The 110,050-nt window shown below is 68.7% G+C and carries 113 protein-coding genes and 3 pseudogenes; 61 read left to right on the forward strand and 55 right to left on the reverse strand.

Annotation, left to right across the window (positions count from 1 at the left end):
- Positions 1-150: 150 nt before the first annotated feature.
- On the reverse strand, positions 151-1,668 hold the full coding sequence (locus tag ACFXIV_RS00625; protein WP_379401589.1) for a methyltransferase: 1,518 nt from the start codon (positions 1,666-1,668) through the stop codon (positions 151-153).
- Positions 1,669-1,881: 213 nt separating this feature from the next.
- Between ACFXIV_RS00625 and ACFXIV_RS00630 the strand changes: the two genes are divergently transcribed.
- The 7 genes from ACFXIV_RS00630 (at position 1,882) to ACFXIV_RS00660 (ending at position 6,559) form a co-directional block, all read left to right on the forward strand.
- On the forward strand, positions 1,882-2,220 hold the full coding sequence (locus ACFXIV_RS00630) for a DUF485 domain-containing protein (RefSeq protein WP_379401590.1): 339 nt from the start codon (positions 1,882-1,884) through the stop codon (positions 2,218-2,220).
- A complete protein-coding gene (locus ACFXIV_RS00635) occupies positions 2,217-3,830 on the forward strand; it encodes a cation acetate symporter (RefSeq protein WP_379401591.1) in 1,614 nt (537 codons plus the stop codon). Before ACFXIV_RS00630 ends, ACFXIV_RS00635 begins: the two co-directional genes overlap by 4 nt.
- 163 nt (positions 3,831-3,993) lie before the next feature.
- The gene (locus tag ACFXIV_RS00640) at positions 3,994-4,374 is read left to right on the forward strand and encodes a hypothetical protein (RefSeq protein WP_379401592.1); all 381 of its coding nucleotides are present in this window, start codon (positions 3,994-3,996) and stop codon (positions 4,372-4,374) included.
- On the forward strand, positions 4,371-5,165 hold the full coding sequence (gene atpB, locus ACFXIV_RS00645) for a F0F1 ATP synthase subunit A (RefSeq protein ID WP_379401593.1): 795 nt from the start codon (positions 4,371-4,373) through the stop codon (positions 5,163-5,165). The genes ACFXIV_RS00640 and atpB overlap by 4 nt, the downstream gene beginning before the upstream one ends.
- A 49-nt stretch (positions 5,166-5,214) precedes the next feature.
- Entirely contained in the window at positions 5,215-5,472 is a 258-nt protein-coding gene (locus ACFXIV_RS00650) for a F0F1 ATP synthase subunit C (RefSeq protein WP_040810042.1), read from the forward strand.
- An 8-nt stretch (positions 5,473-5,480) separates the two neighbouring features.
- The gene (locus ACFXIV_RS00655; protein ID WP_364618757.1) at positions 5,481-5,987 is read left to right on the forward strand and encodes a F0F1 ATP synthase subunit B; all 507 of its coding nucleotides are present in this window, start codon (positions 5,481-5,483) and stop codon (positions 5,985-5,987) included.
- Positions 5,984-6,559: a hypothetical protein gene (locus ACFXIV_RS00660; protein ID WP_379401594.1), complete on the forward strand. Its 576-nt coding sequence runs from the start codon at positions 5,984-5,986 to the stop codon at positions 6,557-6,559. The genes ACFXIV_RS00655 and ACFXIV_RS00660 overlap by 4 nt, the downstream gene beginning before the upstream one ends.
- A gap of 84 nt (positions 6,560-6,643) precedes the next feature.
- On the opposite strand, the gene ACFXIV_RS00665 is transcribed toward ACFXIV_RS00660, so the two are convergent.
- Together ACFXIV_RS00665 and ACFXIV_RS00670 are read right to left on the reverse strand one after the other, a co-directional pair.
- Complete coding sequence (locus ACFXIV_RS00665; protein ID WP_379401595.1) at positions 6,644-7,387, reverse strand: VOC family protein; 744 nt, start codon at positions 7,385-7,387, stop codon at positions 6,644-6,646.
- Positions 7,384-8,358, reverse strand: coding sequence for a GlxA family transcriptional regulator (locus ACFXIV_RS00670; protein ID WP_379401596.1), 975 nt, complete (start codon positions 8,356-8,358; stop codon positions 7,384-7,386). The genes ACFXIV_RS00665 and ACFXIV_RS00670 overlap by 4 nt, the downstream gene beginning before the upstream one ends.
- 172 nt (positions 8,359-8,530) lie before the next feature.
- Here ACFXIV_RS00670 and ACFXIV_RS00675 point away from each other — a divergent pair, with 172 nt between their 5' ends.
- Positions 8,531-9,790, forward strand: a complete 1,260-nt coding sequence (locus tag ACFXIV_RS00675; RefSeq protein ID WP_379401624.1) for an MFS transporter — start codon at positions 8,531-8,533, stop codon at positions 9,788-9,790.
- Here the strand turns inward: ACFXIV_RS00675 and ACFXIV_RS00680 are convergent.
- Positions 9,787-10,227, reverse strand: coding sequence for a DUF3099 domain-containing protein (locus ACFXIV_RS00680; protein WP_379401597.1), 441 nt, complete (start codon positions 10,225-10,227; stop codon positions 9,787-9,789). The two genes, ACFXIV_RS00675 and ACFXIV_RS00680, sit on opposite strands and share 4 nt — an antisense overlap.
- Before the next feature lie 58 nt (positions 10,228-10,285).
- On the opposite strand from ACFXIV_RS00680, the gene ACFXIV_RS00685 reads away from it, so the two are divergent.
- Both ACFXIV_RS00685 and ACFXIV_RS00690 read left to right on the forward strand, forming a co-directional pair.
- Complete coding sequence (locus tag ACFXIV_RS00685) at positions 10,286-10,519, forward strand: DUF3039 domain-containing protein (protein ID WP_354837011.1); 234 nt, start codon at positions 10,286-10,288, stop codon at positions 10,517-10,519.
- A 40-nt stretch (positions 10,520-10,559) separates the two neighbouring features.
- On the forward strand, positions 10,560-10,943 hold the full coding sequence (locus ACFXIV_RS00690) for a hypothetical protein (RefSeq protein ID WP_379401598.1): 384 nt from the start codon (positions 10,560-10,562) through the stop codon (positions 10,941-10,943).
- A gap of 72 nt (positions 10,944-11,015) precedes the next feature.
- Here the strand turns inward: ACFXIV_RS00690 and ACFXIV_RS00695 are convergent, their stop codons facing one another.
- Complete coding sequence (locus ACFXIV_RS00695; protein ID WP_379401599.1) at positions 11,016-11,675, reverse strand: TetR/AcrR family transcriptional regulator; 660 nt, start codon at positions 11,673-11,675, stop codon at positions 11,016-11,018.
- Between the two features lie 137 nt (positions 11,676-11,812).
- Between ACFXIV_RS00695 and ACFXIV_RS00700 the strand changes: the two genes are divergently transcribed.
- The 6 genes from ACFXIV_RS00700 (at position 11,813) to ACFXIV_RS00725 (ending at position 19,996) form a co-directional block, all read left to right on the forward strand.
- Positions 11,813-12,946: a VOC family protein gene (locus ACFXIV_RS00700; protein WP_379401600.1), complete on the forward strand. Its 1,134-nt coding sequence runs from the start codon at positions 11,813-11,815 to the stop codon at positions 12,944-12,946.
- Entirely contained in the window at positions 12,943-13,881 is a 939-nt protein-coding gene (locus tag ACFXIV_RS00705; protein ID WP_379401601.1) for a fumarylacetoacetate hydrolase family protein, read from the forward strand. The genes ACFXIV_RS00700 and ACFXIV_RS00705 overlap by 4 nt, the downstream gene beginning before the upstream one ends.
- Positions 13,878-15,794 carry an acyl-CoA synthetase gene (locus ACFXIV_RS00710; protein ID WP_379401602.1) on the forward strand — a complete coding sequence of 639 codons (1,917 nt, stop codon included), beginning with the start codon at positions 13,878-13,880 and terminating at the stop codon, positions 15,792-15,794. The genes ACFXIV_RS00705 and ACFXIV_RS00710 overlap by 4 nt, the downstream gene beginning before the upstream one ends.
- Positions 15,791-16,147 (forward strand): DoxX family protein, encoded by a 357-nt coding sequence (locus tag ACFXIV_RS00715; protein ID WP_379401604.1) that lies wholly within the window; start codon positions 15,791-15,793, stop codon positions 16,145-16,147. Before ACFXIV_RS00710 ends, ACFXIV_RS00715 begins: the two co-directional genes overlap by 4 nt.
- Positions 16,144-17,670: a bifunctional 3-(3-hydroxy-phenyl)propionate/3-hydroxycinnamic acid hydroxylase gene (locus tag ACFXIV_RS00720; protein ID WP_379401605.1), complete on the forward strand. Its 1,527-nt coding sequence runs from the start codon at positions 16,144-16,146 to the stop codon at positions 17,668-17,670. Before ACFXIV_RS00715 ends, ACFXIV_RS00720 begins: the two co-directional genes overlap by 4 nt.
- 112 nt (positions 17,671-17,782) lie before the next feature.
- Complete coding sequence (locus tag ACFXIV_RS00725; protein ID WP_379401606.1) at positions 17,783-19,996, forward strand: MMPL family transporter; 2,214 nt, start codon at positions 17,783-17,785, stop codon at positions 19,994-19,996.
- A 12-nt stretch (positions 19,997-20,008) separates the two neighbouring features.
- Here ACFXIV_RS00725 and ACFXIV_RS00730 read toward each other — a convergent pair whose 3' ends face one another.
- Together ACFXIV_RS00730 and ACFXIV_RS00735 are read right to left on the reverse strand one after the other, a co-directional pair.
- Entirely contained in the window at positions 20,009-20,497 is a 489-nt protein-coding gene (locus ACFXIV_RS00730; protein WP_379421195.1) for an EthD domain-containing protein, read from the reverse strand.
- Between the two features lie 32 nt (positions 20,498-20,529).
- Complete coding sequence (locus ACFXIV_RS00735; protein WP_379401608.1) at positions 20,530-22,233, reverse strand: FAD-dependent monooxygenase; 1,704 nt, start codon at positions 22,231-22,233, stop codon at positions 20,530-20,532.
- A 109-nt stretch (positions 22,234-22,342) separates the two neighbouring features.
- Here ACFXIV_RS00735 and ACFXIV_RS00740 point away from each other — a divergent pair, with 109 nt between their 5' ends.
- Together ACFXIV_RS00740 and ACFXIV_RS00745 are read left to right on the forward strand one after the other, a co-directional pair.
- The gene (locus ACFXIV_RS00740; RefSeq protein WP_379401609.1) at positions 22,343-22,954 is read left to right on the forward strand and encodes a TetR/AcrR family transcriptional regulator; all 612 of its coding nucleotides are present in this window, start codon (positions 22,343-22,345) and stop codon (positions 22,952-22,954) included.
- 143 nt (positions 22,955-23,097) lie between these two features.
- Positions 23,098-24,492, forward strand: a complete 1,395-nt coding sequence (locus tag ACFXIV_RS00745) for an FAD-dependent oxidoreductase (protein WP_379401610.1) — start codon at positions 23,098-23,100, stop codon at positions 24,490-24,492.
- A gap of 40 nt (positions 24,493-24,532) precedes the next feature.
- Here ACFXIV_RS00745 and ACFXIV_RS00750 read toward each other — a convergent pair whose 3' ends face one another.
- Entirely contained in the window at positions 24,533-24,964 is a 432-nt protein-coding gene (locus ACFXIV_RS00750; protein WP_379401611.1) for an SRPBCC family protein, read from the reverse strand.
- Positions 24,965-25,002: 38 nt separating this feature from the next.
- Here ACFXIV_RS00750 and ACFXIV_RS00755 point away from each other — a divergent pair, with 38 nt between their 5' ends.
- Positions 25,003-25,305, forward strand: a complete 303-nt coding sequence (locus tag ACFXIV_RS00755; RefSeq protein ID WP_379401612.1) for a hypothetical protein — start codon at positions 25,003-25,005, stop codon at positions 25,303-25,305.
- A gap of 19 nt (positions 25,306-25,324) precedes the next feature.
- Here ACFXIV_RS00755 and ACFXIV_RS00760 read toward each other — a convergent pair whose 3' ends face one another.
- Positions 25,325-25,459, reverse strand: coding sequence for a hypothetical protein (locus ACFXIV_RS00760; protein WP_379401613.1), 135 nt, complete (start codon positions 25,457-25,459; stop codon positions 25,325-25,327).
- Positions 25,460-25,615: 156 nt separating this feature from the next.
- On the opposite strand from ACFXIV_RS00760, the gene ACFXIV_RS00765 reads away from it, so the two are divergent.
- Entirely contained in the window at positions 25,616-26,152 is a 537-nt protein-coding gene (locus ACFXIV_RS00765) for a hypothetical protein (protein ID WP_379401614.1), read from the forward strand.
- Here the strand turns inward: ACFXIV_RS00765 and ACFXIV_RS00770 are convergent.
- Positions 26,144-27,193: a YihY/virulence factor BrkB family protein gene (locus ACFXIV_RS00770; protein ID WP_379401615.1), complete on the reverse strand. Its 1,050-nt coding sequence runs from the start codon at positions 27,191-27,193 to the stop codon at positions 26,144-26,146. The two genes, ACFXIV_RS00765 and ACFXIV_RS00770, sit on opposite strands and share 9 nt — an antisense overlap.
- 122 nt (positions 27,194-27,315) lie before the next feature.
- On the opposite strand from ACFXIV_RS00770, the gene ACFXIV_RS00775 reads away from it, so the two are divergent.
- Positions 27,316-29,028: a DEAD/DEAH box helicase gene (locus ACFXIV_RS00775; RefSeq protein WP_379401616.1), complete on the forward strand. Its 1,713-nt coding sequence runs from the start codon at positions 27,316-27,318 to the stop codon at positions 29,026-29,028.
- 10 nt (positions 29,029-29,038) lie between these two features.
- On the opposite strand, the gene ACFXIV_RS00780 is transcribed toward ACFXIV_RS00775, so the two are convergent.
- Positions 29,039-29,338 carry a DUF1905 domain-containing protein gene (locus ACFXIV_RS00780; RefSeq protein ID WP_379401617.1) on the reverse strand — a complete coding sequence of 100 codons (300 nt, stop codon included), beginning with the start codon at positions 29,336-29,338 and terminating at the stop codon, positions 29,039-29,041.
- An 89-nt stretch (positions 29,339-29,427) separates the two neighbouring features.
- Between ACFXIV_RS00780 and ACFXIV_RS00785 the strand changes: the two are divergent.
- A pseudogene (locus ACFXIV_RS00785) lies at positions 29,428-29,508 on the forward strand (SAM-dependent methyltransferase); the annotation flags it as partial.
- A gap of 22 nt (positions 29,509-29,530) precedes the next feature.
- On the opposite strand, the gene ACFXIV_RS00790 reads toward ACFXIV_RS00785, so the two are convergent.
- The 5 genes from ACFXIV_RS00790 to ACFXIV_RS00810 form a co-directional block, all read right to left on the reverse strand.
- Positions 29,531-30,082 carry a hypothetical protein gene (locus tag ACFXIV_RS00790; protein ID WP_379401618.1) on the reverse strand — a complete coding sequence of 184 codons (552 nt, stop codon included), beginning with the start codon at positions 30,080-30,082 and terminating at the stop codon, positions 29,531-29,533.
- A gap of 51 nt (positions 30,083-30,133) precedes the next feature.
- The gene (tnpB, locus tag ACFXIV_RS00795; RefSeq protein ID WP_379401619.1) at positions 30,134-31,525 is read right to left on the reverse strand and encodes an IS607 family element RNA-guided endonuclease TnpB; all 1,392 of its coding nucleotides are present in this window, start codon (positions 31,523-31,525) and stop codon (positions 30,134-30,136) included.
- A gap of 126 nt (positions 31,526-31,651) precedes the next feature.
- Complete coding sequence (locus tag ACFXIV_RS00800) at positions 31,652-33,382, reverse strand: DEAD/DEAH box helicase (RefSeq protein ID WP_379401625.1); 1,731 nt, start codon at positions 33,380-33,382, stop codon at positions 31,652-31,654.
- Between the two features lie 301 nt (positions 33,383-33,683).
- Positions 33,684-33,878, reverse strand: a complete 195-nt coding sequence (locus tag ACFXIV_RS00805) for a hypothetical protein (RefSeq protein WP_033087939.1) — start codon at positions 33,876-33,878, stop codon at positions 33,684-33,686.
- A gap of 475 nt (positions 33,879-34,353) precedes the next feature.
- Entirely contained in the window at positions 34,354-36,180 is a 1,827-nt protein-coding gene (locus tag ACFXIV_RS00810) for an acyl-CoA dehydrogenase (RefSeq protein ID WP_379395688.1), read from the reverse strand.
- Between the two features lie 212 nt (positions 36,181-36,392).
- Here ACFXIV_RS00810 and ACFXIV_RS00815 point away from each other — a divergent pair, with 212 nt between their 5' ends.
- The 3 genes from ACFXIV_RS00815 to ACFXIV_RS00825 all read left to right on the forward strand — a co-directional run bounded on the left by ACFXIV_RS00815 (position 36,393) and on the right by ACFXIV_RS00825 (position 38,534).
- Positions 36,393-36,767 carry a DUF952 domain-containing protein gene (locus ACFXIV_RS00815; protein WP_379395686.1) on the forward strand — a complete coding sequence of 125 codons (375 nt, stop codon included), beginning with the start codon at positions 36,393-36,395 and terminating at the stop codon, positions 36,765-36,767.
- Between the two features lie 92 nt (positions 36,768-36,859).
- Positions 36,860-37,342 carry a cation:proton antiporter regulatory subunit gene (locus ACFXIV_RS00820; RefSeq protein WP_040859034.1) on the forward strand — a complete coding sequence of 161 codons (483 nt, stop codon included), beginning with the start codon at positions 36,860-36,862 and terminating at the stop codon, positions 37,340-37,342.
- 4 nt (positions 37,343-37,346) lie between these two features.
- Complete coding sequence (locus tag ACFXIV_RS00825) at positions 37,347-38,534, forward strand: cation:proton antiporter (protein ID WP_379395684.1); 1,188 nt, start codon at positions 37,347-37,349, stop codon at positions 38,532-38,534.
- Here the strand turns inward: ACFXIV_RS00825 and ACFXIV_RS00830 are convergent.
- Positions 38,433-39,311: a rhomboid-like protein gene (locus ACFXIV_RS00830; protein WP_379395682.1), complete on the reverse strand. Its 879-nt coding sequence runs from the start codon at positions 39,309-39,311 to the stop codon at positions 38,433-38,435. The genes ACFXIV_RS00825 and ACFXIV_RS00830 overlap by 102 nt on opposite strands.
- A gap of 149 nt (positions 39,312-39,460) precedes the next feature.
- On the opposite strand from ACFXIV_RS00830, the gene ACFXIV_RS00835 reads away from it, so the two are divergent.
- From ACFXIV_RS00835 to ACFXIV_RS00850, 4 genes are all read left to right on the forward strand, one after another.
- Complete coding sequence (locus tag ACFXIV_RS00835; protein ID WP_379395680.1) at positions 39,461-40,876, forward strand: ethanolamine ammonia-lyase subunit EutB; 1,416 nt, start codon at positions 39,461-39,463, stop codon at positions 40,874-40,876.
- 5 nt (positions 40,877-40,881) lie between these two features.
- Entirely contained in the window at positions 40,882-41,709 is an 828-nt protein-coding gene (gene eutC, locus ACFXIV_RS00840) for an ethanolamine ammonia-lyase subunit EutC (RefSeq protein WP_379395733.1), read from the forward strand.
- 70 nt (positions 41,710-41,779) lie between these two features.
- Positions 41,780-42,196 carry a subtilase-type protease inhibitor gene (locus ACFXIV_RS00845; RefSeq protein ID WP_379395678.1) on the forward strand — a complete coding sequence of 139 codons (417 nt, stop codon included), beginning with the start codon at positions 41,780-41,782 and terminating at the stop codon, positions 42,194-42,196.
- A 114-nt stretch (positions 42,197-42,310) separates the two neighbouring features.
- Positions 42,311-42,907, forward strand: coding sequence for a YdcF family protein (locus ACFXIV_RS00850; protein WP_379395676.1), 597 nt, complete (start codon positions 42,311-42,313; stop codon positions 42,905-42,907).
- Positions 42,908-42,914: 7 nt separating this feature from the next.
- On the opposite strand, the gene ACFXIV_RS00855 is transcribed toward ACFXIV_RS00850, so the two are convergent.
- The 4 genes from ACFXIV_RS00855 to ACFXIV_RS00870 all read right to left on the reverse strand — a co-directional run bounded on the left by ACFXIV_RS00855 (position 42,915) and on the right by ACFXIV_RS00870 (position 47,691).
- Complete coding sequence (locus tag ACFXIV_RS00855; RefSeq protein WP_379395674.1) at positions 42,915-44,495, reverse strand: Na+/H+ antiporter; 1,581 nt, start codon at positions 44,493-44,495, stop codon at positions 42,915-42,917.
- A gap of 125 nt (positions 44,496-44,620) precedes the next feature.
- On the reverse strand, positions 44,621-45,634 hold the full coding sequence (locus ACFXIV_RS00860; RefSeq protein WP_379395672.1) for an MHYT domain-containing protein: 1,014 nt from the start codon (positions 45,632-45,634) through the stop codon (positions 44,621-44,623).
- A gap of 250 nt (positions 45,635-45,884) precedes the next feature.
- Positions 45,885-47,183, reverse strand: a complete 1,299-nt coding sequence (locus ACFXIV_RS00865; RefSeq protein WP_379395670.1) for an FAD-dependent oxidoreductase — start codon at positions 47,181-47,183, stop codon at positions 45,885-45,887.
- A gap of 22 nt (positions 47,184-47,205) precedes the next feature.
- Entirely contained in the window at positions 47,206-47,691 is a 486-nt protein-coding gene (locus ACFXIV_RS00870; protein ID WP_379395668.1) for a MarR family winged helix-turn-helix transcriptional regulator, read from the reverse strand.
- A gap of 397 nt (positions 47,692-48,088) precedes the next feature.
- Between ACFXIV_RS00870 and ACFXIV_RS00875 the strand changes: the two genes are divergently transcribed.
- The 3 genes from ACFXIV_RS00875 (at position 48,089) to ACFXIV_RS00885 (ending at position 49,447) form a co-directional block, all read left to right on the forward strand.
- Entirely contained in the window at positions 48,089-48,442 is a 354-nt protein-coding gene (locus ACFXIV_RS00875; protein ID WP_379395666.1) for a VOC family protein, read from the forward strand.
- On the forward strand, positions 48,439-48,720 hold the full coding sequence (locus ACFXIV_RS00880; RefSeq protein ID WP_364618850.1) for a hypothetical protein: 282 nt from the start codon (positions 48,439-48,441) through the stop codon (positions 48,718-48,720). Before ACFXIV_RS00875 ends, ACFXIV_RS00880 begins: the two co-directional genes overlap by 4 nt.
- A 292-nt stretch (positions 48,721-49,012) precedes the next feature.
- Positions 49,013-49,447 (forward strand): VOC family protein, encoded by a 435-nt coding sequence (locus ACFXIV_RS00885; RefSeq protein WP_379395731.1) that lies wholly within the window; start codon positions 49,013-49,015, stop codon positions 49,445-49,447.
- Between the two features lie 92 nt (positions 49,448-49,539).
- Here the strand turns inward: ACFXIV_RS00885 and ACFXIV_RS00890 are convergent, their stop codons facing one another.
- Together ACFXIV_RS00890 and ACFXIV_RS00895 are read right to left on the reverse strand one after the other, a co-directional pair.
- A complete protein-coding gene (locus ACFXIV_RS00890; protein ID WP_379395664.1) occupies positions 49,540-50,121 on the reverse strand; it encodes a chorismate mutase in 582 nt (193 codons plus the stop codon).
- A 205-nt stretch (positions 50,122-50,326) separates the two neighbouring features.
- Positions 50,327-51,013: an isochorismatase family protein gene (locus tag ACFXIV_RS00895; RefSeq protein WP_379395662.1), complete on the reverse strand. Its 687-nt coding sequence runs from the start codon at positions 51,011-51,013 to the stop codon at positions 50,327-50,329.
- Positions 51,014-51,130: 117 nt separating this feature from the next.
- On the opposite strand from ACFXIV_RS00895, the gene ACFXIV_RS00900 reads away from it, so the two are divergent.
- The 5 genes from ACFXIV_RS00900 (at position 51,131) to ACFXIV_RS00920 (ending at position 55,459) form a co-directional block, all read left to right on the forward strand.
- Positions 51,131-51,682 (forward strand): dihydrofolate reductase family protein, encoded by a 552-nt coding sequence (locus tag ACFXIV_RS00900; protein WP_379395660.1) that lies wholly within the window; start codon positions 51,131-51,133, stop codon positions 51,680-51,682.
- Positions 51,683-51,803: 121 nt separating this feature from the next.
- Positions 51,804-52,454 carry an ABC transporter permease gene (locus ACFXIV_RS00905; RefSeq protein WP_379395729.1) on the forward strand — a complete coding sequence of 217 codons (651 nt, stop codon included), beginning with the start codon at positions 51,804-51,806 and terminating at the stop codon, positions 52,452-52,454.
- Positions 52,447-53,742, forward strand: coding sequence for an ABC transporter ATP-binding protein (locus tag ACFXIV_RS00910; RefSeq protein ID WP_379395658.1), 1,296 nt, complete (start codon positions 52,447-52,449; stop codon positions 53,740-53,742). Before ACFXIV_RS00905 ends, ACFXIV_RS00910 begins: the two co-directional genes overlap by 8 nt.
- The gene (locus ACFXIV_RS00915) at positions 53,739-54,491 is read left to right on the forward strand and encodes an ABC transporter permease (RefSeq protein WP_379395656.1); all 753 of its coding nucleotides are present in this window, start codon (positions 53,739-53,741) and stop codon (positions 54,489-54,491) included. Before ACFXIV_RS00910 ends, ACFXIV_RS00915 begins: the two co-directional genes overlap by 4 nt.
- Entirely contained in the window at positions 54,488-55,459 is a 972-nt protein-coding gene (locus ACFXIV_RS00920; RefSeq protein ID WP_379395654.1) for a glycine betaine ABC transporter substrate-binding protein, read from the forward strand. The genes ACFXIV_RS00915 and ACFXIV_RS00920 overlap by 4 nt, the downstream gene beginning before the upstream one ends.
- A 94-nt stretch (positions 55,460-55,553) precedes the next feature.
- Here the strand turns inward: ACFXIV_RS00920 and ACFXIV_RS00925 are convergent, their stop codons facing one another.
- Complete coding sequence (locus ACFXIV_RS00925; protein WP_379395652.1) at positions 55,554-56,990, reverse strand: RNA polymerase sigma factor; 1,437 nt, start codon at positions 56,988-56,990, stop codon at positions 55,554-55,556.
- Positions 56,991-57,143: 153 nt separating this feature from the next.
- A complete protein-coding gene (gene ppgK / locus ACFXIV_RS00930) occupies positions 57,144-57,902 on the reverse strand; it encodes a polyphosphate--glucose phosphotransferase (protein ID WP_379395650.1) in 759 nt (252 codons plus the stop codon).
- Positions 57,903-58,027: 125 nt separating this feature from the next.
- Between ppgK and ACFXIV_RS00935 the strand changes: the two genes are divergently transcribed.
- Positions 58,028-58,969, forward strand: a complete 942-nt coding sequence (locus tag ACFXIV_RS00935) for an inositol monophosphatase family protein (protein WP_379395648.1) — start codon at positions 58,028-58,030, stop codon at positions 58,967-58,969.
- Between the two features lie 176 nt (positions 58,970-59,145).
- Here the strand turns inward: ACFXIV_RS00935 and cei are convergent, their stop codons facing one another.
- On the reverse strand, positions 59,146-59,823 hold the full coding sequence (gene cei / locus ACFXIV_RS00940) for an envelope integrity protein Cei (RefSeq protein ID WP_379385870.1): 678 nt from the start codon (positions 59,821-59,823) through the stop codon (positions 59,146-59,148).
- Between the two features lie 435 nt (positions 59,824-60,258).
- Here cei and ACFXIV_RS00945 point away from each other — a divergent pair, with 435 nt between their 5' ends.
- On the forward strand, positions 60,259-60,561 hold the full coding sequence (locus ACFXIV_RS00945; protein WP_379395646.1) for a DUF4193 domain-containing protein: 303 nt from the start codon (positions 60,259-60,261) through the stop codon (positions 60,559-60,561).
- 136 nt (positions 60,562-60,697) lie between these two features.
- Here ACFXIV_RS00945 and ACFXIV_RS00950 read toward each other — a convergent pair whose 3' ends face one another.
- The gene (locus ACFXIV_RS00950) at positions 60,698-61,192 is read right to left on the reverse strand and encodes a DUF3093 domain-containing protein (protein WP_379395727.1); all 495 of its coding nucleotides are present in this window, start codon (positions 61,190-61,192) and stop codon (positions 60,698-60,700) included.
- Positions 61,193-61,271: 79 nt separating this feature from the next.
- On the opposite strand from ACFXIV_RS00950, the gene dut reads away from it, so the two are divergent.
- Positions 61,272-61,772 (forward strand): dUTP diphosphatase, encoded by a 501-nt coding sequence (gene dut / locus ACFXIV_RS00955; RefSeq protein ID WP_379395644.1) that lies wholly within the window; start codon positions 61,272-61,274, stop codon positions 61,770-61,772.
- A gap of 5 nt (positions 61,773-61,777) precedes the next feature.
- Positions 61,778-62,635, forward strand: coding sequence for a DUF3710 domain-containing protein (locus tag ACFXIV_RS00960; RefSeq protein ID WP_379395725.1), 858 nt, complete (start codon positions 61,778-61,780; stop codon positions 62,633-62,635).
- Positions 62,636-62,816: 181 nt separating this feature from the next.
- Here ACFXIV_RS00960 and ACFXIV_RS00965 read toward each other — a convergent pair whose 3' ends face one another.
- A complete protein-coding gene (locus ACFXIV_RS00965; protein WP_379395642.1) occupies positions 62,817-63,533 on the reverse strand; it encodes an alpha/beta fold hydrolase in 717 nt (238 codons plus the stop codon).
- Positions 63,534-63,697: 164 nt separating this feature from the next.
- On the opposite strand from ACFXIV_RS00965, the gene ACFXIV_RS00970 reads away from it, so the two are divergent.
- The 3 genes from ACFXIV_RS00970 to ACFXIV_RS00980 all read left to right on the forward strand — a co-directional run bounded on the left by ACFXIV_RS00970 (position 63,698) and on the right by ACFXIV_RS00980 (position 65,814).
- Entirely contained in the window at positions 63,698-64,090 is a 393-nt protein-coding gene (locus ACFXIV_RS00970) for an OB-fold nucleic acid binding domain-containing protein (protein ID WP_354836890.1), read from the forward strand.
- 158 nt (positions 64,091-64,248) lie between these two features.
- Positions 64,249-64,935, forward strand: a complete 687-nt coding sequence (locus ACFXIV_RS00975) for a DUF3159 domain-containing protein (RefSeq protein ID WP_379395724.1) — start codon at positions 64,249-64,251, stop codon at positions 64,933-64,935.
- A gap of 240 nt (positions 64,936-65,175) precedes the next feature.
- On the forward strand, positions 65,176-65,814 hold the full coding sequence (locus ACFXIV_RS00980) for a sigma-70 family RNA polymerase sigma factor (protein WP_379395640.1): 639 nt from the start codon (positions 65,176-65,178) through the stop codon (positions 65,812-65,814).
- A gap of 87 nt (positions 65,815-65,901) precedes the next feature.
- Here ACFXIV_RS00980 and ACFXIV_RS00985 read toward each other — a convergent pair whose 3' ends face one another.
- Both ACFXIV_RS00985 and ACFXIV_RS00990 read right to left on the reverse strand, forming a co-directional pair.
- Positions 65,902-66,591 carry a potassium channel family protein gene (locus ACFXIV_RS00985; RefSeq protein ID WP_379395638.1) on the reverse strand — a complete coding sequence of 230 codons (690 nt, stop codon included), beginning with the start codon at positions 66,589-66,591 and terminating at the stop codon, positions 65,902-65,904.
- A gap of 19 nt (positions 66,592-66,610) precedes the next feature.
- Positions 66,611-67,276 (reverse strand): potassium channel family protein, encoded by a 666-nt coding sequence (locus tag ACFXIV_RS00990; RefSeq protein ID WP_379395636.1) that lies wholly within the window; start codon positions 67,274-67,276, stop codon positions 66,611-66,613.
- Between the two features lie 213 nt (positions 67,277-67,489).
- Between ACFXIV_RS00990 and ACFXIV_RS00995 the strand changes: the two genes are divergently transcribed.
- The 3 genes from ACFXIV_RS00995 (at position 67,490) to ACFXIV_RS01005 (ending at position 72,033) form a co-directional block, all read left to right on the forward strand.
- Entirely contained in the window at positions 67,490-69,478 is a 1,989-nt protein-coding gene (locus tag ACFXIV_RS00995) for an APC family permease (protein ID WP_379395634.1), read from the forward strand.
- Positions 69,475-71,076: a TRAM domain-containing protein gene (locus ACFXIV_RS01000; protein ID WP_379395632.1), complete on the forward strand. Its 1,602-nt coding sequence runs from the start codon at positions 69,475-69,477 to the stop codon at positions 71,074-71,076. The genes ACFXIV_RS00995 and ACFXIV_RS01000 overlap by 4 nt, the downstream gene beginning before the upstream one ends.
- Before the next feature lie 147 nt (positions 71,077-71,223).
- Positions 71,224-72,033, forward strand: a complete 810-nt coding sequence (locus tag ACFXIV_RS01005) for a hypothetical protein (protein WP_379395630.1) — start codon at positions 71,224-71,226, stop codon at positions 72,031-72,033.
- Between the two features lie 3 nt (positions 72,034-72,036).
- On the opposite strand, the gene ACFXIV_RS01010 is transcribed toward ACFXIV_RS01005, so the two are convergent.
- Positions 72,037-72,723: an SIMPL domain-containing protein gene (locus tag ACFXIV_RS01010; protein ID WP_379395628.1), complete on the reverse strand. Its 687-nt coding sequence runs from the start codon at positions 72,721-72,723 to the stop codon at positions 72,037-72,039.
- A 95-nt stretch (positions 72,724-72,818) separates the two neighbouring features.
- Positions 72,819-73,418: a winged helix-turn-helix transcriptional regulator gene (locus ACFXIV_RS01015; protein ID WP_379395626.1), complete on the reverse strand. Its 600-nt coding sequence runs from the start codon at positions 73,416-73,418 to the stop codon at positions 72,819-72,821.
- Between the two features lie 94 nt (positions 73,419-73,512).
- Here ACFXIV_RS01015 and ACFXIV_RS01020 point away from each other — a divergent pair, with 94 nt between their 5' ends.
- Positions 73,513-74,724, forward strand: a complete 1,212-nt coding sequence (locus tag ACFXIV_RS01020) for a pyridoxal phosphate-dependent aminotransferase (RefSeq protein ID WP_379395624.1) — start codon at positions 73,513-73,515, stop codon at positions 74,722-74,724.
- Between the two features lie 3 nt (positions 74,725-74,727).
- Here ACFXIV_RS01020 and ACFXIV_RS01025 read toward each other — a convergent pair whose 3' ends face one another.
- The 9 genes from ACFXIV_RS01025 to ACFXIV_RS01065 form a co-directional block, all read right to left on the reverse strand.
- Positions 74,728-75,471 carry an SDR family oxidoreductase gene (locus ACFXIV_RS01025; RefSeq protein WP_379395622.1) on the reverse strand — a complete coding sequence of 248 codons (744 nt, stop codon included), beginning with the start codon at positions 75,469-75,471 and terminating at the stop codon, positions 74,728-74,730.
- A 70-nt stretch (positions 75,472-75,541) separates the two neighbouring features.
- Positions 75,542-76,741: an NADH:flavin oxidoreductase gene (locus ACFXIV_RS01030; RefSeq protein ID WP_379395620.1), complete on the reverse strand. Its 1,200-nt coding sequence runs from the start codon at positions 76,739-76,741 to the stop codon at positions 75,542-75,544.
- Positions 76,738-77,313: a TetR family transcriptional regulator gene (locus tag ACFXIV_RS01035; RefSeq protein WP_379395618.1), complete on the reverse strand. Its 576-nt coding sequence runs from the start codon at positions 77,311-77,313 to the stop codon at positions 76,738-76,740. The genes ACFXIV_RS01030 and ACFXIV_RS01035 overlap by 4 nt, the downstream gene beginning before the upstream one ends.
- A 134-nt stretch (positions 77,314-77,447) precedes the next feature.
- Positions 77,448-77,795, reverse strand: a complete 348-nt coding sequence (locus ACFXIV_RS01040; protein ID WP_379395616.1) for a hypothetical protein — start codon at positions 77,793-77,795, stop codon at positions 77,448-77,450.
- Positions 77,796-77,849: 54 nt separating this feature from the next.
- On the reverse strand, positions 77,850-78,425 hold the full coding sequence (locus ACFXIV_RS01045) for a GrpB family protein (RefSeq protein WP_379395722.1): 576 nt from the start codon (positions 78,423-78,425) through the stop codon (positions 77,850-77,852).
- A gap of 32 nt (positions 78,426-78,457) precedes the next feature.
- Positions 78,458-79,474, reverse strand: coding sequence for a hypothetical protein (locus ACFXIV_RS01050; protein WP_379395614.1), 1,017 nt, complete (start codon positions 79,472-79,474; stop codon positions 78,458-78,460).
- Between the two features lie 68 nt (positions 79,475-79,542).
- Positions 79,543-79,716 carry a hypothetical protein gene (locus tag ACFXIV_RS01055; protein WP_364618937.1) on the reverse strand — a complete coding sequence of 58 codons (174 nt, stop codon included), beginning with the start codon at positions 79,714-79,716 and terminating at the stop codon, positions 79,543-79,545.
- A 16-nt stretch (positions 79,717-79,732) separates the two neighbouring features.
- The gene (locus tag ACFXIV_RS01060; protein ID WP_379395612.1) at positions 79,733-80,152 is read right to left on the reverse strand and encodes a DUF1707 domain-containing protein; all 420 of its coding nucleotides are present in this window, start codon (positions 80,150-80,152) and stop codon (positions 79,733-79,735) included.
- Between the two features lie 93 nt (positions 80,153-80,245).
- On the reverse strand, positions 80,246-81,172 hold the full coding sequence (locus tag ACFXIV_RS01065) for a LysR family transcriptional regulator (RefSeq protein ID WP_379395610.1): 927 nt from the start codon (positions 81,170-81,172) through the stop codon (positions 80,246-80,248).
- Positions 81,173-81,333: 161 nt separating this feature from the next.
- On the opposite strand from ACFXIV_RS01065, the gene ACFXIV_RS01070 reads away from it, so the two are divergent.
- Positions 81,334-82,827, forward strand: a complete 1,494-nt coding sequence (locus ACFXIV_RS01070) for a UbiD family decarboxylase (protein ID WP_379395608.1) — start codon at positions 81,334-81,336, stop codon at positions 82,825-82,827.
- Between the two features lie 123 nt (positions 82,828-82,950).
- On the opposite strand, the pseudogene ACFXIV_RS01075 reads toward ACFXIV_RS01070, so the two are convergent.
- Positions 82,951-83,226, reverse strand: a pseudogene (locus ACFXIV_RS01075) (glutaminase); the annotation flags it as partial.
- 106 nt (positions 83,227-83,332) lie between these two features.
- On the opposite strand from ACFXIV_RS01075, the gene dxs reads away from it, so the two are divergent.
- The gene (gene dxs / locus ACFXIV_RS01080) at positions 83,333-85,285 is read left to right on the forward strand and encodes a 1-deoxy-D-xylulose-5-phosphate synthase (RefSeq protein WP_379395606.1); all 1,953 of its coding nucleotides are present in this window, start codon (positions 83,333-83,335) and stop codon (positions 85,283-85,285) included.
- Between the two features lie 127 nt (positions 85,286-85,412).
- Positions 85,413-86,216, forward strand: coding sequence for an enoyl-CoA hydratase (locus ACFXIV_RS01085; RefSeq protein ID WP_379395604.1), 804 nt, complete (start codon positions 85,413-85,415; stop codon positions 86,214-86,216).
- A gap of 29 nt (positions 86,217-86,245) precedes the next feature.
- On the opposite strand, the gene ACFXIV_RS01090 is transcribed toward ACFXIV_RS01085, so the two are convergent.
- The 4 genes from ACFXIV_RS01090 to ACFXIV_RS01105 all read right to left on the reverse strand — a co-directional run bounded on the left by ACFXIV_RS01090 (position 86,246) and on the right by ACFXIV_RS01105 (position 89,484).
- Complete coding sequence (locus tag ACFXIV_RS01090) at positions 86,246-86,758, reverse strand: hypothetical protein (RefSeq protein WP_379395602.1); 513 nt, start codon at positions 86,756-86,758, stop codon at positions 86,246-86,248.
- 28 nt (positions 86,759-86,786) lie between these two features.
- Positions 86,787-87,287 (reverse strand): hypothetical protein, encoded by a 501-nt coding sequence (locus tag ACFXIV_RS01095; protein WP_379395600.1) that lies wholly within the window; start codon positions 87,285-87,287, stop codon positions 86,787-86,789.
- Between the two features lie 123 nt (positions 87,288-87,410).
- Complete coding sequence (locus tag ACFXIV_RS01100) at positions 87,411-88,655, reverse strand: HRDC domain-containing protein (protein ID WP_379395598.1); 1,245 nt, start codon at positions 88,653-88,655, stop codon at positions 87,411-87,413.
- A gap of 202 nt (positions 88,656-88,857) precedes the next feature.
- Entirely contained in the window at positions 88,858-89,484 is a 627-nt protein-coding gene (locus ACFXIV_RS01105) for a DUF3000 domain-containing protein (RefSeq protein WP_379395596.1), read from the reverse strand.
- A 74-nt stretch (positions 89,485-89,558) separates the two neighbouring features.
- Here ACFXIV_RS01105 and hemE point away from each other — a divergent pair, with 74 nt between their 5' ends.
- From hemE to ACFXIV_RS01120, 3 genes are all read left to right on the forward strand, one after another.
- Positions 89,559-90,626: a uroporphyrinogen decarboxylase gene (hemE, locus tag ACFXIV_RS01110; protein ID WP_379395594.1), complete on the forward strand. Its 1,068-nt coding sequence runs from the start codon at positions 89,559-89,561 to the stop codon at positions 90,624-90,626.
- Positions 90,627-91,065: 439 nt separating this feature from the next.
- Positions 91,066-92,412, forward strand: a complete 1,347-nt coding sequence (locus tag ACFXIV_RS01115; RefSeq protein ID WP_379395592.1) for a protoporphyrinogen oxidase — start codon at positions 91,066-91,068, stop codon at positions 92,410-92,412.
- A gap of 161 nt (positions 92,413-92,573) precedes the next feature.
- Positions 92,574-93,830 carry an NADH:flavin oxidoreductase/NADH oxidase family protein gene (locus ACFXIV_RS01120; RefSeq protein WP_379395590.1) on the forward strand — a complete coding sequence of 419 codons (1,257 nt, stop codon included), beginning with the start codon at positions 92,574-92,576 and terminating at the stop codon, positions 93,828-93,830.
- A 17-nt stretch (positions 93,831-93,847) separates the two neighbouring features.
- Here the strand turns inward: ACFXIV_RS01120 and ACFXIV_RS01125 are convergent, their stop codons facing one another.
- Positions 93,848-94,819, reverse strand: coding sequence for a serine/threonine dehydratase (locus tag ACFXIV_RS01125; protein WP_379395588.1), 972 nt, complete (start codon positions 94,817-94,819; stop codon positions 93,848-93,850).
- Positions 94,820-94,889: 70 nt separating this feature from the next.
- Here ACFXIV_RS01125 and ACFXIV_RS01130 point away from each other — a divergent pair, with 70 nt between their 5' ends.
- The gene (locus ACFXIV_RS01130; protein WP_379395586.1) at positions 94,890-95,102 is read left to right on the forward strand and encodes a hypothetical protein; all 213 of its coding nucleotides are present in this window, start codon (positions 94,890-94,892) and stop codon (positions 95,100-95,102) included.
- Positions 95,103-95,182: 80 nt separating this feature from the next.
- Complete coding sequence (gene hemQ / locus ACFXIV_RS01135; protein WP_364618971.1) at positions 95,183-95,878, forward strand: hydrogen peroxide-dependent heme synthase; 696 nt, start codon at positions 95,183-95,185, stop codon at positions 95,876-95,878.
- A gap of 135 nt (positions 95,879-96,013) precedes the next feature.
- Here the strand turns inward: hemQ and msrB are convergent, their stop codons facing one another.
- From msrB to ACFXIV_RS01155, 4 genes are all read right to left on the reverse strand, one after another.
- On the reverse strand, positions 96,014-96,472 hold the full coding sequence (msrB, locus tag ACFXIV_RS01140; protein WP_379395584.1) for a peptide-methionine (R)-S-oxide reductase MsrB: 459 nt from the start codon (positions 96,470-96,472) through the stop codon (positions 96,014-96,016).
- Between the two features lie 9 nt (positions 96,473-96,481).
- Positions 96,482-97,768: a glycosyltransferase family 87 protein gene (locus ACFXIV_RS01145; protein ID WP_379395582.1), complete on the reverse strand. Its 1,287-nt coding sequence runs from the start codon at positions 97,766-97,768 to the stop codon at positions 96,482-96,484.
- Positions 97,769-97,946: 178 nt separating this feature from the next.
- A complete protein-coding gene (locus ACFXIV_RS01150; protein WP_379395580.1) occupies positions 97,947-99,509 on the reverse strand; it encodes an alpha/beta fold hydrolase in 1,563 nt (520 codons plus the stop codon).
- Between the two features lie 32 nt (positions 99,510-99,541).
- Positions 99,542-100,315, reverse strand: a complete 774-nt coding sequence (locus ACFXIV_RS01155; protein WP_379395578.1) for a pyrimidine reductase family protein — start codon at positions 100,313-100,315, stop codon at positions 99,542-99,544.
- A 35-nt stretch (positions 100,316-100,350) separates the two neighbouring features.
- On the opposite strand from ACFXIV_RS01155, the gene zapE reads away from it, so the two are divergent.
- From zapE to ACFXIV_RS01170, 3 genes and pseudogenes are all read left to right on the forward strand, one after another.
- A complete protein-coding gene (zapE, locus tag ACFXIV_RS01160) occupies positions 100,351-101,373 on the forward strand; it encodes a cell division protein ZapE (protein ID WP_379395576.1) in 1,023 nt (340 codons plus the stop codon).
- Positions 101,374-101,526: 153 nt separating this feature from the next.
- Positions 101,527-102,333 carry a tyrosine-protein phosphatase gene (locus tag ACFXIV_RS01165; RefSeq protein ID WP_379395574.1) on the forward strand — a complete coding sequence of 269 codons (807 nt, stop codon included), beginning with the start codon at positions 101,527-101,529 and terminating at the stop codon, positions 102,331-102,333.
- Positions 102,334-102,620: 287 nt separating this feature from the next.
- Positions 102,621-103,492 (forward strand): annotated as a pseudogene (locus ACFXIV_RS01170) (ATP-binding cassette domain-containing protein).
- On the opposite strand, the gene ACFXIV_RS01175 reads toward ACFXIV_RS01170, so the two are convergent.
- The gene (locus tag ACFXIV_RS01175; protein WP_379395572.1) at positions 103,468-104,004 is read right to left on the reverse strand and encodes a GNAT family N-acetyltransferase; all 537 of its coding nucleotides are present in this window, start codon (positions 104,002-104,004) and stop codon (positions 103,468-103,470) included. The pseudogene ACFXIV_RS01170 and the gene ACFXIV_RS01175 sit on opposite strands and share 25 nt — an antisense overlap.
- Before the next feature lie 8 nt (positions 104,005-104,012).
- Complete coding sequence (locus tag ACFXIV_RS01180; RefSeq protein ID WP_379395570.1) at positions 104,013-105,245, reverse strand: MFS transporter; 1,233 nt, start codon at positions 105,243-105,245, stop codon at positions 104,013-104,015.
- Between the two features lie 227 nt (positions 105,246-105,472).
- On the opposite strand from ACFXIV_RS01180, the gene ACFXIV_RS01185 reads away from it, so the two are divergent.
- Together ACFXIV_RS01185 and rox are read left to right on the forward strand one after the other, a co-directional pair.
- On the forward strand, positions 105,473-106,504 hold the full coding sequence (locus ACFXIV_RS01185) for a hypothetical protein (RefSeq protein WP_379395568.1): 1,032 nt from the start codon (positions 105,473-105,475) through the stop codon (positions 106,502-106,504).
- Positions 106,505-106,639: 135 nt separating this feature from the next.
- The gene (gene rox, locus ACFXIV_RS01190; protein WP_379395566.1) at positions 106,640-108,067 is read left to right on the forward strand and encodes a rifampin monooxygenase; all 1,428 of its coding nucleotides are present in this window, start codon (positions 106,640-106,642) and stop codon (positions 108,065-108,067) included.
- Positions 108,068-108,443: 376 nt separating this feature from the next.
- On the opposite strand, the gene ACFXIV_RS01195 is transcribed toward rox, so the two are convergent.
- Together ACFXIV_RS01195 and ACFXIV_RS01200 are read right to left on the reverse strand one after the other, a co-directional pair.
- A complete protein-coding gene (locus tag ACFXIV_RS01195) occupies positions 108,444-109,628 on the reverse strand; it encodes a hypothetical protein (RefSeq protein WP_379395565.1) in 1,185 nt (394 codons plus the stop codon).
- Between the two features lie 99 nt (positions 109,629-109,727).
- Positions 109,728-110,027 (reverse strand): hypothetical protein, encoded by a 300-nt coding sequence (locus ACFXIV_RS01200; protein ID WP_354837076.1) that lies wholly within the window; start codon positions 110,025-110,027, stop codon positions 109,728-109,730.
- Positions 110,028-110,050: the final 23 nt, after the last annotated feature.

A 110,050-nucleotide genomic window follows, 5' to 3' on the forward strand; every position in this document is an offset into this window, starting at 1 on the left:
GCGGGGGGCCCTCGCCCGCCCCTGCTGTTCTCGTTAGCGGGCCCCCCGTAGCGCGGCAGGCACCCCCCCCCCGGCCGGGGGCCGTAGCCCCGTAAAACCCCCCCCGCGGCGGCCCCCCCCCCGGGGGCCGTCGGCGGGGTGAGCCCTCGCTCAGCGCGGGTGAACGAGACCGTGCCGGACCAGTCCGGCCACCACGGTCATCGCCGCGCTCTCGAAGTCGGGGGTCGCGGCGTCGCCGGTTTCGCCGAAGGCCAGCAGTTCGAGGAGTTCGCGCAGGGGGAGGCCGTCAGGGCGCATCCCGGCCAGCAGTGCGGCGGTGGTGTCGTCGACCTCGTGCTGCCAGCGCGGGCCGTCGCCGCGGTGCAGCCGGGCCACCGCCTGCGCCCAGCCCGCGTCGCCGGGGAGATAGACGCGTTCCAGCGCGGTGGCCGGATCGACCTGGTAGCGCGAGTCGAGGAGGAGGTCGGGATCGGCGGCCGCGGCGCGCAGCCAGGCCGAGCGCTCGAAGTAGGCGATGGCCTCGGGGCCGAGCGGGTCGTCGAAGCCGTGGGTGAGGTCCTCGGCGAGCAGTTCGGTCGGGCCGTCGGTGGCGCGCAGGTAGACGAAACCGAAGCCGATGCCCTCGACGTCGGCGTCACGGAAGGCGTCGAGCCAGCGTTCGGCGCGGGCCTGGGCGGCGCCCTCGCGCGGATCCAACCCGGCGTCGCGCAGCCAGGTACCGACGTAGAGGGCCGGATCGGCGATGTCGCGCTGCACGATCCAGGCGTCGATACCGTGGTCGGGCAGCCAGCTCGCGACGCGGCTGCGCCAGTCCTGGCCGTCGAGGTGCACCCAGGAGGCGAGCAGTGCCGCGGTGCCGCCCGGGTTCAGCAGGTCCGGGAGGCCGGAGATGACGAGTTGGCTCGCGCCGTCGAGGGCGAGGCCGGAGTCGCGGTAGGTGTGCTCGACGCGGGCCGGGCCGACCACGAACGGGGGATTGGCCACCACCTGGTCGAAGCGGCGGCCGGCCACCGGTTCGAACCAGGAGCCTTCCAGCAGTTCGATATCGAGGTCGTTGAGCGCGGCGGTGGCCTCGGCCAGCCAGAGGGCGCGCTTGTTCACGTCGGTGCCGGTGACGGTGCGGCCGTAGGCGGCGGCGTGCACGGCCTGCACGCCGCAGCCGGTGCCCAGATCCAGGACGGTGCCGACCGGGCGGGTCGGGGTGGCGCGCAGCAGCGACAGCGAGGCATGGCCGACGCCGAGCACGTGATCGGCGTCGAGGCTGCGGCGGCGCATGGAATCGTCGAGGTCGGACAGCACCCAGCGGGTGCCCTCGCCGAGATCGAGGGGACGCAGATCCAGGGCGGCGCGGACCTCGTCGCCGTCGCGCTCCAGCAGCCCCGCCGCGGTGGCGCGGTCGATGCTCACCGGCGAAAGGGCTACTGCCGCTTCACGTTCGGGGACCGGATCGCCGAGCAGCAGCAGGCGCACCAGGGTGCCGAGCTCGCCGAGATCAGCGGCGGCGCGGCGGACGGGGACCGGTTCACCGCGGCCGAGGGCGGCGTGGGCGGCGTCGCCCAGCGCCTCGAGCAGGGTGTCCGCGTCGTAGCGGACGCGGGTCAGCGCCGCGCGTAGGTCGGGCGCGAGGTCGGCGAGCAGGGACGAGGTGGTCGTCTGATTCGTCGGCATGAGGGGGAACTCTGCCACCGCAACCGATGGGCATCCGGCAGCGGGCCCGGTTCGCCCGACCGGATCGCGGGGGAACCGGTTGGTAGCTGGCCGCCGGACCCCATGAATTTCGGCTCACTTATCGATGAACTTGCGATCTCACCTGCGGTTATTCGACCCGCTCGCGACCACCTTCGTTGCTACTGTGACCGGGATCACCAGGAGGTATCGCAGTTGACAACTGAATCCCAGACCGGCCGTCCGGATCCCGACTTGACCGAGGTCTACGACAGCCCCGAGTTCCAGCGCCTGCGGCATCGCTTCCGGCGCTTCGTCTTCCCCATGACCGCTCTGTTCCTGGCCTGGTACGCGCTGTACGTGCTGCTCGCCGACTACGCGCACGACTTCATGTCGCACAAGGTGGGCGGGAACATCACCGTCGGGCTGATCTTCGGCCTGCTGCAGTTCCTTTCCACGTTCGTCATCACCGGCCTCTACGTGCGCTACGCCGACCGCACCCTCGACCCGATGGCCGAGCAGATCCGTGCCGAACTGGAAGGACCGACCCGATGACCGTGTATCTGGCAGCGGCCGTGGAGGGCAGCCGGCCCGGGCTCAACATCACCATCTTCGCGATCTTCGTGGTCATCACGCTGGGCATCGTGGTGTGGGCCAGCCGCGACAACCGCACGGCCGCAGACTATTACGCCGCCGGGCGCGCCTTCTCCGGGCCACAGAACGGCATCGCCATCTCCGGCGACTATCTGTCGGCCGCCAGCTTCCTGGGCATCGCCGGGGCCATCGCGGTGTACGGCTACGACGGCTTCCTCTATTCCATCGGGTTCCTGGTGGCCTGGCTGCTGGCGCTGCTGCTGGTCGCCGAATTACTCCGCAATACCGGCAAATTCACCCTCGGTGACGTGCTGGCCTTCCGGATGCGGCAGCGGCCGGTGCGGGCGGCGGCGGCCACCTCCACGCTGGCGGTGAGCCTGTTCTATCTGCTCGCGCAGATGGCCGGAGCGGGCGTGCTGATCTCGCTGCTGCTGGGCGTATCCGGTTCGGCGGGACAGAACCTGGTGATCGCCGTCGTCGGTGCGATCATGATCGTCTACGTGCTCGTCGGCGGTATGAAGGGCACCACCTGGGTGCAGATCGTCAAGGCGGTACTGCTGATCGGCGCGGCCGCGGCCATGACCGTGTGGGTGCTGGGGCGCTACGACTTCAATTTCTCGAGCCTGCTGCACGATGCGGTGAACCATGGCGGCAAGACCGGCGCGAAGCTGCTCGAGCCGGGCTTCAAGTACGGCAAGAACGGCACCAGCAAGCTCGACTTTCTTTCACTGGCACTGGCTCTGGTACTGGGGACGGCGGGGTTGCCGCACGTGCTGATGCGGTTCTACACGGTGCCGACGGCCAAGGAGGCGCGCCGGTCGGTGGTGTGGGCGATCGGCCTGATCGGGGTCTTCTATCTGTTCACGCTGGTGCTGGGGTACGGCGCGGGCGCGCTGGTGGGGCCGGAGAAGATCGCCAAGGCGCCGGGCAAGGAGAACGCGGCCGCGCCGCTGCTGGCCCTGGAACTGGGTGGGCCGGTGCTGTTGGGATTCGTTGCGGCCGTGGCGTTCGCGACGATTCTGGCGGTGGTCGCGGGCCTGACCATCACGGCGTCGGCGTCCTTCGCCCATGACGTGTACGCCAATGTCATCAAGCGCGGGAACGGCGACAGCAGGGACGGCGAGGTGCGGGTCGCGCGGATCACCGCGGTGGTGATCGGGGCGCTGGCCATTGTGGGCGGCATTCTGGCAAAGAATCAGAATGTGGCGTTCCTGGTGGCGCTGGCCTTCGCGGTGGCGGCCTCGGCAAACCTACCGACCATTCTGTATTCGTTGTTCTGGCGGCGCTTCAACACCGCCGGCGCACTGTGGAGCATCTATGGCGGACTGGCCGTCACGATCGTGTTGATCGTGTTCTCCCCGGCGGTCTCCGGAGCTCCCACCGCGATGATCAAATCCCATGACTTCCACTGGTTCCCGCTCGCCAACCCGGGGTTGGTGTCCATCCCGGTTTCGTTCGCTCTGGGCTGGCTGGGAACCGTGCTGTCGAGGGAACATGACGATGTCAAGTACGCCGAGATGCAGGTGCGGTCGCTGACCGGCACCGGAGCGGAAAAGGCTGTGCAACACTGACGTCCGAATAAAGTGGCGGAAAGTTCGCTGAAAAGCGTTTCAGAATTTCAAGATCAACAATTTGAAGATCAAAAATACTGCCCCGCAACGAGGTTGGGCTGTGTATGCTATTGATCATGCACGGCCCCACTACGAGGTGGGATGACGGCGAGGCGGTGTCGTATTGGACCTCAACAGGCTACGGATGCGTAGAGCGAGCGCTATTGCAATCGCTGTCGGCATACTGGCATTGATGGTCACAGGGGCGTTCGATCGATTGTTGCTGGGTGTTTTCATGGCCACCGGTCTGACGCTCGGCTGGGTGAACGCCCGGCTTACCTGGATGTCCATCGTGCGCATCACGGATGCGGAAACACCCAGCAAACAGAAATTGGCGCTGTCCTCGGCGTCGCGGTTGCTCATTCTGACCGCGTTGTCGATTGTGGCGGCATTCCTGACCCGGCCCTACGGCGTCGGAATCTTCTTCGGGCTGGCGGCCTTTCAGCTGATTCTGGTACTCCATACCGCTCTGCCCGAGGTGAAAGGGCTTCGACAGCAGTCATGAGCATTCCCGTCGCTTCCCTCGCCCATTCGTCGGCGCCGGCGCTGCTGGCCGCCGAGGATTCCTCGGGGGAGTCCAAGATCCATGTCGGCGACCACGCCCAGGCGCATCTGCTGGGCATGACCTTCAATGTGGATACCATCGTGTCCACGGGGGTGGCCGCGCTGATCGTACTGGGCCTGGCCTTCTACCTGCGTGTGAAGATCACCTCCGGGGTGCCCAACGGGGTGCAGCTGTTCTTCGAGACGATCACGGTCCAGATGCGCAGCCAGGTGGAGACTGCGATCGGTATGAAGGTCGCGCCGTTCGTGCTGCCGCTGGCGGTCACGCTGTTCACCTTCATCCTGCTCTCGAACTGGTTGTCCGTCTTGCCCGTTCAGTACGGTTCGGGGGAATTGATCGCGCCGCCGGCGTCCGATTTCAATTTCACGCTGTCGCTCGCGTTGTTCGTGTTCCTGCTCTATCACGCCGCGGGCGCGTGGCGGCGCGGCCCGGGCGGGCACGTGAAACAGTTGCTGAAGGGCCACACCGGCTGGGGCCCCATGGTTTTCATCAATGTGGTCGAGGAAATCGCCAAACCGCTGTCGCTCTCGTTGCGACTGTTCGGCAACATGTTCGCGGGCGGCGTCATGGTTTCGGTTATCACGTTGTTCCCCTTCTGGATCAGCTGGGGCCCGAATGCGATCTGGAAGCTCTTCGACCTGTTCGTCGGAGCCATTCAGGCATTCATCTTCGCTCTGCTGACCATCCTCTACTTCAGCCAGTCGATGTCGCTGGAGAGTGAAAACCACTGAGCGGCTTCAGCTGTTCAGCGCTATAACCCTTTGTCAAAGGAAGTGAAAAATGGCAGACCCAGCAACCGCGAGTATCGTCCAGGGCGCTCTCATCGGCGGCGGCATCATTCTGGCGGGCGGTGCCATCGGCGCGGGTATCGGTGACGGTCTGGCCGGCGCCGCTCTGATCAACGGTGTCACCCGGCAGCCGGAGGCGGAGGGCCGCCTGCGCGTGAACTTCTTCCTGACCGTGGGTCTGGTCGAAGCGGCATACTTCATCAATCTAGCGTTCATGGCATTGTTCGTATTCGCTACTCCCGGTAAGTAGACGTCATCATGTCTCCCAGAACGGATGTGGAGGCCGCGGGGAACTTCCTCGTTCCCAACGGCACCTTCTTCGCTGAGTTATTGATCTTCCTGGTCGTGCTCGGAGTCATCTGGTTCTTCGTGGTTCCGCCCATACGAAAGGTGCTGGCGGAGCGGGAGGCACGTGTCGAGGTCACGACGGCGACTGCCAAGGAAGCCAGCGAAACCTTCGCCGAGGCCGAGGCGCGCTACGAGTCCGCGCTCGAGAAAGCCCGTACGGAAGCGGCCGACATCCGCAACCAGGCCCGGGCCCAAGGGCGCGCGATCCTCGAGGAAATGCGCGGCGAGGCACAGAAAGAGGCCGACCAGATCGTGGCCGAGTCCACGGCGCACCTCCGCGCCGAGGCCGACCAGGTCGCCGCCGAACTACGCGAAGCCGTCGAACCACTCGCTCAGGACCTGGCCGGCCGGGTCCTGGGTGGGAACGATCGTGCCCGGACCAGCGCGGGCCAGCAGAGAGGACGGGGGTCTGCATGATCCTCACCGATACCCATCTCGCCGAGGGTATTTACAACATCACCTTCGATTGGCCCGTCTTCTTCAGCCAGCTGTTCGGCTTCGCTGTCATCGTGTGGTTCTTCGTGAAATACGTTGTGCCACCCGTGAAGAGGATTATGAACAACGCTCAGGACCAGATCCGGCGGCAACTCGAGGAGAGCGAGGCGGCGGCGCAGCGACTGGCCACCGCCAAGGCTGCCTACGACAATGCCCTCGCCGAGGCGCAGGCCGAACTCGACCGCATGCGCGAAGAGGCCCGGGCCGACGCCGACCGCATCATCGCGCAGATGCGCGAGGCCGCCGCGGCCGAGGTGGAGCGGGTGCGCAAGCAGGGCCGCGATCAGATCCTGCAGTACCGCAGGCAGATGATCCGCGACCTGGAGCAGGATCTGGCCGCCGCCATGCTCGCTCTCACCGAGGAGAAGGTGCGCGAGCAGATCGGTTCGCCGCAGGCGCGGGCCGACAGCATCGAGAAGTTCCTCGAGGATCTCGAGGCGCTGGCCAACTCTGGCGAAGCGGCACGCCGCCAGCCGCAGACCGAGCGCAAGTAGCAGGTTCGGCTACGTCGAAGCCCCTGCGTGCTTCCCGGCTCCGAGGAGCCTCGGAGCATGCGGGGGCTTCGACGATCCCGCGCCTCAGGCCGGCCGGCGGCCGGTCAGGCAGTAGGGCTGGCCGGCGGGGTCCGCCATGACGATCCAGTGCTTGCCGAGTTCGGCGCGGTGTGCGCCCAGCTGCTCGTGCCAGGTCGCCGTGGCCTCGATGTCGGTGCAGGCGATGTCCGGGTGCGCGGACGTGGGGCGGTCGTCGCCGAGGCGTTGCAGCAGCAGGTCGATCGGGAGGCCGGGACGCGCGGAGAGGCGGGCGAATTCCGGCAGGGTGCTGGGGCGCCAGGACCATTCGGTCAGGTCGGTCCAGAAGCGGGCCTCGGTCTCGTAGTCGCTCGCGCCGATGTCGAGGCAGATCTGGTCCAGCCGGCTGCGGTCGCCGGCGGGGCCGGTCACGGTCGGGGTGAGCGGGCCCGCGGAATCGCGGAAAGGCGTGAAGCAGAAGGGCATTCCGGCGGGGGAGTGCACGACGGCGTACCCGATGCGCGAGGTGAGGATGTAGTCCGCGGCGAGGGTGGCGCCCAGCTCCTGGGCACGCTCGGTGGCCGCGCCGACATCGTCGACGTCGAGGTCCAGATGCACGCGCGCGGGGCCGCCGATCGCCTGCATCTTGACCGTCGCGGCCCCGGAATCCGGTAGCAGCGTGACGAATTCGTCGCGTTCGCCCCGCGGCGCCGAGAGCTCGGTGCCGGTGACCGTGGTCCAGAACCGGGCGCTGTCGTCGAATTGTGCGGCGGGACGGTCCAGGAAGGCCCACATCCAGCGAATCGTCATGCTGTCTCCAGGGTTTCGCGCTTACGGAAGGTCTTGCGGTAGGTCAGCGGCGGCACGCCCAGCTCCAGGCGCATATGGTGGCGCAGCGAGGCGGAGGTGCCCATGCCCGCACTGCGTGCCACCTCGTCGACGGTCAGGTCGGTGGTCTCCAGCAGGTGCCGGGCGTGCCGGACCCGCTGCTGCAGGATCCACGCGCCCGGCGCCATGCCGGTCTCGGCCTTGAATCGGCGGGTGAAGGTGCGCACGCTCATATGAGCATGCGCGGCAAGGGAGTTCAGGTCCAGCTCCCGGTCCAGCGCCCAGCGGCGGGTGGGCGCGGTGCCCTCGCTGCCCGACTCCGGGACCTGCCGCTCGATGAACTGCGACTGCCCGCCGTCACGCCAGGGCGGCACCACGCAGTAGCGGGCCGCGCCATTGGCGGCGGCGCTGCCGTGATCGGTGCGAATCAGATCCAGGCACAGATCGATGCCGGCCGCCAATCCGGCTGAGGACCAGACGTTTCCGTCCTGCACGAACAACAGGTTCTCATCGAGCAGAACCTTCGGGTAGAGGGCGCGGAACCGGTCGGCGAACTGCCAGTGGGTGGTGGCGCGGCGGCCGTCCAGCAGGCCCGCCGCGCCGAGCACGAACGCGCCGGTGCAGATGGAGACGACGCGGGCGTCCGGCCGGATGGTGGCCAGCGCCTCGGCCACCCGGGGCGGCAGCGTGCCCTCCTGCCGCGGCTGGGTGATGCGGGTGCCGGGCACGATCACGGTGTCGGCACGGGCCAGCAGCTCGGGGCCGAATTCCGGGATGACGGTGTATCCGCCGGTGGCGACCACACCGCCGGTGTCGACGCCGCAGGTGTGCACCTCGTAGAGCGGGTTGCCGTCCTCGTCGACGGCGGCGCCGAGCACCACCGGCGGGATCGACATGTCGAAGCCGACGGTCGGTTCCAGGACGAGGACGGCGACCAGATGCGGTGTCGGCACGATGCTCCTCTCGTGATGGCTGGATCTTGACGCATTGTGGCATTCTGGCCACTCGTGGCGGAAGGGCTTTTCGGTCACCCTCGATCGGGTGAGCGAACTGAAGGACGATCTCGGCCGGGAATCATCGGGTGGCACAACCCCGTTGGACGCCGGCTCGGCCACGAGCGGCGCACTGCAGCCCGACGCACCCGCGACCGGGCGGCCGGGGCCGCATCCGGCGTGGATCGTGGCGGTGGTGGGTTTCATCGCGCTGCTGGGCGCGGCCGGCTTCCGCTCGGTGCCCGGTGTGCTCATGGACCCGCTGCACGAGGAGTTCGGCTGGTCGCACGGCACCATCGGCGCGGCGGTGTCGGTGAATGTGCTGCTGTACGGCCTGATCTCGCCGTTCGCGGCGGCGCTCATGGATCGCTTCGGTATTCGCCGGGTAGTGGCGTGCGCGCTGGTGCTGATCGCGGCGGGCAGCGGACTGACGGTGTTCATGACCCGGCCGTGGCAGCTCATGGCGACCTGGGGCCTGCTGGTGGGCGTCGGCGTGGGCTCGATGTCCATGCCGTTCGTGGCCACCATCACCGGGCGCTGGTTCGTGAAGCATCGCGGCCTGGTGACCGGCGTGCTCACCGCCGCGGGCGCGACCGGGCAGCTGGTCTTCCTGCCGCTGATCGCGAGCCTGGCCCGCGATCACGGTTGGCGCACACCGTCTCTCGTGGTGTCGGCGACGGCGCTGGCGGTGGTGCCGCTGGTGCTGCTGTTCATCCGCGACTTCCCCAGCGACGCCGGGGTGCGGGCCTACGGCGCCGAACCGGGCAGCGGAGTCGGAGTGCGCACCTCGGCGCCGGGTGGCGCGGCCCGCGCGGTGACGGTGCTGGCGACCATTGTCCGCAAGCCCGTGTTCTGGCTGCTGGCAGGCGGTTTCGCCATCTGCGGTGCATCCACCAACGGTCTGATCGGCACCCACTTCGTGAGTGCCGCCCACGATCACGGCATGCCCGCAACCACCGCGGCCGGATTGCTGGCGACGGTGGGCATCTTCGATGTCGCCGGCACCATCGCCTCGGGCTGGCTCACCGACCGCGTGGACTCCCGCTACCTGCTGGTCGCCTACTACTCGCTGCGCGGCATCTCACTGCTGTTCCTGCCGATCCTCTTCGGACCCGACGTACACCCCAGCATGTGGGCCTTCATCATCTTCTACGGCCTCGACTGGATCGCCACCGTCCCGCCCACGGTCGCCCTGTGCCGCGCCCACTTCGGCGCGGACGGACCCGTCGCCTTCGGCTGGGTCTTCGCCTCCCACCAGATCGGCGCCGCCCTGGCCGCTTTCGGTGCGGGCGTCATCCGCGACGTACAGGGCAGCTACACCTTGGCCTGGTTCATCGCGGGCGGGTTGTGCGGGCTGGCGGCCCTGCTGTCAGCGGGGATTCGTCCGCGCTAACCGTCGATTGCCTTGTGCGGCCGTGATTCCAGTGCCGCCTGATCGCGTCGTCCGTCCCAGCGGCTGGGCTCGTCCTTGGTGCGGGGCGGGCGGTCGTTGGCAATGAGGACCGCGATCCACGGCAGCGGGATGGAGACGCCGATGATCAGGAGCGAGAGCCACCAGCTGTGCCACACGCTGTAGGCGACGGCAGCGCCGATCAGGCATGGAATGCGCAACGACATGATGGTGATGTACCGCCGCACCCGGTCGCGATGCTGTTGCTCGAGCGAGGGCGCGGCCTCGGTGATCAGCGCCGGATGCTGTTTCTCCTCGCCCGGGAAGTAGCCCTGCGACTGGCGCGGTGGTTTCGGGATGGAACCGGCGGGATGGAACTCGACGTCCGGGCGATCCTCACCGCTCATGCCGTCGGCCTGGGATTCGCCGTCACGCTGCATACCCCGAGTCTTCCACTACCGCGCGTCGGATGCACATGCCGCCTGGCATGATTGAACCGTGAGCGCAGACACCCTGGTCCGTCCGGACGAGACCACCGACGAGTCGACCGACAACGACACTCCCAAGGTCTTCCATTACGTCAAGAAGGAAAAGATCGCCGAGTCCGCGGTCATGGGCACCCACGTGGTAGCCCTCTGCGGCGAGGTCTTCCCGGTCACCCGTTCCGCCAAGCCGGGTTCCCCGGTCTGCCCGGACTGCAAGCGAATCTACGAAATGATGAAGCGGGACTGACCGGTCTGGTCGACAGGCATCCCGTGAACGGCTCAGCGCGATGACCACGGCACGTGAGGTTCCCGATCCGTGGTCAGGCTCGCGCAGCACTCCGCACTGGGTTCCCGCCCGCGGATTGGCCAATGGGCTGAATTCACACTCCTGGGCAGTCCTCGCCGACTTGGCCGAGTCGCAGGTCTACCGAGTGCTCTTCGCGCTGATCGACGCGGGAATCGCAGCCTACGTCCTGCCTGTGCGCACGACCGTGCTGGAGCGCGGCGATCCGGAGGTCGTGTGGCGGCTCTGGGTCGACATCCCGCGGTATCGCGCGGCGGAGGATTTGTTGATGGAGTTGCTGCGCTACGGCCGCTCTCGGCGCCGGCCGAAACCGGTGCAGGGCCGTCGTCGGCGTCGGCGAGTGCCCCTGGTTCGCAAGCCGCAGTGAGCCCCCGGGGCGGCACGTAATGCATCCACACCAGACCGTCGCGTGCGCGGCGCGCAATTCCGGCGGACGTGTTCAGGCTGCGGTGTCGGTGTGCGGCAGTGCGTCGAGGGAGGGCAGGGGACGCTCGCAGATCTCGTGCGCGTCGTCCGCGGAGAGTCCGAACATGCGCAGCAGGTCTTCGGTGATCTGATCGGTCGCCTCGGCGTCGTCGCGTGCGGGCTGCTCGTGCAGGAGCTGGCCGAGGCAGATGGCGGCGCCGGTGACGATGGTCATGGCCAGCTCGGTATCGCGGACGTCGAATCGTCCGGCACGGACACCGGCCTCGATATCGCGGCGGGCGCGGGGCGCGAGGCCCTTCTCGGAGCGCGCCAGCTGCAGGCCGTTGTTGATCAGGACCTTGCTGAGCATCGGGTTGCGCCGGTGCAGGCGCCCGGTGAGCCGGAAGCTCTGGGCGAAGACCTGCGCCGGGTCGTCGAGGTTTTCGCAGAGGGTGTCGAGCACGACGCCGTACAGATCGAGTGCTTCCTCGACAGCGGCCTCGAACAGTTCTTCCCGGGTTTGGAAGTGGTTGTAGAACGACCCCATCCCGACGTCGGCGGCCTGGGTGATCTCCAAGATCGGCACGCTGAGCTTGCCCGCCGCGAGGAACGATTGCGCCGCCCTCACGAGCGCCGCGCGGGTACGCGCCTTCCGGCGCTCCAGGCGATTGGGTTGCCCGGATTGCGTGACCATCGCTGTCCACCTCTTCCCTGACACCGTAGGCCGCCCAGCATAGCGCCTCGGGTCAGTTCTGACGAAATGCTCAGAAGGTCTTGACTGACTATCGGTTCGCGAGTGACGATATCGTCAGAACCTGAAGGGAGCGGTCGATGAGCGGACATCACGACGTGCACAGCGGCCTGCACAGTGAGCAGGGCGCAGTGCGGGGTGAGCACCCCGGCCGTGCCCGCAATCCGGTGGTGAAGGTGCTCGATCTGGCCTGGCTGGAATTCGAGAAGCCCGACCTGGAGCGCGCCGAGATCTTTTCTCGCGCTTTCGGTTTCACCACCGCCACGCGGACATCCGAGGAATTGCACCTGCGCGGAACCGACGCCGGGTCGCCCTGTGTGCTGGTGCGGCGCGGTGACCGTTCCCGCTTCGTCGGTCCGGCTTTCCGGGCCGCCGAGACCGGCGATCTGCTGCGCCTGGGCGAGGAAACCGGTCGGCGGCCGCAGCCGCTGCCGGAGTCGCTCGGCGGGCTGGGTCTCGATCTGGTGGATCCGAGCGGGCTGCGGGTCCGAGTCGTCGCCGGAACCCGCGAACTGCCCGGGCTGTCCGCGCAGCAGACGCAGGTGTTCAACAGCGGACACGAGGTGCTGCGTGTCAATGCCACTCAGCGGCCGCCCCGGGTTCCGGCGCAGGTGCAGCGCCTCGGCCATGTCGTCGTGCAGACCACCAGGTACCGGGAGACTCTCGACTGGTACCTGCGCTATCTGGGCCTGATCGTCAGCGATTTCCTCTTCTATCCGGGACAGCGGGAACGCGGACCGGTGATGAGCTTCATTCGCTGCGATCGCGGCGCTACTCCGGCCGACCATCACACGCTGGCGCTCACCCTCGGGCCCTCCAACCGGTATGTGCACTCCGCCTATCAGGTCGCCGATCTGGATGCGCTCGCCGCCGGCGGTGAGTACCTCCTCGACCACGGTTATCAGCGGTCGTGGGGAATCGGACGCCACATTCAGGGCAGCCAGATCTTCGACTACTGGCGGGATCCAGACGGTTTCATGGTCGAGCATTTCAGTGACGGCGACATGTTCGACTGCACCCTCGAACCGGGCTGGGCGCCGATGAGCGCGTCGGGTCTGGCGCAGTGGGGGCCGCCCGCCACCAAGGATTTCCTGGGTCTCTCCCCTGGGCGGGAATCGCTCAGAGAAGTGCGCTCGATCCTCGACGCCCTGCGCGAGGACAACGAATTCGATCTCCGCCGCCTGCGCGGCCTGCTGAAAGTAGCCAACTCATGAGCATTTCCGTTCTCCGTACCGCGGACACCTGGTGGGTCCGGACACCCGCCGGTGCGGCGCGCATCGATACCGTCGCGACCACGACGCGCGAACTGCTGGCGGATCGGGCAGCGATCGCCGCGGCGGCCGCGAGCTCGGATCTTGTTCCGGTCGAAGGTCTTTCGCTGATCTCTCCGGTGACCGCACCGTGTCGAGTCGTCGCGCAGATGACGAACTTCGCATCCCACGTGAAGGACTCGGGGATGAACCCCGAGACCGTGCCGCTGACCTTCTTCCGCAAGAGCTCCGGATCGATCAGCGGCCCCTACGACGACGTGATCCGGCCCGCGCATGTCGAGCTGCTGGACTACGAGGTGGAGATCGGCCTGGTGTTCGGCCGCGAGATGCCGGTCGGCGCCGAGATCGACGACGAGTCCCTCGGCGACTACATCGCGGGTCTGGTCGTGACGAACGACGTGTCGGCCCGGGACGTGCAGCTGCCGAAAACCCAGTTCTACGAGGCGAAGTCGTACCCGACCTTCACGCCCGTCGGCCCCGCGCTGGTGCTGCTGGACGCCGATGAAATCAAGCGATTCACCGATCTGCGCCTGCGGTTGTGGGTGAACGGCCGAGTGCGCCAGGACATGACGGTCGCCGACATGATCTACCGGCCGGTCGAGACGCTGCGGGTCTTGAGCCGGTTCCAGCGCATGGATGCCGGGGACCTGCTGCTGACCGGAACTCCGATCGGCACCGCGCTCAGCGCTCCACCGAAGCCGGTCGAGATCATCGCGTCGCTGCTGCCGCCCAAGGTGAAGTGGAAGCTGTTCTTCGAGGGCCAGGCCAAGAATCCGAAGTACCTCCAGGACGGCGATGTGGTCGAGGCGACCATCGGGACCGACGATGGTGTCCTCGATCTGGGCCGCCAGCGCACGGTCGTGAGGTACGCGCGGTGACCGGGAACCCGACCCTCGAGACCGACGCCGAAGCCCTGCTGTGGCCGCGCTACACCGGTCCGGAGGACCTGAGCGTCATCGAATCGGTGCCCCTGGCCGAGCGTGGCCTGCCCGAGTCGACCTACGCACTGCTGGTGCGCGCCGCGAGCCGGTGGCCGGACCGTACGGCCGTCACCGTGCTGTCCGATGCCTCGAGTTGGCGGGAACCGGTGCGGCGCACCTACTCCCAGTTGCTCGCCGAGGTGCACCGTTATGCCAACCTGCTGCATGCACTCGGGGTGCGCCGCGGCGACGCGGTCGCCCTGATCGCGCCCAACTGCGCGGAGTTGATTCCCGCCACGCTGGCCGCGCAGCTGGCGGGCATCGCGGCACCGATCAATGGCGGCCTGTCGCAGGCGCATATCGCGGAGCTCCTGCACCGCTCCGGCGCTCGGGTGCTGATCGCCGCCGGCCCCGAACTCGCCGCCGACATCTGGGAGTCGGCATACGAACTCGCGTCCCAGCGTCTGCTGGAGGCGGTGCTGGTGCTACGGCCGACCGCTGCCGCAACGGAGACCGTGCCGCTGCCTGTCATCGACGGTGTGCGCATCGGCTGTCTCGATACCCTTGCAGTCGAACAGGACTGGACCGCTTTCGCCGGGGAGCCGCCCGCCGCAACGGATCTGGCGGCCCTGTTCCACACCGGCGGCACCACCGGTGTGCCGAAACTGGCCGCGCACCGGCAGTCCGGTGAGGTTGCCAATGCGTGGATGATCGCGGCCAACTCCCTGCTCGACGAGGATGCGGTGGTCTTCGCCGCGCTGCCGCTGTTCCATGTCAACGCGCTCGTCGTGACACTGCTCGCGCCCTTGTTCCGCGGCCAGTCGGTGGTCTGGGCCGGGCCGCTCGGATACCGGGACTTCGCTCTCTACGGCGAATTCTGGAATATCGTGGCGCACTACCGAATCGCGGCCATGAGCGCGGTGCCGACGGTGTACGCGGTGCTGGCGCAGTGCCCGATCGGCGCGGACATCTCGAGCCTGCGCTACGCGATGGTCGGCGCGTCCCCGCTGCCGGCCGCCGTGCGCGAGAACTTCCAGGCGCACACCGGGGTCACGCTGGTCGAGGGTTATGGCCTCACCGAGGCGACATGCGCGACCGCCCGCAGCTTCCCGGATCTGCCGCGTCCCGGCTCGGTCGGACAGCGCATGCCCTACCAGCAGGTCAAGGTTGTTCGCATGCCCGAGGACGGGGTCTGGACCGAACTCCCCGCCGGAGAGACCGGCATATTGGTGATCGGCGGGCCCACGGTCTTCGCCGGTTACGTGACCGGCCGCAGCGAGCTCGGGCACCTGCTGGACGGGCTCGGCGCCGTGGTCGACGGGTGGCTGAGCACTGGCGATCTCGCGCATGTCGACGCCGACGGATTCATTCATCTGCACGGTCGCGCAAAGGATCTCATCATTCGCGGCGGGCACAATCTCGATCCGGCGGTCATCGAGGACGCGCTCCTGTCCCACCCGCAGGTGACCTCGGCGGGCGCGGTCGGCCGCCCGGACGTGCACGCCGGGGAGGTACCCGTGGCCTATGTGACCCTGGTGCCCGGCGCGGAGGTGAGCGAGGCGGAGCTCGTCGCCTGGGCGGGGGAGCGGGTGCCCGAACGCGCCGCCGCCCCGAAAACCGTGACGGTGCTGGATGTCCTGCCGGTGACCGACGTCGGCAAGCCGTACAAGCTCGGCCTGCGCGCCGACGCCACTCGTCGCGAGGTCCAGGATGCGCTGGCCCGAGTCGAGGCCGTACTCGGCGTCACCGCGCAGGTCGAGGACGGCGCGATCGTGACCGTCGTCGAGCTCGGCCCCGGGGCCGGCGAGGGGGCCGTCGAGGCGATTCTCGGTCGCTACGCGATCACCTGGAAGGTCGAGGTGCACCGATGAAGATCGCGTCGACCGTGCTGGCCGCGATGCTCGCCGTGGAGTTCCTGTCGTTCGGTGCGGCCAAAACGCTCGCCCTCGCGCCGATGCGGGAACGTGCCGCGCGTCTGGGCTACTCCACCGCCGCCTACCGGGGCATCGGAGCGCTCGAAATCGCCGGCGCGAGTGGGCTGCTGATCGGTCTGGCCCGGCCGCCGATCGGGATCGCCGCGGGAATCGGCCTGGCACTGTTGATGATCGGTGCGGTGGGCGCACATGTCCGCAACGGCGACGGCGTGGCGGAGTACGTGCCCGCGGTGGTCACCGGACTGGTCACGCTCGGCTATCTGGCTGCGCTGTCCGGGGTTTCGCCGTGAGCACCGCGATGATCCCGGTGGTGATCGTCGGCGCGGGCCCGGCCGGTATCACCGCGGCCACGTTGCTCGCGCACCACGGGATCGACACTCTCGTGCTGGAGCGGTGGACCGATGTCTATCCGCAACCGCGGGCAGTGCACCTCGACGGCGAGATCCGCCGAATCCTGGAACGTCTGGGAGTCGGCCGGGAATTCGACGGGATCTCCCGGACCGCGCTGGGGTTGCGGCTCATCGACCCGAGCGGGCGGGTGCTGGCCCAGTTCGATCGCGACCCGGCCGGTGGGCGCAGCGGGTATCCGGAGGCGAACCTGTTCGACCAGCCGGAGCTGGAGGCGATCCTGCGGGTCAACCTGAAGCGGTATCCGCGGGTGACCTTGCGTGGTGACGTCGAAGTCACCGCCATCGCCGAGGAATCGGGCTGTGTCCGGGTCGATTTCACCGATCGCGTGACCGGTGATGCCGAATCCGTGTGTACGCGTTACGTATTGGGCTGCGATGGCGCGAACAGCGTTGTCCGCGGCGCGATCGGCGCACGCATGCGGAATCTGCGATTCGAGCAGCGCTGGCTGGTGGTGGACGTCGCCACGCCGCGGGATCTGGGGCAGTGGGAAGGCGTGCACCAGGTGTGCGATCCGGCGCGCGCTGCCACCTTCATGCGCATCGGAAAAACCCGCTACCGCTGGGAATTCCGGATCCGGCCCGGCGAGACCGTCGCCGACTTCGACGACCCGGGTCGGCTGCGCCCATTGCTCGACCCGTGGCTCGGCGGTGTTCCGGCGGCGGATCTCGAACTGATCCGCGTCGCGGAATACACCTTCCGTGCCCAGCTGGCCGACCGCTGGCGCCGGGGCCGGGTGTTCCTGCTCGGCGATGCCGCGCACCTCACCCCGCCGTTCATCGGCCAGGGCATGGGCGCGGGCCTGCGCGACGCGGCCAACCTCGCGTGGAAACTGGCGGGCGTGCTGCGCGGGGAACTCCCGGACGACGTGCTCGATACCTATGAGACGGAGCGGAAACCGCACGCACGGGCCATGATCCGGCTGGCCAAGCTCACCGGCGTCACCATGACCGACGGTGGCGAACTGAGCAACCGGCTGCGGAGTCTGCTGGCACCGCGCCTGCACCGGATCCCCGGCCTCACCCACATGATCACCAGCGGCGAATCCCCGCGCCTGCACCTCTCGGGTCCCGGGCGAGTGCCGCGCCTGCGCCGTCGGTTGACGGGCCGGCTGGTTCCCAACGCCCGGCTCGCCGACGGCCGCCGCCTCGACGAGGCCATGAACGGGCGCTACACCGTCATCACCGTGCGTGAGCCCGCGCCGCAGTGCCGAATCGTCGTCGAGCAGCGCGGCGGGTTCGTCGTCGTCGCGGAGCCGGGCACCGAGCTGCATCGTTGGGTGAGGCAGGGTCGCGCCGTCGCGGCTCTGGTCCGCCCGGACGGCACCGTCCAGTCCTGCGGAGACGTGCAGTCATTGTGCGCGGCATTGCCTTCTTTCCATCCGGGCGCACCGGCGCGAAGGTGACCAGCCGGTTGCTGACCATTGCAACGTTTATGAGGAAATCATCATCTGACGTGTTACCGTACCGATAGGTTTGTGATTGCTGGTCGGATGGTGTCTCCACGAGAGGACCCGCATGTCCCGCTACCTGTACGCACTCGGCCAGGTCGTTGTCCGCCGCCGCTGGTGGGTGCTGGCGATATGGATGATGCTGCTGGCCGCCGCCATCGGATTCGCCGCCGCGACGGGCGGAAAAACCAACGACAATTTCACGGTTCCGGGCACGGAATCGCAGGACGCGGTCTCCCTGCTGCAGCAGCGGATGCCCGCTTTCTCGGGTGCGCAGATGCAGGTCGTGTTCGCGACGTCGAACCTGGCCAAGGTGACCGATCAACCGGTGACCGGCGAGATCGAGCAGATGATGGCCCAGTTGAAGGGGCTGCCGCAGGTCGCCGCGGTGGTCGACCCGTTCCAGGCCAAAGCGGTCTCACCGGATCAACACGTCGCGCTGGGCAGCGTGCAGTTCTCCGTCTCGGCCGGCGAGGTCGAGCAGTCCACCCTCGACCAGGTGACCCGGGTCGCCGACCAGGCGCGTGACACCGGTCTGCAGGTCGAGTTCTCCGGTGCCGTCTATCCGGGCTTCACCGCGGAGATCCCGCACACGCCCGAAATGCTCGGCGTCATCGCGGCCTTCGTCATTCTGCTGATCACCTTCGGCGCGGTGGTGGCGGCGGGACTGCCGATCATCACGGCGGCCGTCGGCGTGGGTATCGGTCTCGCCGGCATCCTGGGCATCGCCGCCTACACCGACGTGCCGTCGGCGGCGACCTCGCTGGCACTCATGCTGGGCCTGTCCTGCGGGATCGACTACGCGCTGTTCGTCCTCTCCCGGCATCGCCACCGGGTGGTGCTGGGAATGGCTGTGGCGGAGTCGATTCCGCTCGCGGTCGGGACCGCGGGCAGTTCGGTGGTGTTCGCGGCGGTGACCGTGATCATCGCGCTGTGCGGGCTGGCGGTCGCGAACATCCCGTTCCTCACCGTCATGGGCCTGACCGCCGCCGGTGCGGTCCTGGTGGCCATGCTCGTCGCGCTGACCCTGCTGCCCGCGCTGCTCAGCCTCGCCGGAGGCACGGTCGCCAAATTCATCTCGCCGCCGCTGCACCCGGGAAAGCCGGAGGAGGTGGCGCGCATCGCCGCCTACGAGCCCGAGCGCACCGCGGGCCACGCCTGGGGACGGTTCGTCACCCGCTTCCGGATTCCATTGCTGGTGCTGGGCATCGCGGTGCTGGTGGTGATCGCGCTTCCCGCCACCCGTATGAATCTCGGATTGCCCAGTGGCGCAACGCAATCGGAGTCCAGCACCGCCCGCAGGGCATATGACCTGGTGAGCCGGTCGTTCGGCCCCGGGTTCAACGGGGCGCTGCTGGTGGTGACCGACCTCTCGCACGCCACCGGCCCGGACGCGGCGCAGACCGTGATGGGCCGGCTGCAGCAGGAACCCGACGTCGCGGTGGTGCAGCCGGCGGGCACGGGCGACAACCTGGTCCTGATCCAGGTCGTGCCCAAGACGGGACCCGACGACAGCGCGACCGCCGATCTGGTCAACCGCCTGCGCGATGACCGTGCGACCATCGAGAGCGGCTCCGGGGCAACGTATCTGGTGGGCGGCACCACCGCGGCGAACATCGATACCTCACGCCGCTTGGGCGAGGCGCTGCCGGTCTTCCTCGTTGTCGTCGTGGGTCTGGCGCTGGTGCTGCTGACCATCGCCTTCCGGACCGTCCTGGTCCCGCTGTCCTCGATCGTCGGGTTCATCCTCTCGGTGTTCGCGGCCCTCGGCGCGCAGGTCGCCGTCTTCCAATGGGGATGGGGCGCAAGCCTTTTGCATGTCACCAAGGCGGAGACGCTGAGCTTCCTGCCGATCATCACCCTGGCCATCATCTTCGGGCTGTCGAGCGATTACCAGATCTTCGTGGTGTCCCGCATCAAGGAGGAGCACACCCGCACCGCGGACGCGACCGCCGCGGTGCGCAATGGGATCGCGCACTCGGCGCGCGTCGTCACGGCTGCGGCGCTGATCATGTTCGGCGTCTTCGTCGCCTTCGCCACCGTCGACAACCCGATCGTCAAACCCTTGGCGTTCACGCTCGCGGTCGGTGTGCTGCTGGACGCCTTCATCGTCCGGCTGACCCTGGTGCCCGCGGTCATGGCCCTGATCGGCGATCGCATGTGGTACCACCCGCGGTGGTTCGCCCGCTATGTGCCCGACTTCGACATCGAAGGCGCCGAACTCGAACGCCGCTTCGCGGATGAGACCGAAACCGAAGCGCCGCGGGTGGTTACCAACTGATCGGAACACCGACTAGCCGAGCATGACGTGCTCCGTGGTCAAGAAGTACGAGGAGCGAGCGAGATCGATGAAGTTCTTCTCGTCATCCGCGAGCCGCTGGTTGGCCTGGATTCCGTCCGGGGTGGCGATGCCCGCGAGCATGGCCTGTTCCGAGGGGAACCACACTTCCACGATGCCGTCGTAGGGCTCGCCGGTACCGCGGGTGGCGGCGAGCAGGGCGTTCTGCGGAGAATCCAGGATGTGGCTCTGAACGTAGCGGTAGCCGCCGAGGATCCTGATCTGCTCTGCGGCGAAGGGGCCGTGGTGATTCAGCCAATAGTCGTGGAACTGTTCGGGCGTCAGGTCGGCCCGGCGGCGGAGGGCGCACGTCATCTTGATCGCATCGGTCGAGGTGTCCGCGGCTGCTGTGGGGGGGCCGGACGCCAGGGCGGCGGCGAGGCCCGCCGCCGTCGCGCCGACCATGAAAGCCCTTCTCGAACCGGCGTTTTCAGGGGAGTTCACTGTCATCTTCTCCGTTGTTGTGCGGGGATCCTTCAAGCGCCGCGTACGCGGTCGATGATTGCCAGTGGCCCGGCGGGTGCGGCGTTGCCGCGCCAGGCCACGTGCTGGTCGGGACGAATCAGAACGAGGTCGCGTTCGTAGAGGGCGCGGGCGTGCGGGTCGCGGACATCGATGATGTCGAGCGGCACCTCTCGTTCAGCGGCCGCGATCCGAAAGCCGTCGACGTCGTGATCCGCAAAGCGCAGCAGGGTGAAGCCCCGGCCGAACAGGTCGAAGATCGCGGTGCCGTCGGCGAGTCGCACGCTGGGCGGCCGCGCTCCGGGCCAGGTGCCGGGCAGGTATTCGTCCATCCGCTGCCGCGGGGCCCGGTCCTCGGTGTCTCGGCACACGATGGGGGAGTGGTCGTAGCGGTAGCCGAGTTCGATTCCCAGCGCTTCGTTTTCGAGATTGCCGAGATCGCTGATCTCGCGGCCGATCCGCCGGCGGGTACGCGCGCCGGACCAGCGTTCGCTGTGCATGGTGGCGCGGGAGGTGGCCATGATGGCGCCGCGGACGACGGTGTGCCGGGCGGAGGCCTCGCGGTTGCGGAGGGCGACGGGGCGGCGTTCCCGCTCGTACGCCGCGAGCAGGCGTGGTCCGCCCCATCCCTGCAACCGGGCCGCGAGCGCCCAGCCCAGCCCGACCGCATCGCCGACGCCGGTGTTCATGCCGTAGCCGCCCGCGGGCGTCACCTGGTGGGCGGCATCACCGGCCAGCCAGACCCGGCCGCGGCCATAGGACTCGGCGACGGTCAGCCGGGGTGTCCAGGCATTGGCGACCAGCACGGTCATCTCGAACCGGTATCCGAGACAGCGGAATACGAATTCACGCGGGTCGATGCTGTCGGCGTCGGCGCCCATGCTCAGGGGAGCGTGCAGGGTCCAGGTGTCGCCGTCGTTCTGGGAGATGACGGTCCAGCCCTCGGGTGACTGCAGATGCCACACGGTGCCGAAGCGGGCGGCGATCTCGCGATCGGGAGTCGTGAAATGCACCAGGTAGAACCGGCCGTCCGGGGGCCGCTGCCCACCGGCCAGGAACGTCCGCGTGAAAGTCCTTGCGAGCCGGGGAATTCCGAGCTCCCGCACCAGCAGCCGGCGCAGGTCGATCTCGTCGAGACCGATCCCGAGGTGCCGCCGGACCCGGCTGCCCGCGCCGTCGCATCCCACCAGGTAGCGGGCGCGCACGGTGCGGCGTTCGCCGGTCCCGGACACCAGCTGGGCCGTGACGCCCTCCGTGTCCTCGGTGAAACTGTCCAGCGCCCAACCGTATTGCACCTCGACGTGCCGGGACCTGGCCTGCAGCTGGTCCCGAAGCGCGGGCTCGAGGATGATCTGGGACACGCGCATGGCCGGCTCCAGTGGGAGGGCGCCGTCGACGCGTCGGCCGATCGCCTCGAAGGACTCCTCGACACTCGGGTACTCGAACTTCGCCAGTTCCCATCCGACCGCATTGCTCGCCCAGACCACGGTGGTCCGATGATCGGGCGGCGTCGCCACCTTGCGCAGGTCGTCGGCAATGCCGAGCCGCCGGTACAACTCCATGCTGCGGCTGTTGGTGATGTCCATCTTCGGATGCCGCGTGGTGGTCGAATTGCGCTCTACCAGAAGGGTTTCCACGCCGTGAAAGTCGAGCTCCAGGGCCAGTGTCAGGCCTACCGGCCCCGCGCCGACCACGAGCACCGATGTGGTTTCGGTCATAGCCGTAGATTGAACAGTAGTGTTCAATTTGAGTCAAGAGCGTCTCGATAGTTTTGGGTTTGGCCCGCCTGGGACGGTTCTGTACTGTCGAGCTGGCGAAGGAGGGGTTATGAGTGCGACTCAGCGGCGGATCAACGCGGCGGCAATGCGGCTGTTCGCCGAGCGCGGCACCGTGGACCTGACCATGAGCGAGCTGGCGACCGAAGCTGGTGTCGCCCGGGGCACGCTCTATCGCAATGTCGAATCCGTCGAGCAGCTCTTCCAGCAGGTCCGCGCCCAGCTCGCCTTCGAACTGCACAGTGCCAACGCGCAGGCGATGGACGCCCATGGTGACCTCGACCCGCCGCTGCGGCTGTCGACCGGTACCCGCATGATCGTGCGGATGGCGCACGAGAACCCTGCGGCGGGCCGCTTCGTCGTGCGGTTCGCGCTGACCGACGAGTCGCTGCGCGAGATGCTGACGGGCCCGCCGATGCGGGACGTGGCCGCCGGAATCGCCTCCGGCCGTTATGTCGTCGCACCCGGAATGGAGCTGAGTATCGCCTCCATGCTGATGGGTACCGTGGTCAGCGCCATGTGGATGGTGCTGGAGGGCCACCAGTCGTGGCGCGACGCGGCGGCGGGGGCCGCTGAACTCATCCTGTGCGCCCTGGGGGTTCCGCACGACGAGGCACGCCGGATCGCCGCAAGTCCGTTGCCGGCCACCGCCTTCGAAGTCTGATCGGGTCCCTCAACGGCTTGTGGCGGCTGGCATGTCACCTCATATCCTGATCTAATCATTCAAATATGATGAGACTATCAGTTGTCCGTACATGATGCCAGGGCACCGGTCGACAGTGCCGTAACGCTCGTAACGTGTGAGGCATGGGCGAATGCGTGGTGATCATCGGCGGGGATGCTGCGGGTATGGCAGCGGCGTCACAGGCGCGCAGATTGAAGGGCGTAGGGGAGCTCGAGATCGTCGTTTTCGAGCGAGGGCACTTCACCTCGTACTCGGCGTGCGGGATCCCGTACTGGGTGGGCGGGGACGTCGGTGGGCCGGACGATCTCATCGCGCGGACGCCCGCCGAGCATCGGGCGCGGGACATCGATCTGCGGCTGGGAACCGAGGTCGTGGAGATCGATGTCGCCGGGCGGAGGGTGAGGTCTCGCGAGCTCGGCACCGGCCGGGAGAGCTGGACCGGCTACGACAAACTCGTGATAGCCACCGGTGCGACGCCGATCCGGCCCGCGCTGCCCGGCATCGACGCGGCCGGGGTGCACGGGGTGCAGACGCTCGACGATGGGGAAGCCCTCATCGCCACCCTCGAGTCGATCGCGGGCCGGCGGGCGGTGGTGGTGGGTGCGGGGTACATCGGTGTGGAGATGGCGGAGGCGCTGCTCCAGCGGGGATTCCAGGTCACCATGCTCAATCGCAGCGCCGAGCCCATGTCCACCCTCGACCCGGATATGGGTGTGCTGATCCGGAAGGCCATGCAGGGCATGGGGATTCAGGTCATCGACAATGCGGAGCTGACGGCTGTCCACACCGATGCGCAGGGCCGGGTCACCGGCGTCGCCACGGCTGATGCCGAATACCCTGCCGATGTGGTGGTTCTCGGTATCGGCGTGCGCCCCGCCACCGACCTCGCCCGTGCGGCCGGTCTCCCGCTGGGGGAGTCCGGTGGTCTGCTGACCGATCTCGCCATGCGGGTGCGTGGCCACGAGAACATCTGGGCCGGCGGCGATTGCGTCGAGGTGCTCGACCTCGTCTCCGGCTCCGAACGCCACATCCCCCTCGGTACACACGCCAACAAGCACGGCCAGGTCATCGGTTCCGGCGTCGGCGGCGACTACGCCATCTTCCCCGGCGTGGTGGGCACCGCCGTCAGCAAGGTGTGCGACCTGGAGGTCGCCCGCACCGGCCTGCGTGAACGCGACGCCCGCGCGGTCGGACTGCAATTCGTCACCGTCACAATCGAATCCACCAGCCGCTCCGGCTATTTCCCCGGCACCGCACCCATGACGGTGAAAATGCTCGCCGAACGCCGCACCGGCCGCCTGCTCGGTGTCCAGATCGTCGGCCGCGAAGGGGCGGGCAAGCGCATCGACATCGCCGCCGTGGCTCTCACCGCCTGCCTCACCGTCGACCAGATCGTCGCGCTCGACCTCGGCTACGCCCCACCCTTCTCCCCGGTCTGGGACCCCATCCAGGTTGCCGCCCGCAAGGCCGTCACGGCGGTCCGCCGCGACGCCGTGGAGAGGAATCGCACGAAGTGAACCGACCTCCCGGATCGAAACAGCGCTATTTTGCGCGGGGTCAGCCGTAGAGCTGGACGAAGCGGTCGAGGGAGCGTTCGACGTCGCCGCGGAGGGCGCGGGCCACGGCCGAGCCGATGGGACCGAAGAGGGGTGCGCCGCCGAGGGTGAAGTCGGCGGTGACCTTGGAGCCGGTGGGACTGGGGGAGACGCGGAGTTCGATGCCGAATTTGGTGCCGCCGATGCCGGAACCGTTGAGGACCAGGCGGTTCGGGGGTTCGGCGGTTTCGACGGTCCAGGTCACGCGATTGCGGAAGCCTTTGACGGTGGCTACGCCGATCAGGCGGGTCCCGGGGGTGAGCGCGTCGGGGACAGTGCCGCGCCAGCCCTCGTGGAGGGTGAGCCACTTGTCGAGTTCGGGCAGGTCGGAGGCGTGCGACCAGGCCTTCTCGGGCGGGATCGGGACGTCTACGGAGACCTTCAGCTTAGCCACGAACCAGATGGTATCTGTTACATGATGTAGCTCTAACGGTGGCGCGGTGGCCGCCGCGACCCATCGACTGGGAGCCGCCCGCCGAGCTGGTGGAGTTCCTCGAGGCCGGACCGCCTCCGGTGTTCGTCGGATTCGGCAGCACCACCGAAGGCATGTCGCGGCGGGCGGAATTCTCGGAGATCGTGAACGAGGCGCTGCGGCGGTACGGCGGGCGGGCAGTGGTGCAGGCGGGCTGGCTGCAATTGGACGTCGGTGGAGACAACCTGGCGGCCTACATCGCGGGAGAAGACGGTGCGGGCGCGGCGGTCAAAGCGATCGAGGCGCATCTCGGCACACGGTGATGTCGCCGATGAAGAAGAACTAGCTCCTGGCCGCCTCGTCCTCGCCGACCCCGCCGGGCTCTTCGCCGCCCAGCAACTCGTCCTGGATCGCCTCGAGCATGCAGGTGTTGTTGTCGAGCAGCCCCAGGATCTCGTCCAACCGGTCGTTCTTCATACAGCGATCGTCACCCGTGCTCGCCCCGGAGGCAACGTCGAGCCGGGACCCTGCTCGTTCGTGCTGTGAAGCCTTGGCTGTCAACGGCATCCGATTTCTTGAGTTGTAACTCAGTAAATGGCTATCCTGAGTCGGAACTCAGGAAAGGTTGGTCCGATGGCGAATCCGCTGTTGCTGGCTACACACATCACCATTGCGCTCGCGCTGACGATCCTCGTCGGGGTGCAGTGCACCGAGTTGGCGCGAATCCGGCTGGAACCCAGCGGGATTCGCGTTGATGGGGCCGTTCGGGCCGTGCGGCTCACACTGTTGTCGGTTCCGGTGTTCACGCTGCTGACTGTGATCACGGGGTTCGCGGTACTGGCGGACGGGGCGAAGGGTGGCCCGTGGATCGGGGCGGGGCTGGTGTCGACCGCTGTTATCGGGGCGAGCTCGGGGTGGACCCGGCGGCGATTGGCCAGGCCGGGGTCGCACCGGGCCGGCCATGGCGCGGGGGTGCTGGCTGCCGTCCAATGGGGCGTTCCCGCACAGACATTGGCCGCGGCCTTCCTGATGGCCGACCGGCCCGACAACCCCGCCATCGCTTTCGCGCCCGTCCTGGTCGCGATCGCGATCACGGCTGCCGCGTACTTCTCGGCGCGGCGCACCGAGGGTGAATCGGCCGAACCGGGCCTACGGGCTGGATCACAGTGACCGCGACTCGGGCGCGGGCGGCGGGTCCTGCGGTTTCGATGCGGTGGGCGCCGGGTCCGCAGGCCGGGACTGTTTGCGGGCGTGCCACCAGTGGCGGAACTGCGCCAGCCGGGTGGCGCGGGCGGGCCAGAATTCCTCGACGCTGGCATTGAATTCGGCGCCGAGGATGATGGCGAAACCCAGGAAGAACGTGAACAGCAGGAAGGCGATGGGGGTCGCCAGCGCGCCGTAGGAGATGCCGGTCCGGGTCACCCACGCCAGGTAGCGGCGCAGGCCCTCGCTGGCAGCCATGAAGAACACACCGGCGACCAGCGCACCGCCGAAGAGCCGATGCCAGGGGAGGGTGCGGTGGAGGGCGGTCTTGTAGAGGAAGGTGAGGCCGATGATCAGCAGCAGGCCGGTGCCGGGGTAGTAGAAGGCGTCGATGAGCCGCAGGCCCGGCTCGCGCCAGCCGTGGGGGAGGGCCCGCCCGATGAGGGTGGGGCCCACGGCGATCAGCGGCAGGATGAGCACCGCGATCACGAGGAAGCCGACGTAGAGCAGCAGCGCGAAGATTCGCTGCCAGACCGGATGGCGGGCGGTGGCCTGGCCGTGCGCGGCGGTGATGGCGTCGACGAAGGTTGCCATGGCCGAGGAGCCGGCCCACAGCGACAGCACGAAGCCGACGGACACCACCCCGCCGTGGCCGCGCTGCAGCACGTCGTTGACGGTCGGCTGGACCAGACTGTCGACCACGTTGGGGCTGAACGCCTTCCGCGCGAAGCTGACGATCTTGGACTGCACGATGTTCACCGTGTTCGGGCCGAACCAGTGCCCGACATAGCCGAGGCTGCCGAGCAGCCCCAGCAGCAGCGGGGCCAGCGAGAGCGTCTGCCAGAAGGCGGCCGCCGCGGACTTGGTGAAGATCGCGTCGTTCCACGCCTTCGTCGCGACGTGGACGACGAGTTGCCGGATGCGGCCCCAGCGGGTGGCGGCGAGCACAACGGACGCCGTCGGCGCCGACGCGTCGGCGTGTTGCGGAGATTCGTCGTGCACGTTCATCGTGGCCTAAGCATCGCCTACCAGCGCTTCGAATGGGACCGGACCCGCGATGTGGTGTGCGGCACTCCGCAGGGCTGTGTCGGATTGGAAAGCTGTCGGGTTCGATCGCTACTCTCTACCGAGTGACTTCGGGTGGTGGCGGTTCCTTACGTGCATGGCAGCGCAGAGCACTGACCAAGTATCTGACCACCAAGCCACGGGACTTTCTGGCCGTCGCGACCCCGGGTGCGGGTAAGACCACCTTCGCGCTGCGGGTAGCCGCCGAGCTGCTCAACGACCGTACGGTCGACCAGGTGACGGTGGTCGCACCCACCGAGCATCTCAAGCACCAGTGGGCTGCGTCGGCCGCGCGCAACGGGATTCAGCTGGATTCGAACTTCTCCAACTCGACCGGTTCCACCTCGTCCGACTACCACGGCGTGGTGGTCACCTACGCGCAGATCGCGTCGCATCCGTTCAAGCACCGGGTGCGCACCGAGAACCGCCGCACGCTGGTGATCATGGACGAGATCCACCACGCCGGTGACGCCAAGAGCTGGGGTGAGGCGGTCGAGGAGGCGTTCGGTGACGCCACCCGCCGGCTGGCGCTGACCGGTACCCCGTTCCGCAGCGACGACTCCAAGATTCCGTTCATCACCTACGAGGCCGACGAGTCCGGTTTCGAGAAGTCGCGCGCCGACCACACCTACGGCTACTCCGAGGCGCTCGCCGACGGCGTGGTCAGGCCCGTGGTCTTCCTCGCCTACTCCGGTGAGGCGCACTGGCGGGACAGCGCGGGCGAGGAGTACTCGGCCCGCCTGGGCGAGCCCCTCAATGCCGAGCAGACCGCCCGCGCCTGGCGCACCGCCCTCGACCCGGCTGGCGACTGGATGTCGAAGGTGCTCACCGCCGCCGACACCCGCCTGCGCCAGCTGCGCGCCACCGGCATGCCCGACGCGGGCGGCCTGGTGATCGCCACCGACCAGGAGAAGGCGCGCGACTACGCCGAACTGCTGGAACACATTTCGGGCACCAAGCCGACCATCGTGCTGTCCGACGATCCGGACTCCTCCGACCGCATCGGCGAGTTCAGCGAGAACACCGACCCGTGGATGGTCGCGGTGCGCATGGTGTCCGAGGGCGTCGACGTGCCGCGCCTCGCGGTCGGCGTGTATGCCACCAGCGCCTCGACCCCGCTGTACTTCGCGCAGGCCATCGGCCGTTTCGTGCGTGCCCGCAAGACCGGTGAGACCGCCAGCGTCTTCCTGCCCTCGGTGCCGGTGCTGCTGGATCTGGCCGCCCAGCTGGAACTGCAGCGCGACCATGTGATCGGCAAGCCGCATCGCGAGGCGAACGCGCTCGAGGACGAACTGCTCATCGACGCCAACCGGCAGAAGGACGAGCCGGGCGAGGAGGAGAAGAAGTTCGTCGCCCTGGCCGCCGACGCCGAGCTCGACCAGGTCATCTACGACGGCGACTCCTTCGGCACCGCCACCTTCTCCGGCAGTGACGAGGAGGCCGACTACCTCGGCATCCCCGGCCTGCTCGACGCCGACCAGATGCGCGCCCTGCTGCGCGAACGCCAGTCCCGTCAGCTCCAGGAACGCAGCGCCGCCGCCGAGGCTCGCCCCTCGGGCGCCGGCGTGGAGGCCGCCGTAGAACGCGCCGCCACCTCGGACCGCCTGTCCGAGCTGCGCCGCGAACTGAACAGCCTGGTCGCCATGCACCACCACCGCACCGGTAAACCGCACGGCGTCATCCACGGCGACCTGCGCCGCGAATGCGGCGGCCCCCCAACCGCTCTCGCCACCGCCGACCAGCTCTCCCAGCGCATCGCGGCGCTGCGTCGGATCTGACCGGCGCGGGCTACACCACCTGCAGCTCGATCTCGACCGGGTCGCCCGCGTTCAACCCCTCGGCGACGCGGACGGCCTTCTTCACCGGCAGCACATAGGTTCCGCGCTTGCCGTCGGGAAAGATCGAGGTCGACCATCGGCTGCCGCCGACCGCGACTTTCACCTTCACCGAGCCGAATCCTGAGGCGGTGTGCCCGAAGCGCTCCTCGATCTCGTCGGCGACCGACTCGGGCAGACTCACGAAATGCCAGGAGGCCTGTGCTTCCCATTCCCAGAGTTCGGCGGTGAACGCGTACGTGGAGATCGCCATGGGCCGACGGTAGCCGCCGGGTCCGACAAGGTAGGCCGGGGTCAGCGGGTGAAGTAGCGGGCAGGGGAGACGCCCACCTCATGCCGTCGCCCGCCCAGCAGGACGACCTGTTCGCCGAGGCCTTCCGCGTCCTGCGCCCGGGCGGCGTCTTCGCCGGCAGCGACGGCCTGGACCGGTCGGTCGCAGCGGCTGTCAGCCGAAGTAGACCGCCGGATCGAGTGCGTCGATAGGCGTCCAGCGGGGGACCGACACCGGGGTGTCGGTGTCCGTGGCGGGCGGAGCGCTCCGATAGCCCTGGAGATCCAAGGCGAGCCAGGGATTTTCGTCGATCAGGCGGACCACCGCGTAGCAGGTGGCGAGCATGTGGAGGCAGCGGGCGTTGCGGGCGCGGCAGGAGCAGTCGGTGCTCGCGAGGATGGGCGTCACCGAGATCCCCGCGGCGATGACCGCGGCGTGCAGATCGTCGCCGAGGGTGAGGGTGTCGGCGGGCACCACGGCGGCGATGGCGTCGATGGTGGCGCGCGGGAGCGATGTCAGCTCCAGGTGCGTCACCGACGCTTCCGACCCGCGATGAATGTGCGCCCGCACCACAGTGCCCTCGATCTCGGTCCGGACGCCGTTGTTGCGGGCGATGCTGCGCGCGCGGGGGAGCAGCGGCTCGGGTTTGGTGAGGCTGAGCGGTTCCGCAAGCCGCACCCAATCCCGTCCCCAGGCCGTGTATCCGAATTCATTGTTGTCCGCCATCTCAGTTTCCGTTCACAGAGTGTTGTGTGTTCTGTGACCTGCCAGATTTCTCTAGCAGGGTTGGCCCGCAACCGTAGTTTCGGGTCTTCCCGTGGCGATACCACTGCCCGGAGAGCCGGGTCTGACACGGTTTCCATCGGGCATGTTTATCGTCCCGCCGCAACTCTGCGTGGACGCCAACGCTGCCAGATTGCGGGCTGCGTTGAGATCGCGGTCCAGCGCGAGACCGCACCGATTACAGACGAACACCCGCTCGGACAGGGCCAGCTTGGCTTTCACCAACCCACACGACGAGCAGGTCTTGGAACTGGGATAGAACCGATCTGCCATCAGAAGCGTGCCGCCGTGACGACGGGTCTTGTACTTGAGCTGTCGGCGCAGCTCGCCGAACCCGGCATCGGCCACATGCTTGGCCAGACGCCGATTCTTCAACATGCCAGCCACATTGAGGCTTTCCACGACAATAGTGCGGCAGCAGGTGGCCAGCGCGGTGGTGAGCTTGTGCAGACCGTCACGGCGCATCGCCGCCACTCGCTGCTCAAGCCGGGAGGCTTTCGCGTTGGCCTTGAGCCATCGCTTCGACGGTGGCACCCCGTGCTTGCGGTCGGGTCCGCGGCGGCGAGCGCAGGCCCGTGCTATACGCCGCCGGTGCCGCTGGACCCGTAGGTAGTGTCGGGAATTTGCCACCCTGCCCTCGGCGTCAGTGAAGCCGGGCACCGAATGCGAAACAACGGCGAGGCTTTTCACTCCCACGTCCACCCCGACCAGGGCATCGGGGTCAGTCCGCCGCCGGTCGTGGCACATGACATGAACGGTGAATGCCACCCACCAGCGCCCACCGGTTTGCGAGATCGTCATCGATCCCAACCGCGCGGTCCCGTTCGCCAAACGCCGCCCCAATTTCCGGGTCGATTCGCAAGTGCGGACGGACCCGACGCGAGGGATCTTTACCCGACGGTCTCCCTCACTGAGTCCGTACGAGCCAGTGGTGACGGTATACGATTGCCGCGCATGCTTTTTCTTCCGGCGTGGGAGACCCATTCGCGGCCCGGACCGGGTCCCGCCCTTGGACTTGGTGTAGTTGGCGAACGCCTCGGCCACTTGTGTCAGCCCGGATGCGTAGGCCTCCTTGCTGTTCTCCTGCCACCACGGTGCGACGCGATCTTTCTCCGCGTTCCATGCCTTGCGCAAACTGTAGGCGGACAGATTGATCCATGGCGTCAACTCGTCGGCGGGAATTCCGTAGGAGACTTCAGCGATGCGCTGGTCCCAGTTGGCGAGCACTTTGCGGAGGGCCCAGTTGTAGGCGAACCGTGCTGCACCGCAATGCGACCGCAACGCGTCCTCTTGGTCGAACGTCGGCTCCAATGCGAACCGATAGGCCTGCACCGTCGCCCTTGGCATCCCACCGGATGACGCTGCTGCAGACTCGGGTTCGCTCATGTGTTCGAGTCTAGGCAACCCGACCGCGACACGGTAGTCCGAATAGTCGACACACCAACAAGATCCGCCAAACCCGTTCGCGGGACGGCACTGAACAGCATGAAACAACACAATCCGGCAGCCTGCTCAAGCGCGCTTCCGGCGCAGCAGCTCCAGCAGTCGTTCGTCGTCCAGTCGCGCCAGCTCCGCGACTCCGGCCGCGTTGCTGAGGTCGGTGAGCGCCGACTTGCGGTCGTGCATGCCCGCGATGTGCTCCTCGATGGTGGTGCCCGAGGTCAGCGTGGTGACGGTGACGGTGCGGGTCTGCCCGATGCGATGCGCGCGATCCGACGCCTGCGCCTCCACCGCCGGATTCCACCAGCGGTCGAAATGGATGACGTCGGCGGCCCGCGTGAGCGTCAGCCCGGTACCCGCTGCCCGCAGGCTGAGCACCAATATGAGTGGGCCGTCCGGTGATTGGAAGTCCGCGACGATCTCCCCGCGCTGCTGCTGGTCGAGCCCGCCGTGGAAGAACGGCACCCGCACCCCGAATTCCTCGGCGCAGTGCCGGACCAGCAGTTCACCGGTCTTGCGGTACTGGGTGAACACCAGGGTGGGCGCGTCCACGTCGAGGTTGTTGGCCAGAATGTCGGAGCAGACGTCGAATTTCCCGGAGCGCCCGGCCAATTCGTCCAGCTCCCCGGTGATCAGCCCCGGGTGGTTGCACACCTGCTTGAGCTCGGTCAGCACCGCCAGCACCCGCGTGTGCCGCTGCGCCCCGGTCCCGAACCCGGCCGCCTCGGCCCGATCGAGCAGCCTGTCGTAGAGCTGCTCCTGCTCCGCGCTCAGATCGCACACCAGATCGCAGTGGATCTTGGCAGGCAGCGCGGCGGCCACCTGGGATTTGCGGCGGCCCAGCACGATCGGCTCGACGGCGTCCCGCAGCCGCAGCACCGCGCTCGCCGATCCCTCGCTGATCGGCCGCACGAACCGCCGCCGGAACTGCGCCCGGTGCGTGAACTCCTGCGGCGCGATCAGATTCAGCAGCGCCCACAGCTCGTCGAGGTGATTCTCCACCGGCGTACCGGTCAGCGTGATCCGCGCCTCGGCCGGAATCGCCCGCGCCGCCTTCGCGACCTGCGTGTGCGGATTCTTCAGCACCTGCGCCTCGTCGAAAATCACGGTGGCCCACCGCTGCCCGGCCAGCGCGGCGCCGTGCCCGCGCAGGGTCGGATACCCGGTCACCACAATCGTTCCCGGCTCGGCCTCCGGCGCCGGCCCGCCCCGCCAGGCCACCGCGCGCAGTCCGGGCGCGAATCGCTCGATCTCGTGCGACCAGTTGCCCACGAGTGATGTTGGACACACCACGAGTTGTGGCCCGTCCCCGGCCTTCCCGAGTAGGTACCCGATGGCCTGCACCGTCTTGCCCAGGCCCATCTCGTCGGCCAGCACCGCGCCGCCGTGCGCGGCGGCGGTCTTGCGCAGCCAGGTGATGCCGCGCGCCTGATAAGGCCGCAGCTCGGCCTTCAATCCGGAGCGCAGTTCGGCGCCGAGCGCCACGGTGTCCCGCAGCGCCCGCAGGGTCCGCCCCGCCGAGACGACGGCAGTCCCGGTGGCATTCGGGACGGCGTGCGCGGCCACGGGCAGCCGCCGCGCCTCGACCTCCGTCTCGAGGGCCTCGCGGAGCAGATGTATCGAATCCCCGGGATTTTCAATAGCAAGTGTGCATAACCGTTCCGGTTCCACCAGAGCGCATTCCACGTCCGTGACGCCGATGCCGTCCCGGCCGGGAACGGCGAGGGCGAGGGTCTCCACCTCGCCCAGGTCTCGCGGCGCGCTTCCGGTGGCGTGGCCGTTCCACGTCCAGAGCGCGACCATATGTCGATCCTGCAGGTAGGTGGCGTGTGAGGTCTGCGGCACCCGTCCGTTGTACCCGCCCGATCTCGCCGTGCGTACATGACGAATCTCGCGTTGCGTGCAACGGAATCCATGTGTCCCCGGCCACAGCTCAATTGGTGTGTCGCTGGTCACATCCCGCGTCGAATGGTTCCGTACACAGCAGCAGCGGGCGACCTGCTGGTCGCCCGCTGCCGGGTTTTCTGTTGGGAAGATTCAATTGTCGAGCGGGCTCTCGGAGAACGGTGACTCCCGATCGAGTCTCTCCGAGGTGGAGGAGCTGTTACAGCGCCGGTGCCGACTCCGTGTCGATCACGGCCTCGAGCTCACGAAGGCGATCCATGTGCTCGTTGGCGTGATGCTGGCAGAAGAGCAACTCTCCACCGGCAGGAAGGGTTGCGCGCACGCGCGCAGCCGCCCCGCAGCGGTCGCAACGATCGACCGCGGTCAGTGGGGTGCTTGTCAGGGTTCCTGGCATGACTCCTCCGTCCTGGCTCTGGGTGCCTCACGCACCGTTCGCCTGGTGTGGGGCCCGCGGTCCAATCCGCGAACCTCGCTACCGCTACTTCCCAGCAGTGGTTGTTGACTACTCTGTCAGACGTTCGGCGCGAGCACTTTGTTCCCGTGCAGTTTCCCGTGTGTTTTCTGTAACACGACCTGCGATTTCGCTGAAAGCGAACAGGTCCTGAGGACTGCCCGTGGGGACTTCGCAACCTCCCGTTCGAACACGCTGATCGAGTTGTCTACCCGGAGACTACCCGGGCACACCGACACTCACACTCCGATTGGTCTCTGTGGCTGGGACGCCAGCAAACCGTAATCAAGGCGGCTGGATTGGAGACCGGTCCGCTACCGGCCTGACCTCGGCCCATGGCTGCGCGCCGACACCGCGGTGGCGCACCGGGTCACGGAGCCGTTCGCGCAGCGCGAACGGCGGATTCGCGCCCCGGGGCTCAGAACCAGGACTCGTCGAGTTCCAGCGTGGTGCGGTCGCCGGAGTCGAGCAGGTCGAATTGCGGTGTGGTGCGCGGAAGTTCCCAGCGGAAGAAGTACCGGGCGGCCAGCCGCTTCCCCTGCCGGAAGGTCGCCCACTCGGCCGCGTGCGGACGGTCCTGGGCGGACAGCGCGGTGGCGGTGACCGCCTGCTCGAGCCAGATCCAGGCCAGCACCACGTGGCCGAACGCCTCCAGGTAGACCGCCGAATTGGCCAGGGCCGCCTCGGGATTGCCCGCGCGCCACAGGCCCGCCGTGGTGGCGGCCAGGCGGCCGGTGGCGGCCTCCAGGGCGGCGGCGTACCCGGCGAGCTCGGCGTCGCCGGTCGCGCGGGCGGCGGCGATGGTGGCGGCCATGGTCTCCAGCAGCGCGGCCAGGGCCGCGCCATTGTCCAGGGTGACCTGGCGGCCGAGCAGGTCCATGCTCTGAATGCCGTGGGTGCCTTCGTGAATCGGGTTGAGGCGGTTGTCGCGGTAGTGCTGTTCGACGTCGTAGTCGCGGGTGTAGCCGGCGCCGCCGTGGATCTGGATGGCCAGATCGTTGGCGGCCAGGCACCACTGGCTGGGCCACGACTTGGCGATGGGGGTGAGGATACGCAGCAGGGTGGCGGCGCGCGCCCGGTCGGATTCGCCTGCCGCGGTGCGGTGTTCGTCGATCAGTTTGCCGCAGTACAGCTGCAGCGCGAGTGCGCCTTCGGCATAGGACTTCTGGGCCAGCAGCATGCGCCGCACGTCCGGGTGCTCGATGATCGGCACCTGCGCGCCGCCGCGGGCGCTGACTGCGCGGCCCTGCGGGCGGGTGCGGGCATAGTCGAGGGACTTGAGGTAGCCGGTGTAGCCCAGCGCGGTGGAGGCCAGGCCGACGCCGATGCGGGCCTCGTTCATCATCGTGAACATCTGGGCCAGACCGTGATTCGGCGCGCCCACCAGATAGCCGATCGCCCCCGGCTCCCCACCGGGGGTGAAGTTGCCGTCGCCGAAGACGGGGGCGGTGTTGACGGTGCCGCGCCAGCCCATCTTGTGGTTGATGCCCGAGAGCACGACATCGTTGTGGACGGTCGGGTTGTCCTCGGCGTCGGGCAGGAACTTGGGGACCACGAACAGCGAGATGCCGCGGGTGCCCTCCGGCGCGCCCGGAATGCGGGCCAGCACCAGGTGCACGATGTTCTCCGAGAGGTCGTGGTCGCCGCCGGAGATCCACATCTTGTGCCCGAACAGACGGTAGGAGCCGGCGGCGGCGGGCACGGCGCGGGTGGTGATGTCGGCCAGGCTGGATCCGGCCTGCGGCTCCGACAGGGCCATGGTGCCGAAGCTGCGACCCTCCAGCATCGGGCGCACGTAGGCGTCGATCTGCTCCGGGCTGCCGTGCGCGGCAAGCAGATTCGCATTGCCGGTGGTGAGCAGCACATAGGCGGCGGTGCCGACATTGGCGGCGTGGAACCACGACATGCACGCGGTGTAGACCGCGTGCGGCAGCTGCATGCCGCCGATCTCGTAATCCATTGCCGCGCCGATCATTCCGGCGTCGGCGAAGGCCTGCAGCGCCTTGCCGACCGCGGGGATGATGTGCACGCGCTCGCCGTCGAAGGTGGGCTCGTGCAGATCGTTCTCGCGATTGTGCGGCGCGAAGTAGGTGGTGGCCAGGTCCTGGCACAGCCGCAGCACCTGGTCGAAGGTGTCGCGGGAGTGGTCGGCGAACCGGTCGCGCGCCGTCAGCGACTCCACCTGCAGCCAGTCGTAGAGCAGGAACTCGAGGTCGCGGGCGGACATGATGCTGGACGGATTCATGGTTCCTCGAGCGGTCGGGTACGGGAGTCGTACCTGCCGGTCTACCAGATGGCGCGGGACCGTCCGAGGGGGCGGGGGAGGATCGCCGGTCCGGGCTCAGGAACGCGCCATCGGCCGCTTCGCCCCCGCCCGGGTGGGCGTCAACGACATCTCCGTCCACGTGGCCCGGCCCGAACCGTTCTGAACCCGCGGCACTCACCTAGATTGGACGGGTGGGAATCGAACAGGACACGACGCCGCCGACCCTGCTGCACATCTGCTCCCGGGCGGAATGGGAAAACGCCGGCGCCGCAGGCGAATACCGCGCCCCCTCGCTGGCCGAGGCCGGATTCATCCACCTCTCCGCGCCCTACCAGGCCCACCTGCCGGCCAATCGACTCTTCGCCGGCCGCACCGATCTCGTGCTGCTGCACCTGGATCCGGCCCGGCTCGGTTCCCCGGTGAAGTGGGAGCCCGGCGTGCCCACCGACCCGGACTCCATGACCTTCCCGCACCTGTACGGCCCGCTGCCGCTGACCGCGGTCGTCGAGGTCACCGATTTCCTGCCCGGCCCCGACGGATCGTTCGCGCCGCTCACCACGGAGTGACCCGGCGCGCCCGCACCGTGCGACTCGTGTGGGCGGGGTGCGCCGCAACGTAGCTCCCCGGGATTCGCACGGGTTGTCCTAATCTGGACTGCGTGAACGTCGATGTGACAGCGCTGCCCGGTATCGGTGTGCGGAAGGATTTCGAGGTCAGATCGGGACGGCGGATCGGGGTGGTGGCGCACCGGGACGGCGGCATCGATCTCATCGTGTCGCAGCGGGACGACCCGGACGCGTGCCAGGCCCAGGTGCCCCTGACGACCGACGAGGCGGCGGTCCTGGCCAATCTGCTGGGCGCGCCCCAGTTGGTGCAGCAGCTCAAGGAAGAACACTCGGACCTACCCGGGATCACCACCAGACAGCTCACCATCGGCGGCAATTCGCCCTACCGGGGACGCATGCTCGGCGAGACCGCCATGCGGACCCGGACCAAGGCCTCCATCGTGGCCATCATGCGGGCGGGGCAACTGCACCCGTCACCGGGACCTGATCAGGTGCTCGACTCCGGGGACGTGCTCGTCGTCGTCGGCACGCCGCACGGGCTGGACGCGGCCGCTCGCATTCTGGCCGACGGCTGACCCTGTGGATTCGACCGGTCTAGCCCTGTTCGAACTCGGCGCGATCTTGTTCGCGCTCGGCATGCTGGGGCGACTGGCCGCCCGCTTCGGCATGTCGCCGATTCCTCTCTACCTGCTCGGCGGCCTGGCCTTCGGCGAGGGCGGCATCGTGAAGATGCGCGCCGCCACCGAATTCGGGCACACGTCCGGCGAGATCGGCGTGGTGCTGCTGCTCCTGCTGCTCGGATTGGAGTACACCGCAGCCGAATTGGTGACCGGACTGCGCCGCTCCTGGCTGGCCGGTCTGGTCGACATCGTCGTCAATGCCACGCCGGGCGTGGTGGTGGCGCTGATCCTGGACTGGGGCGCGGTCGGCGCGGTCACCATGGGCGGCGTCACCTACATCTCGTCCTCCGGCATCGTCGCCAAGGTGCTCAACGACCTGGGCCGCCTCGGTAACCGCGAGACGCCGGTGGTGCTGTCCATCCTGGTGTTCGAGGATCTGGCCATGGCGGTGTACCTGCCGATCCTCACCATGATGCTGGCCGGGCTGAGCTTCGCCAGCGGGCTGCGCTCGCTGGCCATCGCGCTGGTGGCGATCACGGTGGTGCTCATCGTGGCGCTGCGCTACGGCCGCTACGTGTCGGCCATCGTGGACAGCAACGATCGGGAAGTGTTCCTGCTCAAGCTGCTCGGCGCGGCGCTGCTGGTGTCGGGCGCGGCCTCGGCGCTGAACGTGTCGGCGGCGGTGGGCGCGTTCCTGCTCGGCATCGCCATCTCCGGGTCCACCGCGCAGGAGGCGGCGAAGCTCCTCGAACCGCTGCGGGATCTGTTCGCGGCCCTCTTCTTCGTGGCCTTCGGGCTCAGCACCGACCCCCGGGCGATCCCGCCGGTGCTGGGCTGGGCGATCCTGCTGGCCTTCGTGACCACGCTGACCAAGCTCGGCACCGGCTGGTGGGCGGCGTCGCGGCAGGGCATCCGCCGGATGGGCCGGGCGCGCGCGGGCGCGGCGCTGGTGGCGCACGGCGAATTCTCCATCGTCATTGCCGGCCTCGCGGTTTCGCTGGGCGGCGTGAGCGGGCGGCTGGCCGCGCTGGCCTCGGCCTACGTGCTAATGATGGCGGTGCTCGGCCCGATCGCGGCGCGCCTCGTCGAGCCGGTCGTCCGGTTCGCCCAGCGTGGGCGCGGCCGCGTCGACCCCGTCCCCGGCTGAATCCCCGGCCGGGGCCGGATTCGCGGCCGCCCGGGCCGGCTTCGCCGCCGCCCTGCGCGCTTGCACCGCGACCAGGCGGTGGGAGAGCGCCACCGCGATCGCGCCCACCGTGAAACCGATGAGCAGCGCGAAGAAATGGCCGTAGTCGGTGAAGGTGCGGCCGTGCCAGACGCCGTAGGCGTACCAGACCACCATGGCCAGCGCCCACAGCCAGCGGGCCGGGCCGCGCAGCCGGAAGGTCAGCGCGGCCATCATGGCCGAGATGCCGTAGCTGGGGCCGACATCCGAGGCGAACGCCACCCGGGTCGGGATCAGCTGCTTGTCGAGCTTGTGGGCGATGCCGAGCACCGTGATCAGGGTGGCGCCGACATGACCGGTGGCCACCACCAGGATCCAGCGCAGCGACCCCAGCCAGCGCTCGGCCAGCGCCATCAGGGTGATGAGGATGAGAATGTCGCCCCAGGGGAAGCCGCCGTCGGTCCAGAAGGCGGAGGCCACCAGCACCTGGATCGGATCCCTCTGCATATTGCGCAAATTCGTGGAGGCGGAGAAGATCAGCCGCCGGCCCACGATGTCACTGGCCCCGCGCAGCGTCCACCAGGTGATGAACAGGGTGAAGGCGTAGGCGATGCACGCCGGGGTGACCGCCAGCAGATTCCGATAGGCCTGGACCGCGCGCCGCAACCGGTGCGGCTGCCGCCACCAGACACCGAGGGTGCGGAACCGCTCGCCGAGATCGACGGTGCGCAGCCAGGGCGACTGATAGGTGCCTGCCATGGCGCCATGGTATCCCGGGGCCACCGGCCGACCTCCGGGTCGCGGGGGAGGTGGCCGGTCCCGCGGCAGTCCGGCACGCGTAACGCGCAGTAATGCCGGGGGAAAGCGGTGGTTACCGACCGGCAATATGGGCCCGGACCATCGGGAGGGTGATCTTCCATCAGCGCCTGGGCGGCAGCACCTACACCTTCGACGGGCTGGTCGAACTGCTGGCCAAGGCCACACCGCGACGCAGCGGGGACGAACTGGCCGGGTGCGCGGCGCACTCCGACGCCGAGCGGGCGGCGGCGCAGTGGGCGCTGGCCGAGGTGTCGCTGGGCGTCTTCCTGGAGGAACCGGTGGTGCCGTACGAGACCGACGAGGTCACGCGGTTGATCATCGACGGGCACGATCGCGGTGCGTTCCAGGCGATTTCGCATCTGACGGTAGGCGGGCTGCGGGACTGGCTGCTCGCGGTGGCCGCCCGGCCCGATGCCGCGGCCACCCTGCGGGCCGTCGCACCCGGGCTCACGCCCGAGATGGTCGCGGCTGTCAGCAAACTCATGCGCAATCAGGACCTGATCGCGGTCGCGCGGGCGGCCGAGGTGCGCTCCGGGTTCCGGACCAGCATCGGGATGCCGGGCACGCTCGCCACCCGATTGCAGCCCAACCATCCGACCGATGATCCGCGCGGAATCGCCGCGGCGGTGCTGGACGGGCTGCTGCTGGGGTGCGGGGACGCGGTGATCGGCATCAATCCGGCCACCGATTCGCCGCAGGCCACGGCGGATCTGCTGTACCTGCTCGACGAGGTGCGGCAGCGCTTCGAGATTCCGACGCAGTCGTGTGTGCTCTCCCATGTCACCACCACGCTCGGGCTCATCGAGGCGGGGGCGCCGGTGGATCTGGTGTTCCAGTCCATCGCGGGCACCCAGGGCGCGAACTCCGGCTTCGGTGTGACCATCTCGCTGCTGCGCGAGGCCAACGAGGCGGGCCGGTCGCTGCGTCGCGGGACCGTGGGCGACAACGTCATGTACCTGGAAACCGGTCAGGGCTCGGCGCTTTCGGCGGGCGCGCACCTGGGCGCCGGCGGCAAGCCGGTCGACCAGCAGACCCTCGAGGCCCGCGCCTACGCCATCGCCCGCGATCTGGACCCGTTCCTGATCAATACGGTGGTCGGTTTCATCGGCCCCGAATACCTCTACGACGGCAAGCAGATCATCCGCGCCGGTCTCGAGGACCACTTCTGCGGCAAGCTCCTCGGCCTCCCCATGGGCGTCGACGTCTGCTACACCAATCACGCCGAAGCCGACCAGGACGACATGGACACCCTGCTCACCCTGCTGGCCGCCGCGGGCTGCCCCTTCGTCATCGCGGTCCCCGGCGCCGACGACGTCATGCTCGGCTACCAGAGCCTCGCCTACCACGACGCCCTCTATGCTCGCCAGATCCTCGATCTGCGCCCCGCCCCCGAATTCGCCGCCTGGCTCGACGGTCTCGGCATGATGGACTCCACCGGCCGCATTCTCCCCATCGAGCCCCTGTCCTCCCCGCTGCGTGCGCTGGCTGCCAAGGGGGCGGCGTGAGCCCGATCGAACCCGTACGCCCGAACCGCCGCACCGACGATATTGCCGCGCAAGCGTTCTGGGACGGACTGCGGCGCAGTACGCAGGCGCGGATCGGGCTCGGGCGTACCGGGGACGCGCTGTCCACCGCGGAGGTGCTGGAGTTCCGGGCGGCCCATGCCGCGGCCCGGGATGCCGTGCACAGTCCGCTCGATATCGCGGTCCTGGCCGCCGAGGTGACGGGTCTCGGGCTCGGCGAGCCGGTGCACGTGCGCAGCAGGGCGAGCGATCGCTCGGAGTATCTGCGGCGTCCGGATCTCGGGCGGCTGCCCGGGACCGAGGACGTGGCGGTGCCCCACAGCGAGGCGGACGTGGGTTTCGTTCTGGCAGACGGGCTTTCGTCGAAAGCGCTGGCCGATCACGGGGTTCCGATGTTGGCGGCGTTGCTCGAGGCGTTCGAGGGGCGGTACACGCTCGCTGCGCCGGTGATCGCCACGCAGGCCCGGGTGGCGCTGGGGGATCACATCGGTGCGGCGCTCGGTGTGCGGACGGTGCTGGTGTTGATCGGGGAGCGGCCCGGGCTCTCGGTCGCCGACAGTCTCGGGATCTATCTCACCCATTGCCCGCGACCCGGACGATCTGATTCCGAGCGGAACTGCATCTCGAATATCCGTCCGCCCGAAGGGCTCTCGTACGCGCGTGCGGCTCAGGTCGTCACGGGGTTGGTCGATGGTGCTCGTCGGCTCGGTAGGTCGGGGGTCGATCTGAAGGACACGTCGGCCAACCGCACACTCACCGATGCTGGCGCGATCTCGGTGGAGGCGCCACGGCCCGTCGCGGGGGGCGGTGCGTGACCGGGCGAAACACTGAGCGGTGTGCGACCGATCGACGGGTGGAAACCATATTCGAGGAGGCGGGTGACCCATGTCCCTTGGTGTTTGTTTGGTCGGAGCGGGGTTGGGTGTGGCGGCGGCGCTGGTCGCGGTGCCAGTGGCGCAGGCGGACCCGGTCGCGGACGGATCGCCGTCCGTGCTGACCTTGACTCTGGCACAGGGCGATTCGCTGGAGAGCTCGTCGAGTCAGCGGACGGTGCTGCTGGCTTGTTCACCGGTGGTGGCGGGCACCCACCCGGCGGCCGCGCCGGCGTGTGACGAGCTGACCGCGGCCGGAGGCGATTTCGAGAAGCTGTCCGGCCATCCGATGCGGTTCTGCACCATGATCTACGACCCGGTGACCGTGGCGGCGGACGGCGTCTGGCGCGGCAGCCCGGTGAGTTACCGGCACACCTATGCCAACAAGTGCCAGGCCGAGAACCGCAGCACCTACGTCTTCGCGTTCTGACCGAATCCGCTGCCGCCCGGCCTCGCCGCCGGCACGGGAAGTACTGTTCACCCGGGCTTGTGGCAGGCCGCTCGAACAGTGCCGACTCGGCGCGGAGCAGGAGGTACAGGCGGGATGCGACGATGGCGAGTGGTGCTGGCGCTGGCGGGAACCGCGGTGCTGGTGCCGTTCCTCGGGTTCACCGGCTATACGGTCGCTCGTGCGCGGCTTTCCCCGCGGCCTGGCGCGGACGTGGTGGTCGTGCTCGGTTGCCGGCTGCGCCACGATCGGGTTGCGCCGATGCTTGCCAGGCGGCTGAACCGGGCGCTCGAGGTGGTGGGGGAGGAACGCCGCCGGGGGCGTACGCCGCTGCTGGTGGTGTCGGGCGGGCAGAGCGGGCGCGAAACCGTGACCGAAGCCGAGGCGATGGCTGATTATCTTGTTAGGCAGGGTATTTCGGGTGACCTCATCCTGCGCGAGAACCGGTCCCGCAATACCGAGGAGAATCTGCGGTTCACCGTCCGGGAGTTACGTGGGCGCGGCATCGATCCGGAGCAGGTGCGAATAACCGTGGTCACCAGTGACTTTCACGTGTTGCGGACGGCCGGGCTGGTCCGGCGGCTGGGGCTGCGCGCCCAGGTCACCGGCGCACGCACCTCCCGGCTGCTGACCCGAAAATCCTTCCTGAGGGAATTCGTCGCCGTCCTGGTGAAGCTGGGCCGGACCGGGTAGCGGTCGGTCACCGGCGCAGATCCAGCCGGCGCATGACACGGTCCACCACATCGGGCGGCACCCCCGGCTCGCGGCGCGCGGCCAGCGCTTCGGCCCGGCCCGCCTCCAGCACGTCATTGGTGATGGACCGCATCTTGGTGGTGAAGGCCAGTGTGCGATCGGTGTGCGTCCGGGGATTGTCCTCGGCGGCCTCCGGATCCGCCTGGGCCAGACGGCGTTCGAATCCCGTGCGCAGCCGATCGTAGACCTCTTCGGGCAGGTGCTCGGTCTCCGAGATCTCCTTGAGCCGGGCCAGTTCGGCCTCCAGCACCCGGGTCCAGAGCTGGCGTTCGAAGGCGCGCTCGGTACCGGTGTCGGCGTGCACGCCGGTCGCCCGCACCACGGCGGGCAGGGTCGGGCCCTGTAGCAGCAGCGTGAACAGCACCACCGCGATGGCGGTGAACAGTATTTCGGTGCGGCCCGGGAACGGTTTTCCGCTGTCGGTGGTGAACGGCACGGCCAGGGCCAGCGCCACCGTGGCGACCCCGCGCATGCCCGCCCACCAGGTCACCACGGTTTCGCGCCAGGTATGGGGCTCGTCCTTGTCGCGGGTGCGCCACCAGGATCGGAAGATCACGGTCGTGCTCAGCAGCCAGATCAGCCGCAACCCCACCACCACCGCGATGATCACCGCCGCCCCGCCGATGAAGCGCGGCCAGTCGGGTCCGGCGTCGCGCAGCACCGTGCTCAGCTCGAGTCCGATCAGGCCGAAAGCGAAACCGGTGACCAGCATTTCGGTGATCTCCCAGAAGGAGTCGCCGACCAGCCGGTAGTCGCTGTCGCTGAAATCGGTTGCGGCATGGGTGAGATACATCGAGCAGACCAGCACGGCCAGCACCGCCGACCCGCCCCGCGACTCCGAGAGCCCGTAGGCGGCGAACGGCAGCAGCAGGCCCAGCGCCACCCGCCACGGAGCCTCGTCCAGCCGCTGCATGAGTTTGCTTCCGGCCCAGCCGAACAGCAGCCCGACCACCGCCCCGACCAGCGCCGACACCAGGAAATCGCGGAATGCGCCCCAGGCCGAGAAGGAACCGGTCACCACGGCCTGAATCGCCGCCGTGTAGAGGACGATCGCGGTCACGTCGTTGAACAGGCCCTCGCCCTCGAGCACCGCGACCAGACGCCGGGGCAGGCCCAGCTTGCCGGCCAGCGCCGAGACCGCCACCGGATCCGGCGGCGCGACCAGGGCTCCGAGCGCCACCGCGGCACCGATCGGCACGGCCGGATACCAGAGGTGAAAGGCCCAGGCCACGGCCGCCGTGGTCACGATGACCAGTACCACCGCGCGCAGGCTGATGGCCACCCAGTTCTCGGCGAACTGCCGCCAGGAGGTGCGCCGCGCAGCCGCGTACAGCAGGGGCGGCAGCACCAGCGGCAGGATGAGTTCGGGATCGATCTCGATATTCGGCACCTGCGGAATCAGGGCCAGCACCACGCCGAAGGCGGTCATGAGGACCGCCGGGGCCTGGCCCAGCCGCCGTCCGAGCGGCTGGGCCAGGATGGTCGCGAACAGGACCGCGAAGATCAACTCCAGCTGGTGGTGCTCCACGGCAGTCAGTTTGCTGCCGATGTGCCCCAAAGTCGAACACCGGGACCGGATTCTCAGCGAACCGGGTCGGCAATTCTCAGCCTGCCCGGTTGAGAATGGAGATTGCCCACAGTCGGGCGGTTCGGCTATGAGTAGCGGGTACTGCGCTGCGGCGGAACCGGATTCCGGTCGGGGCGCGCCGCCGGGCCGCCGGCCGCCGGGTAGAACTGGTCCGAACGCCAGTCGCCGGGCGAGGACATCTCATGGCGGCCGGGCGCCTGATAGTCGGCGGCCGGTGCGTACAGGCCCGCAGTCCGGTAGTCGCGGGGACCGAGTTCGTCCTGGCCCGAGCCGCGCGCGTCGGCCACCGCCGAGGCCGCCCGCAGCGACCAGCCGGCACGCGCAGCCGCTTCGGGCCGTTCCGGTTCGGGCATCATGGAGCGTTCGTCCACCTCGGTGAGGCCGACGTGAATGAGCAGGACGAGCGTCACCATGCTGACGCTGATCATCAGCGGGGCCAGCAATTCCATCGGGCCCGCGCCCTGCGGGGTGGCCGGATTGTCCATGTGGTGCGCGCTCATCGACGCCATGCCCGTGTAGTGCATGCCGCAGACCGCGACACCCATGATCAGGGCCGCGCCGATGGTGGCCCAGATACCGGTGATGACCAGCGTGAACCACAGCGCCACGGTGGCCGCGACCACCGCGATCACCATGGACAGCGTGACGATGCCGGCGTTGTAGTCGATCATGGCGTCCGACCGCATGGCGTACATGCCCGAGTAGTGCATGGCCCCGACGCCCAGCCCGGTGACCGCGCCGCCCGCGAACAGTGACAAGCGGCCGAATGGCTCGCGGGCCACGATGAACAGGCCCATCCACACCACGGTGACCGAGATGACGGCGCTGAGCAGGGTGAGCGGCACGTTGTACTTGACCACCGCACCGCGGATGGTGAAGCCCAGCATGGCGACGAAGTGCATCACCCAGATGCCGGTGCCGCCGATGGCCACGGCCGCGGAGATGAGCCAGCCGCTGCGTCCGTCCCCGGACCGGGCGCGTGCCGTACACCGCAGACCGAGCAGGGATCCGGTGACGGACATGATGTAGGCCAGTACGGGGGTGATCCAACCGTAGCTGAAGTGGTGAATTTCCAGCACTCGAACTCCATTGCCAGAGCAGGGGTTTCGCAATCGCTGAGGCGACGACGGCACACTACCGGGCAAGGTTCGGATTGGGAAATTGAAAGGGAATGTTTCATTCAAATTACTGCCGGCTGGGACGTCTCCGCTGGATCAGCAATCTGCGAGCCTTCTGAATGTCATGTGCGCGTTGGACTTTGGACATCCGAGGGTGGTGATCCGCATGTGCCACCCGCTCGGCAGGCGGGCGGCACATGTGCGGCAGCTATCACTCGGCACCCAAGTCGGCGAACATCTTTCGCTTCATGGCGGGCACCGCGTTGGCGGTGCGGAAGACGAGTTTGCCGGCGCCACGCGCGAACCGGCTGTCGGACACCGACTGGGTGGCCGCGGTCAGCGAGGTTCGCACCGCCGCGAAGCCGTAGTCGATCATGTCCGTTTCGTATCGGTGGATGCCCTCGAGCAGTCCGAGCTCACGGCGTTCGGCGGCCACCAGTGCGCGGCACAGCCCCCGGGCGTCGCGCAGTGCGGTGTTCGCGCCGATACCGGCGAACGGGGTCATGCTGTGCACCGCATCGCCGAGCAGCGTGACATTCGTGGTCTGCCAGGCCGGGATCGGGACCGAGGTCTTGATCGGCAGCAGGGTGGCGGTCTCCGGATCGGAATCGGCGACCAGCGCCCGCAATTCGGGCGCCCACCCGGTGGTCATGCGCACCGCCAGGTCGTGCAGACCGACGGGTGAGAGCGCCTCCAGATCGGCGCCGTAGCGTTCGCGTTTGGCCGCGAAGGCCCAGAAGACGTACGGCTGGGTGTTGTCGAGGAGTAGCCCGGGCTCGAGACCGGGCTGGTTCCCGGCGATGCGTTCCGCGCCGACGGGAATGTCGAATTCGTGTGGGGCGAGGAACATTCCGCAGCCGCTGGGCGGGATGACGCTGAGCGGATTGCGCAGCAGCCGGGCGTCCAGGCGGGCTCGCGATTCCGGTGTCAGGCCGTATTTGCCTGCGATGGTGACGATTCCGGTGTCCACGAGCTCGGCGTGCGGGAGGTATTGCGCCCGTACCCGGGAGGTGCCGCCGTCCGCGCCGACCAGCACATCACCGATCTCGGAGTCGCCGTTGCCGAAATGGGCCCGGATCCGGCCGTCGGGCAGGCGCTCATAGCGGTCGAACATGCTGCCGTAGTGCACGACGTCGCCCAGATCGGCGAGCAGCAGCTGCCGCAGGGTGATCCGGCTGATGCCGTAGTGCCCGCCGGCGGTGTACTCACCCTCCTCCGGATCGATCTGGAGAAGTTCCCGCAATTGTTCCGTGACGAAACCGAACCCGTTGCCGCCCTTGCCCGCACACGCGACGAAGGTCGAATACAGCTCCGGCGACAGCAGTTCCGCCAAGGCATTGCTGCCGTGCGGGTTGATGTGGATGCGGAAACCCTGCAGCCGGTCGGTGCGCTGGGTTTCGCGTTCGTGCACGCTGACGCTCACGCCGGCGTGGCGCAGGCCGTTGGCGAGCGCCAGCCCGCCGATGCCGCCGCCGGCGATGATCACGTGCAGGGGTGTGTTGGTGGCCATGGCAATTGGTCCTCTCCTGAGGTCAGATCCGGCTCCAGCCGAATCGGCCCGGGCGTTTCCGGCTCGCCCGTTGCTGCTGGTGTGCTCCCGCCGCGGCCCAGGCCTCGATCATGCGATCGAGCAGCCGGGTGAGCGTGTCGACATCCTCGGCGGACCAGTCGGCGATCACCTCGCCGAAGACCTGGTCGCCGATCTCCAGGAACTGCGCGAGCTCGGCCCGCCCCGCCTCGGTGGCCTCGACCAGCACCGCCCGCCGATCCGCCGGATCGGGGGAGGTGCTGACCAGCCCGGAGTCGATCAGCGCCTGGACATGCCGGGTGATGGAAGACGGCAACGCGTCCAGGCATTCGGCGATCTCCCCGGCCCGCAGCGGCCCGGACTCGACCGCGCACTGCAGCACGCCGACCCGGACCGGGTCGTAGGCGCGAGAAGTGCCCTGCCGCATGGCTTCCGCGAATCGTGCGGTGCTGCGGGCCAGCCGCGAAACCTGGTCTTTGTTTGCTTCCATGAATCAACTATAAAAGTTGATTCCGTGAAACAAAAGAATATGGCGGAAAACGGACACTCAGCGGCGTGTGCGGTGGCCCGCGCCTCGCTACCGTCGAACTCGCGGACCGGCGTAGCCTGCGCACCACCCGCGCTGCTTCGAAAGCCCAGATGGCCCGCACGGCCTCAGCTTGACTGGGACGGCCTCTGCCTGACTGGGCCGGTCTGAGCCCGACTCGGACGGGTCCGCCTGGCTCGGACTGGCTGTGCCTGAGTCGCGCGGTAGCTGGCTCACAATGCCCACTCAGTGGGCGGCAGCGTGTCGTTGGCGATCCCCGGGGGCGCGGAGCGGCCATCATGGTGGGCGACCGAACCCGGGCATTCCGGGCGCGTCACCACTTCGCCCACAGGAGGCAGCCATGAGCGATCACGAAGTCAAGATGATCATCCTGTCCACCGACAACCTCGATGAATCCATCGATTTCTACACCGAAACCCTCGGTATGCCCCTGAAGTTCCGCGACGGCGCCCAATTCGCCGCCCTCGGCGGCGGCCCGATCACCCTCGCCCTGGCCACCGCGGTCGACCACCCCATCCACGGCCAGATCGTCGTCGGCATCAAGACCGTCGACGTGGACGCCGCCGCCAAGGCCATCGAGGCCAGCGGCGGCAGCATCGTCAAGGGCCCCTACGACGATGCCCACGAACGCCGCGCCGTCGTCTACGACAACAAAGGCAACGGCTTGATCTTCTACAGCCCCCTGTCCCGATGACCAACCCCCGAATCACCGTCGAACCCGTCGTCGACCACGAATACCGAGTCCTGGTCGACGACGGCACCGACTCCGCCGAATCCCAATTCATAGTCGCCCCGGACGTTCTCGCCGACCTCGGCGTCGCCGCAGCCGACGAGCACCGCGTCGTGGAACTGACCGCCGCCTTCCTGATCGACCACCAGCCGATCATCGACTTCCCCCAACTGGTCTACCTCGACGAGGTCGCCGCCGCCTTCGACGACTACCGCCCCGAGCTCCAACGCCGCCTCGGCTAGCCTCCTGCCGACCTACGGTTTCCGGCGCGAGCGCGTGAGGAAGCAGGCGGCTGACTGCTCACCACATATCACGTTGCAGCTCAAAAGACTTCAGACAGCTGGTGGTTCAAGCGCGAGGGACAGCTGCGAGGAATGCGCCGCGGGAGAGGCGGCGGTAAGCAGCGGTCCTGCCACGGAATCCGTTGAACGTCACGGAGGTTGGGTAAGTGGCATGGCGAAGGTCGGCTATTGCCGCATGGTCGGGCAGGGCTGCTGCCGCGGCGGCGAAGGATCCTGCCTCTATGGTGGACCGATGACGTCGGTCAAACAGATCCAGATCACCTTCGACTGCGCAGAGCCTGAGCGTGTCGCCCGCTTCTGGTGCGATGTGCTGGGGTACGTCATTCCGCCGCCACCGGAGGGGTTTGCCAGTTGGGACGATTTCAATTCCTCACTGCCGCCTGAGCATCAGGGTTCAGCGTTCGCGTGTGTTGATCCGTCAGGTGTGGGCCCGCGACTGTTCTTTCAGCGTGTGCCCGAGGGGAAGGTCGTGAAGAATCGGCTGCATCTTGACGTTCGGGTCGGCACCGGGCTCGTGGGTGAAGAGCGCTTGGCCGCAATCGAAGCCGAGTGCGCACGGCTGGTCGCGCTCGGTGCGGTACGTGTGCGACTACTGCGCGCCGATGGCGTCAACGAGTCGTGCCTCGTGATGCAGGATATCGAGGGCAACGAATTCTGTCTCGACTGAGTTGCCGCGAACGCTGTTGCTCGGCAGCCGAATTCGGGTGCTGGTTGAGGCAGTCCCTATCAGGGCGACCTCTCTGTGCTGGGGGACATATGTCAGCTCCCACACAGTGGAGTCGACGCGCGCACGAGCGCCGCCGCGTGGAGAGCGTCGAGATTGTCGTGCCCGGCGACAGCGAGCACCCCGGCGGCGACTCGCGCCGGGCAGTCGGAGCGCGTCAATTCGGTCCGCTCCCTATCCAATTCGTCGATGATCGCGACATTGAGGCCATCGATGACCGGCCGCACCCCGGCCAGATCCGTCGCGGGCACCGGCGCCGTCGCCAGCCCATACCGCCACTCGGTCACCAGCCCACGCTGGACGATCTTGCTAGCCTCGATCTGACCTTCGAACACCTGCCGCACCAGCCCCGCAGGCAGATTCCGCTCCGCCCCCAGCTGGGCCATCGCATCATAGATCGCCCGTTCACGAACCGGATCGTCGATCACCGGCTCACCCCCATCCCGCACCGCCCCCTCCCACTTGACCGCCGCGACTGTATCCGCGGTACCGAGCCGCTCGCTCAACAGCTCCACCAGCCGATCCATGGCCCCGGAATCGTCCTGCGCCGCACCCACCCCGAACTGCCCCGCGGCCACCACCATCGCCGACCCCACCACAACCGCCAGCCGTCTCATCGATGCCATCCCTTCCACCGCCCGAACCCTACCGCCCCTGGGGCAACGAACACCCCCGACGCGCGGCGGGTATGAAACTTGTTGCGCGATACAGAGATTGACATCGATCGCCCACGTTGCGCGCGTGCCACAGCGCTGGGGCATCGACGATCGTCGACCGTATCGACGCGCTCCCGGAGGGGTTTCGGGCGGTGGTTTGTCGGGTTCAGGTACTGGAGATGAGGTCGAGTACGTCCATTGTCGGGCGTACGTCGCCGAAGGACCGGTAGACGGTGTGGAGTGTGGCGTTGTGGTCCTGGTCGCGTCGAGCGGCATTGGCGTCGGCCACCATGATCACTCTGAAGCCGACGGTCGCGGCGTCACGTGCTGAGGACTCGCAGCACACGTTGGTGAGGGTTCCGGTGATCAGGACGGTGTCGATGCGCCGCTGTTCGAGGAGGTGCGGCAGGGTGCATCGGCCAGGGAAGAAGGCACTGAACGCGTCCTTGTCGACGAACAGGTCGTCCTCATGTGTCGCCAGATCGGGCCACACACGCGTGGGGAGCGGTCCGGAACCGCCTGAGGTGCTGTAGGTTTCGGCGATCCGGGGGCCGAAGAATTCGATTGCTGCCGGGCTGGGCCGGCCCGTGCGAGGAAGGACCCAAGCGACGGTTCCGCCTGCGGTGCGAAGGGTTTGGGCAATGCGGTTGATATTCGGCACGATCGCACGGCAGTAGGCGTTGTCGGTGACGTGGAACGGCACCATGTCGATGACGACCAGTGCTGTGCGTCGGGGATCGAAAGCGGTGTAGGCGAACCGGCGTCCACGGCGAGCTTCGTGGCGGGCGTACTCGCGGGCTTGGATGTGCCAATCGTGGGTTCGGTAGACCGGGGCGGCTTCCTGGTAGTCCACAACGTGGCAGTCTCTCACCACATACCGTCGACCGCTGCCGTTGCCGGTGGGATCCACAGCGACACAGCCGCCGATGACTGTCGATGAGTTTCGAGCGCGTAGGAGGTCTACCTGGTCATGAGGAAACTGATCTATGGGTTCGGCGTGTCCCTGGACGGCTACGTCAACGACCGCGACGGCAGCATCGACTGGACCGACCCGGACGAGGAGCTGCACCAGTTCCACAACGACAGATACCGCGAGATCGAGGTCTCGCTGCACGGTCGTCGGCTGTACGAGCTGATGGCCGCGCACTGGCCGCACGTGCCAGCGGACGCGCCGCGCATCGAGCGCGAGTTCGGCGGGCTGTGGCGGGAGAAGCCCAAGGTCGTCTTCTCCCGGACGCTCACCGAGGTCCATTGGAACAGCACCCTGGTCAGTGAGAACGCGGTCGAGGAGGTTCGCAGGCTCAAGGCCGCGGGAGACGGCGTCATGGAGGTCGGTGGTGCGAGCCTCGCGGCCGCGCTGATGCCACACGGGCTCATCGACGAGTACCAGCTGTTCGTCTCGCCCGTAGTGCTCGGCGGCGGCACACCGCTCTTCCCGTCACTGGAGAAGCGCATCCAGCTTCGATTGGTCGAGACGAAGCACTTCAACACCGTGGTGATGCTGCGCTACCGCGCCGACTGAAGTCCGTTCAACCGCAGCGGCCTTCGTACTGCTACCGATCGTCTCGGCGACACTCGAAAAGGCGCGAGGCGGGGTTCGCGCCAATACACTGTGCGGTGAACTGCTAGGCAGGAGGGGGCTTCTGGGCACGCTCTGGAATTTCGTCGTCGATCATCGCAGGCAGCTGCTCACCGACTCGTACCTGCATGTATCCGCGGTGGTGCAGTCGATGCTGATCGCGACCGCGTTGGCGGTGCTGATCGGCATCTTGGTGCACCGCAGCCCGTGGGGGTCGGCGCTGGCGACCGCGCTGGCCAGCATCATTCTCACCGTGCCGTCGTTCGCGTTGCTGGGCTTGCTGATTCCGGTGCTGGGGCTGGGCGTGCGGCCGACTGTGGTCGCGCTGGTGCTGTACGCGCTGCTGCCGATCCTGCGCAATACGATCATCGGGCTGGGCGGGGTGGATCCGGCGGTGTCGGACGCGGCGCGCGGGGTGGGGATGAACCGGCTGCGGGTACTGGTCGGTATCGAACTGCCGCTGGCGTGGCCGCCGATCCTCACCGGGATGCGGGTCAGTACCCAGATGATCATGGGGATTCTGGCCATGGCCGCCTACGCGAAGGGGCCCGGACTGGGGAACCTGATCTTCTCCGGGCTGGCCCGGCTGGGCAGCCCGACCGCGGTGCCGCAGGCCCTCACCGGCACGGTGCTGATCATCGTGCTGGCGTTGCTGCTCGACGCCCTGCTGGCCGGCGTCGGCCGGTTCACTACCCCGAGGGGGATTCGTGACTGAAACCGTCACTGCGGCTAACGATTCCGCACACGCGCCATGTGGCGCGCGGATCGTGCTCGACGCCGTCACCAAACGCTATCCGGGGCAACGGGATCCGGCGGTCGACGAATTCTCGATCACCATTCCGGCCGGGGAGATCGTGGTGTTCGTCGGCCCGTCGGGGTGCGGCAAGACCACCATCATGCGCATGATCAACCGGCTCATCGAGCCGAGCTCGGGCACCATCACCATCGACGGGCGTGATATCGGTCGTCAGGATCCGGACCAGCTGCGCAGGCAGATCGGGTACTCGATCCAGCAGGCCGGGCTGTTCCCGCATCAGACGGTGGCGCGCAACGTGGCTACGGTGCCCGCGCTGCTCGGTTGGAAGCGCGCGAAGATCAACGCCCGCGTCGACGAGATGCTCGACCTGGTCGGCCTGGATCCGGGCACCTTCCGCCGCCGCTACCCGCGCCAGCTGTCGGGTGGTCAGCAGCAGCGCGTCGGCGTCGCACGCGCACTCGCCGCGGACCCGCCCGTCCTGCTGATGGACGAGCCGTTCGGCGCGGTCGACCCGATCACCCGCGGGCTGCTCCAGGACGAACTGCTGCGCCTGCAGGCCGAACTGCACAAGACGATCGTCTTCGTCACCCACGATTTCAACGAAGCCGTCAAACTCGGCGATCGAATCGCGGTGCTGGGCAACGGCTCCCGACTGCTGCAATACGACACCCCGGCCGCCGTCCTGGCCGCACCCGCCGACGGCACCGTCGCCGGATTCGTCGGTGCGGACGCGGGGCTGAAGCAACTCACGCTCACCCGTGTCGAGGACGTCGAGCTCGGCCGGTGCCCGACCGCCGCCGAAACCGATGAGGTGCAACCCTTCCGGGCCGCGCTCGCCGAGCAGGAATGGCAGTGGGGTCTCGTGCTCGACGAGGAATACCGTCCTCTGCGCTGGGTTTCGGCCGAGCAGCTGGCCCACGCCACCTCGTTGCGTGAGGCGGGGTACCCGGTCACCGGCACGGTCGCCCTGCGCTCGTCCTTGCAGGAGGCGCTGGAAATGCTCCTCGCCGAGAGCACCGCCCACGCCGTGGTCACCGGCGATGACGGCGGATACGTCGGCCTGATCGCGATCGACACCCTCGTCACCCATCTGGCGGCCACCCGCACCGAAAGCAGCCGAGCCGCACGGAAATCCGCCGTCACGACCGGTGCCGCGATGGCTTCGGGTGATAGCGCGTCCTCGGAACGCGCGTCTTCCAGTGAAGCGACTTCGGATGATCCGGCCGAGTCGGGCGGGCCGGCGTGAGGGGGCGGGGGACCGAGCGGCGGTCGGAGTTCATTCGGTTGGTGGCGCAGCCGGTACTGGCGGTCGGGCTCGGGGTGGGGGTGCTGGTGTGGGCGTTCGACCGGAATCTGACCGCTACGCAGCAGGCGAGCATGAACGCGACCAACATCGTGACGGTCACCCGGCAGCATGTCGTGATCACGGCGACGGTGGTGGCCATAGTGGTCGCGATCGCGGTGCCGCTGGGGACGCTGCTCACCCGCCCCGGATTCCGCAGGCTGGCACCGCTTTTCGTGGGCATCGCCAATATCGGTGCGGCCGCACCGGCCATCGGGCTCATCGTGCTGTATTACCTGGTGACCCAGCGGACGGGGTTCTGGGTCGGGGTGGCGCCCATCGCGTTCTACGGGTTGTTGCCGGTACTGCGGAACACCATTCTCGGGTATCAGCAGGTTGATCCGACGCTGGTGGATGCCGGGCGGGGACAGGGGATGTCCGCGGCTATGGTGTTGCGGCGCATCGAGTTTCCGCTTGCCGTGCCGTACATCCTCGCGGGTCTGCGGACCTCGCTGGTGCTGGCGGTGGGGACGGCAACGCTGTCTTTCCTGGTCAGCGCGGGTGGGCTGGGAATTCTCATCGATACCGGATACAAGTTGCGGGACAACGTGACGCTGTGGGTGGGGGCGATTCTGGCGGTGGCGCTCGCGCTGCTGGTGGATTGGCTGGGAGCGCTCGCCGAACAGTTCCTCGGCCCACGGGGCCTGCGATGAGGAGGCGATGGACGGCGGTGCTGGCCGCGCTCGGGCTGATGCTGGCGGCGGGATGCGGGCTCGAATCCGGCGGGGCGGTGCCATTGCAGGTCGGAGCGGGCAGCATCCGGCCGGATCCGGGATTGCAGGGGGTGGCGATCACGGTGGGGTCCAAGGATTTCACCGAGCAGAACATTCTCGGCTATGTCATCGAATTCGCGCTCACCGCGGCAGGCGCGCGAGTGCGCGACCTCACCAACATCACCGGGTCCAACAGTCTGCGTGATGCCCAACTGCACGGACAGGTCGACATCGCCTACGACTACACCGGCACCGGCTGGATCAACTATCTGGGCAACGAGACGCCGATTCCGGACTCGCAGCAGCAGTTCGAGGCGGTACGCGACGCCGACCTGGCCGCGCACGGCATGCTGTGGGCGGACGTCGCCCCGATGAACAACACCTACGCGCTGGTCACCAACGCGGCAAGCGCACAGCGGACCGGGACGAAGACGCTCTCCGACTACGCGCGAGCCGTGAACACCGAACCCGGCACCGGACCCACCTGCCTGGGCACCGAATTCAGTGTCCGCCAGGACGGATTCCCGGGCATGGCCCGCAAGTACGGCATCGACACCGGCAAGGTGCACAAGCAGATCATGCAGGACGCGCTGGTCTACACCTCCACCGCGAACGGCGGCTGCCAGTTCGGGTCGGTCGCCACCACCGACGGCCGCATCAAAGCCCTCGACCTCCGCATTCTGGACGACGATCTCGGCTTCTTCCCCAAATACAATGCGGCACTGGTGATGCGGAAATCCTTCGCCGACACGCACCCCCAGGTGGCCACTGTGATGGAGCCGATCTCGCGATTGCTGACCAACGAGACGATCACCGAACTCAACCGCAAGGTCGACCTCGAAGGCGCCGAACCCGCCACCGTCGCGCGCGACTGGCTGGTTTCCCAGGGATTCGTTACAGCCCGATAAGCCCACTGACCCACCCACCGTCCCCACGTGCTCGGGTCTTGATACGAGATCGGGCCGCTGAGCTGCAGCTCAGCGGCCCGATCTCGGGTGATCGCTAGTCGAGGTAGTCGCGCAGGACCTGGGAGCGGCTCGGGTGGCGGAGCTTGCTCATGGTCTTGGACTCGATCTGGCGGATGCGTTCGCGGGTGACGCCGTAGACCTGGCCGATTTCGTCCAGGGTTCGGGGCTGGCCATCCGTGAGGCCGAAGCGGAGGCGGACTACGCCGGCCTCGCGTTCGGACAGGGTCTCCAGGACCGACTGGAGCTGGTCCTGGAGGAGGGTGAAGGAGACTGCGTCGACGGCGACTACGGCTTCGGAGTCTTCGATGAAGTCGCCGAGTTGGGAGTCGCCCTCGTCACCGATGGTCTGGTCCAGGGAGATGGGCTCGCGCGCGTACTGCTGGATTTCCAGCACCTTCTCGGGCGTGATGTCCATTTCCTTGGCGAGCTCTTCGGGGGTGGGCTCGCGGCCCAGGTCCTGGAGGAGTTCGCGCTGGATGCGGCCGAGCTTGTTGATGACCTCGACCATGTGCACGGGGATGCGGATGGTGCGGGCCTGGTCGGCCATGGCGCGGGTGATGGCCTGGCGGATCCACCACGTCGCGTAGGTCGAGAACTTGTAGCCCTTGGTGTAGTCGAACTTCTCGACCGCGCGGATCAGACCGAGGTTGCCTTCCTGGATCAGGTCCAGGAACGCCATGCCGCGGCCGGTGTAGCGCTTGGCGAGCGACACGACCAGTCGCAGGTTGGCTTCCAGCAGGTGGTTCTTGGCGCGGTTGCCGTCGCGCATGATCCACTGGAAGTCGCGGCGCGACTGCACCGGTAGCTTCTCGCCCTTCTCGGCGAACTCGCGCATCTTCTCCGTGGCGTAGAGGCCGGCCTCGATGCGCTTGGCGAGTTCGACCTCCTCCTCGGCGTTGAGCAGCGCGACCTTACCGATCTGCTTGAGGTAGGCGCGGACCGAGTCGGCGGAGGCGGTGAGCTCGGCATCCTTGCGGGCCTGGCGCAGCGCCTCGGATTCCTCTTCGTCCCAGACGAAGTCACCGGAGGCCTTGTCCTTCTCCGACGGCTCGTCGGCCTCTTCGGCCTCCTCACCCTCGGCGGCGGGAGCGGCCGGGCCGGCCGCCTCTTCCTCGTCCTCTTCGACCTCGTCGACCAGGTCGTCCTCTTCGAGGTCGTCCTCGTCGATCTCGATGTCACCCAGGTCGTCGAGCTCCAGCGAGTCGTCGTCGATGACCTCGTCGCCCTCAGCGCCTTCGGCGCCGGGCTCCGCGGCCTTCTTCGGCGAGGCCTTCTTCGCCGCCGTCTTCTTGGCGGTGGCCTTGGTCGCCTTCTTCGCCGCGGTCTTCTTGGCCGCGGTCTTCTTCGCCGCGACCTTCTTGGCCGGGGCCTTCTTCGCGGCAGCCTTCTTGACCGGCCGTGCTGCGGTGGTATCTGCTGAGTCGGCGGCCTCGGCCGATTCGGCGGTCTCTCGGGTATTCGTGGCTACCACGTACGCCCTTTCGTGACGGTCTCGTGCGGCGTCACGCCAGAGTGGTGATCCGGCGGAGCGGTTCTGTCGGGGGGTAAACCGGCTCTCGTGCCGGTGTCGGTTTCCGGCCTACCGCCGGGCATGTGTTCCATTGTAACGATCGAACCAGCTTACTTACGGTGCGATCCCGGCTGACACCGCCATGGCTGCTCCGACGATGCCCGCGGTGTTGCGCAGCGCGGCAGGTACCACGGGGGTTCTGTTGGTGAGCAACGGAATCCACTCCTGGTAGTCGCGGCTGATGCCGCCGCCCGCGACGAACACGTTCGGCCAGAACAGGTTCTCCAAGGTGACCAGCACCTTGCTGACCTCCCGCGCCCACTCCGGGTAGGACATGCCGACCCGATCCTTGACCGAGGCGGCGGCCCGGTGCTCGGCCTCCCGGCCGTCGACCTCCATGTGCCCGAGCTCGCTGTTGGGCACGAGCACGCCGTTGTACATCACGGCCGATCCGATACCGGTGCCGAAGGTGAGCAGCATTACCAACCCGTCGAGATCCTTTGCTGCGCCGTACCGGTCCTCGGCCATGCCCGCCGCGTCGGCGTCGTTGAGGACGGTCACGTCGCGGCCGCTCAGCGCCAGCGAGAACAGGTGCCGGGCGTCGATGCCGATCCAGGTCGGGTCGATATTGGCGGCGGTGCGGATCTGCCCGTGCAGCACCACGCTCGGCATGGTGATGCCGACCGGACCCTCCCAGCCGGACTGCGCGACGAGCTTGGCGACCGCCTCGGCGACCGCGTTCGGAGTGGCCGGATGCGGCGTCACGATCTTGATGCGCTCATAGACCAGCTCGCCGGTCGCGAGATCGACCTCGGCGCCCTTCACACCGCTGCCGCCGATATCGATGCCGAACGCGCGTCCGGGATCGGACATGGACCACTCCTCGTTTTCCTGGGATGCCGGCGAGTCGACGCCACCGGCCGATGACCGCTCGATCGACCTCCGCCTTGTGTCGTGCACGACAAGCCTAATGCGCCGGATGCCGGATCTGTGCTGCGATGGTGCTCGTGCCGGAATCGAATTTCACGTCCACCGTCCCCGCCGCCGCCACGACCACCGACACGTCCGATATCGCCGAACTGCGCCGCGTCGCGGTGTATCTGGCCGAGACCGCCGCCGCGCACGTCCGCGAGCGCCGGCCGCAGGTCTTCGGGCCGGGCGCGCACGAGCAGGACGCCGTGCAGTCCAAGAGCACCCCCACCGACCCCGTCACCATCGTCGACACCGAGACCGAGCAGCTGGTCCGCAAACTGGTCGCCGAACTGCGCCCCGGCGACCGCGTGGTCGGCGAGGAGGACGGCGGCACCCTGGCCGACGACCCGGATCTGGTGCACTGGGTCGTCGATCCCATCGACGGCACCGTCAACTTCGTCTACGGCATCCCGTCCTACTCGGTGTCGGTGGGCGCGGTGCGCGGCGGCCGTCCCGTCGCGGGCGCGGTCGCCGATGTCGCGCACGCGGTCACCTACAGCGCCGGGCTCGGCCTCGGTGCGCACCGTGCCGATTCCAGCGTGGACGGCACCGCCCCGGGCGGTGCGCCGATTGCCTTGCGCGCCAACCGGGTCGACGCGGTGTCCATGGCACTGGTGGCCACCGGCTTCGCCTACGCCACCGAGCGCCGGATCCGTCAGGGTGAGCTGGTGGCGCAGGTGCTGCCGCACATTCGCGACATCCGCCGCTTCGGCTCGGCGGCGCTGGACCTGTGCGCCGTGGCCGAGGGCCGCACCGACGCCTACTACGAGCACGGCCTGAACCTGTGGGACTGGGCCGCGGGCGCGCTCATCGCCACCGAGGCGGGCGCACGCCTGATCCTGCCGCCCGGACCCGACTCGCCGGGCACCGCAGGCGATTTGGTGTCCGCGGCCGCCCCCGGCATCGCTGACGAACTGTTCGGTCTGTTCAGGCGTCTGGATGTCACCACCCCTATCCCGGTGCCGTGACAGCGGGCTGGACGACCACCGGGCACGGCTGACCGCCGGTCCGGACCGGGCAAAACGAATCGCCGCGATCGAAGGATCGCGGCGATTCGTGTTATCCGGTTCATATATTTGGTTGCGCCGGTCGGAGTTTCGCGCCGGGTCTGCCGGTCAGAGCACACACCCCGCGAAAGAGATTCTCAGCACTTCGCGTGCCGCGCGGCCTCCAGCAGCTTGGGATCGATGGCCGGCGCGGTGCCGGGCGTCGGGTTCTTCAGCGACTTCAGCACCTCCTCGGCATCGGTGTCGGGCCGGATATCGCGGAACAGCGAGCCCAGCACCATGTCCACGGTGTCGTCCTGGCGCTGATCCTCGATGAGCTCGGCGCACGGCGCCACCAGCTGCACCGACGCCGCCGCGGGCCGGCCCTTCACGCCGAAACGGATCTGCCCGGTGCATTCGAGGTCGCCGTTCACGTACACCGGATCGTTACCGATCTGCACGTCCGGTGCACTGGCGAAACCGAGGTCACCCAGCTCGGAGGCCACGTGCGCGGCCTGACCGCGCTGGCCGTTGGCATTGAACACGCGCACCTTCGACTGGGCGAGGGCCGCGGGCTCCACATCCCGCAATCGCGACGCCCCCACCCGCTCGCCGAGGGGGGCCGGCTGGGCCGCGGTTGTGCTCGAGGCGGGGCTGGGGGAGTTGCAGGCCATCGCACCCTGGTCACCCTCGCTCGTGGTCAGCGCCTTGAACCACACGCCGACGCAGATGAGAGCGATGACGCCCACCATGGCCGCCCAGGGCTCCCAGCGCCGCCGAATGAAGGACCGTCCGTCCGGATCGGTCGAGTTACCTTGGGTGATCAGTGAAACCACGCCCACACTCTACGAAAACGTCGCGATTGTCGTGTGAACGGCCACGGCAAGTCGGCCGCTGGGTGTGGCGGGGAGGTCTCGGAGGATGCCAGGAAGATCTCGAAGAGTTCCCTTGTCGGTGACGATTACCCCTCAGTTTCAACTCGCAGGGGTTTTGATTGCGACTTTTGTCCCGGGGTCCGCTATTGTCTGGCGGCCCAGATCGTACAGCCCGGGTGAAACTGGGGTTCGATTTCGGGAACAACAAGGGCATGTCCTGCGTTGACCGAGCGCGATCCGGTGCGGATGAGGAGTATCCGGCTCGGATCTGTGACCGGTGTACGCGTGACGTACACCACGGGCGGGGCGGCATCCCACCCGATCCGGCTCCTGCCAGGAGCCGGTCAGGAGGGTGCCGGTCCGGGATATACGGAGTAAGGACGAGGGGAAGACGACATGGCAACCGACTATGACGCACCGCGGCGCAATGAATCCGACGAGGTTTCGGAGGACTCGCTGGAGGAGCTGAAGGCTCGCCGCAACGAAGCCGCGTCCGCCGTCGTGGATATCGACGAATCCGATACCGCGGAATCGTTCGAGCTTCCCGGCGCGGACCTTTCCGAGGAAGTGCTCTCGGTCCGGGTCATCCCGAAGCAGGCGGACGAATTCACATGTTCGAGCTGCTTCCTGGTGCACCACCGCAGCCGACTGGCCACCGAGTCCGGCGGTCAGCTGATCTGCATGGACTGCGCCGCATAGGGCACGGTCCCGGAGCGCAATCCGTCAGCCCGCGCTCGGTCCGCCGAGCGCGGTCCGGACGGGGCTGCGCGGAAAATCCCCTTTGCGAAGCAGGGCGGAAAGACCTCTTCGCAGTAGGGCGCGGAACCTCGATGAATCAGGACTGCTCGGCCGCGTTCTTCAGGCCGAGCGCGGTGATGATGCGTTCCGGATGACGTGTACTGACCAGCCAGTACGGCGTCGGATCATCCGGATCATCGAGCACGAGCAACACCATGGGCCCGATCCAGGCCCGATGCTGGACGAACGCGGCGGGGTCGAGCTGTCGGCCCAGCGCCGCGCTTTTCGCGCTGGTCGGCACCGGTGCCGCGCGCTTGACGAAGGTCGCGGGCAGGTGCGCGCGATCGGTGCGCAGTTCCGGGACACCGGCGTCGTCGGGGGCCACTTCCACGCGATGGCGGGAGAACCACAGCAGCACCCACACGGGCACCGGGAACAGCAGCACGTACGGCAGCCACGCCCGCACTCCCGGTGCGCCCATGTGGATTTCAGCTGCCAGCAGCCCCGTCACGACGAGCGCGACGGGCCACCACCACAGCGGCACCCAGAGGCGCTCGGTGTAGAGGGGCTCGGTCTGCTGCTTGGGACCCATGGTCACCTGAGGGGGCTGGTCGGACACGACTTCAGACTAGGTCAATGACGGAGAGGGGGAACGCGTAGGCTCGGCCTACGTGACCGGTATTCCACCTATTCCCCTGCTGCGGCTCGATCCCGGCATCCCCGTACCGACGCGTGCCCACGAGGGCGACGCCGGCGTGGACCTGTGCACCACCGAGGACGTCATCATCGAACCGGGGGAGCGGGTGCTCGTCGGCACCGGCATCGCGGTGGCGCTCCCGATCGGCACGGTCGGGCTGATCCACCCGCGGTCGGGTCTGGCGGCGAAGGCGGGACTGTCGGTTGTCAATACCCCCGGCACGGTCGATGCGGGCTACCGCGGTGAGATCAAGGTGTGCCTGATCAATCACGATCCGCGCACGGCCATCGAGCTCCGGCGGGGTGACCGCATCGCGCAGTTGCTGGTGCAGAAGGTCGAATTGGTGGACTTCGTCGAGGTCGAGGCGCTCGACGACACCGCGCGCGGCGCAGGAGGACACGGATCCAGCGGTGGGCACGCCAGCCTGTCCGCGCAGTCCGGTGGGGCGGGTCAGGCGACCGGCAAGGAGGCATGACGATGGTGTTCGGACGCAAGAAGAACAAGGGCGGCGAGAGAGACGACGCGTCGCAGTACGACGACGAGTACACCGAGTACGACGAGTACGAGGACGCGGACGAGTACGACGAGACCGGCTACGCGGCAGACGAATTCGAGGAGTTCGAGGAGCCCGCCGCCCGCGGCCCGGAGACCGGTCCCTACGACTACGAGGACGTCGCCGACCGGCTCGAGTCGATCGCCGAGCAGCGCCTGGATCTGGGCTCGGTCATCGTGCCGGTGCCGCCGGGCGGGCAGCTGCAGGTCGAGATGACCCCCGAAGGCGCGCCGCAGGCGGTGCACCTGGCCACCCAGCACGGCCGGATCACGGTGGCGGCCTACGCCGCTCCCAAGACCTCGGGCCAATGGCGTTCGGTGGCAGCCGATCTGGCCGAGACGCTGCGCAAGGACGGTGCGCAGGTGTCGGTGGTGCAGGGTCCGTGGGGCCGTGAGTTGCACGCCGTGACCCAGGGTGCGGATCTGCGCTTCATCGGCGTGGACGGCTACCGCTGGATGGTGCGCCTGGTCGCGGCCGGTCCGACCGGTGCGGCCGACGAGAACACCCCGCTGGTGGCCGCGGCTCGCGCGGTCATGAGCGAGACCGTGGTGCGCCGTGGGGACGAGCCACTGCCGGTGCGTGAACCGCTGCCGGTGGTCCTACCCCAGGAGCTGGCCGACCAGCTCGCCGCCGCCCACCAGCAGCAGCTGGCCGCCCAGCAGCAGGCCATGCAGGCCCAGATGGCTGCCATGCAGGGCGGCCCGGCCTTCCAGCCCGAGCAGGCGCCCACCGAACCGCGTCGCGGCGCGGAGGGCTCGGCCATGCAGCAGCTCGGCCTGAACTGACCGGACGGTCCGGACCGGCCTGGCCGGATTCGGCTGCACGACAAGCGAAACGGGGTTCCGCCACAGTGGCGGAGCCCGTTTCGCAATCGGCGTGATGAAGGTGTGCAGTGCGGCCACCGCACTGTCGTGAGCGCGACCCACCGCAGTCACGGACAGGCGTCGTGGCGGGGACGGATTCCGGTCAGGGGGTGGGGATGCGGCGGGGCAGCAGGGCGTTGATGCCCCGGGCACCGAGGATCGACGGGTCCGCGCCCAGCTCGTCGAGGGTGATCGAGTGCAGCGTGGCGTGCGGGAGCAGCGTGGTCCAGCGCTCCGCCACGACGAACGGGTGGACGGGGTCGTCGATCGCGCCGATGACCTCGACGGGGGCGGTGACGGCGGCCAGGACCTCGGGTTCGGGCCAGCGGTAGAAGGCGGCCTCTTCCAGAGCGCCGGGCAGCTCGGGCCACTGGGAGGTCCAGGAGCGGGTGAGGGCCTCGGCCAGCCAGGCGGGGCTGGATTCGCGCATGCGGGTCAGGACGGCGTCGAGGCCGTCGGCGCGCAGCTGGGCGGCGGTGGCGGCGGCGCTCAGGGCGGCGGGGCAGCCGGTCGTGTCGGCGCCGGTCCAGGCGGGCAGAGCGGCGACCACGCCGTACACCGAGTCCGGATGGTGTGCGGCCCAGTCGACGGCGACGGCCGCACCCAGCGAGATGCCCGCGATCAGCACCGGGCCCGAGCGCGCGGCGGCGTCCAGGGCGCTGCGGTAGCTGTCGATCACCCCGCGCGGGTCCGGGTCGACCGCCAGGAACGGCAGATCCAGTGCGGCGCAAGCGGATCCGAAGGCGCGGCGGGCGAAGTGGGCGTCGGAGCCGGTTCCGGGCAAAGCGACGGCGACCGCCGGACGTGGTAGATCGGGCACCGATCGAGAGTACTGGTGACCAGCGTGCGTGGCGGGTGCAGGCCGTCCCATCTACAGTGGCGGAGGTACGGCCACGGGCGGCCGGATGGCAAACCGCCGGGCGCCGTGGAAGGAACGAACGACGTGAGACCCACGCCGTCGAGCTCTACAGGAGAGCGTGCGAGATGCCATCCGCGGGTGGGAAGGACACCCCGTCGGGCTATTTCCGGCGGCTCGGCCGGCGCCTGACAGAGGACCTGGATCGTTTGGATGCCGAGGAGCTCGCCGAGACGTCGGAGGCGTCGGGCGCGTGCCGGGCATCGGAGTGCCGGCGTGGTGAGGAAGTCACCATGCTGGGGCGGCTCCGCAGTGTCGAGGCCTGTCCCAAATCGGCGGGCGCCGAGGTGGAAGCCGAGTTCTTCGACGGCACCGACAGTGTGGCGCTGGTGTTCATCGGGCGGCGTCGCATCCCGGGAATCGAGCCGGGTCGTCGTATCCTGGTGCGCGGCCGGGTCGGCGAACGCGACGGCGGCAAGGTCATCTACAACCCCTACTACGAACTCCGCGGGAACTCCTGACACTCATGCCTAACCCCACCAGCAACGGCGACCAGGGCCGTGATCGCACCGAGTCCTTCGGCGCGCCAGCCCCGTTCGATCCGCCCACGGTCCAGCTCAATGCCGTCTCGGGCGACGAACCGCCACTGCGCATGGACCACGCGCTGCTGGACGAGGACATGCAGGCGCTGGTCGACGCCGAGCGCGCGGCCCGGGACGCCGCCGACGACGAGGGCGAGCAGGAACCCGAACAGACGCTGCTCGAGCAGATGGGCGGTCTCAGCGGCCTGATCTACTCCTCGCTGCCGGTGCTGGTGTTCGTGCCGGTGAACTCGCTGCGCGGGCTGACCGCCGCCATCTGGGCGTCGCTGGGCGTGGCCGCGGCGATCCTGGTGTGGCGCCTGGTGCGTCGCGGTCCGATCCAGCCGGCCATCTCGGGCTTCCTCGGGGTGGGCGTGTGCGCGTTCATCGCCTACCGGATGGGTGAGGCCAAGGGCTTCTTCCTGTTCGGCATCTACGCCAGCCTGGTCTACGGCGGCGTGTTCCTGATGTCGCTGGTGGTGCGGTGGCCGTTGGCGGGCGTGATCTGGGGTGCGCTCAACGGGCACGGCACCGAGTGGCGGTCGGACAAGCGCGTCATGCGGCTGTACGACATCGCGACCGCGGTGTGGGCGGTGGTGTTCGTGGCCCGCTACCTGGTGCAGAACCACCTCTACGACGCCAACAGCACCGGTCTGCTGGCCGTGGCGCGCATCGCCATGGGCTGGCCGCTGACCGCGGTGGCGGCGCTGGTGACCTTCTGGGCGGTGCGCAAGGCGGGCCATCTGCCCTCCTCGTCCGCCAAAGCCCCGGAATCCGCGGGCTAGACAACCGCCCGATCGGGCCCTTATCGCGCTAAAAGTCCAGAGCGCAACACCTTCGGAGCCATTGGGGGACGGAAGGGGGGTGACCAACCCACCCCTGGGGTACCTATTTCGGCGGGCCTCCGGCGAGCACGATCTTTCTCAGGAGCTCTCAGTAGCTCATTCGGAGAAAGGATCGCGGAGTTGGTTACCGACGGCAAGGCAGTGGCAGCGCAGGACCGTGGCGAGGGGCTCGGGACTGCGATGCAGATTGCAGCCTCGCGCCGGCACCCGGCGGGGCGGGGAGGCAAAACAGGCAGTGTGGCGACGTCGGAGTCCCGGCGCGCCGCAGTGGAATTGGAGAAGCTGATCGGCCCGGCCGCCGCCGGTGACCGGGCAGCGGTCTCGGAGATTCTCAGGATCGTGTATCCGCTGGTGCGCCGCTACTGCGCGGCGCGCATGGGCGGCGCGGGTCACCTGCACGTGACCGCGGACGATGTGGCGCAGGAGGTCTGCCTGGCGACGGTGCAGGCCATCCCGCGCTACCGGGATCAGGGCAAGTCGTTCCTGGCTTTCGTCTACGGCATCTCGGCGAACAAGGTGGCCGACGCGTTCCGGCGGGCGCAGTTGCACCCGGCCTACCCGGTCGCGGAGTTCCCGGACGCGCCGATGAACGAGGCGGGACCCGAGGAGCGGGCGCTGGCGATGGAAACCCGCCGGGCGGCACGCGATCTCATGCAGGTGCTGTCCACGACCCACCGTGAGGTGCTGGTCATGCGAATTGTGCTGGGGTGGACGGCGGCGGAGACCGCCGAGGCCATCGGCACCAGCCCGGGCGTGGTGCGGGTCATGCAGCATCGCGCGCTGAACCGGCTGCGCGCCGAACTGCGGGTGGCGTCCTGACGGTTCGGTGTGGACAACGGCGAGTGGGCCGGGCGCAGGGGGTGCGCCCGGCCCACTGTTGTGTCCGGATCCGTGGTCGGCGCGTGGTCAGGCCGGGGCGTTGCCCCTGCTGTTGAACCCGTTTACGCCGAGCGCTTTGCGCAGTTCGTCCTCGGCTTCGACGGAGGCGACGAACAGCAGCTCGTCCTCGCCTTCCAGGGGGTCATCGGCCTGCGGGACGATGACGCGGCCGCCGCGCAGGATGGTGACCAGGGCGGCGTCGCGGGGCAGGGCGAGGGTGCGAACGGCCTTGCCCGCCAAGGGGGTGTCGGTGGGCAGGGTGATCTCGACCAGGTTGGCCTGACCCTGTCGCAGTGTCATCAGCCGGACCAGATCGCCCACCGAGACGGCCTCCTCGACCAGGGAGGCGAGCAGGCGCGGGGTGGAGACGGCGACGTCCACCCCCCAAGACGAGTCGAACAGCCACTCGTTGCGGGGGTCGTTGACGCGGGCCACCACACGCCCCACACCGAACTCGGTCTTGGCCAGCAGGCTGAACACCAGGTTCACCTTGTCGTCGCCGGTGGCGGCGATGACCACGTCGTAGGTTTCCAGCCCGGCCTCCTCGAGGGTTTCGAGTTCGCAGGCGTCGGCGTGGGTCCAGACCGCGGTGGGCGCGCTGGTCGGGTCGATGTGGTCGAGGCGGCGTTCCAGCAGCATGACCTGGTGGCCGCCGCGCAGGAGTTCCTGGGCGATGGAGCGGCCGACGGCTCCGGCGCCGGCGATGGCTACCTTCATGCTCGGGCTTCTTTCACGATCAGTCTTCGCTAGCGGGGGGATTCGCGGCGAGTGCGACGGCCTCGCCGACGGTGCCGGAGGTGGCGGCGACATAGACCAGGTCGTCGGCCTGCAGCATGGACTTGCCATTGGGCAGTACGCCCTGTCCGAAGCGGATGATGAAGGCCACCCGGGCGCCGATGGCGTCCTCGAGCGAATGCACCGAACGCCCGTACCAGTTCTCGTGCAGGACGAGTTCGGTGACCGCGACGGTGCCGGTCGGGTCGCGCCAGGTGGTGGTCGACTGGTCGGCGACCAGGGCGCGCAGGAAGCGGTCGGTGGTCCAGGGCACGGTGGCGATGGTGGGGATGCCCAGGCGCTCGTACACGGCGGCGCGCTTGGCGTCGTAGATGCGGGCCACCACGCGTTCCACGCCGAAGGTCTCGCGGGCCGCGCGGGCGGAGATGATGTTGGAGTTGTCGCCGGAGGACACCGCGGCGAAGGCGCCGGCGCGCTCGATTCCGGCGCGGGTCAAGACATCTCGATCGAAACCGACGCCGGTGATGCACGAACCGGAGAAATCGCGGCCCAGACGCAGGAAGGCGCTCGAATTCTGATCGATCACCGCGACCTCGTGGCCGATGCGGACGAGGGCGCGAGCGAGCGAGGAGCCGACCCGCCCACACCCCATGATCACGACGTACACCGTACGAACCCCATTCCCGAAAACCGTGGTGTGCGGTCTGGTTGCTTGCTCGGGTCGCAACCGTACCGTTCGAGTCTCACTGCGGGCACTTTCCCCCTCCGGAAGCCGTTCAAACCGGAACCGGGAAAACCTCACAACCCGCACCCGCCACCCTACGACTGCGAGGTCGCGCCCCGAACACGGTCGCTCGCGCACTGCCTTATGCTGCCTGGAGTGTCGAAGTTGACGACGGCCGCCAAGCGCATGCTGGTCGGCCGCCCATTCCGCAGCGATTCTCTCGGGCATACGCTGCTGCCCAAGCGGATCGCGCTCCCGGTGTTCGCCTCGGACGCGTTGTCCTCGGTGGCATACGCGCCGGAGGAGATCTTCCTGGTGCTGTCGGTGGCCGGACTGTCGGCCTACGCCTACGCGCCGTGGCTCGGTCTGGCGGTCGCACTGGTGATGGCCGTGGTGGTCGCCAGCTACCGCCAGAACGTGCACGCCTACCCCTCCGGCGGCGGCGACTACGAGGTCGCGACCAAGAACCTCGGCCCCACCGCGGGATTGACCGTCGGCAGCGCGCTGCTGGTGGACTACGTGCTCACGGTGGCGGTGTCGATTTCGTCGGCGGCCTCCAACATCGGGTCGGCGGTGCCGTTCGTGGCCACCCACAAGGTGTTGTTCGCGGTCTCGGCGATCGTGATCCTCACCGCAATCAATCTGCGCGGCGTGCGGGAATCCGGTACGGCCTTCGCGATTCCCACCTACGCCTTCATGATCGGCATGTTCATCATGCTCATCTGGGGCTTCACCCGGCTCGGCCTGGGGCAGACCGTGCACGCCGAGTCCTACGGCTTCGGTCTGAAGGCCGAGGACGAGCATCTGTTCGGGCTGGCGTTCGTGTTCCTCCTCGCGCGCGCGTTCTCCTCCGGTTGTGCGGCGCTGACCGGTGTCGAGGCGATCAGCAATGGCGTGCCCGCGTTCCGCAAACCCAAGTCCCGCAATGCTGCGACCACCCTGCTGCTGCTCGGCTGCATCGCGGTGACGCTTTTCATGGGCATGATCGTGCTCACTCAGAAGGTCGGCATCGTGTACGCGCACAACACCGACGACCTGATCGGCGCACCCGCCGGATACGAGCAGAAGACGCTGGTGGCGCAGCTGGCGGGCGCGGTGTTCTCCGGATTCCAGCCCGGCTTCTACTTCATCACCATCGTCACCGCGCTGATCCTGGTGCTGGCGGCCAATACCGCCTTCAACGGCTTCCCGGTGCTGGGTTCGATTCTGGCGCAGGACCGTTTCCTGCCGCGGCAGCTGCACACCCGCGGTGATCGGCTGGCGTTCAGCAACGGCATCCTGTTCCTGGCGGGCGCGGCCATCGCGTTCGTGGTGCTGTTCGGCGCGGAGGTGACGCGCCTGATCCAGCTCTACATCGTGGGCGTGTTCGTGTCGTTCGTGCTGAGTCAGACCGGCATGCTGCGGCACTGGACGCGACTGCTGCGCACCGAGACCGATCCGGCGGTGCGGTCGCGGATGAAGCGGTCGCGGGTGATCAACGCGATCGGTCTCACCATGACCGCGACCGTGCTGCTGATCGTGCTGGTCACCAAGTTCCTGGCGGGCGCGTGGATCGCCATCGTCACCATGGCAGCCATCTTCGGGCTGATGAAACTCATTCGCCGCCACTACGACACGGTGTCGCGGGAGCTGGACGAGTCCGAGTGGGACGGCGTGCTGCCCAGTCGCACGCACTCCATCGTGCTGGTCTCCAAGCTGCACCTGCCCACCAAGCGCGCCCTGGCCTACGCCCGCGCCACCCGGCCCGACACGCTCGAGGCCATCACCGTGAACGTCGACGAGCCCGACACCCGGGCGCTGGTGCGGGAGTGGGAGCACAGCGATATCGTGGTGCCGCTCAAGGTGATCGAGTCCCCGTACCGTGAGATCACCAAGCCGGTGGTGGATTACGTGAAGCGGGTCCGCAAGGACTCCCCACGTGACGTGGTGACCGTATTCATCCCCGAATACGTGGTCGGCCGCTGGTGGGAGCAGTTGCTGCACAACCAGAGTGCGCTGCGGCTGAAGGGCCGGCTGCTGTTCGAGCCCGGCGTGATGGTGACGAGCGTGCCCTGGCAGCTGTCGTCCTCGGCGGGCCGGGCCCGTACCGGCCGGGTGGTCAATGCCCCCGGTTCGGTGCGTCGCGGATTCGGAGACGAGGCATGAGCGCCGGATCCGATTGGTACGGAGAGGTCTTCGAGGTCCGCCTGGGCCCGCCCGGCCACGGCGGCTTCTGTGTGGCCCGCCACGAGGGCCGCGTGCTGTTCGTCCGCCACGGCCTGCCCGGTGAGCTGGTCCGTGCTCTCATCACCGAGGACCGCGGCGGTTCCTTCTGCCGCGCCGACGCCATCGAGATCCTCGACCCCTCGCCCGACCGCATCCCCGCCACCTGCCCGGTCTCCGGCCCCGGCGGTGCGGGCTGCTGCGACTTCACCTTCGCCACCCCCGCGGCCCAGCGCGAACTCAAACGCCAGGTCGTCGCCGAGCAGCTGCGCCGCCTCGCCGACTGGGAACCGGACTTCGCCGTCGAACCGATCCCGGCACCGCCCGGGTTGGCGATCGGTGGTGTGGCACCAGGAACCTCACTCGGTGCACCGATCCCGGAGCCCGGCCATCCCGGGCGGCTCGGCAGCGTGACTACCGACCTCGGCTCGACTCTGCTCGGCCGTCGCGCCGAGCCCGCCGCGACGGCCCCGCGCCCGATCCCGGGCACGAGCGTCCCGCCGGGTCGAATCGGCGGGGTGTCGACGCCCTCGGCGCGGGCGCTCATCGGCCGCCCCGGTGCCGGGGAAGCGGCGCAGGGCGGCGAGCCTTCGGTGGGGTCGTATACCGCCGGATGGCGGAGCCGGGTGCGGCTGGTGGTGGACGCGGAGGGTCGGGCCGGGGTGCACCGGTATCGGAGCACCGAGGTGATCGCGGATCTGCGGTGCCCGCAGCCGGTGGCGGGGGCCATGGCGGGGATCGGCGAGCGGGTGTGGACGCCCGGGGCGGATCTCGTTGTGGCCGTGGACGGGGACGGGATGCGGCATGTCGTCGAACTGGCTCCGGCCGGGGCGGCGGCGGGTGGTCCGCGCGGGCGGCGTGAAAGAGGCGGTGGGGCAGGGGATTCCGGTCGGCGTGGCGGGGGTGATCGGCGCAGTACCGCCGCGCGGCGGGCGGCGGCGCACAGTGCGCGGACCGAACGCGTGGTGGATGGCAGCGGCCGGGCGGTGCAGTACGTGGGCGAGCGGCGGTGGGAGCTGTCGGCGACCGGGTTCTGGCAGCCGCATTATGGTGCGGCGCAGTGCTATTCGGATGTGGTGGCGGAGTGGGCGGACTGCGCGCCCGGGGCGCTGGTCTGGGACCTGTACTGCGGCGTGGGCGTGTTCGCCGCGCGGCTGGCGGAGCAGGTCGGTGTGACCGGGATGGTGCACGGTGTCGAGTTCGTGCGGACTGCGGTCGCCGAAGGACGTGCCGCGCTGCGGGATCTGCCGTGGGTGGACCTGACCGTCGAGCGCGTCGAGCGGTGGATTCACGAACAACGGGATACCGCACCGGATGTCGTCGTGCTCGACCCGCCGCGCGCGGGCGCGGGCAAGGACGTGATCAATGCGCTGAGTGAGCGTTCGCCGCAGCGCATCATCCACATCGGTTGCGACCCCGCCGCTTTCGCCCGGGACATCGGTCTCTACCGCGCCGTCGGCTACCAGCCGGTGGACCTGCGCGTCTTCGACGCTTTCCCCGGTACCCACCACGTGGAGTGCATCGCGGTCCTGGAACGCTGACCAGGTCCTTCGAGATCGGGGAGCTGTCCCTGCGGAATGTCGCCCGATGCTCCGCACCGACAGCTCCCCGATCTCGGTGTGGCGGGTCGGGGTCGCGGGGGATGGGTTGGGGCGCGGGCGGTTTGGGGGTGCGCCAAGATGTTGCCCATGACTACGTTGTCGGATCCGACTGTGGCGTCGGTGGTGGAGCTGATCTATGAGGATCAGTCGCGGTTCCACTCGCTCGAGGCATTGCTGCTGGGGGTGGATCTCAAGCGGCCGGAGTACGGCGTCGAGTTGTGGGTGAACGCCGACAGCTACTGGGGGCGGCTGGTGACGCCGGTGTACGGGGCGCGGCTGGCGGCGCTGGGCGGAAACGCGGAGGCGGATCGGGCGCTGCTGGATCTGGTCGAGGTGACGGTGGCGCGGTTCCTGCAGGGAGAGTCCCTGGCGCGCAAGAGTCTTCCGGCGTGGATGTCGGCGCTGCGTACCGCGCTACTCGAGGACGGCTACCGGATGAAGATCGACCGGGTGATCGGTGCGGGGCTGGAGGCGAGCGTGCGATGTCGCCTGAAACCCACGGCGTGGCTGCCGGTGCGGCTGGCCGAGCGGGTGGCGCTGCTGGAGACCGAGCTCGAGGTGCGCGGCCAGCAAACGGCGCTGGATCACCTGCGGCACGCGGTGAAACACTATGAGCGGGGCCGGTTCCCGGCGTGCGAGAAGCGGCTGCGGTCGGCGTTGCAGCAGGTGACGGCGTACGCGGCCGGGACCGGTGATCCGGACGGCGGTCGCAATGTGCGGCACCTGGTGGACATCGGCCGCCTCACCATCGCGCAGGGCACGCGGCTGCTGCACGATCTGCGCGGGATGGTCGTCGAGGACCCGTTTCCGCATCGAACCCGTTCGGACGCCACCCGGTTTCGCATTCAGCTCACCGCCGTGCGGGCCGGTTCCCTGCTGGCGCAGGTCGAGCTCTGAGACTCAGGCCAGCTGCCAGGTGATCCGGACGCTGGTGGACAGTTCGCTCTCGCCGAGCTCCACCGGCACCGCGCCGCCCGGGGCGGCCATCTTGCTGGCGGCGAACGCGATTCGCGGTGTGGGCGCGGGACCGGAGACGTTCTCGGTGATCTCGAGCACCGGACCCAGCCTGCGGCCCGCTCGGAACACGTACTGTTCGGCCTTGCCCAGCGCGTGGTCCCAGGCGGCGTCGCGGGCGCGGACCATGAGGCTCTCCTCGTCGGCGACGGTCAGGGTCAGCCCGCCCAGGCGCACATCGTCGCCGCCCGCGTCGACCGCGTGCGCGATGATCGCGGCGGGCCCGCCGTCGGCGGCGGGTTTCGCCTCCCCGCCGGGTCCGGCGATCTCGCGCAGGGTGACCGTCAGCGCCGTGCCGGCGATATAGCCGACCAGCTTCTCCCGATTCCCTTCGGTCCATACGGTTTCCGCGCGCACCGTGAGCCCGCTGGTCGTGATGTCGCGACCCGCCACGCCGTCCGCGCGCAGCGACGAGATCACCGCGTCGGCGCGTTCCCCGGCCCGCGCGTAGGCGGCGGCCACGGTGTCGGCGCGGGTTTCCACCGAGATCGACACCCGCATGATGTCCGGCATGGCACTGGCACTGCCCGAGCCGACGATCGTGATCGTGCCGGTGGCGTTCTCGCTGGTCACGGATTCCTCCTCGATCGATGCGGGCACAACCCAGCCGATGCTACCGACGGCCGCCGGCCAACTGCCGCCACCGCGTCGACGACGGGTGACGCGGTTCAGCCGACCGGTTGCCCGGTTCCGGTCGCCTGGTCGAGGGTCGCGGTGAGCGAGCGGGCGCCGGTGGCGATCTCGCTCGCCGCGGCCAGCTCCAGCCGGATCTCCAGATCCGGTGCGGCGGCCGGGCCGTCGTGATGGGTGAGGCCGGATTCGGTGATCACGTAGTGGAAGGCGGTCTCGCCGATGCGGACCGTGACGGTGCCGGCGGGCACCAGCTCGGCCACGGCATGTCCGAGGGGGAGCGCGAACCAGTGCGCCCGCACGGCGTCGGTCGCGCGCTGTTCGCCGAGTTGTGCCGCGCCCCAGGCCGACAGCGAGTCCAGCACCGGCCGCAGCGCCGCGCCGGAGTCGGTGAGTTCGTAGACCGCGGTTCCGGCGCGGGGGCCGACGCGGCGTTTGGTGAGAATCCCGTCACGCTCGAGATCCTTGAGCCGGGCGGCCAGCACATCGGTGCTGATGCCGGGCAGGTCGGCGAACAGGTCGCTGTATCGGCGCGGGCCCGAACACAATTCGCGGACCACCAGCAGGTTCCACCGGTCGCCGACGATGTCGAGGGCCCGGCTGACGGTGCAGTAGTGGTCGTAGCTTCGGCGTGTCACGATCCCACTCTAACCAACAACTTGGAAATACCAAGTGCAAACTTGGAATTTCCAAGTAGAGTGTGCGGCAACCACACCGAGAAGGGGTCGTTTGATGCAGGTGAAGCAGTCGAGCAAGCTGGCGGGCGTGTCCTACGAGATCCGCGGGCCGGTCGCCGAGCACGCCGCACGGCTGGAGGCGGAAGGGCATCACGTCGTGAAGCTCAACACCGGCAACCCGCTGACCTTCGGCTTCGAGGCGCCCGCCGAACTGCTTCAGGACATGGTCCGCAATCTGCCGCAGTCCAGCGGCTACTCCACCTCCAAGGGCCTGCTCTCGGCGCGGCGCGCGGTGGTGCAGTACTACCAGACGCTCGGACTCTCCGAGCTCGACGTCGAACAGGTCTTCCTGGGCAACGGCGTCTCCGAGCTCATCATGATGGCCATGACCGCGCTGCTGGAGAACGGCGACGAAGTCCTGGTTCCCGCACCGGATTTCCCGCTCTGGACCGCCGCCACCGCGCTCAACGGCGGCCGGCCCGTGCACTACATCTGTGACGAGGGCTCGGACTGGATGCCCGATCTGGCCGATATCGAGTCCAAGATCACCGACCGCACCCGGGCGCTGGTCATCATCAACCCGAACAACCCCACGGGCGCGGTGTATTCGCCCGAGGTGGTGCGCCAGATGCTGGAGATCGCGCGCCGCCACAACCTGGTGGTGTTCTCCGACGAGATCTACGACAAGATCCTCTACGACGGCCTGACCCACACCGCGACCGCCGCGCTGGCCCCGGATCTGTTGTGCCTCACCTTCTCCGGGCTCTCCAAGTCCTATCGCGCCGCCGGCTTCCGCGGTGGCTGGCTGGTGGTATCGGGTCCGATCGAGCACGCCGAGAACTACCTCGAGGGTCTGACCATGCTGGCGGGTCTCCGGCTGTGCGCGAATGTCCCTGCGCAGCAGGCGATTCAGGCCGCGCTCGGCGGGCACCAGAGCATCTACGACCTCACCCTGCCCGGCGGTCGCCTGCGCGAGCAGCGCGACCGCGCGTGGGAGGCGCTCAACGCCATCCCGGGCATCTCGTGCGTGAAGCCCCGGGGCGCGCTGTACGCCTTCCCGCGCATCGACCTCGACATGTATCAGATCCACGACGACGAGCAGTTCGTGCTGGATCTGCTGCTGCGCGAGAAGATCCACATCGTGCAGGGCACCGGCTTCAACTGGCCGCGCCCCGACCACTTCCGGATCGTGACGCTGCCGCACGCCGATGAGCTCGAGGCCATCATCGAGCGCATCGGACGTTTCCTGGCGACCTACAAGCAGTAGGTCTCAGACCGGGCGGCCCGCCGTCATACCGCCGTCGACGACGAACTCGGCGCCATTGCAATAGCTGGATTCGTGGCTCGCGAGGAACACCACGAGCGCCGTGACCTCCTCGGGCACGCCGAGGCGGGCCAGGGAGTTCGCGTCGCGATCGGTGGTCGTGCCCTCGGGCACGCCGATCATGGGCGTCATGATCCCGCCCGGGTGAACGGAATTCACCCGCACCCCGTGCGGGGCGAGCTCGAGCGCCGCGGACTTGGTGAGCCCGCGCACCCCGAATTTCGAGGCGGTGTAGGCGTGCGCGCCCGGCACGCCCTGGATCCCCGCAGCGGAGGAAATGTTCACCACCGCTGCGGGCCTGGCCGCCACCAGGGCGTCGCGGGCGGCGGTCAGGCCGAGGAAGGGGCCGGTGAGGTTGATGGACAGGGCACGCTGCCACTGCTCTTCGGTGTAGGTGCCGAGCGGCCCGAAGTCGAGGATGCCGGCATTGTTGACCAGCACGTCGAGCTTGCCGAACCGTTCGACCGCGGTGTCCACGGCCGTGCGCCAGTCCTCGGCCTTGGTGACATCGAGGTGGACGTACTCCGCGGCGTCGCCGAGTTCGGCGGCCAGTTTCGCGCCCGCCTCGTCGGAGATGTCGCCGATGAGCACCGAGGCACCCTCGGCCACGAATGCCCGCGCGTGCGAGGCGCCCATTCCCGATGCCGCGCCGCTGATCAGCGCTACACGTCTGTCGAGCCGTCCACTCATGCCGCATCCTTTCGAGCCTGAGCGGAGCCCTCCATGGTTACGCTCCGCTGCAGCTTCCGGGCTTGACCGCTCATGCCCGGTGCCTTCCGTCGAGATCGATGATGGTCCGCTCCGGCCGGAACACGCAGCGGGTGGTGGTGTAGATGGTGGGCATGCACTTGTTGCAGTGCACGCAGGCCGACCGGGTGGCCGCGTCGGCCTGGATGCGCTGCAACAGATTCGGCTCGCGCAGCAGCGCCCGGCCCATGGCGACGAACTCGAATCCCTCGGTCATGGCCAGGTTCATGGTGTCGAGGTTGGTGATGCCGCCCAGCAGGATCAGCGGCATGGACAGTTCGCGGCGGAACTGGCGGGCCCGCTCCAGCAGGTACGCCTCGTGGTAGGGGTACTCCTTGAGGAAGGCACGCCCGACCAGTTTGAAACCCATGCGCGCCGGGCCGGGCAGCACCTCGGCGAACTCCTTGCGCGGTGCGTCGCCGTGGAACAGCAGCATGGGGTTGAGAAGTGAACTGCCCGCGGTCAATTCGAGGGCGTCGAGCGCGCCGTCGGCCTCCAGCCAGGCGGCTACCTGGATGCTCTCAGGGACCGTGAGCCCGCCGCGGCGGCCGTCCTCCATGTTCAGTTTGGCGGTCACCGCCAGCCGGTCGCCCACGGCATCCCTGACGGCGCAGGCGATTTCGCGTGCGAGCCGGGCCCGGTTGGCGAGCGTGCCGCCCCACTTGTCGTGGCGGCGGTTGAGCAGCGGGCTCAGGAACGAGCTCACCAGATAGTTGTGGCCGAAATGGATTTCGACCGCGTCGAATCCGGCCTGCTCCGCCAGCAGCGCCGCATTCGCGTGTGCCGCAATGAGTTCGCGGATCTCGGAGTCGCCGGGCACGTGCATGGCCTGCATGCTCAGCGGGCTGAACATGCGACTCGGCGCGAGCGCGGGGGCGCGGTTGGAGGCGGCGTTGGCGACCGGTCCGGCGTGCCCGATCTGGGCGCTGGCGGCCGCGCCCTCGGCGTGCACGGCGTCGGTCAGCTCACGCAGTCCGGGAACGGCTTCGGGCCGCATCCAGATCTGGTGCCGGTCGGTGCGGCCGCCCGGCGCGACCGCGCAGTAGGCGATGGTGGTCATGCCCACACCGCCCGCGGCGACCTCGCGGTGGAAGTCGATGAGCTCGGGGGTGACCAGCGCGTCGGGGGTGCGTCCCTCGAAGGTGGCGGCCTTGATCACCCGGTTGCGCAGGGTGATCGGGCCGAGTTTCGCCGGTGCGAAGATCTCGTTCATGGTTGTTCTCCCGGTGCGGTGAGTCCGGCCACCACGAAGTTCCGCAGGGCCGTCAACGCCGGTTCGGGCATCCCGTGATCCTCGATCTCGGGAGCGCCGAACCGCATGATGATCAGGTCGAAGGCCAGCATCCAGCGCCGTCGCGCCTCGCCGGCCCGCAGTTCGGGCAGCAGCGCGGTCCAGGAATCCATCCGGAACCACGGCCCCTGCCACGAGGTCTGATGCCGGCCCAGCACGAAGCGGGCCAGCAGCCGAAGATGCAGGCGCCCCAGCGGATCCGCGGCCAGCTCCTGGAACGGCGCGAGGATGGTGTCCACCACCGCGGGCACCGAATCGCGTCCGCCCGTGGCCCGGCCCAGCCCCTCCTCCCACAGCGGCCCGAGCCGGGCCTCGATGAGGGCGGCGACCAGCGCCTCCTTGGATCCGAAGTGGTAGTGCACCGCGGCGGGGTTGGCGCCCGCCGCCGCGCAGACGGCGCGCACCGATACCTCGTCATAGGGCTCGGTCAGCAGTAGCTGCTCGGCCGCCGCGAGCAGTCGTTCCCGCGTTCCCGCGGACACCTTCTCGACCATGGCAAGCAGTGAAACACGGTTCAATCAGTATTTCAATCATTGATTGAAAATTGCCGTTGTGGGCCTGGTCTACGTTGTGGGCCTGGTCTGTTGGAAGTGGCGGCAGCGCCACCGCGCCGGGCGGCAGCGAGCGGTCACTCGCTCTGCGACCAGGCCGCGACCGGCAGGGCCAGGTAGACGCCGATATGCGCGTCGACGAACTTCTCGATATCAGCGAGCAGCTGGTCACAGCGCTCCTGCCGGTTCTCGGCCCGGCTCGCGAAGTACTTCGACCGGACCTCGATGACCACATCCATCCCCGACCGATCGAACTTGCCCAGCGGATGGAAGCGGATCTCGACATCCCCCGGCTGCAGGTCGCCGTCGTAGGGCTCCTCCGGACATTCGACGGCGAGGGACACCAGGTGCGGCAGCCATTTGCCCAGCTCACGCAGCACGGTCTCGGGAAGCTCCGGCTTGTGGGTCACCTCGACGAGGGGCATCCGGCCAGTGTATTGGCCGAGGCAAGGACCGCCGGGCCCCGGCGGCGGTACGCGCTAGCGGGCGGGGAGGGCGCGGGCGATGATCTCCTCGATGACCGCGCTCTTGGCGTTGGAGTAGTGCTGGACGTACCTCCACTGTCGTTGCGCCAGTTCGCGTTTGGTCCGTTCGTAGTGGGCGCGGTCGCCGTCGTGGGTGCGGAGCCGATCACGGAAGGCGAGCACTCGCTCGATCTCGGTGTCGCCGAGGCCGGGGGAGAACACGTGGAGGTTGACGTCGTGCGGCGCACCGTCTTCCACGCGGCGGACCAGGCAGCGGTGTTCGTACCAGTCGGGTTCGCGTACGCGCAGGGTGTATCCGGCGCCTTCGAGGGCGGACACGTAGGCCGGTTCGTCGGCGGTGTCCGCGACCACGAGCAGGATGTCGATGACCGGCTTGGCGGCGAGGCCGGGCACCGAGGTGGATCCGGTGTGCTCGAGTCGTAAGACCTTCGGCCCCAAGGCCGCTCGGATCGCCCGGGCGTCGTCGGCGTACCAGGACGGCCAGTCGGGGTTGGGTTCCTCGAGGATCACCGGCACCGCGTAGGGCGTCAGCTCGCCGACGAACGCGGCGGAGATCTCGTCGTCGTCCATGGTGGCCACGACCTGAGCCAAATCGGCGCGGGTCAGGAGGTACGGAGACTGGCGATCATCTGCGCGGTCCGGTCGGCGGTGAGTTCGCCCTGGGTGCCGCGGTCGGCCAGGATGGCCAGCACCAGCAGCGCCTTGTTCGGGCCGGAGAACGCGAAGGTGTAGATCGAGTAGCTGGTCGTGGTGCAGCCCGGCGCGCCCGGCTGCCAGCTGCCGGAGGTTTCGACCTGCTGGCCGGTGATGCCGCTGGTGGTGGTGACCGCGGCCGACGCGCCCTGGTTGCCGCCAGTCGCGTCCGAATAGCCGCTCTCCGCCGAGATTCTCGCCACCTTGACGGCGGCGGCGGCGGGATCGCTGCCGTCGACATGAGCGACGAAGGCGAGGGTCCGATATGCCGAGCCCGCGCAGTAGTCGTTGCCCTCGGTGGACTTGGCGTGCCCGATGACCGAACCGTCGGCCCCGGTCTGCACGGTGATGTCGGTGGGCTCGGCGATCGTCCACCCGGCGGGCACGTCGTAGCTGATACCCAGTGCCGGGGCGACCACCGTGGTGCTGCCGGGCTTGGATGCGCCGGAGCGGGACGGCCCGGTGGCGGACGGCCCGCCCGAGGGCGCGGCGGTCGTGCCTGGCGCGGCGGTGGTGCCGCTGTCGGCGGAGTCCCGGGTCAGCGCATACGCCGCGATACCGCCGCCGGCCAGCACGATGACCGCGGCCAGCGCAGCGAGGATCAGCAGGGTGCGGCGGGGCCCGCCGCCGGGTGCGGATGGCGGCGTGTAGCCCGGAATCGGTTGCTGCCCCGCATAATTCGGGACAGAATGCTGCCCGGTGACGTACGGGTGGTGCTGTCCGGTGACGTACTGGGGCTGCTGACCCGTGATGTACTGGGGAGGCGCGAGCTGGTACCCCGGGGGCAGTTGCGCGGCAAAGCCCGGATACTCGGTCGGCTGCGGTGCCTCGCCCTGGTAACCCCAGTCCTGTTGTCCCGCATCGGGATAGCCCCAGCCCTGTGGCCCGCCGTGAGGGTTCGCCCAGTGATCATTGTTGTCGGTCACGTGTTTTCACCCTCCGGCCGCACCGAGCCGCCTCGGCTTGGTCGAAGCCCGACCCTATCGGGTGTGTACTAGCCCTGCGACGCGGGCGCGTCCGGGCCGGGATCCGGCCGGGCCGGGGACACCCGGATCACCCCGGCATCCAGATCGAGGCTGACCCGGGGCCGGTGGCCCTCGCCGCTGCCGTCCTCGCTGCCCTCGTCCTGCAGCTTCTTGCCGGGGAACAGTTCGCCTATGACGCCCACGAATTCACCCTAGCCCTCACATCCGGTGGTAGCCCGGACCGCGATACCCGTACCCGCGCCGCCCCCGCGCGAAGGCGAAGAACAGCACGGGGAACAGGAAGAACGGGAAGAAGTGGGTGGTCACCGCGAACGCGATCATGAACACCAGCAGCACACCCGCACCGATCGGGGCCAGCGGCAGCGGGCGGCGCGGGGCGGGCGGCGGGGCCGGGATCTGCGGCGCGGGCGGTTGCGGCCGGGGTAGGTCGCCGAACAGCACCGCCAGCTCGCCCGCGGTCTTGGCCGCGTATGCCCGGCCCACCCGCTCGTCGTATTCAGCGATGTCGAGCCGGCCGGCGGCGAAATGCTCGCCCAGAGCGGCGGCGGCCTGCTCGCGTTCCGCGGTGCCGACGCGGACGGTGGACGGTCCGTAGACCGCGGGATCGAAATCGGTCATGACAATCCACCTCGGGGGAGGGAAGCAATCTCGTTGTCCGCCAGCGTAGGCGCGTTCGCGGCGGCGCGCCTGCACGCGTCTGCGTAATCCCGGCTACGCCTGCCGACGTAGGCCCGCCGCGGGCTGTCCGGCGGCCAGCCCGGCGAATTCGTCGACCTTGGGATGGTCGGTGTCGGTGCGCCACACCAGCCGGACCCGCGCGTCGGGCAGGCCGGTGAGGGGGACGAATGCCACCTCCGGATGGGTGAAGTAGGTGGGCATGGCGGTGGTGGTGGCGAAGACGGCGTTGTTGTGGGCGACCGCGGTGAGCATCTCGGGTTCGGTGCGCGCGGGCGCGACCCGCGGGATGGGCCGCCCGTGCGGGGTGGTGGCCGGCGGCCAGAAGGCGCGCGCGAATTCGGGCGCGACATCCGGATGCGGTCCGATCACCCGCAATTCGGCCAGATCCTCGACGTCGATGCTGTCGCGGGTGGCCCACGGATGGCTGCGGGCGATGGCCAGCAGCCGCGGGAACACGCCCACCTCCGGCCCGACGGTCAGTCCGAGCTGCTCGACCGGGGCCAGGCAGATCTGGATGTCCACCTCGCCGCGCCGCAGCGGGCCGAAGATGTCGGTCCACGCCAGCTGGGTCAGCGTGATCTGGCATCCCGGATGGCGGGCCCGGAATCCGGTCAGTGCGGTGTCCAGGGTGGACGCGTAGGGCCCGAGGAATCCGATGCGCAGACCCCGTGCCGCGGTGCGGGTTTCGGCGAAGGCCCGCTGCAGCTCCTGGAAGGCCGGGCGCGCGCGGGCCAGCAGATGCTCGCCCAGCGGATTGAGGGTGACCCGGCGGCTGGTGCGCTCGACCAGCCGGCGGCCGACGCGGCGCTCCAGGCTGCGGATCAGCTGGCTGACCCGGGGCTGGGACAGTCCGAGGCGGTCGGCGGTCCGGCCGAAGTGCAGTTCTTCGGCGAGGACCACGAACGCTTCCAGTTCGGCCGGGTCGACGCGGGGTCCTCGAGGCGAGTCTTCGATCAGCATTTCTTATCGATCTTCGCGGATTTCGGCGTTGATGGCTATCCGACACGTGACGGATGCTGAGCCGGCGAGTGAATCGCGTCGACTTGCCGTGGTCACCGAGATGGGCGGCATCGTCATGAGCACCCGACACCTGTGAACACCCGACGCTAAGGAAAACCCCTGTGCCGCATTTGAAGAGCCTGCGCGAGTTCATCGAGGCGCTCGACGCCATCGGTGAGGTGCAGCACATCGACACCGAGGTCGACTGGAATCTGGAGATCGGCGCGATCATTCGCCGGTCCTACGATCTCCGGGCCCCCGCGCCGTTGTTCAGCAATATCACCGGATATCAGGACAGTGGTTTCCGGGTGCTCGGCGCGCCCGGCGCGCTGTCGGGTCCGCAGCACCGGCTGGCGCGCATCGCGCTGGCGCTGGGCCTGCCCGCCGACGCCACCGGTCAGCAGATCGTGGAGGTCCTCGCCGACGCGCGTGCCAAGCCCGGCATCCCGCCGGTGGTGGTGGACCGTGCGGCCGCGCCCTGCAAAGAGAACGTCATGCTCGGCGACGACATCGACCTGTTCGTCTTCCCGACCCCGAAGCTGCACGGCAATGACGGCGGACGCTACATCCAGACCTACGGGATGAACATCGTCAAGACCCCCGACGGCTCGTGGACCAACTGGTCGATCAACCGCATGATGATCCACGATCGGAACACCCTGGCCTGCCTGATCCCGGGACCCCAGCACCTGGGCATCATCCGCTCGAAGTGGACCGAGATCGGCGAGCCCATGCCGATCGCGCTGGCCATCGGCGTCGAGCCGGGCCTGCCGTGGGTGGGCGGCATGCCGATTCCCGAGGGCGAGGACGAAACCCATTACCTGGGCGCGCTCTTCGGCGAGGGCCTGGAACTGGTCCCGGCCGAGACCGTCGACCTGCTGGTGCCCGCCACCGCCGAGATCGTGATCGAGGGTCACATCGCCCTCGACGAGACGGTCATGGAGGGCCCGTTCAACGAGTTCCCCGGCTACAACGCCACCGAGGCCGGCCCCAAGGCGGTCTTCCACGTCTCGGCGATCACCCACCGCGACGGCGCGATCCAGCCGACCGTGGCGGCGGGCCCGCCGGTGGAGGAGGACCACACCATCATCGGCACCACCAGTGCCGCCGAGATCCTTCACCTGCTGCGGCAGGCCGGGCTGCCGATCTCCTCGGCCTGGTACAACTTCGAGGCCGCGGTGCACTGGCTGACCCTGGGGGTGCGGCAGGACTGGCACGAGACCACCGGCCTGGGCTCGCACGAGCTGGTGGACCAGATCGCCAAGATCATCTTCACCGGCAAGCCGTCGGTCAATGCGCCCAAGATCCTGGTGGTCGAGGACGATGTCGACATCACGAATATCGACGAGGTGGTGTGGGCCTTCGCCACTCGCTCCCACCCGGATGTCGAGCGCGGTGAATTCCATTATCCGGCAGCGGTTTCCGATCAGCTCGCGGTCTACCTCTCGCCGGAGGAAGCACATTCCTTCATGGCGGGCAAGGTGATCTACAACTGCCTGCTGGCCGATCACTTCCCACAGGGCCGCCGCCCGATCAAGGGCAGCTTCGAGAACGGCTGGCCCGCGGAGATCCAGCAGCGCGTCCTGGATCGCTGGCAGGAGTACGGCTACCGCTGATCGCGGGAACGACTACGGGCGGCGTCGTGCGACCGGACGAGGGGTGTCGGACGAGGCTCGGCCCGAGGCGGGTCGGATGCCGCCGTGCGCCGACCGCGCGCACGGCGGCGTCGGCTGCGTGTAGGCAGCAGCCGGCGCATACGTGAAGGGCTCGGAGATCGACTGAATCGTGAAGGCGGCGTCCAGATCTGCGCTGCCGTAGACCGGCCCGTCCGCGGTAGCCGGGCAGATGCCGAATGAATCGGGTTGTACTGCCGCCAGTTCCGGAATGTAGTCGGCCGGCGTTCCCGAGGTGCCGGCCCGGCACAGCTCGTACACTTCGTCGATGATGCGGGCGACGACGCCGTCGGACGGGACCTCTGGGCCACTGTAACCGGCGTAATCTGTGTTGAGCCTCACATCTGCAACGGATGTTGCAGGTGGCGTTTCGTTCCTGGCATCGGGGGCCGGAATGGGCTCCGTAGACTGTTGCAAACACAGGAGACATCCGGAGGGAGCAATAGCCGTGGGAGTGCTTTCCCGGGTCGACACGCCCGAGGACCTGCGTCGGCTGTCGGTACCGGAGCTGCACGAGCTGGCCGAGGAGATTCGTGAGTTCCTGGTGCGGAAGGTCGCCGTCACCGGCGGGCACCTGGGGCCGAACCTCGGCGTCGTGGAGCTGACCATCGCGTTGCACCGGGTTTTCGACTCGCCGGCCGACCCGATCATCTTCGATACCGGGCATCAGGCCTACGTGCACAAGATCCTCACCGGCCGCAAGGACGGGTTCGACACGCTGCGCAAAGAGGGCGGGCTGTCGGGGTACCCGAGCCGGGCCGAGAGCGCCCATGACTGGGTGGAGTCCTCGCACGCGTCGGCCTCGCTGTCCTATGCGGACGGCATCGCCAAGGCGTTCGCGCTGACCCGGCAGAAGCGGCATGTGGTCGCGGTCGTCGGTGACGGCGCGCTCACCGGCGGCATGTGCTGGGAGGCGTTGAACAATATCGCCGCCGGGCCGGACCGCTCGGTCATCGTGGTGGTCAACGACAATGGCCGCTCCTATGCGCCGACCATCGGCGGGCTCGCCGAGCGGCTCGCGGGGCTGCGCACCCAGCCTGCCTATGAGCACGCGCTCGACGCCACCAAGCGGATCGTCCAGAGCATTCCGCGCGTGGGGGATTCGGCGTACTCGATGCTGCACGCCATCAAGACCGGCATCAAGGACGCGGTCGCGCCGCAGGAGCTGTTCAGCGATCTCGGGCTGAAGTATGTGGGCCCGGTCGACGGGCACGATCCGGTACAGCTGGAGGCTGCGCTGCGGCGGGCCAAGGACTTCGGTGGTCCGGTCATCGTGCACGCGGTGACGCAGAAGGGTCGCGGCTACAAGCCGGCCGAGGACCACGAGGCCGATCAGATGCATTCCATCAGCCAGATCGACCCGGAGACCGGTGAGCCGCTGGGCGGCCCGTCCGCGTCGAGCTGGACCTCGGTGTTCTCCAAGGAGCTCATCGCCCAGGCCGAGCAGCGCGACGACATCGTGGCGATCACCGCCGCCATGCCGGGGCCGACCGGTCTGACCCCGTTCGGAAATCGCTTCCCGGAGCGCATGTTCGACGTCGGCATCGCCGAACAGCACGCCATGACCTCCGCGGCCGGTATGGCCCTGGGCGGTCTGCACCCCGTGGTGGCCATCTACTCCACCTTCCTCAACCGGGCCTTCGATCAGCTGCTCATGGATGTGGCGCTGCTCAAGCTCCCGGTGACCCTGGTGCTCGATCGCGCCGGCATCACCGGCGACGACGGCGCCTCGCACAACGGCATGTGGGACCTCTCGGTGCTGGGCATCATCCCGGGCATCCGGGTCGCCGCCCCGCGTGACGCCGCCCGCCTGCGTGAGGAATTGGGGGAGGCCCTGCACATCAGCGACGGGCCCACCGCCATCCGTTTCCCCAAGGGTCCTGCGATCGAAGAGATTCCGGCGGTGGAACGCCTCGAGGGCGTGGATGTGCTGCGCCTGCCCGACGTGGAAGTGGAAGACGCTGCCGCGTACTCGGTGCGCGCCGATGTCCTGCTGGTCGCGGTCGGCGCCTTCGCCGACCTCGCGCTCGAGGTCGCGGATCTGCTGGAGGCCGAGGGCGTCTCGGTGACCGTGGTCGACCCGCGCTGGGTCCTCCCGGTCTCCGACACCGTGGTGAAGCTGGCCGGGAACCACCGCTTGGTGGTCACCCTGGAGGACAGTGGCCTGCACGGCGGCATCGGGTCCACCGTTTCCGCCCGGCTCCGCAGTTCGGGCGTCGACGTCCCGGCCCGCGACCTCGGCGTCCCCCAGCATTTCCTGGACCACTCCTCCCGCGGCAAGATCCACCAGGATCTCGGCCTCACTCCGGGCGAGGTGGCCCAGCGGGTGCACGTGTGGCTGGGCGCCGCCGACGCCTCCGGCAGCGAGATCGAGCAGGCCCTGCTTCCGGCGGGCGAGTAGTACCGCCGAGTGGCACTCCGCTCGTGACGGGCCCGCGATCATCCGATCGCGGGCCCGTCTTTCTATACGGAGCTGGGGTTCTCGCGTAGATTCTGAAACAGGTTACAGTTTCGGGACGGGAGTTCGGATGCCGTTTGTGCTTGTCGAGAAGCCGCGGCCGGGGATCGCATTGGTCACGTTGAACCGGCCGGACCGGATGAACGCCATGGCGTTCGACGTGATGGTGCCGCTGCGGGAGACCCTCGAGGGCGTGGCGGCCGACAACGAGGTGCGCGTGGTGGTGCTCACGGGCGCCGGGCACGGGTTCTGCTCGGGCGCGGATCTGCAGCACGCCGGCAAGGTGCCGCGGGTAGAGGGGTTGACGCGCACCAGCATTGCGCGGCGCTCGATGGAGCTGCTGAACAATGTGATGCTCACGATCAAGCGGATGCACCAGCCGGTGATCAGCGCCATCAACGGCGCGGCCATCGGCGGCGGGTTCTGCCTGGCCATGGGGACCGATATCCGAATCGCCTCGGAGGACGCGTATTTCCGTGCGGCGGGCATCAACAACGGCCTCACCTCCGCCGAACTCGGCATCAGCTACACGCTGCCGCGGGCCATCGGCTCCACCCGCGCCTTCGAGATCATGCTCACGGGCCGCGATGTGGATGCCGCGGAAGCCGAACGCATCGGCATCGTCTCCCGCGTCGTCGCCGGCGACAAACTCCTCGAGGCGGCCTACGACACCGCCGACCAGATCATCCGCTGGAGCCGGGTCGGCGGCGAGCTCACCAAGCGCCTGCTGTGGAGTGGCCTGGAGGCGGGCAGTTTCGAATCCCACATGCAGAACGAGGGCATGGCCCAGCTCTACGTCCGCCTCACCACCGACAACTTCGACGAGGCCATCCGCGCCCGCCGCGACCGCCGCCCACCCGAATTCCAGGACTGAGCGAACGGCCGCCGCGCGCCCGGCGCGTGCTAACTGCCGGATCCGAGCAAGTTGGAACTGCCGGATCCGAGCAGGTTCGCGCTTCCGGATCCGGTGCAGGTGCCCTGCTGCGGGGGCTGCGGAGTGCCTGATCCCGGTGGCGCGGCGACCACCGACATAGTGAACGTATACGGCTGCATCACCACGAACGGGATCGTGGAGGAGGTCGCAACGGAGAGTTCGTGTGTTCCGGCGGTGGTCGGAACCCATGCGATGGCATTGCGGCCGGTGTGTGGGTACGAGATGCTGCCGATGCATTTCCCGTTGTCGTAGAAGCTCGTGGCGCTCACGTTCGTCAGAAATGGGCCCGCGTAGAACGAGTAGGTTTGTCCGACGACGTAGGACGACGGCACCGTGCAGGTGCCGGTCGAACAATCGTCGACCTCGGGACCGTCGATGGAGGCAGTGACGGTGGGCGCGGACAGTGCGGCGATGGTCGCGGCCACCGCCAGAGTTGTTGCGCCCCAGCCGATGCGGTGTGTGGTGCGGTGAGTGATAGGCATTTCGTTGCCGTCTCTTCCGTATTCGTGATCAGAGTCCGGCGCTGCCGGATCCGTCGAGGGCGGCGCTGCCGGATCCGATGAGGTTGGCGCTGCCGCCACCGCCGCAGCCGGGTTGCTTCGGCGGCTGGGCGGGGGTGGATCCCGCGGGCGCGGCGGTCACGTCGTACTTCTCCGAGATCTCCTTGACGCCGCCGACGATGGTGAGCGTGTGCGATCCGGCGGCGGTGGGAACCCAGGTGATCTGGAGTGCACCCGAACCCGACAGCGGGGCACTTCCGATGCATTGCCCGTTGTCGTAGAAGTCCGCTGTGCTCGCGAACATGGGCTGGAAGTTGATGCCCGCGTAGTACGTGTATGCGTGTCCGACGACCGCGGACCCCACCTCCGCGCCGGTTGCGGCATCGACGAGCATGGGAAGCCCGAGGGAGGCGGAGGCGGTGGTCGTGGATAGGGCGGTGATGGTCGAGGCTAGTGCCAAAGTGGTTGCAGCCCAGCCGATGTAGTGCAGGGGGCGGCGGGTGACGTGCATTGGTGGACTCCTCTTTCGTGCCCCTTGGTTCGGGGTCGACAGAATCTAACTTTCACAAACTGTGAAATGAGTCCACTTCAGAAAACCCTTGTGCCCCAACTTTCCTGGGCGATATTTCCGGGGTCAGCTCTTCGGGTAGAGGGCTTCGCTCAGGCGCGGGACGGTCAGAGCGCGCTGCCACGGGCGGGCGCCGCCCGCGGCGAGGTAGCCCTCGATGAGGGTCGGGGCTTCGCCGTTGGCGACCGATTTGGGCAGCCCGTCCCAGCACATGCGGCGCAGCAGGTCCGGGGTGAGCAGGTTCTCGACCGGGACCGACACCTCGGTGGAGAGGTCGGTCATGGCCGCGCGGGCGCACTGCAGGCGGGCCGCGGCGGCCGGGTCGCGGCGCTCCCAGCGGTTGACCGGGGGCGGGCCGTCGAAGTGCTGGGTGAGTGGCGGGAGCTCGCTATCGGGGAGGGTGCGGGCGCGTTCCACCGCGCCGAGCCATTCGCGCGAGTAGCGGCGCTGGCGGGGGCCGCCGAAGATCGGCAGGGTGCGCAACTGGGCGATGGACTTGGGCTCGTTGGTGGCGGCGGCCACGATGGCCGAGTCCGGGAGGATGCGGGCGGGGGCCACGTCGCGCAGGCGGGCCAGGCGGTCGCGGGTCGTCCATAGTTCGCGGACGATGGCGAGCTGGCGGGTGCGGCGCAGGGTGTGGATGCCGGAGGTGCGCCGCCAGCGGTCGGCCTTGGGGCCGGCCGGCTCCGCGGTGCGGACATGCTCGAATTCCTCTGCGGCCCACTCGGATTTGCCCTGTTCGGCCAGGTCGGCGGCGACCGCGTCGCGCAGCTCGATGAGTAGCTCGACATCGAGGGCCGCGTAGTTCAGCCAGTCGTCGGGCAGCGGCCGGGTGGACCAGTCGGCCGCGCCGTGGCCCTTGCGCAGCTCGCGGCCGAGCAGCTTCTCCACCATGGCGGCCAGGCCCACGCGCTCGTAACCCGCGAGGCGGCCGCCGAGTTCGGTGTCGAACAGCCGGGCCGGGTGCAGCCCGAGTTCGGCCAGCCCGGGCAGATCCTGATCCGCGGAGTGCAGCACCCACTCCAGATCGTTGATCGCCTCGGCCAGCGGCGTGAGCTCCCCGTCCATCGGGATCGGGTCGATGAGGAAGGTGCCCGCACCCTCGCGCCGCAGCTGGATCAGGTACGCGCGATTGGAGTAGCGGAAGCCGGAGGCGCGCTCGGCGTCGACCGCGAGCGGTCCACTTCCGGCGGCGAGCCGGCGGGCGGCTGCGGCTACCGCGGCGGCGGAGTCCAGTACCGGCGGCACACCGTCCACTGGCGCGAGCAACGGTACCGCGGCAGTGGCTTCGGGTTCATCTGGTACGGACATGGTCTTGAACTCTACGGGTTGGGCATTGGCGGGCCGCGTCACGTCGGTGAAACGACCGGCCGTGACACTGCGTCGGGCCATGGGGAATCGTACGTGGCGGCCGTCGATTTCGTTGCAGTACAGATGTTCTCGCAGGCGAGAGGGTATTTTCGGGCGACCGGCGCGGGAATTCGCGGATCGGCCGCCCCGATCTCGCGCCCAATTATTCGGTGCTCTCGCCCCGGCGCACGTCCAGCCGGGTTACCCCCGCGGGCGGCAGTCCGGCCGCGTAGGCGAGCACCTCGCAGAAGGCTTCCACGTGCGGCCGCATGACGGTGTCGGACACGGTCCAGGAGGCGCGCAGTTCGAGCTGGTGCGCGCGCGGCGGCCCCGCGATGTCTCCGTAGCGCACCGAGCTGGTGGCGGTGACCGTGCCGCCGAGGGCGGTGAAGGAGGTGCGCGAGTCCAGCGCGTCGACCAGCCAGCTCCACGCCACCTCCGGCAGCAGCGGGTCGGCGGCGAGCGCGGAGTCGATGTCGGCCTGGATGTAGGCGACCAGACGGAACACCCCGTGCCAGGCTTCCTGCCCGGCCGGGTCGTGCAGCAGGATCAGCCGGCCGAATGCGTCGCCCTCGGAGTCGACGGGCACCACGTTTGTATCTGGTCGCGTGACTTCCGCGCCTAGGGCGTACGAGTACGGGGCGAGGCGTTGCGGCGGGCGGATCGGTGCCAGCTCGATTCGAGGATGCACAGATACGGTTCCCATGGCCTCGACCGCGGCGCGGAACCGGGCTGGTTCTTCGGGCTCCGGGGTGGGGGCAGCGCCGTCGCGGAAGTCGAGCGGTGTCACGAAAGGCACCGTAGACCCCTCCGGTGCCGAGTAGTGCGAGGCGCGCCGCCGGGGCCCCTTTACGATGGGCGGTGATGAGTACTCACACCCGACGCCAGCTGACCGATGCCCCGTTCCTTGCCGCCGCCACCGGTGGCGTGCCGCATCGGTGTCCGGTGTGGTTCATGAGACAGGCTGGTCGGTCCCTTCCGGAGTATCGCGAGGTGCGTGCCGGAATCGGCATGCTGGAATCGTGTTTCGATCCGGAGCTGGTGTGCGAGATCACCATGCAGCCGGTCCGCCGCCACCAGGTGGACGCGGCAATCCTCTTCTCCGACATCGTGGTTCCGCTCAAGGCCGCCGGCATCGATCTCGACATCGTGGCCGGCGTCGGCCCGGTGGTCGCGAATCCGGTGCGCACCGTTGCCGATGTGCGTGCGCTGCCGCGCCTGCGCGCCGAGGAGGTGGGCGCGGTCACAGCCGGTGTGAAGCTGCTGCTGGACGCGCTCGGTGACACCCCGCTCATCGGATTCGCCGGTGCCCCGTTCACTTTGGCGTCGTACCTGGTCGAGGGCGGGCCCAGCAAGAACCACGAGCGCACCAAGGCGATGATGCTCGCCGACCCCGACACCTGGCACCAGCTGCTGGGCGTGCTCACCGACATCACCATCGAATTCCTGCGCGCCCAGATCGATGCGGGCGTGGACGCCGTGCAGCTGTTCGATTCCTGGGCGGGCGCGCTGAGCCTGGCCCAGTACCGGGAATACGTTCTGCCGCACTCGGAACGGGTCTTCACCGAGATCGCGTCCGCGGGTGTGCCCCGCATCCACTTCGGCGTCGGCACCGGAGAACTGCTGGGCGCCATGGGCGAAGCGGGCGCGGACGTGGTCGGCGTCGACTGGCGGATCCCGCTGAACGAGGCCGCGCGCCGGGTCGGCCCCGGAAAAGCGTTGCAGGGCAACCTCGATCCGGCCGTGCTCTTCGCGGGCCCGGCGGCGATCGACGCCCAGGTGCGCCGCATCGCCCGCGAGGCCGACGAGGCAATCACCTTGGGTGCCAAGGGTCACATCTTCAACCTCGGCCACGGCGTCCTCCCGAACACCGACCCCGGCGTCATCACCGAGACCGTCGCCCTGATCCACAGCCTCCCGCTCCCGCTCTGACCAGCGCTTCCCGCCAGCGGTGCGCGCGGTGGGATCGAAGCTCCTGTGACGTGACCGGAGCGCTTCGGCTTCGCCCCCATCGAAGGCGCTGACCGCCGGGCCCGGCCGGGGCAGGTGAGCGAGGTCTCCGAAGCCGTCGGATGCCCAGCGGGTGCGCCGGCCCGGGTGAGGGGCGGGACTTCGGCCGGTGGGGTGTTCGCGGCGCGGTGTCAATCACGTTCCGATGCGTGCCATTTCTGGGCGGGCGGTTCGAAAGCGCTGGTGAGCGTGGTTCGGGGCGGCCGGGCCGGCGTGGAACGGGGCCGTGATGGCCGGCACCGGAGGCGGGGGTGGCGGGCGGCCGGAGTAGGTTGGCTCGGGGCGACTCGAGGTCGAGGTGCGGGTCGCGGGCCGCGGGTTCGTGTGGTCGCGGCGTTCGACGAGTGGCGAGGAGTTGTCGATGCGGGTCGCGGTTGTCGGTGGCGGCATCAGCGGGCTGGTGGCCGCGTATCGGCTGCGGAAGGCGCTCGGGGAGTCGGCGGAACTGATCCTCGTGGAGCGGCGGGATCGGGTCGGGGGGATCCTGCGGACCGTCGAGATCGAGGGGGATCCGATCGATCTGGGGGCCGAAGCATTCGTGGGCCGGCGGCCCGAGATTCCGGAACTGATGGGGGAGTTGGGGATTGCGGAGCAGCTCGTTCATCCGGCGGGCAAGCGGCCGCTGGTGTGGTCGGAAGGGGTGGGGCATCGGCTGCCCGAGCGGACGCTGATGGGCATCCCCGCCGCGCCGGAATCGGTTGCGGGGCTGGTGGATGCGCAGACCCTGGCCGCCGTTGCGGCGGAGCCGTCCAGGCCGCTGCGGTGGGAGCGGGGCGGGGACGTGTCGGTGGGGGAACTGGTGCGGGATCGCTTCGGGGAGCAGGTGGTCCGGCGCAGCGTGGACCCGCTGCTCGGGGGAGTGTATGCGGGACTTGCGGATTCGATCGGCGTGCGGGCCGCGCTGCCGACGCTGGCCGCCGCCCTGGATCGCGGCGCGGCCAGCCTGACCCGGGCCGTGTCCGAGGCCCTGCCCCCGCCCAGCACCACACCGGTGTTCGGCGGCATCCGCGACGGCTACCGCGCCCTGCTGGACGCGCTGCGTGCTGCCGCCGATGTGAAGGTCGAAACCGGTACGGCGGTAACCACTCTCGCCCGCACCGCACAGGGCTGGCGGCTCGACCCGGTCGGCGACGTCGACGCTGTGATCCTCGCGACCCCCGCCCCGGTCACCGCGGAACTCCTGCGCGCGGTGGCCCCGGAGGCCGCCGCGCTGGCCGCCGGAATCGACCTGGCCTCCTCGGCGGTGGTGGCCCTCGCCCTGCCGCCCGAGACCGCCCTGCCCGACAACTCCGGCATTCTGGTCGCCACCGGTGAACCGTTGCGCGCCAAGGCCTTCACCCTCTCCAGCCGCAAGTGGCCGCACCTGGCCGCCCGCGACGTGGCCCTGGTCCGCGCCTCCTTCGGCCGCTTCGGCGACCCTGCCCCGCTGTCCTGGTCCGACGACGACCTCATCACCGCCGCCGTCGAAGACCTCACCACGGTCACCGCCGCCGACATCCGCCCCCTGCGCGCCGTGGTCCAGCGCTGGCCCGGCGGTCTCCCGCAATACGCCCCTGGCCACACCACCCGCATCGCCGACCTGCGTTCCGCCACGGCCGGCCTCCCCGGTCTGGCCCTGGCCGGCGCCTACCTCGACGGCGTCGGCGTCCCCGCCTGCGCGGCGACCGGCACCAAGGCCGCCGCCCGCATCATCGCGCAGCTGTCCTGACCCACTCCCCGGGACCTCGCCCGTCGAGGCCGTCCCGGTCGTCGTGATCGAGGTCGGCACGTCTTCGATCCAACAAGTGTTGACACTGCCTACATCCTTCCCTTATGTTAGCGCTGCGCACATTATGTAAGCACAGTCAACATTTGGAGGTGGATTGCCCGATGACGAGTGACTTGTTCTCGCCGCTGGTACTGCGATCGGGCGCGGTCCTGGCCAATCGGATCGTGAAAGCGGCCATGGAGGAGGGGATGGCCGGCTACGGGCAACTACCCGACGACCGTCTCGTGTCCCTCTACCGCCGGTGGGGAGCGGGCGGCTCGGGCGCCCTGATCACCGGCAATGTCATGGTGCACGCCGAGGCGCTCACCGGACCCGGCGGCATCGTGCTCGATGATGCCGCGCCGCTGGAACCGTTCGCGGAATGGGCGCGGGCGGGCAAGGCGGCGGGTGCGGCCATGTGGATGCAGATCAGTCACCCGGGCCGCCAGGTTGCGGCCAACCAGCCCGGCGTGGTGTGGGGTCCGTCGGATATCCCGGTCGATCTGGGCCGGCTCAGCAGCCGGTTCGGCCGTCCGGTCGCGATGACGAAGGCTCAGATCGAGGACACCATCGCCCGGTTCGCCACCACCGCGCGCCGCGCCGAACAGGCCGGGTTCGATGGGGTGGAAATCCATGCCGCACACGGCTATCTGCTGTCGCAGTTCCTGTCTCCGCTGGTCAACAACCGCACCGACGAGTGGGGTGGCTCCCTGGAGAACCGGGCACGGCTCCTGCACGAGGTGGTGCGCGCGGTCCGCGCGGTCGTGTCGCCCCGGTTCGTGGTCGCGGTGAAACTGAACTCCGCCGACTTCCAGCGCGGCGGCTTCGACGCCGACGACGCCCGCCGGGTGATCGCCCTGCTCACACCCCTCGGCGTCGACCTGGTCGAAGTGTCGGGCGGCAGTTACGAAAGCCCCGCCATGACCGGCCGCCCCGCCGACAGCCGGACGCAGGCTCGCGAAGCCTATTTCCTGGACCTGGCGACGGAACTGGTTGCCACCAGCCCGATTCCGCTCATGCTCACCGGCGGCATCACCCGCCTCCAGACCGCCCAGGACGTCCTGGCGAGCGGCGTCGCGGTGATCGGCATGGGCACCGCCCTGTCCATCACCCCGGACCTCCCCGCCCGCTGGCGCGACGATCTCGGGGCCGTCGCCACCCCGAAGCCCATCACCTGGTCGAACAAGGCCCTCGCGTCCGCCGCGGGCATGGCGGTGGTTCGGCATCACATGCGCCGCATGGCTCGCGGCCGGAACCCCCGTCCCGCAACCGGTCCCGTTCAGGCCCTGCTGTCCGACCAGATCGTGCATGGGCGCGCCCTCCGCCGCTACCGTTCCTGGCTCCAGTCCCGTCCGGCCCCCGTCAACACCGGGCGCTGACCCTCGTCACCGCGACATCAGCGCGGTACCAGGTCGATCGGATCGGTGTTCGCGCCACAGACGATGACCGCCACCCGTTCACCGGGGGCGGGGACGTAGGCGCCCGACAGCAGGGCGGCCAGGGCAGTGGAACCGCCGTGCTCGACGGCGACACGGCGGCAGTCCCACAGGGTTTGGCGGGCGGCGATGATCTGCTTGTCACTGACCAGGACCGAGCGGACATCGCCCGCATTCGCGGCGGACAGGGCCATGGCCGTGACGCGACGTGCGCCGAGGGAATCGGCTGCGACGGAGTCGATTTCGACGTCCACCGGCTCCCCGGCCTCGACCGCGGCATTGAAGGCGCGGCAGCGTTCGGGTTCGACCGCCACCACCCGCACGCCGTGATGATTGGCCGACACCGTGATTCCGGTCAGCAGCCCACCGCCGCCGACCGCGACCACCACGGTGTCGAGTTCCGGTACCTGCGCGACGATTTCGTCGAGCAGTGTCCCCGCACCCGCCGCGATATAGGGGTCGTCGTAGGCGTGTGAGCGCAGCGCCCCGCTGACCGCGGCGAAGCGAACGCATTCAGCGGCCGCGTCGGCGTAGGCGTCGCCGCCGCACAGCACCTGAGCCCCCAGTGCCCGTAGCCGCGCCACTTTCACCGCGGGTGCGGAGTCGGGCAGGAACACGGTGGCGGCGGAGTCGACCAGCCGGGCGGCCCACGCGCATGCCACCCCGGCGTTCCCGCCGGACGCGATGGTGATCCCCACCTTGGGCAGCCGCCCCTGTTCCCGCTGTGCCAGTACGAAATTCGCCGCCCCGCGCGCCTTGAAGCTGCCGGTGTGCTGCATGTGCTCGAGCGCGAACCAGACCTCGCCGGCCACCGGGACGGTGTCGGCGTCCGCGCGGGCGAGGACCACCGGGCGGGTGTGGCCGGCGATTCGATCGGCAGCCGCTGTCACGTCCCCATATGTCGGATGCACTGGCGCTTCTTTCGTTTCCATCGCTGATTCTCTTCCCGCCGAGCGGCCGCGCGGCACGGCTCACGGAACACCCCCGAGCCGATGGACCCCCTTGTTCCACTGTAACCGTGCGGGCCTGGTCGACCATCAGGACCGCAAACCGGGCCGGCTGCGCGCCCGGTCCAGCCTGGCCGCCCTCGACCCGGACGAATACCCGGTGCTGGCAACCCATCTGGATGCCAGCAGCGAACTGTTCACCAGCGACGCCGTTCTCCACGACGGCCTGCGCCGCCTCATCGCCTCCTGGGCCGCCGGCGCGAGCTGAATCACCCAGCGCGAGCTGAATCACGCAGTCCACCGTGCCCCATTTCGGGCGGGTTCGGGCGCAGTGGCACGATGGAGGCCATGGCGCGACTCGACTACAAGGCCCTCAACGACACCATCCGCTACCTCATGTTCTCGGTGTTCCAGGTGGAGCCCGGCGTGCTCGGCGAGGATCGCCAGGCGGCGATCAAGGAGGCGCGGGCCTTCTTCGACTCGCTCGAGGAGCGCGGCGTGGTGGTGCGCGGTATCTACGATGTCGCCGGCCTGCGCGCCGACGCCGACTTCATGATCTGGTGGCACGCGGAGAAGATCGAGGATCTGCAGGCCGCCTACGCCGACTTCCGCCGGGTCACCGAGCTGGGCCAGATCTCCAACCCGGTCTGGAGCAATGCGGCCCTGCACCGCCCGGCCGAGTTCAACAAGTCCCACATCCCCGCCTTCCTCGCGGGCGAGGCGCCGGGTAACTACATCTGCGTCTACCCGTTCGTGCGCTCCTACGACTGGTACCTGCTGCCCGACGAGGAGCGCCGCAAGATGCTGGCCGACCACGGCAAGGAGGCCCGCGACTACCCGGACGTGCGCGCCAACACCGTGGCCTCGTTCGCCCTGGGCGACTACGAGTGGATTCTCGCCTTCGAGGCCCCCGAGCTGCACCGCATCGTGGATCTGATGCGCGATCTGCGCGCCACCGAGGCCCGTCGCCATGTGCGCGAGGAGGTTCCGTTCTTCACCGGTCCGCGCGTCGAGGTCGAGCAGCTCATCGCCGCACTCCCGTAGCGACCCGCACCGAGATCGGGCCCGGCCGCCCTATGCGGCCGGGCCCGATGTCGTTAGCGGGAAGGTCGCCGATGTGTTGCCCGCATAATTCGGGGCATGCGCGAAATCGCGCATGCCCCATAGTGTTTCTGCGACTCACTCAGCTGCGCTGTCCGAGGGGTGCAATCGGAGCGAGATCGAGTTGATGCAGTAGCGCTTGTCCGTGGGCGTGGGATATCCCTCGCCCTCGAACACGTGCCCCAGATGACTGTGGCAGTTCGCGCACAGCACCTCGACGCGCCGCATCCCCAGCGAGTTGTCCTCCACCAGCAGCACGGCCTCCGACTTCGCCGGATCGAAGAACGACGGCCACCCGCAGTGCGAGTGGAACTTCTCGTCGCTGCGGAACAATTCGGCCCCGCACGCCCGGCAGGAGTAGACGCCCTCGGTCTCGGTGTCGGTGTATTCGCCCGTGAAGGCCCGCTCGGTGCCCGCTTCGCGCAGTACCCGGTATTCGTCCGGGGTCAGCTTGGTCCGCCATTCCTGCGGGGTCAGCTGGATGCGCGGGACGGGCAGCCCCTCGGTCCCTGTGGAGCTGTCAGCATCGGAACTCATGGCTCCACGCTAATACGAGGCGGTCGCCTTCGTCCGGGGCGCGAGGGTGACCTCGGGTTCGTCGGCGACCCATTCCGGGTGCATCCACGCGGGGTCCAGGGACTTGCCGACCTCGAGGCGGCCTTGGCGGCGGGCGGCGAGATAGCGGTCGCCCAGCACGCAGAACACCACGATCAGCAGCAGCCCCCACCCGAAGGTCGTGCGCAGATACTCCAGATCGCGGCCGATGCTCTGCCAGCGGTCCGAGAGCCACTTGTCGTAGGACATGAATCCGAAGATGGCCACCCATGCGGGCCAGTTGCGCAGCAGCGAGTTGCGCAACACCACGGTCATCAGCATGGGGAACAGGAACATCGAGTAGTACATCTGGCCCAGCGGGCCCAGCAGCATGGCCGCGGTGATCAGGATGCCGGAGGTGTTGCAGATGTAGAACACCTCGTCCTCGCGGTAGTACCGGTACAGCAGCCACAGCGAGATCAACACCAGGACGCCGACGGTGATACGCATGGTCCAGGTCAGCCACTCGGCGACACCGTAGTACCCGGCATTGCCGACGATGGCGCTGTTGAAGTAGTCCCGGGCCTCCGACAGGTACGGCAGCGTATGGGTCCAGAACTGCTTGTAGTCCACGATCAGCGGCCAGGCCAGCAGGTTCAGCGCCACCGGGATGCCCAGGGCGGTGATGAACACCTTCCACTGTCCGCGGACCAGCGGAATCAGCAGCAGCGGCGCCAGCAATGGACCCTTCACCGCGATGGTCAGCCCCAGTGCCACACCGGCCCACAGGTCCCTGCGCTTCAGGAGCAGGTGCATGAACACCAGCATGGCCATGAACAGGCAGCCGTTGATATTGGTGAAGGCCAGTGTGTTCGTCACCGTCTCGGAGACGAACATGGCCAGCAGCAGCGCGGGCGCGGCGACGGAGTTCAGCGTGTAGTTGAAAAGCTTCAGCAGCAGGTACCAGGCCAGCAGCAGAGCCATCGCATTGACCAGGATGAAGGCCCACCGCGACTTTTCCGGATCGATGATGGCCAGCGGCGAGATGAGCAGCGTGCCGCTGGGGGGATACAGATAGGCCGGATCGGTCGAGCTGAAGTTCGCGTTGTACACGGGCCGGTGGTTGAGGAACGCGAGGGACGCGTTGTACACCGGTGTGAAGTCATTGGTGATGTGGTAGTTGACAGCGTTGATGAACACCCGGTGCAACACGGTGAGGATCGCGAGCGGCCACAATGCGAAGTTCAGTACCTCGGCGGTGGTGCGAGCGGTGCGGGGCTCGAGCTGTCGAAGGAACACTCGGGCACGGTACACCGAATCCCCGCGTCACACATGCGCCGACCCGCCTAATGCGTTGTGCGGGACACACCACAGCCGCCGGTCGGATGAAACCCCGGCCCGCCCCGAATGCTCAAGCCGGTCAAGCACACTCCGCGCTCCGTCGAGTAGTGACCGGCGTCACTTCACAGGTGTGTACTCAGGCCGGGCAGGCGGTGCCGTCGGCGGGCAGCGTGGCGTCCTTCAGGTAGTCGGCGAGGGACTGCTGGGCGCAGCCGGAGTGGGCGAAGGTCGGGTGCCCCCAACCCTGCCAGACGACGGTGGCGGTGCGCGCACCCGCTGCGCCGAGTGCGCCGGTGACGGTGGGCCGGCCGTCCTGGCCGGTGACAGGGTCGGCGCTGCCGCCGAGGACCAGGACCGGCAGGTTCAGCTTGTCGGGCAGGGTCATGGGGGTGGCGGCGGGCCAGGCCGAGCAGGCCATCAGGTCGATGGCCGCGACCTTGCCGAACACCGGATACTGTGTGCCCCAGGTGGTTTCGAGCTCCTTGGCCTTGTCGGGGGTGGAGGGCTCGTGGTTGTCGCTGCAGCGGTTGACGAATTGACCGTCGGTGGCGATCCCCGCGGCGGCGCGCAGCAGGAACGGCGTGATCGGGACGTGGTCGCCCTTTCCGAGGGCACTGAGGGCGTCGGCGAATTCGGTGATCTGCGCGTTGCCGGTCGCCCGGGAGTCGCCGAGGAAGCCGCTCAGGGTGGTCACCAGCACCGAGGCCGACAGGTCGCCGAGCTGTCCGGCCCCGGCCCGGTTCACCAGATCGACGACGGCGGCCCGCGGGTCGCCCCCCAGCGAGCAGTTCAGCGACGCGCACCGCTGCCCGAATGCGGTGAGCGCGGCCTCCTGTCCCTTGACCCGCTGCTCGGCGCGCCCGTTGGCGTCCGTGCCGACTCCCTGCGGCGAGTCCAGCACCAGCCGGCCCAGGTGCTGTCCGTACTTCCGCGCGTAGTTCAACGCCACGTTCGTGCCGGTGCCGGTGCCCAGCAGCGCGAGGTGGTCCACCTGCAGCTGTTTGCGCAGCTGCTCGAGGTCGTCGGCGGCGTGCGGTGCGTCGAAGGTGGCCTGGGCCGGGGCCAGGAAGTCCAGGCAGGCGACGGTGGCGTCGCGCCCGGCGGTGCTCATGGTGTCCACGGCATCGGTTGCGCCCCGGGTGAATTGGGTCTGATCGGCGATGGCCTTGCGTTGCGGGTCGGTCATGCAGGTCACCGGCTGGGAGCTGCCGATGCCGCGCCGGTCGACCGCGATGATCGGCCGCGCGGCCAGCAGCGCGCTGGCGGGCCCGGCCGCGAGCCCGGCCAGGGTGGCCGTCGAGGACCGGTCGGAACCGGAGGTCAGGATGAGCGGCGCGGCGTCCTTGGGCGTCCGGTCGTAGCGGGCCCGCATGGCCGCATTGCGGAAGTTGCCCGCCACATTTCCGGCCACATCCACCTGAGAGGTGTATTCGGCGCATTCGAGCACCAGCCCCTGCGGCGGCGCGCCCAGCGACAGCAGGTTCAATGTCGGTGCGGTGCAGTCCTTCCAGGCCAGGTCGGCCTTGGGCACCTCGGGTGCGGGCGGGGTGGCGTCGGCGGGCGCGGTGGAGGTGGCGACTCCGGCCTGGTGCGGCTGTTCCACGGCGACGGCGGGCCGGTCGGACGGCCCGGCCCCACAGGCGGTGGTCACCAATACCGACAGTGTCGATGCCAGCAGAGCGGCCCGAGTCCAGCGCATGCGCTACAGCCTGCCAGGTCCGGCACGCGGTTTCAGCCTCGGGTGTGCGCGCGTTCCCATCGGGTCAGGATCGTGCCGTCGGTGTCGAGCAGCAGGTGGCAGGGGTTCATCGGGGTGGGCAGGGCCTTGGGGGACACCGCGATTCGGCCCGCGGTCCCGCCCACCAGCTGCGGGGATACGGTCAGGCACAGCTCGTCCACGGCCCCGGCGGTGAGGAATTGGCCGAACAGTGAGGGCCCGCCCTCGCACAGCACCCGCCGCAGTCCGAGACGCTCCAGCGCGGTGCGGACGGCGGTCACGGTGGATTCGTTCGCGTCGGATTCGATCACCTCGGCCCCTGCGTCGAGGAGCCGCTTCTTGCGGTCGCCGGGCGCGGTGGTGGTGGTGAGGATGATCGGCCGCGCCCCGGTATCGGTGAACAGCTTGCTCGCCGGATCCAGTGCCGCGGACCCGGTGACGACCGCGATGCGCGGCGGCGTCCCTTCCGGATCGCCGCCGAGCCCCTCCTGGTGCAGCCGCTTGCGCAGTTCCGGATCGGTGTGTGCCGCGCCGTAGTTCTCCGCGCGCACCGTCCCGGCCCCGACCAGCACCACGTCGGCCAGATCCCGCAGCAGCCCGAAGACCCGCTTGTCGGCGGGCGTGCCCAGCGCGCCGGAGCGCCCGTCCAGGCTGACCGCGCCGTCGATGCTGGTGACGAAGTTGACACGGACGTACGGTGCGGATGGCTCGACCGGATACGCGTACAACTCGACCAGGTCGTCGCGGGTGAGATCTGTGAGCTGAATCGCATTCGGCATACGCTGCATAAGGACCCATCCCACCACGCATCTACGCTGACGCCGTGCAACAACGCCTCGTCGATCGCCACCCGGAGGTTCCGGCAGACCAGCTCGTGGCCCAGATGGTTCCCCCGCCCACCTTCGACGAGGTGAGCTTCGGTTCCTACATCCCGGATCCGAAGGAACCGTCCCAGGCCGCGGCCGTGCTGAAGGCCGAGCTGTTCGCGGATCAGGTGACCAAGCTCCGCAAGGCCGCGGACAAGAAGGGCCTGTTCGGTAAGAAGAAGCCGGTGCACGGCATCGGCCTGTACCTGGACGGCGGCTTCGGTGTGGGCAAGACCCACCTGCTGGCCTCGATCTTCCACAGCGTGCCGGAGCCCAAGTCCTTCGGCACTTTCGGTGAGGTCACCAATCTGGTTGGCGCGCTGGGCTTCAACAATGCCGTCGAGCGGCTCGCGGCCAACAGCGTGCTGTGCATCGACGAGTTCGAGCTCGACGATCCGGGCGACACCATGCTGGTCTCGCGCCTGCTCACCGAGCTGACCGACCGCGGCGTCTCCGTGGTCGCCACCTCCAATACCCTGCCGGGCCAGCTGGGTGAGGGCCGCTTCGCCGCCCAGGACTTCCTGCGCGAGATCAAGAAGCTGGGCGCCCTGTTCGAGGCCGTCCGCGTCGACGGCCCCGACTACCGGCACCGCGATCTGCCGCCTGCCCCGGAGCCCACCGCTCCCGAGCTGCTGGCCGAGAAGGCCGCCGCCACACCGGGTTCCACGCTCGACGACTTCGACGCGCTGGTGAAGCACCTGAGCACGCTGCACCCGTCCCGCTACGGCGCCCTGATCCACGACGTCTCGGCCGTGTACATCTCGGATGTGCACCCGGTGACCGATCAGGCGGTCGCGCTGCGCATCGTGGTGCTCGCCGACCGTCTGTACGACGCGGGCATCCCGGTGACCATCTCGGGCGCGAAGCTGGATCAGATCTTCACCCAGGAGATGCTCGACGGCGGCTACCGCAAGAAGTACCTGCGCGCGATCTCGCGTCTGCTGGCGCTGTCGCGGTTCGAAGCCCCAGTTCACGCGTAACGAGGCACCGGCTCACGCGTGACCACCAATCTTGGCTCGCGTGTAACCGGCAGGTAGGACCCGGTTTCTCTCATAGTTTCCTTAGGTAATAAATTCCGAGGGTCAGCGAAAGCCGGGCCGGATTCGGTTTTCGGCCCCGGAAGGAGATCTGCCTTGCGTAACCGTGCTGTCCAAGCTGCCGCGGTGGTCACCATCGCACTGTCCGCGAGCCTCGGGTCGGTGGCGACCGCCTTCGCCACCGACCCGCCCGCCGCCACCGGCAGCGTGCTCGTCAACACCGACAACCGTGCCCTCGGCCTGAACGGCGTGCTCAACGCCCGGGACGCCGGCGGCTACCGGACCGTCGACGGCCACACTGTGCGCACCGGTCTGGTCTTCCGCACCGGCGATCTGAGCAAGGCCACCGACGCCGACCTGGCCAAGCTGGCGTCGTCGAACGTGGCGTCCATCCACGATCTGCGCACCAGGTACGAGCAGCTGTTCATGGGCGTGGACAAGGTCCCCGCCGGCGCCGCCGAGCATCACGACGACATCATCGGCCAGGCTCCGCCGCAGGTGATGGTCTCGACCCTGTCCGCGGGCACCGACCTGTATCGCGCCTTCATCACCGCTCCGGGCGCGAACGAGGGCTTCGCGAACGTGTTGCGCGACATCGCCTACAACCCGGGCGGCGTCCTGTTCCACTGCACCGCGGGCAAGGACCGCACCGGCTGGACCTCGGCGGTGCTGCTGACCATCCTGGGCGTGGACAAGGACACGGTCTACTACGACTACCTGCTGTCCAACTACTACCGTGGCGCCAAGGACGGCGACATGATGAACGGCGTGACCGCCTCGGCGCTGGATTCGGCCTTCGACCAGGTGAACAAGAGCTACGGCAGCTTCGACACCTATGTGCGCGACGGCCTGCAGCTCTCGGACGCGGACGTGGCCGCGCTGAAGGCGAAACTGCTGGCCTGACAAGGTCTTTCACGATGTGATGGCGAACGCCGGGTGGTTCTTACCGCCCGGCGTTCGCCTTTGTGATCCACGACAAAGTGGTTGACGGCCCCGCGTCGCACCGTTAACGTTCCAGGCCTCATGGGTATCGCTTTCCTGTTCTTGTGATCGCTTCGCCGCGTTGAGCTTTGCTCCGCGTCGATCCCCTCCCACGCCTATCCGCCTGTCGGCGTTCGATTTTCGCGTGGGTTCCACCCATCCGGCTCGTGCCGAGCCGAGAACAGGAGATCCCTGTGCTTACCTCCCAACTGCCTGCCGTCTCCCAGCTGACCCTGTCCGGCGTCACCAAACGCTATGCCGACCGCATCGTGCTGGACGCGGTGAACCTGTCCATAAGGCCCGGTGAGAAGGCCGGCGTCGTCGGCGACAACGGTGCCGGCAAGTCGACCCTGCTGCGGCTCATCGCGGGTCGCGAAGTCCCCGACAACGGCGAGGTCGTCGTGCAGGCCCCGGGCGGCATCGGCTACCTGGCCCAGAGTCTGGAGCTGCCGCCCACCGCCACCGTCGGCGCGGCAATCGACCTGGCTCTCAGCGATATTCGCGATCTGGAGGCCCGGATGCGCACCGCCGAGGCCGAATTGGCCTCGAACGGATCACCAGCACCGTGCTCGAGGTGGACGCGGGCGCGGTCGCCTTCCACGGCAACGGCTACCGCGGCTACCTCACGGCCAAGGCCGCCCAGCGGCACCGGCAGCAGCTCGAACACCAGCGCTGGCGCACCGAACTGGCCCGCAACGAGCGACTGGCCGAGTCGAATGTCGTCCGCCTGGAGGCGATTCCGCGCAAGCTCCCGCTCGCGGTCTTCGCCGCCGGTCCCTTCCGAACCCGCAACCGCGGCCACGGCGCCCAGTCCCGCATCCGCAACGCCAAGGAGCGGGTCTCCCGCCTGACCGCGGATCCGATTGCGCCCCCACCGGATCCGCTCCGCTTCACCGCTGAGATATTCACACTGCTGCTCGACGAGCCGACCAACCACCTGTCCCCGGCCCTGGTGGAGGATCTGGAGCAGGCCCTGGACGGCTACCCCGGCGCGGTGGTGCTGGTGACCCACGATCGCCGGATGCGGCAGCGCTTCGCGGGTCGCCGCCTGGAGCTTCAGAATTCGTGCAGCATGACGTAGTCGTGGTGCAGCTGGTTGCCGACGGTGAAGGTCTTGGTGCCGGCGACGGTGAAGCCGTGTTTGCCGTAGAAGCGCTGGGCGCGCGCGTTCTGCTGGTTCACGCCCAGCCACACGGCTTTGCTGCTGTCGGCCCGGGAGTGCTCGAGCGCGCGCCGCATCAGCGACGCCGAGACGCCGCTGCCGTGCTGGCCGGGCAGCACGTACATCTTGCTGAGCTCGGTCACCGGGCGCAGGGTGATGACCTCCGCCACGGCGGGATCGGCGGGCTCCATGGCATTGAGCAGTGCGTAGCCGACGATCTCGCCGCCGAGCACCGCCTTCAGAACCACACGGCCGGGATCGGCGAGGTACTCACGGAACCGGTCCGCGGACAGCACCTCCGCGATGAAGGCGGCCATGTCCTCGGGTGTGGATCCGGGCGGGCAGGCCAGCGGAAAGGTCGCGGCGGCGACGACGGCGAGTTCGCCGGCGTCGTCCGCGGTCGCCGGTGTGATGGCTACGGAATCGCTCACCGTTCCAGTCAAGCAGGCTCCGCGGCGGGCTCGGCGGCCGCGGGGGTGGCGTCGGTGCGGCGGTGGAAGACCCGGGCGCAGCCGATCAGCACCACCGCGAAGGCGAGCGGAATCGCGAATCCGGCACGCAGATTGGCGGCGTCGGCGACCGCGCCCACCACCGCGCCGCCGACCAGGGTGCCCGCGTAGTTGAACAGGTTGAGCCGCGCGATGAGCGCATCCAGCTCGCGTCCGCTGGTGAGCTGCCCGGCCTCGCTGAAGCACAGCGGCGCGATAACCGGCAATCCGATTCCGGCGACCAGGAATCCGAGGATCGCGGCCACCGGTCCGGGGGCGGTGACCACGATCACCAGGCCGACCGACCCGACCGCCGCGGCCACCCGCACCACCATGCGTGGTCCGAATCGGCGTACCCACAGGTCGCCGGTGAGGCGGCCGAGCAGCGACGCGCCCTGGTAGGCGGCCAGCGCCAGCGCGGCGGTCGCGGAGGAGGACAGCAGTTCGTCCTTCAGGTACAGCGCCGACCAGTTGCCCACCGCGAGGTCGATGGCGAAGGCGAGGGCGATCACCGCGCCGAAGATCCAGAAGATGCGCATCGGCACCGAGCCGGCCGGTTCGTGTTCGGCCGGACCGGCTTCGGCCTCGTCGGTGCCCAGCAGTCGCGGTCCCGCCGCCAGGCAGCCGATGGCCACCACCGCCGCGGCCACCAGGATCGACGCCTGCAACGGCACCTTCAGCGCCTCGAACGCCGAGACGAACAGCGCGCCGGTGATCGATCCCGCACTCCAGGCCGCGTAGAACGAGACCAGAATGAATCGGCCATAGCCATGTTGTATGAATACTGCCTGCATATTGGTCCCGGCGTCCACGATGCCGACGGCCACGCCGTACACGCCCAGGGCCACGAAAGCCGCAATGATGTTCGGCGACAGCGCGATCGCCACACCGGAGACCGCGATCAGCGCCAGCCCGATCCGCAGCGCGGTGCGGCTCGACCAGTGCAGCGCGATCCGCTCGGCGGTGATGCTGCCGGCGCCCGCGAGCAGGGAGATGAGCGCGACGATCGCCACGATCAGTCCGTCGGAGAGGGTGAATTTGTCCTTCAGCTGCGGGAGCTCGGTGAGAATCACGGCCAGGAAGAACCCCTGCAGCGCGAATGCCACCGAGTTCGCGGAGCGCGCCGCCCGCAGTGTCGGATGGAGAGCGCTGAGCTGCGGCTTCGGGGACTGACTCGGGGGCATTTCGAAAGAGTAGCGGCGGCGGGCCGGTCCGGCATCCTGGGCACGGGTTACGATCCGCGGCGCGCTTGGTCACACGCGGCTCGCGGTTGGGTAACGAATCTGGTCGCTTTCGTGTCTTCGGACGCATGCCCTGCGGCACTCTGGAAGTGACGGCTCGGGCTGGTGGTTTCCGATACGACGGAAGCGGTCCTTGCGGTGAGTGTGGTGGCTGGGGTGATCTTGTGAGCATGAGGCGAGTGGAAGTTCCGCGGGAGCGGTCGGTGGCCCTTGCCGACCCGGATCCGCGCGCGAATCCGGCGACGGCCGTGGGGGATTCGGCGGTGGACAAGCCTGTGCTCGGAACGGTGGAGAAGTCTGTGCGGGGCGACGCGGACACGGCTGTCCGCAGTGCCGACGGGCGTGGCCATGCGGCGGGGGAGCGGTGCCGGGAACCCGACTGCGCGGACTGCCGCTGGGATGTGCAGCGGCTCAAATTCTGGCTGCGCGGTCGGCTGCTGGCGGCCGGCGCCGAGGATGTCCAGCTGGATGTCGCTGTCGGTGCGCAGCTCTCGGATGTGCTGTGGCGCAAGGGTGATCGCAGCGGCGTCATCCAAGTGTCCAGCGCGCCACCCGAGTTGGCGCGCGCCCGCGTGGTCACCGCCCAGCTCCGGGCCGGCGGTGGTGGCGAAGTGCTGTGGATCTGCCCGCCGGGTTTCTGGACCGCGCAGCTGCCCGCGCTCGGCCTCGACGACTTCGCCGCCGAGGGCTGTGAGTACCGGGTGGTCGGCGGCCTGCTGTCCTCCGGCCCGGGCGGTGTGGTGTCGGCTCGCCAATCTGCCTGTGAACTCCGTGAATTCGTAACGGGCTGGGTGGCCGGGGAGATAGCTTTCGGCTGCCGCGACGAGCACACGGGAGGATGGGCGACGGTGACCGACTGGGAACGCCACACTCGGACACAGGCGGCCGTCATCGCACGGCAGCGCCAAGAACTGATGAATCAGCGCACGGCTCTGGCGCTGGCCCGCAAGGCCACCCGCGACAAGACCAAGCAGCTGCTGCGCATGACCCACCGCCTGGAGCGCGCGGAGATCGCCGCCCAGCAGCAGGCCGACGATCTGGCCCAGACCCGCCGCAAGATCGCCGACCACAATCGGGTCGACGCCACGCTGCGGCTCACGGTGGCGAGTCAGAAGTCCGCAATCATGCACTGGCAGCTGATCACCTGGTTCGCGGTGATGGTGATCATCACCTTCATCGCCGCGGGCCTGATCCTGAAGTAGCCGCGAATCGCGACCTGAATCCCCCTCCCCTTTCAACGTATATCGCAGTGGGGGGCTTGCGGCAAGGCCCGGGGGGTGCCGCAGAATCGTCGGCCGACAGGCGATTACCTGCGGAAATCAGGAGGATGGCGATTCATGGCCGATGTGATCATTGCGGGTGCCGGGCCGACGGGACTGATGCTGGCCGCGGAGTTGCGGTTGCACGGGGTGGAGGTGCTCGTGCTGGATCGGGACCCGGAGCCGACCAAGGTGGTGCGGGCGATGGGGATGCACGCACGCAGTGTCGAGGTGCTGGATCAGCGCGGTGTGGCGGATCGGTTCCTGGCGCTGGGCAAGCAGCACGATCCGAGCGCGTTCTTCGCCGGCATCGTGCCGGCGCGGCCGGTGCGTTTGGACACCACGTTTCCGTTCGTGCTGGGTCTGCTGCAGCCGATCACGGATCGCCTGCTGGCAGAGCGCGCGGTCGAGCTGGGCGCGGAGATCCGGCGCGGGTGTGCGGTGGCCGGGCTGAGCCAGGACGCGGACGGGGTGACGGTCGAGCTGGCCGACGGTTCGCGGCTGCGCTCGCGCTACCTGGTCGGCTGTGACGGCGGTCGGTCCACGGTGCGGAAATTGCTCGGCATCGGGTTCCCGGGCGAGCCCGCCCGGCTCGAGACACTGATGGGCGAGGTGGAGCTGACCACACCGCAGGAGGAGGTGATGGCGCTGGTCACCGAACTGCACAAGACGCATCGGCGCTTCGGTGCGATGCCGCTGGGCAATGGCGTGTACCGGCTGGGCGCCCCCGCCAACGGCGTGGCCGAGGACAGTGATGTGCGGCCCACCCTCGACGAGCTCAAGCGTCAGGTCCGGGCCGTGGCCGGCACCGATTTCGGTGCCCACTCACCCCGCTGGCTCTCCCGCTTCGGCGACGCCACCCGTCTCGCCGACGCCTACCGGTCGGGCCGCGTCTTCCTGGCGGGCGACGCGGCGCACATCCACCCGCCCAATGGCGGTCAGGGCCTCAACCTCGGCGTCCAGGACGCGTTCAACCTGGGCTGGAAGCTCGCCGCGGCCGTGAACGGCTGGGCCCCGGCCGATCTCCTCGACACCTACGAATCCGAACGCCGCCCGGTGGCCGCCGACGTCCTCGACGCCGCCCGCGCCATGAGCGAACTCACCTCCCTCGAACCCGGCCCCCAGGCCCTGCGCCGCCTGCTCACCCAACTGATGGAGTTCGAAGAGGTCCACCGGTTCCTGATCGAGCGCGTCACCGCCCTCGGCGTCCGCTACGAATTCGGCCCGGGCGCCGACCTCCGCGGTCGCCGCCAGCGCGACGTGGCCCTGAAGCGCGGCCGCCTCTACGAGCTCATGCATCAGGGCCGCGGCCTGCTCCTCGACCAGACCGGCCGGCTGTCGGTCCAGGGCTGGTCCGACCGCGTCGACCACGTAGTCGACGTCAGCGAGGAACTCACCACCCCGGCCCTCCTGCTCCGCCCGGACGGCCACATCGCCTGGTCCGGCTCCGACCAGGAGGACCTCCTCGAAGTCCTGCCCCGCTGGTTCGGCACCGCCACAAGCTGATTCGGCGCCATCATGAGTTGATGCCGCACCGCCGAGTGCTGGTTCAGCACCGCGCCGAGCTGATTCGGCAGCGTCGCATGCTGATTCGGCACCGCCGCGAGTTGATTCGGCCCGCGGTGTGCCGATATGGCAACCATGACGGTCTGATTCGGCAGCGCCCGACAGTCCGATCGGGCACTGCGAGAGGCTGATCGGGCACTCTTACCGCGGATTGGTTACCAGCGCACGTTGATTCGGCGTGTATAACGCGTTTGCCGTTTCGCAATGTAGGCATCGCAGGCCATGCATGTCCCACAGGGTTTTCAAGATGCGGGAGCTCGCAGCGCGGGGAATCGGGCGAAATTCCTCCGTGAGTGCTCCCTGATCTTGGAAGGGGTCAGCGGGTGAGGCGGAAGGGGGCGCGGTGCCAGTGCCAGTCGTGGCGCAGGACGAGGGCGGCGAGGTCGAGGAGGTCGATGCCGGTCTCGGTGCGGTAGGCATCGAGGGCGGGCCAGCTCATCGGGCCCGTGGACAGTCGGCTCGTCAGGGTGGACTCGTGGTGGGGGTTCACGCTGCGCGACACCAGTTCCGGGACGCCGTCGCGGCTGCCGGTCCAGGTGAGCCAGCCCCAGCCGCGGGAGAAGGCGTGGGCGCGAGAGGCTGCCGCGCGGGCGCGCTGGGGGTGCAGGGCGGTGTGGGCGAGGGGGAGGACGTCGATGAGGACGGTGCGACCATCGGTGAATCGTGCTGCGGCGGTGGGGTAGTGGACGCGGTCGGCGCCGTCGAGTTCGTAGATGACGGCGGCGGGCAGCTCGCGGAAGGATTCCACGCGCGGGCTGGCGTCCAGCAGGCGGAGCAGGCGAGCCTGCAGGGCGGTGTCGAAAGTGACTTCGCGGCCGAGCTTTTCGGAGTACATGCGCCCGCGGCCGTCATCGTCGTAGTCCAGACGTCCGGCCGGCAGGACCGGGAGTTCCTCGGGACTGCCGTCGCCCCATTCGACGCGCCGCAGCCACGTATTCCACATGTCGTCGGGTGTGTCATCGGATTGCGCCGCGGGCAGCAGATGCCAGCGCCCCTTCTGCTGCCACCCTGCGATGCGCTGAAAGACGAAGCCCGCCAGTCGTTTCGAGTCCTGCAGATCGTGCCCGGCGAGCCGCAGCTTCAGATACGCCCAGTCCTGGGCCGCGATATCGCCGTCGGTGGCATAGGTTTCCGCGAGCAGTGTCCGCACCAGTCGCTCGTCACCCCACCCCACGGGATACCGTTCCGCGAACACCCCCAGATCGTGCTGCCCGGTGGCCAGTGTCTGCCGCAGCATGGTGCCCACGGCCCGCGTGTACAGCTGCCGCGCCCGATCGCGCGACACCTCGAATCGCGCGCCCAGCAGCATGAGCGTCTCCGGACCCTCCCCGTCCAGTCCGAGCCGGCAGGTGATCAGCTCGGCATCGCGCGGCCGATCGGCCACCACGTCGCCGGCCATGGCGGCCAGCACCTCATTGACGTGCTCCAGCCCGAAGTCGACTCCCTCGGCCGGGTCGTCGCGCGGTGTGGTGCGCGCGGTGCGTGCATCGCTCGTCGTCAAGGCCCCTACCCGTCTTCGCCAGTCGGTTCGACGAGCCTAACGGTGCCCACCGACACACGGCGCACCACGCGCTGAACGGCCGGAATTGCCGTGGAACGGTCAGGATCCGATGACGGCATTCATGATGGTGCCCGCGCTGGTGGCGATGATTCCGCCGATCATCGCTCCGGCCACCATCTTCGGGGAGGCGAGCCCGCCGCCCGACCACTTCTCCCAGGCGAAGCGGCCACCGGCGTAGGTGATGCCCAGGACACCCGACAGCAACACGAACCAGGTGAAGTACCGGACGAGCTTCATGAGCTTGTCCGCCACCGGCGGTGTCTCCGGTGTCGGATTGCCGAGCTGGGCGAGCACGGCGTGTTGGGAAAGCACAGTGTCGTGGAAGGCGCTGAGCAACATGGTCACTCTGACAAGGTTACCGC

Source organism: Nocardia sp. NPDC059236, from assembly GCF_042754085.1.
In the GTDB taxonomy this organism is placed as follows: Bacteria; Actinomycetota; Actinomycetes; order Mycobacteriales; family Mycobacteriaceae; genus Nocardia.

What these genes read in the sequence shown, in the direction of transcription:
- ACFXIV_RS00625 (WP_379401589.1), bottom strand. Translation starts at nt 1,668, where the DNA reads ATGCCGACGAATCAGACGACCACCTCGTCCCTGCTCGCCGACCTCGCG.
- ACFXIV_RS00635 (WP_379401591.1), top strand. Translation starts at nt 2,217, where the DNA reads ATGACCGTGTATCTGGCAGCGGCCGTGGAGGGCAGCCGGCCCGGGCTC.
- atpB (WP_379401593.1), top strand. Translation starts at nt 4,371, where the DNA reads ATGAGCATTCCCGTCGCTTCCCTCGCCCATTCGTCGGCGCCGGCGCTG.
- ACFXIV_RS00650 (WP_040810042.1), top strand. Translation starts at nt 5,215, where the DNA reads ATGGCAGACCCAGCAACCGCGAGTATCGTCCAGGGCGCTCTCATCGGC.
- ACFXIV_RS00655 (WP_364618757.1), top strand. Translation starts at nt 5,481, where the DNA reads ATGTCTCCCAGAACGGATGTGGAGGCCGCGGGGAACTTCCTCGTTCCC.
- ACFXIV_RS00660 (WP_379401594.1), top strand. Translation starts at nt 5,984, where the DNA reads ATGATCCTCACCGATACCCATCTCGCCGAGGGTATTTACAACATCACC.
- ACFXIV_RS00665 (WP_379401595.1), bottom strand. Translation starts at nt 7,387, where the DNA reads ATGACGATTCGCTGGATGTGGGCCTTCCTGGACCGTCCCGCCGCACAA.
- ACFXIV_RS00680 (WP_379401597.1), bottom strand. Translation starts at nt 10,227, where the DNA reads ATGCAGCGTGACGGCGAATCCCAGGCCGACGGCATGAGCGGTGAGGAT.
- ACFXIV_RS00690 (WP_379401598.1), top strand. Translation starts at nt 10,560, where the DNA reads ATGACCACGGCACGTGAGGTTCCCGATCCGTGGTCAGGCTCGCGCAGC.
- ACFXIV_RS00695 (WP_379401599.1), bottom strand. Translation starts at nt 11,675, where the DNA reads ATGGTCACGCAATCCGGGCAACCCAATCGCCTGGAGCGCCGGAAGGCG.
- ACFXIV_RS00700 (WP_379401600.1), top strand. Translation starts at nt 11,813, where the DNA reads ATGAGCGGACATCACGACGTGCACAGCGGCCTGCACAGTGAGCAGGGC.
- ACFXIV_RS00705 (WP_379401601.1), top strand. Translation starts at nt 12,943, where the DNA reads ATGAGCATTTCCGTTCTCCGTACCGCGGACACCTGGTGGGTCCGGACA.
- ACFXIV_RS00715 (WP_379401604.1), top strand. Translation starts at nt 15,791, where the DNA reads ATGAAGATCGCGTCGACCGTGCTGGCCGCGATGCTCGCCGTGGAGTTC.
- ACFXIV_RS00725 (WP_379401606.1), top strand. Translation starts at nt 17,783, where the DNA reads ATGTCCCGCTACCTGTACGCACTCGGCCAGGTCGTTGTCCGCCGCCGC.
- ACFXIV_RS00735 (WP_379401608.1), bottom strand. Translation starts at nt 22,233, where the DNA reads ATGACCGAAACCACATCGGTGCTCGTGGTCGGCGCGGGGCCGGTAGGC.
- ACFXIV_RS00740 (WP_379401609.1), top strand. Translation starts at nt 22,343, where the DNA reads ATGAGTGCGACTCAGCGGCGGATCAACGCGGCGGCAATGCGGCTGTTC.
- ACFXIV_RS00745 (WP_379401610.1), top strand. Translation starts at nt 23,098, where the DNA reads ATGGGCGAATGCGTGGTGATCATCGGCGGGGATGCTGCGGGTATGGCA.
- ACFXIV_RS00760 (WP_379401613.1), bottom strand. Translation starts at nt 25,459, where the DNA reads ATGAAGAACGACCGGTTGGACGAGATCCTGGGGCTGCTCGACAACAAC.
- ACFXIV_RS00765 (WP_379401614.1), top strand. Translation starts at nt 25,616, where the DNA reads ATGGCGAATCCGCTGTTGCTGGCTACACACATCACCATTGCGCTCGCG.
- ACFXIV_RS00770 (WP_379401615.1), bottom strand. Translation starts at nt 27,193, where the DNA reads ATGAACGTGCACGACGAATCTCCGCAACACGCCGACGCGTCGGCGCCG.
- ACFXIV_RS00780 (WP_379401617.1), bottom strand. Translation starts at nt 29,338, where the DNA reads ATGGCGATCTCCACGTACGCGTTCACCGCCGAACTCTGGGAATGGGAA.
- ACFXIV_RS00790 (WP_379401618.1), bottom strand. Translation starts at nt 30,082, where the DNA reads ATGGCGGACAACAATGAATTCGGATACACGGCCTGGGGACGGGATTGG.
- tnpB (WP_379401619.1), bottom strand. Translation starts at nt 31,525, where the DNA reads ATGAGCGAACCCGAGTCTGCAGCAGCGTCATCCGGTGGGATGCCAAGG.
- ACFXIV_RS00800 (WP_379401625.1), bottom strand. Translation starts at nt 33,382, where the DNA reads ATGGTCGCGCTCTGGACGTGGAACGGCCACGCCACCGGAAGCGCGCCG.
- ACFXIV_RS00805 (WP_033087939.1), bottom strand. Translation starts at nt 33,878, where the DNA reads ATGCCAGGAACCCTGACAAGCACCCCACTGACCGCGGTCGATCGTTGC.
- ACFXIV_RS00810 (WP_379395688.1), bottom strand. Translation starts at nt 36,180, where the DNA reads ATGAATCCGTCCAGCATCATGTCCGCCCGCGACCTCGAGTTCCTGCTC.
- ACFXIV_RS00830 (WP_379395682.1), bottom strand. Translation starts at nt 39,311, where the DNA reads ATGGCAGGCACCTATCAGTCGCCCTGGCTGCGCACCGTCGATCTCGGC.
- ACFXIV_RS00845 (WP_379395678.1), top strand. Translation starts at nt 41,780, where the DNA reads ATGTCCCTTGGTGTTTGTTTGGTCGGAGCGGGGTTGGGTGTGGCGGCG.
- ACFXIV_RS00850 (WP_379395676.1), top strand. Translation starts at nt 42,311, where the DNA reads ATGCGACGATGGCGAGTGGTGCTGGCGCTGGCGGGAACCGCGGTGCTG.
- ACFXIV_RS00865 (WP_379395670.1), bottom strand. Translation starts at nt 47,183, where the DNA reads ATGGCCACCAACACACCCCTGCACGTGATCATCGCCGGCGGCGGCATC.
- ACFXIV_RS00870 (WP_379395668.1), bottom strand. Translation starts at nt 47,691, where the DNA reads ATGGAAGCAAACAAAGACCAGGTTTCGCGGCTGGCCCGCAGCACCGCA.
- ACFXIV_RS00875 (WP_379395666.1), top strand. Translation starts at nt 48,089, where the DNA reads ATGAGCGATCACGAAGTCAAGATGATCATCCTGTCCACCGACAACCTC.
- ACFXIV_RS00880 (WP_364618850.1), top strand. Translation starts at nt 48,439, where the DNA reads ATGACCAACCCCCGAATCACCGTCGAACCCGTCGTCGACCACGAATAC.
- ACFXIV_RS00885 (WP_379395731.1), top strand. Translation starts at nt 49,013, where the DNA reads ATGACGTCGGTCAAACAGATCCAGATCACCTTCGACTGCGCAGAGCCT.
- ACFXIV_RS00890 (WP_379395664.1), bottom strand. Translation starts at nt 50,121, where the DNA reads ATGAGACGGCTGGCGGTTGTGGTGGGGTCGGCGATGGTGGTGGCCGCG.
- ACFXIV_RS00900 (WP_379395660.1), top strand. Translation starts at nt 51,131, where the DNA reads ATGAGGAAACTGATCTATGGGTTCGGCGTGTCCCTGGACGGCTACGTC.
- ACFXIV_RS00920 (WP_379395654.1), top strand. Translation starts at nt 54,488, where the DNA reads ATGAGGAGGCGATGGACGGCGGTGCTGGCCGCGCTCGGGCTGATGCTG.
- ppgK (WP_379395650.1), bottom strand. Translation starts at nt 57,902, where the DNA reads ATGTCCGATCCCGGACGCGCGTTCGGCATCGATATCGGCGGCAGCGGT.
- ACFXIV_RS00935 (WP_379395648.1), top strand. Translation starts at nt 58,028, where the DNA reads ATGGTGCTCGTGCCGGAATCGAATTTCACGTCCACCGTCCCCGCCGCC.
- ACFXIV_RS00945 (WP_379395646.1), top strand. Translation starts at nt 60,259, where the DNA reads ATGGCAACCGACTATGACGCACCGCGGCGCAATGAATCCGACGAGGTT.
- ACFXIV_RS00950 (WP_379395727.1), bottom strand. Translation starts at nt 61,192, where the DNA reads ATGGGTCCCAAGCAGCAGACCGAGCCCCTCTACACCGAGCGCCTCTGG.
- ACFXIV_RS00970 (WP_354836890.1), top strand. Translation starts at nt 63,698, where the DNA reads ATGCCATCCGCGGGTGGGAAGGACACCCCGTCGGGCTATTTCCGGCGG.
- ACFXIV_RS00975 (WP_379395724.1), top strand. Translation starts at nt 64,249, where the DNA reads ATGCAGGCGCTGGTCGACGCCGAGCGCGCGGCCCGGGACGCCGCCGAC.
- ACFXIV_RS00980 (WP_379395640.1), top strand. Translation starts at nt 65,176, where the DNA reads ATGCAGATTGCAGCCTCGCGCCGGCACCCGGCGGGGCGGGGAGGCAAA.
- ACFXIV_RS00985 (WP_379395638.1), bottom strand. Translation starts at nt 66,591, where the DNA reads ATGAAGGTAGCCATCGCCGGCGCCGGAGCCGTCGGCCGCTCCATCGCC.
- ACFXIV_RS01000 (WP_379395632.1), top strand. Translation starts at nt 69,475, where the DNA reads ATGAGCGCCGGATCCGATTGGTACGGAGAGGTCTTCGAGGTCCGCCTG.
- ACFXIV_RS01005 (WP_379395630.1), top strand. Translation starts at nt 71,224, where the DNA reads ATGACTACGTTGTCGGATCCGACTGTGGCGTCGGTGGTGGAGCTGATC.
- ACFXIV_RS01020 (WP_379395624.1), top strand. Translation starts at nt 73,513, where the DNA reads ATGCAGGTGAAGCAGTCGAGCAAGCTGGCGGGCGTGTCCTACGAGATC.
- ACFXIV_RS01025 (WP_379395622.1), bottom strand. Translation starts at nt 75,471, where the DNA reads ATGAGTGGACGGCTCGACAGACGTGTAGCGCTGATCAGCGGCGCGGCA.
- ACFXIV_RS01030 (WP_379395620.1), bottom strand. Translation starts at nt 76,741, where the DNA reads ATGAACGAGATCTTCGCACCGGCGAAACTCGGCCCGATCACCCTGCGC.
- ACFXIV_RS01035 (WP_379395618.1), bottom strand. Translation starts at nt 77,313, where the DNA reads ATGGTCGAGAAGGTGTCCGCGGGAACGCGGGAACGACTGCTCGCGGCG.
- ACFXIV_RS01040 (WP_379395616.1), bottom strand. Translation starts at nt 77,795, where the DNA reads ATGCCCCTCGTCGAGGTGACCCACAAGCCGGAGCTTCCCGAGACCGTG.
- ACFXIV_RS01045 (WP_379395722.1), bottom strand. Translation starts at nt 78,425, where the DNA reads ATGGACGACGACGAGATCTCCGCCGCGTTCGTCGGCGAGCTGACGCCC.
- ACFXIV_RS01060 (WP_379395612.1), bottom strand. Translation starts at nt 80,152, where the DNA reads ATGACCGATTTCGATCCCGCGGTCTACGGACCGTCCACCGTCCGCGTC.
- ACFXIV_RS01065 (WP_379395610.1), bottom strand. Translation starts at nt 81,172, where the DNA reads ATGCTGATCGAAGACTCGCCTCGAGGACCCCGCGTCGACCCGGCCGAA.
- ACFXIV_RS01085 (WP_379395604.1), top strand. Translation starts at nt 85,413, where the DNA reads ATGCCGTTTGTGCTTGTCGAGAAGCCGCGGCCGGGGATCGCATTGGTC.
- ACFXIV_RS01090 (WP_379395602.1), bottom strand. Translation starts at nt 86,758, where the DNA reads ATGCCTATCACTCACCGCACCACACACCGCATCGGCTGGGGCGCAACA.
- ACFXIV_RS01095 (WP_379395600.1), bottom strand. Translation starts at nt 87,287, where the DNA reads ATGCACGTCACCCGCCGCCCCCTGCACTACATCGGCTGGGCTGCAACC.
- ACFXIV_RS01100 (WP_379395598.1), bottom strand. Translation starts at nt 88,655, where the DNA reads ATGTCCGTACCAGATGAACCCGAAGCCACTGCCGCGGTACCGTTGCTC.
- hemE (WP_379395594.1), top strand. Translation starts at nt 89,559, where the DNA reads ATGAGTACTCACACCCGACGCCAGCTGACCGATGCCCCGTTCCTTGCC.
- ACFXIV_RS01115 (WP_379395592.1), top strand. Translation starts at nt 91,066, where the DNA reads ATGCGGGTCGCGGTTGTCGGTGGCGGCATCAGCGGGCTGGTGGCCGCG.
- ACFXIV_RS01120 (WP_379395590.1), top strand. Translation starts at nt 92,574, where the DNA reads ATGACGAGTGACTTGTTCTCGCCGCTGGTACTGCGATCGGGCGCGGTC.
- ACFXIV_RS01125 (WP_379395588.1), bottom strand. Translation starts at nt 94,819, where the DNA reads ATGGAAACGAAAGAAGCGCCAGTGCATCCGACATATGGGGACGTGACA.
- hemQ (WP_364618971.1), top strand. Translation starts at nt 95,183, where the DNA reads ATGGCGCGACTCGACTACAAGGCCCTCAACGACACCATCCGCTACCTC.
- msrB (WP_379395584.1), bottom strand. Translation starts at nt 96,472, where the DNA reads ATGAGTTCCGATGCTGACAGCTCCACAGGGACCGAGGGGCTGCCCGTC.
- ACFXIV_RS01150 (WP_379395580.1), bottom strand. Translation starts at nt 99,509, where the DNA reads ATGCGCTGGACTCGGGCCGCTCTGCTGGCATCGACACTGTCGGTATTG.
- ACFXIV_RS01155 (WP_379395578.1), bottom strand. Translation starts at nt 100,315, where the DNA reads ATGCAGCGTATGCCGAATGCGATTCAGCTCACAGATCTCACCCGCGAC.
- ACFXIV_RS01180 (WP_379395570.1), bottom strand. Translation starts at nt 105,245, where the DNA reads ATGCCCCCGAGTCAGTCCCCGAAGCCGCAGCTCAGCGCTCTCCATCCG.
- ACFXIV_RS01185 (WP_379395568.1), top strand. Translation starts at nt 105,473, where the DNA reads ATGAGGCGAGTGGAAGTTCCGCGGGAGCGGTCGGTGGCCCTTGCCGAC.
- rox (WP_379395566.1), top strand. Translation starts at nt 106,640, where the DNA reads ATGGCCGATGTGATCATTGCGGGTGCCGGGCCGACGGGACTGATGCTG.
- ACFXIV_RS01200 (WP_354837076.1), bottom strand. Translation starts at nt 110,027, where the DNA reads ATGTTGCTCAGCGCCTTCCACGACACTGTGCTTTCCCAACACGCCGTG.